This window comes from Klebsiella planticola ATCC 33531 (assembly GCF_000735435.1).
In the GTDB taxonomy this organism is placed as follows: Bacteria; Pseudomonadota; Gammaproteobacteria; order Enterobacterales; family Enterobacteriaceae; genus Klebsiella; species Klebsiella planticola.
This window is the reverse complement of record NZ_JMPP01000006.1, coordinates 1-109,652: the sequence shown is the minus strand read 5'-3', so window position 1 is coordinate 109,652 and position 109,652 is coordinate 1. Positions and strand designations below refer to the sequence as shown.

Here is a 109,652-nt window from a genome sequence, read left to right as displayed (position 1 = left end):
CCCGCCAGCATGCCGACTAATCCCCCGGCTACCAACACGACCAGTGCTTTTACCAGCAGCGTGCTGGATTCCGCCTGCAGAATTTTCAGCAGCGGGAGCGCCAGAATGAGCAGCAGCACGGCGGCAATCACCATCACGTTGCGGCGTCCCCATTTATCGCTGAGTATCCCGGCGGGCAGAATGGTGATGGCGAAGCCGATATTGGAGATTACCGCAATCAACAGCGCCTGATTAAACCCGGTATGCAGCGAGGATTGCAGATAGGCGGGCATGATAACCAGGTAGGTATACCCGGCGGCGGACCAGACCATCAGGCGGCCAATGCCGGTCATGATGGCTTTTAGCGTATGGCTGAGGTTTGCGCTGGCCTGCGGTTGTTGCTGCTTCTGCTGGCGCAGGAACCCCGGCGTCTCTTCCATCTTCACCCGTAGCCAGAGCGCCACGCCCCCCATCGGTATGGCGAGGAAGAAGGGGAGGCGCCAGCCCCAGGCGTACAGCTCCTCCGGGCTCAGAACGGCTGAAATCAGAGCCACAATGCCCGCTCCTGCCAGCAGCCCTAATGCCACGGTAAAGGATTGCCAGGCGCCATACAGCCCGCGTTTTCCGCGTGGGGCGAACTCGGTCATCAGCGATACCGCGCCGCCATATTCACCGCCGGCAAACAGGCCCTGAAGAATGCGCAGTCCCGTCAGAATCAGCGGCGCGGCAATGCCGATACTGGCATAAACCGGCACCAGACCAATGGCCGTCGTCGCCAGAGTCATCATCACCAGCACGATAATCAGCGTGGGTTTACGGCCAATACGATCGCCGATCCGACCAAAAATAATGGCGCCTAACGGGCGGAAGAAGAAAGCGATAGCGAACGAAGCGTAGGTCAGGATCAGGCCGGTCAGCGGCGCTTCCCCTGCAAGCTGAAAGAAGTTGCGGGCGATAACCGTCGCCAGAAAGCCATATACCGCGAATTCGTACCATTCAATAAAGTTGCCGATAGAGCCGGCGATCAGCGCGCGCTTATGCGCGCCCATTGTCGTTGTTACGGTCTGCATAAATCATCCTGACATGAGCAAAAAAGTCACAATTGAATAAACTATTCCATACATTTTCTATTATGAAATTTAAAATTCCTGTGGCTGTGATGGGGTTCACGAAGGGGCAGATGGTTTATTTGTGACCGGACTCGCGGGCGATGTCCGGCGAGGGTAGCCATACTGAATAATCATGCCAATGACGCAAGGAGACAGTATGGCCTGGCAAACGCATACCGTGTTCAATCAGCCTGCGCCGCTGATGAACAGCAATTTATTTCTGTCGGATAGTGCGCTACGTGAAGCCGTAACGCGCGAAGGGGCTGGATGGGACAGTGATTTACTGGCCAGTATCGGCCAGCAGCTGGGGGCGGCGGAGTCGCTGGAGCTCGGGAGACTGGCGAACAGTAATCCGCCGGAGCTGCTGCGCTACGATGCGACCGGTACCCGGCTTGATGATGTCCGGTTTCACCCTGCCTGGCACTTGTTGATGCAGGGGCTGTGTGCAAACCGGGTGCATAACCTTGCCTGGCAGGAGGATGCCCGTGCAGGCGCCTTTGTCGCGCGCGCCGCCCGCTTTATGCTGCATGCGCAGGTGGAAGCGGGGACGCTGTGTCCGATAACCATGACTTTTGCGGCTACGCCACTGTTACAGCAGGCGCTACCCAAACCTTTTAGCGACTGGCTGTCCCCTTTACTGAGCGACCGCTACGATCCGCATCTGGCGCCGGGCGCTCAGAAACGTGGTGTCTTAATTGGTATGGGGATGACGGAAAAGCAGGGGGGATCTGATGTGCTGATCAATACCACCCGGGCGGAAAAAACCGCCGAAGGCTTTTATCATCTGGTCGGTCATAAATGGTTTTTCTCGGTTCCGCAAAGCGATGCGCATCTGGTTCTCGCTCAGGCGCCGGACGGGCTCTCCTGCTTTTTCGTACCCCATTTGCTTCCCGACGGTCAGCGCAATGCGCTGCATCTGGAGCGGCTGAAAGATAAGCTCGGCAACCGCTCGAATGCCAGCAGCGAAGTCGAGTTCTTTGAAGCCTGCGGCTGGCTGGTGGGCGAAGAGGGCGATGGCGTTCGGCAAATCCTCAAAATGGGCGGGCTCACCCGTTTCGACTGTGCGCTCGGCAGCCACGCATTAATGCGTCGGGCCTATTCGGTGGCGCTCTATCATGCGCTGCAGCGCCAGGCATTCGGTAAGAATCTGGTCGATCAGCCGATGATGCGGCAGGTGCTGGGCCAGATGGCGCTGCGCCTTGAGGGGCAGACCGCCTTTCTATTCCGTCTGGCGCGGGCGTGGGATAGCCGTGATGATGCCAGAGAGGTCCTCTGGGCCCGCTTATTTACGCCGGCGGCGAAGTTTGCGATCTGCAAATCCGGGATCCCATTTGTCGCTGAGGCGATGGAGGTGCTGGGCGGGATTGGCTACTGTGAAGAGAGCGAGCTGCCGCGGCTGTATCGTGAGATGCCGGTCAATAGCATCTGGGAAGGCTCAGGCAATATCATGTGCCTGGACGTGATGCGAGTACTGGGTAAACATCCGGCGGCGCTGGAGCTGCTGGCCGCAGAGTGCGCAGAGGTGAAAGGGCAAAACCGCCATTTCGACCGTACGTGGCGGCAGTTGCAACAGCTGCTACGGCGGCCTGCGGAAGAGCAGGGCAGAGAGATAGCCCGCCGGGTTTATATGCTCGGCGTCGGTGCGCAGATGCTACGCTACGCCTCGCCGCCGCTGGCGGAGGCCTGGTGTCGCATGATGCTCGACACGCGCGGCGGTATGCGGCTGGATGAGCCGACGCTGGAGGATTTACTGCTACGTGCGATGGGGCGTGGACGTCAGGCGCCTCAGGCGTAAAGAATGGCCTGGACTCGCCAGTTATCCGGCTGCTGATCCTCGTACATCTGGACGATGCGATACCACGATGCGCCTTGTTCATCGGCCTTTACGGCGATGGCATGCTCAACGTCCTGCTGGCTACCGGCAATATTATTGACCGAGATCAGGCCAATTTCATTGAGGCCGGTGACGCAGTCCGCGCTGGCGAATTCCGCTGACTGTGCGGAGGTGTTTGCTGTTGCTGTGGTCAGCAGCAGCGCAGGTAGGGTAAAAGATCGTTTCATCGTCAGCTCCATTTCACGTAGTCCCGAGGGCAGTCCGTTGCTAACGTCCTGCCAGGTTGGCTGGCCGAACGTTATTATGCACAGGAGAACGTGAATGGACGCAAAGCAGTGTAAAACTGTCTAAAAGACGGTGTACCGCTATTTACGGTACAGAATCGCTTGCGAATACCACTGGCCGGGAACCATGGTGTCATCAATCATGATGATGACGTAGTAATCCGCTTTAGCCGTTTCTGCTTTCGTTTTCAACGCCGCTTCGACATCCATCGGCGAACCGTACATCAACACGCTCACCGTCCCCATTTTCTGTAGCCCAGTCGTCTGGTTACGGTGAATCTCTTGCGGATGGTCGGTTGCGGGTGGCGGGGCTTCTGGCGTCCCCTGCAGGGCACTACAACCGCTCAGTGCGATAGCCAGAAACCACGGTGTTAACCTGCGCATAACCATATCTCGTTTCCTGATAGTCATAGTGTAGTGGTAGCCTGAATGTCATTTCCGGGGAATGTTCCCGAAGTGTTATCTCTGACGCGATTTTCGAATGAAAATATCGTGAAAGCGTAACCGAGTTCTCAACATTATGAATCATGGCGAACCTGGTTTCTTGCTGAATATATCAGCCCATGACACACCGCGACCTGAGTGAAAGGAGATGGTCAATGATTGCTCTCGAAATACGTCGTCTGGCGGGAGGCGAAGTGCTACATGCCTGCCCGCAATATGCGCTGGATAAGCCGTTGCCCTGTATCATCTTTTATCACGGTTTTACCTCGTCGAAGCTGGTGTACAGCTACTTCGCCGTGGCGCTGGCGGAAGCCGGGTTTCGGGTCATTATGCCCGATGCACCGGAACATGGTGCACGTTACGAGGGCGATGAACGCGGGCGGATGCAGCGCTTCTGGCCGATTTTACTGCAAAATTTTGCCGAATTTCCGGCCTTGCGCGAGGCGGTTATCGGGCAGGGGTGGGTTGAAGGGGAGAGGCTGGCGGTCGCCGGGGCATCGATGGGCGGCATGACGGCGTTGGGGATAATGACCCATCATCCGGATATAAAAAGCGTCGCCTGCCTGATGGGCTCCGGTTATTTTACGCAGCTGTCACAGCATCTGTTTCCTTCGCCCGCCGTCAGTGCCGAACAGCTGGCGGAATGGGACGTCTCCCGTCAGCTCGACACCCTGGCTAACCGACCGCTATTGCTCTGGCACGGTGATGAAGACGATGTGGTTCCGCCCGATGGCACGTTCCGGCTTCAGCAGGCGCTGCAGCAAAACAATCTGGACGCTCACCTGACGTGCGTCTGGCAAAAAGGGGTTCGCCACCGGATAACGCCGGAGGCGTTAGCGGCGACGGTGGAATTTTTTCAACGTCACCTTTAAACGCGAATCACCTTAACACCCTGATCCTCAAGTTGCTTGAGGATCGCCTCATCCGCCTGTTTACCGGTAATCACCAGGTCGATTTGCCCGGCCTGGCTAAAGAGCATTCCGGCGCGTTCGCCGACTTTGCTGCTGTCGACCAGGACCGCGAGTTTGCCGACGACGTTAAGCATTTTTTGCTCCGCCATCGCCGTCAGCATATCGGTTTTATACAGCCCTTCGGCGGTCAACCCTTTGCCGCTGGTGAACATCCAGTGCCCGGCATACAGGCTGTTTTCGCTGCCCTGCGGGCTCAGGGTGATAGAGTGGCTGCGGTTATACTGCCCGCCCATAATGATGACGCTGTCGTGTTCCTGATCGATCAGATAGTTGGCCAGCGGCAAATAGTTGGTGATGATCTGTACCGGTTTGCCGCACAGCTCCTGCCCAAGCAGGAATGCGGTAGAGCCGCAGTTAATGACGATGCTTTCGCCAGGGTTGACCAGCTGCGAAGCCGCACGCGCAATCCGTACCTTCTCATCATGGTTTTGCGCCTGGTGAATATTCATTGGCGACCAGCGCGGGCGCTGCTCGCTGATGGCTTCCGCGCCGTTGCGAACTTTTTTCAGCCTGCCGCTTTCGTCGAGTTTGTTGATATCGCGTCGTGCCGTCGCCGGAGAAATTCCCAGCCGGGAAATCACCTGCTCCACGGTGACAAATCCCGTTTGTGCCAGCAAATCCAGTAAAATTTGATGTCTTTGCGCTTCCGTCATGAGCAAATCCGATTAAAAGTGATAAGCAAAGATGATATTTGAAATCAGGTGAAAATACTAATGCTGACGGGGATAATTTCCGGCGGGCGGTCCCGCCGGAGAAGCCTTACAGGAACGACTTAAAGGGCAGGTCCGGTTCCATCGTGAAGCAATCGTCGAATCCGCGCGGATAATGGTATTCGAAGTTGTCTTTATCCAGCGGCCAGGTGAATTTTCCGCCCACCTGCCAGATGAAAGGCTTAAAGCCATACTGCAGACGATCTTTTTTCATCTCCCACAAAACGCGGATTTCCTGCGGATCGGCCTGGAAGTTTGACCAGATATCGTGATGGAACGGGATCACCACTTTAGCATTCAGCGACTCGGCCATGCGCAGGATATCGGCGCTGGTCATTTTGTCGGTGATACCGCGCGGGTTCTCGCCATAGGAGCCCAGCGCCACGTCGATCTGGTATTCGTTACCGTGCTTCGCGTAGTAGTTGGAGTAGTGGGAATCGCCGCTATGATACAGGTTGCCGCCCGGCGTTTTGAACAAATAGTTCACCGCGCGCTGATCCATTCCGTCCGGCAGTACGCCTGCGGCTTTTTGATCCGCAGGTAAGGTGATCAGGGCCGTACGGTCAAAAGCGTCAAGCGCGTGGATTTCAACATCTTTTATTTTAACCACATCGCCCGGTTTCATCACGATACAGCGCTCTTTCGGAACGCCCCAGCCCATCCACAGGTCGATGCAGGTTTGCGGGCCGATGAACGGCACGTCCTCGGCGCAGTTCTGCATGACCGCGGCGGCCACGTTTACATCAATATGATCGTTATGATCGTGGGTGGACAGTACGGCGTCGATCTGGCGAATAGAGAACGGATCGAGAACAAACGGGGTGGTGCGCAGGTTTGGCTGGAGCTTCTTCACGCCGGCCATACGCTGCATCTGGTGGCCCGTTTTCATCAGCGGGTTCCCGTGGCTTTGCTTGCCGGTGCCGCACCAGAAATCGACGCAGATATTGGCTCCGCCTTCGGATTTCAGCCAGATGCCCGTACAACCCAACCACCACATGGCAAAGGTGCCCCGCGCAACCTGCTCTTGTTCAATTTCTTCGTTCAGCCAGCTACCCCACTCCGGAAAAGTGTTCAGGATCCATGATTCGCGGGTGATGGTTTGTACTTTACTCATTTATTTTTCCCTCACATATTATCAAATGTAATCACAATGTGATTTGTTTTGACGAATACTGGCACCATTTGTTCAGCATTGCAATCCTGAAATTTGCCCTTCATGAGAGGAATGGTGGAGGGTAAAAGAGAAGGATGCTGACTTTATGATATGGGTTTTATTTTATTTTATTGATTTAAATGTACTATTTTTCATTTTGTAAAAATGAGAATTAATACGATGACGGATTGTGTGATTATTTGCGGTGTGCATCACATTTAATCAAATATAATCTTGTTGTGATTATTTTTGATTATTAGAGTGATCTCAACAACCAACCTGGGCGTAGCGTGCATTCAGAGCGTCCACCTTCTGGAGTGTGTTATGGAGATTCTCTACCACATCTTTACCGTGTTCTTTAACCAGGTTATGACCAACGCCCCGCTGCTGCTGGGTATTGTGACCTGCCTGGGCTATATCCTGCTGCGCAAAAGCGCCAGCGTTATTGTTAAAGGGACGATTAAAACCATTATCGGTTTTATGCTGCTGCAGGCCGGCTCCGGCATTCTGACCAGCACGTTTAAGCCGGTCGTGGCGAAAATGTCTGAGGTTTATGGCATTAACGGCGCTATCTCCGATACCTACGCGTCAATGATGGCCACGATCGAACGCATGGGCGACGCCTACAGCTGGGTGGGCTATGCCGTGCTGTTAGCCCTGGCGCTGAATATCTGTTATGTCCTGCTGCGGCGTATTACCGGTATTCGCACCATCATGCTGACCGGGCACATCATGTTCCAGCAGGCGGGGCTGATTGCCGTCTCTTTTTACATCTTCGGCTACCCGATGTGGACGACCATCATCTGTACGGCGGTACTGGTGTCGCTCTATTGGGGCATTACCTCGAACATGATGTATAAGCCGACTCAGGAAGTGACCGACGGCTGCGGCTTCTCCATCGGACACCAGCAGCAGTTCGCTTCATGGATTGCTTACAAGGTCGCCCCGTATCTGGGCAAAAAAGAGGAGAGCGTTGAGGATCTTAAGCTGCCGGGCTGGCTGAACATCTTTCACGACAACATCGTCTCCACGGCCATCGTGATGACCATTTTCTTCGGCGCGATTCTGCTCTCCTTCGGCATCGACACCGTACAGGCGATGGCGGGTAACACCCACTGGACGGTCTATATCCTGCAAACGGGCTTCTCGTTCGCCGTCGCGATTTTCATTATCACCCAGGGCGTGCGCATGTTCGTTGCCGAGCTCTCCGAGGCGTTCAACGGTATCTCCCAGCGCCTGATTCCCGGCGCCGTACTGGCCATTGACTGTGCGGCGATCTATAGCTTTGCGCCAAACGCCGTTGTCTGGGGCTTTATGTGGGGCACCATCGGCCAGCTGATCGCCGTCGGTATTCTGGTCGGCTTCGGCTCTTCCATTCTGATTATTCCGGGCTTTATCCCGATGTTTTTCTCGAACGCCACCATCGGCGTCTTTGCTAACCACTTTGGCGGCTGGCGCGCGGCGCTCAAGATTTGTCTGGTGATGGGCATGATCGAAATCTTTGGCTGCGTCTGGGCGGTGAAGCTGACCGGCATGAGCGCCTGGATGGGCATGGCGGACTGGTCAATTCTGGCGCCGCCGATGATGCAGGGCTTCGCCTCCATCGGTATCGCGTTTATGGCCGTCATTATCATTATCGCACTGGCTTATATGTTCTTCGCAGGGCGCACGCTGCGCGCTGAAGAGGACGCGGAAAAACAACTGGCAGATGCTTCTGCTCAATAAGGAGTTTTGACTATGACCGTACGTATTCTGGCTGTATGTGGCAACGGGCAAGGCAGTTCCATGATCATGAAGATGAAGGTGGACCAGTTTTTGACCCAGTCAAATATCGATCACACGGTAAACAGCTGCGCGGTGGGGGAATACAAAAGTGAACTCAACGGCGCGGACATTATCATCGCCTCCACCCATATCGCCGGTGAGATTAGCGTCTCCGGCAACAAATACGTGGTTGGCGTGCGCAACATGCTCTCGCCTGCGGATTTTGGCCCAAAACTGCTGGAGGTGATCAAAGCGCACTTCCCGCAGGATGTGAAGTAAGGACGCCAAATGAAATTACGTGATTCACTGGTGGAGAACAACTCCATCCTTTTACAGGCTGACGCCAGCACCTGGCAGGAAGCCGTCAAGCTGAGCGTGGATTTACTGGTGAAGGCGGATGTCGTGGAGCCGCGCTACTACCAGGCCATTCTGGATGGCGTTGCTCAGCACGGCCCTTATTTTGTGATTGCTCCCGGTCTGGCGATGCCGCACGGTCGGCCGGAAGAGGGGGTGAAGAAAACGGGCTTTGCGCTGGTTACGCTGAAAACGCCGTTGGTTTTCAATCATGAGGATAACGACCCGGTCGACATCCTGATCACCATGGCGGCCGTGGATGCCAATACCCATCAGGAAGTTGGCATCATGCAGATCGTCAACCTGTTTGAAGATGAAGCCAATTTTGACCGTTTACGCGCCTGCCGCTCCGCGCAGGAAGTTCTGGAATTAATTGATAACGCTACGGCAGCGGCCGTTTAAAAGGAACACCAAAATGTCATTACCTATGTTGCAGGTTGCGCTCGATAACCAATCTATGTCTTCCGCGTATGAAACGACGCGCCTGATTGCCGATGAAGTGGACATTATTGAAGTCGGTACCATTCTCTGCGTGGCTGAGGGTGTACGCGCCGTTCGCGACCTGAAGGCGCTCTATCCCAACAAAATCGTGCTGGCGGACGCCAAAATCGCCGATGCCGGTAAAATTCTCTCTCGCATGTGCTTTGAAGCCAACGCCGACTGGGTCACCGTGATCTGCTGCGCGGACATCAACACTACCAAAGGCGCGCTGGACGTGGCGAAAGAGTTCAACGGCGACGTCCAGATCGAACTGACCGGCTACTGGACCTGGGAGCAGGCGCAGGAGTGGCGCGAAGCGGGCGTTCAGCAGGTGGTTTATCACCGCAGCCGCGATGCCCAGGCCGCCGGCGTAGCGTGGGGCGAGGCGGATATCAGCGCGATCAAACGCCTGTCCGGGATGGGCTTTAAAGTCACCGTCACCGGCGGCCTGGCGCTGGAGGATTTGCCGCTGTTCCAGGGGATTCCGATCCACGTCTTTATCGCCGGTCGCAGCATTCGCGACGCCGCTTCCCCAGTGGAAGCCGCGCGGCAGTTCAAACGTTCGATCGCCCAGCTGTGGGGCTAAGGAGCGGCTATGCTGTCGAAACCTATTCCGCTCGGCATCTATGAAAAAGCGCTCCCCGCCGGGGAGTGCTGGCTGGAACGTCTGCGGCTGGCTAAGGCGCTCGGTTTTGATTTCGTCGAAATGTCGGTCGATGAAACTGACGCCCGCCTGGCCCGGCTCGACTGGAGCCGGGAACAGCGCTTCGCGCTGGTTAACGCGATTGCGGAAACCGGGGTGCGCGTGCCCTCAATGTGCCTGAGCGCCCATCGGCGCTTCCCGCTCGGTAGCGAAGACGACGCGGTACGGGCGCAGGGCCTGGAGATTATGCGCAAAGCGATTCGGCTGGCGCAGGACGTGGGGATTCGCGTAATCCAGCTGGCGGGCTACGACGTCTACTACCAGGAAGCCAATAACGAAACGCGCCGTCGTTTCCGCGATGGGCTAAAAGAGAGCGTTGAAATGGCCAGCCGCGCGCAGGTAACGCTGGCGATGGAAATTATGGACTACCCGCTGATGAACTCGATCAGCAAGGCGCTGGGCTACGCCCACTACCTGAATAATCCGTGGTTCCAGCTCTATCCGGACATCGGTAACCTTTCCGCCTGGGATAACGACGTACAGATGGAGCTTCAGGCCGGGATGGGGCATATCGTGGCGGTGCATATAAAAGACACGAAACCCGGCGTATTTAAAAACGTGCCGTTCGGCGAAGGCGTCGTCGATTTTGAACGTTGTTTCGAAACGCTCAAGCAGACGGGCTACTGCGGTCCGTATCTAATTGAAATGTGGAGCGAAACGACCGACGATCCGGCCGCCGAGGTCGCGAAAGCGCGCGATTGGGTGAAGGCGCGGATGGCCAGCGCCGGTCTGCTGGAGGTGGCATAATGCAAACGCTGAAACGGCAGGTTTTCGACGCCAATATGGATTTACCGCGCTACGGCCTGGTCACTTTTACCTGGGGTAACGTCAGCGCTATCGACCGCGAACGCGGGCTGGTGGCGATTAAGCCCAGCGGCGTCGCCTACGAGACCATGAAAGCGGACGATATGGTGGTCGTGGATCTCGAGGGGAACGTGGTGAAAGGACGCTATCGTCCTTCTTCCGATACCGCCACGCATCTGGCGCTGTATCGCCGCTATCCGAGCCTTGGCGGCGTGGTGCATACCCACTCGACGCACGCGACGGCCTGGGCGCAGGCGGGTCTGGCCATTCCCGCGCTGGGGACGACCCACGCGGACTACTTCTTTGGCGACATTCCCTGCACCCGGGCGTTAAGCGCGCAGGAAGTGGCGGAGGCTTATGAGCTGAACACGGGCCACGTGATTATCGAAACGCTGGGTGACGTTGAGCCGCTGCATACGCCGGGCATCGTGGTCTATCAGCACGGGCCTTTTGCCTGGGGCAAGGATGCGCACGATGCGGTGCATAACGCGGTAGTGATGGAAGAGGTGGCGCGGATGGCGTGGATTGCTTGCGCGATCAACCCGCAGCTGAAGCCCATCGATAGCTGGCTGATGGACAAACATTTTATGCGCAAGCACGGGCCAGATGCCTATTACGGGCAAAAGTGAAACACGTGCTCCGGAGCATTTCATCTTTATGATGAATCAACCGGTCTGCTCCGGAGCCATTTTTAGTTTTGCTGATAAGCCGACGGCATGCAGCGCATGCCAACCAGCGTCACGACGCAGATTATCGCGCCGGCGTAAAACGTCGAGGCGGCGCCCAGAACTTCCCACAGCACGCCCGCACCTGCGCTGGCCAGCAGCAGGGCGATGCCGCTCATCAGGTTGAACATCCCGAACGCTGTTCCGCGCAGTTCAGGCGGGGCGGTGTGCGCCACCATCGCCGCCAGCAGACCCTGCGTCATGCCCATATGAATACCCCACAGCGCGACGCCGGCTAAAAGCGTGCTCCAGTGGCTGCTGAGCGCCAGCACGATATCGGCGGCGATCAGCACCAGCAGGCCCCACTGCAGCATTTTGCTGTGGCTCATGCTGTCCGATAGTTTCCCGAATGGATAGGCGGTCAGGCTGTAAACCAGATTCATGGCGACCATCACCAGCGGAATAGCGAACAGCGGGATCGCCATCTGCTGGGCGCGCAGGACCAGAAAGGCTTCGCTGAAGCGGGCAAGGGTAAAAATCGAGCCGATAGCCACCACCCACCAGTAGGCGGCGGAAAGCTTCTTGAGATTCTCGCGGCGCAGGGGGTTAGTGCGTTTCTGGACGACCGCCGTCCTGGGCTCTTTTAATCCAAAGCCCAGTAAAGCGATAGAGAGAACGGCGGGGATCGCCGCGACCCAAAAAATAGACTGGAAATCGTTATCCCAGAGAAACATCAGCGCGACGGCAAGCAGCGGCCCCAGAAAAGCGCCGATGGTATCCAGCGACTGGCGCAGCCCGTAGGCGGCTCCGCGAATTTCCGGCGGGGTGACGTCGGCGACCAGCGCATCCCGCGGCGCGCCGCGTATCCCTTTGCCCACGCGGTCGATCATCCGGGCGCTAAACACTACGCCTGAGGTGGAGGCGATGGCGAAAAGAGGCTTACTCAGCGCACCCAGACCATAGCCAAGCAGCGCCAGCCCTTTACGCTTGCCGACATAGTCGCTGATGACGCCGGAAAACACCTTCAGCATCAGTGCGGTGGCTTCCGCGACGCCTTCGATAATGCCGATAATAATGACGCTGGCCCCCAGTGTGGTGGCCATAAATAAAGGGAGAAGGCTGTGGATCATCTCTGAGGAAACATCCATCAGCAGGCTAACGCCGCCCAGAACCCAAACCCCTTTTGGGATACGGCTTAGCGTGGCAAAACGCGGAACCATGAATAATCACTCCAGAGAATCATGCAGTTAGACAGAGATTAAATCAGGTTACGTGGAGACTGATAAGTCATGAGGGGAAATAATGCTCAATTGTATTGAGACTTCGCCCTGATCATCGAGCGAAGTCAAAGAGAGAGGGATTAGCGATAAATGGCTGCGCTGGCATGAATCACGCCGTTGCTTTCCGGTTCGTGAATCAGGATCGGCTGAAAATATTTTGCGCCTTGCGCATCGCTCAGCTGATTAAGTGCCCGATCGGCCTCTTGCTCAGTCGCCATATTATGGTTGATATAGATAACGCCCAGGCTCTGCACATCGTCCATGTTGCGTGCCTGGCGCCCATCGATCTTGATGGCTGCGAGCGCGTTGGCGCTCAGTAAAAGCGCAGCCATAGCGGCAATGATGATGTATTTCATACTCTACGCTCCTGACGTTCTGTCGACCATGCTGGCGTTAAATCCGGGATCCTCCTGGGTTAGCGATAGCTCTGATATAAGTGTAATCTCTGGCTACTGCGGGTATCGCGACCATTTCTGATGAAGTTGTTCAAAAAAGTGTCGCTGGTGCCGTTGATTAATTTTAAATCACTGACTTAGCGCGGCTTAGCGGTTAGTGCGAATTATTTGCGCAATTCGCTTGTCTTCCCAGGGCTGCGAAAGTAGAATGACGCGTCAATTTTTCGGCCGCCCTTTAACACGTTCCTTGCCTCCATGGGCCGCGGCTGACCCAGACAGGAGGCTGAATAATCCGTAAGGAGCAATTCGATGCGTCATTACGAAATCGTTTTTATGGTCCATCCTGACCAGAGCGAACAGGTTCCGGGTATGATCGAACGTTACACTGGTGCAATCACTGCAGCAGAAGGTACGATCCACCGTCTGGAAGACTGGGGCCGCCGTCAGCTGGCTTACCCGATCAACAAACTGCACAAAGCTCACTACGTTCTGCTGAACGTTGAAGCTCCGCAGGAAGCGATCGATGAGCTGGAAACTAACTTCCGCTTCAACGACGCCGTTATCCGCAGCATGGTAATGCGTACTAAGCACGCTGTTACCGAAGCATCTCCGATGGTTAAAGCGAAAGACGAGCGCCGTGAGCGTCGCGAAGATTTCGCAAACGAAACCGCAGATGATTCTGAAGCTGGGGATTCTGAAGAGTAATCCTGATGACCAATCGTCTGGAGTTGTCCGGCATTGTTTGCAGGACGCCACTTCGTAAGGTCAGCCCGTCAGGAATTCCACACTGCCAGTTCGTGCTTGAGCATCGTTCAGTGCAGGAGGAAGCCGGTTTTCACCGGCAGGCATGGTGTCAAATGCCCGTGATTATTAGCGGACACGAGAACCAGGCCATTACTCACAGTATAACGGTCGGTAGCGCAGTGACCGTTCAGGGGTTCATCTCTTGCCACAAGGCAAAGAACGGCCTGAGCAAAATGGTTCTGCATGCCGAGCAGATTGAATTGATAGATTCTGGAGACTAGCCAAATGGCACGTTATTTCCGTCGTCGCAAGTTCTGCCGTTTCACCGCGGAAGGCGTTCAAGAGATCGACTATAAAGATATCGCAACGCTGAAAAACTACATCACCGAAAGCGGTAAGATTGTCCCAAGCCGTATCACCGGTACCCGTGCAAAATATCAGCGTCAGCTGGCTCGCGCTATCAAACGCGCACGCTACCTGTCCCTGCTGCCGTACACTGATCGTCATCAGTAATCGGTCACGGTCCATTAATACGACTTTGAGAGGATAAGGTAATGCAAGTTATTCTGCTTGATAAAGTAGCAAACCTCGGTAGCCTGGGTGATCAGGTTAACGTTAAAGCGGGCTATGCTCGTAACTTCCTGGTACCACAGGGCAAAGCTGTTCCTGCTACCAAGAAAAACGTTGAATTCTTCGAAGCGCGCCGCGCTGAACTGGAAGCCAAACTGGCTGACGTTCTGGCCGCTGCTAACGCACGTGCTGAAGCAATCAACGCACTGGGCACCGTTACCATCGCGTCTAAATCTGGCGACGAAGGTAAACTGTTCGGTTCCATCGGTACCCGCGACATCGCTGACGCTGTAACTGCAGCTGGCGTTGCCGTTGCTAAGAGCGAAGTTCGTCTGCCGAACGGCGTTCTGCGCACCACCGGTGAGCACGAAGTGGACTTCCAGGTTCACAGCGAAGTCTTCGCGAAACTGGTTGTTAACGTTGTAGCTGAGTAATTTTTTACTCAGTTCGCGTCGAGACGCCGGCCTTGTGCCGGCGTTTTGCTTTTCTGCATTCCCCTTCTGTTGTTCTCTTCTGACACAATTGCAATATCAGGCCGTCAATGACCCATCCTTTGATCGGGAGGCGTTGATATGAGCGGACGCGACGCGGTACCAAATAAAGCGGGAAGAAGGAGACGGGAGTGAGAGGGCGCTTTTGCGCAGGCCGGGCATGATACCCGGCATGACCAGTGGATTCCTGGCGGCGATTAGCGCGCGCGAATAAAACTGCCGTTCGCCTGACGGGTGAACAGCACCTGCTGTCCGCCGCCGGTATCAATTGTCAGGCCGGTCACGACGCCATTCGCATTCTGACGAATTTGCACCGTCTGCCCGGTTTGCAGCGAACTGAGCGGTTTGCCCGGACCTTCTACCTGCGCCATCGCATAGACGTCGGTTGGCGGCAGATTATGATCGCGGAACAGCTGGGCCAGGGTTTTACCCGCTTCTATGCGGTAGGTACGCCACTGCTGCTCAATTCCCGGGGCCGACTGCTGCTGTTGCTGTTGCTGCTGCGGCTGAGAGTAGGCCTGGCTCTGTCCCTGCTCCACCGGTTCGTCCTGAACCGGCTCCGGCGCCACCGGCGCCATCTGATCGGCGTCATTCACCGTCGGCGTGGTGGTAATCGGCGGCAGCGGCATGGCCTGTTGGGAAGATTGCGGCTGGGACTGCGATTGCAGGTCGATATTGGCTTCGCGGCCACTTTGTACCGGGCTGCTGCTCTCCTCTGACGGGAGCAGTATGCCGATAATCACCAGCAATGCGCCGGCAATGATGCCTCGGCGGTGCATGGGCGGCAGCGGATCCATAATGCGAATATGATCCGGGGCGTGCCAGATCTTCGCCAGGGTAGGTGTGATGTCAAAGCGCCCGGGCATGGCTTTCCTCCTGCTCCGCATATTTTTATCCTGCTCTCCGTAGAGTATAGATGGCTAACTTCCTGATGGCCGAGACAAAGATATGTTTCGTGAGGTTAACCTGATATCTCCTATTGTTTCTGTTTCCCTCAGATTTGTCATCATCTCCGCGACAAAGTTTTACCCATCGGACGATGGCTGATATGCTGCCCACCACTTTACGCTCGTCGTTTTTCGAGTTGCTGATGCGCTGGCTGCGCCTGCCTGCACTGGTCACACTGTGGCCTGTCCTGCCGGTGAATCATCTGCATGCCGCCTTTTTGCTATCTGGAATCCGTCGAGTATGAAATTTTCCCCCCGAAAAATAAGGAAAGAAGATGGCAACCCCGACTTTTGACACTATTGAAGCGCAGGCAAGTTACGGTATCGGCTTGCAGGTTGGACAACAGCTGAGCGAATCCGGCCTGCAGGGGCTGCTGCCTGAAGCACTGGTTGCCGGCATTGCCGATGCGCTGGAAGGCAATCAGCCGCAGGTGCCGGTGGAAGCCGTTCACCGCGCGCTGCGTGAAATCCACGAACGTGCTGACGCGGTACGTCGCGAACGTTTCCAGGAGATGGCGGCCGATGGCCAGAAATACCTGGATGAAAACCGCGAGCGTGAAGGCGTGAACAGCACCGAATCCGGTCTGCAGTTCCGCGTTCTGACCCAGGGTGAAGGCGCGATCCCGGCGCGTACCGACCGCGTCCGCGTGCATTACACCGGTAAACTGATCGACGGTACCGTATTTGACAGCTCCGTGGCTCGCGGTGAACCGGCTGAGTTCCCGGTGACCGGCGTGATCGGCGGCTGGATTGAAGCGCTGACCCTGATGCCGGTGGGTTCCAAATGGGAACTGACTATTCCGCACAACCTGGCCTATGGTGAGCGCGGCGCAGGTGCTTCTATTCCTCCGTTCAGCACCCTGATCTTTGAAGTTGAACTGCTGGATATTATCTAATCAGCAGGTGCTTCCTCTCCCTTCAGGGGGAGGGAGCGACTAAAAATAGCGCAAAATACTTAAGTTAGGAGTTTGCTGGAATTTTATGTTGCGCTCAGCCTTTTTAGGTGTATTTTTGTGAGCTGTTTCGCGCTGCAGGAGTGATATAACACTCACTTTAAACATAAAATTAACATTATATCTAAATCATAGTATTCATCCCTCCGATTCTTACCTAATATCGATAAACCCTTTTTCAGGGTAATGACAAATGACGGGCCATCAGAGCCTGAACAACACAGACAGGTACAACAGGAAGAAAATCACATGGTAGATCAGGTTAAAGTCGCTGCCGAAGAGCAGGCTCCGACTGAACAATCGCTACGGCGAAATCTCACGAATCGACATATTCAGCTTATTGCTATTGGTGGCGCCATCGGGACGGGGCTGTTTATGGGATCCGGCAAAACCATCAGCCTCGCCGGGCCATCCATTATTTTTGTTTATATGATCATCGGCTTTATGCTGTTTTTCGTGATGCGCGCGATGGGCGAATTACTGCTGTCGAATCTGGAATATAAATCGTTCAGTGATTTTGCCGCCGACCTTCTGGGGCCGTGGGCAGGCTATTTTACCGGCTGGACCTACTGGTTCTGCTGGGTGGTGACCGGGATGGCCGACGTGGTGGCGATTACCGCCTACGCCCAGTTCTGGTTCCCTGGACTTTCCGACTGGGTCGCTTCGCTGGCGGTTATCCTGCTGCTGCTGAGCCTGAACCTTGCCACCGTGAAAATGTTCGGTGAGATGGAGTTCTGGTTCGCGATGATCAAAATCGTCGCCATTGTGGCGCTGATTGTTGTCGGCCTGGTGATGGTGATGATGCATTTCAAATCGCCGACCGGCGTGGAGGCTTCTTTTGCCCATCTGTGGAATGACGGCGGCTGGTTCCCGAAAGGGATCAGCGGATTCTTTGCCGGCTTCCAGATCGCGGTCTTCGCATTCGTCGGTATTGAGCTGGTAGGGACCACTGCGGCAGAAACCAAAGATCCGGAAAAATCCCTGCCGCGCGCGATTAACTCCATCCCGCTGCGTATTATTATGTTCTACGTCTTCGCACTGATCGTGATTATGTCGGTGACGCCGTGGAGCTCCGTGGTGCCGACCAAGAGCCCGTTCGTCGAACTGTTTGTCCTGGTGGGTCTGCCGGCGGCGGCCAGCCTGATTAACTTTGTGGTGCTAACTTCGGCCGCCTCTTCGGCTAACAGCGGTGTGTTCTCAACCAGCCGTATGCTGTTCGGCCTGGCGCAGGATGGTCAGGCGCCGTCGATGTTCGCCAAGCTGTCGAAACGTGCGGTACCGGCGAAAGGGCTGACCTTCTCCTGCATGTGCCTGCTGGGCGGCGTGGTGATGCTGATGGTGAACCCGAGCGTGATTGCCGCCTTCACCATGATTACCACGGTATCTGCGATCCTGTTTATGTTCGTGTGGACCATTATTCTGTGCTCATACCTGGTCTACCGCAAAAAGCGTCCGCATCTGCATGAGCAGTCCAAATATAAGATGCCGCTGGGTAAACTGATGTGCTGGGTCTGTATGGCGTTCTTCGTCTTCGTGCTGGTGCTGTTGACGCTGGAAGCCGATACGCGCGAAGCGCTGATCGTCACCCCGCTGTGGTTCGTTCTGCTGGCGGCGGGTTGGTTCTTCGCCGGTAAGAAACGTCTGGCGAAATAAAAAAATCTTCGGGAGAGATTTTTAACGTTGCTTGCAACGGCCCGAAGGGGGACGGACAGGACGTCCGTCATAAAAAAAGGCCACCGGGGTGGCCAATAAGACTGACAATGTCGAGGGCGCCTGCGGGCGCCTTTTTTATTTTCCGGCGAGGGCACGCGGAAACAGAACGTTGTTCTCCAGGCTGATATGTTCCATCAGATCGTCGATCAGTTGGTTAATGCCGTTGTACATCGCTTTCCACGTGGTGCAGGCTTCCGGCGGCGGGGTGACATTGTTGGTGACGTGCTTAATCACTTCCAGCAGCTCGCCCGCTTCGTCGTGTTCGCTTTCCATGACGCTGATGGGACCCGCGGCCTGAGTCCCCATGCCCTGTTTGATCATCGGGAACAGGATCTGCTCCTCTTTCATCATGTGGCTGGAGAGCTCCTGGTGCAGCATGGTCAGGTATTTGGCTAAGCCGTTCGGCACGTTGGGCTTATCGGCATGCACCCGTTCAACTTTGCTGGCCTGCAGGATAAGCTCCGGCAGCTGTTCGCGATGGCGATCGTGGTAGCGAGCGATGATATGGTCGATGATTTCGGCATACGGTGCGGTACGCCAGTCTTTCTCTACCGGCTCTTCCGCCAGTCTGGCCAGCTCGGCTTCGATCGCCGCGACGTCCAGCTCCTTACGCGCTGCGGCGCGTTCCAGCGTCTGTTTGCCGCCGCAGCAGTAGTCCATATCGTATTTACGGAACAGCGCGGAGGCGCGCGGAATTGTCAGCGCCAGCTCGCCTAAAGGTTGGTCACGAAAAGCCATAGCGAATACCTCGTCTTTAAAAATATAAGATGCATATTAAATGCATCTTATTGGCAAGGAAATACCCCTTTCGGATACCAGGCTATTTTTTATTCTCGCAGACCCGCGCCACAACCACCGGTTTTTGTGGTCGCGAACAGACCGCGTAGACCACGCCAACAACCAGTAGCAGGATGCCGCTGAGCGTCAGCAGCGGCGGCATGCTTTGTCGTAACAGGAAGGTATACAGCAGGCCCGCCAGCGTTTCGAAGACGATGAGCGGCCCGAGAATGACCGTTGGCAGCTTCTGGCTGGCGATATTCCAGCACAATGCGCCGACCCAGGAGCAGAGGACCGCGATGGCCAGCATCAGCGTCACGAAGATCAGGGGACGTGGGCCAAAGGGCAGCGGGAAGTCGGCCTGCTGGGCATGCAGCCATCCGCAGGCAATCAGATAACCGGCCAGCGAGACCGGTAGCGTCACCAGCGCCTGCGCCGTTGCCCACATCATCGGATGCTTATCCGGGTTTTCCCGCAGCCAGCGTGCATTGCGCAACGCGTACCAGGCCCAGCAGGCCACCGATATCAGCGCCAGACCAATACCGGAACCGTAGCGCCAGATACTGAAATTGGGCAGTCCCTGGCGCAGTTCGGCAATATTGACGCACACCAGGCCGACAGCGATACAGGAGAGCGCCGGAAAGAGACGTCGCCACGGTAGCTTACCGTCGCGCTGGCTGTAGAGCAGGTTAGCCATCACCGGCAGCACCACCGGCAGGGTGCCGATAATCATCGTCGATACCGGCGCACCGGTGCGCTGAATGGCGCTGGCGAGACAAACGTAATAGATCAGATTGCCCATCATGGTCAGCCCCAGCGCCGTCCACCAGTCTCGTCCGGAAAGCTGTCGCAGTCGCGCGCGACCGAGCCATGCCAGCGGTAGGGCAATCAGCCCCAGCGCCAGATAGCGTCCCATGGATTGCAGCACCGCCGGGTATTCCGGTACCAGCACCGGGCCGACGAATATTAACCCCCACATCATCCCCGCCAGCAGGGCATACAACACACCACTAATCATCACGCCATCCGTACCGATTTCAGTTGGCTAAAGTGTAGAAGAGGCCGCGCCGGGAATATTGTATGAGATTGCGCATTAGCGCCGGGCGACCTGCTTTTGATAGCGCACCGGGGTGATGCCGTAGCGGCGGGTAAAGGCGCGGGTCAGGTGTGACTGATCGGTCAGACCGGTGGCGGCGGCCACTTCGGCAGCGGGCATGCCGTGGGTGAGGAAGGCTTTGGCGCGCCACAGGCGAATGGCCATCAGCATCTGATGGGGCGTGACGTGGAAATGCGCCTTAAACTGGCGCTGAAAGTGGTACGGGCTCAGGGCGGCAACCTGCGCCAGCTCATCAAGGGAAACGGCGTGCATATAGTTGTCATGCAGATAATCGCGTACGCGCTCGAAACGGTGGGCGGCTTCCGCGATAACCGGGGCGTGATGGGCCAGCGGGCGGAAGGTATCGATCACGTCGAGCAACAGACCCTGCTGAGCCAGCGGATCGTCGGTATGCCATAAGCCATAAATAAGCTGACAGAGCCGCTGCGAGCGCTGTGGATCCTGACGAACCACCTCACTGAACCACCAGTGGCGCACGCCGGTGACCTCTTCCAGCATCTGCGGCTCCAGATAGACCATACGGTAGCGCCAGCCGTCGGCGGTGGCCGCTTCTCCGGTGTGCAGTTCGTCAGGGTTCATGGTAATGATGGAGTTAACCGGAGCGACATGCTGGCTGCCGCGATAGCGAAAACGCTCGGCGCCGAGCTCTATCGCACCGATGCCGAAGGCTTCATGGGTATGGGGTTCGAAAGCGTAGCGGGAGATATGGGCATGGTACAGCTCAACGCCGGGCAGCTGCGCCGGATGGCGAAAGCGCGCGCTGTCTCTCTCATCGTTGAACTGTTCCGGTACGCCCTGCATTGCGTTTCTCCCGACGGATATCCTTTTATTATTGGGGATGACCCGCCGGGAAGCTACAAAAATTAACCTTTTTGTAACCGTTACAGAATGCCTTTGATGCTCTCAGCCAGCGGCGTCGTCGGGCGACCAATCAACGCGCTCAGGGTACGGCTGTCGTCAAACAGACCGCCTTTAGACGCGCCGATATCCGAGTCGGCGAGCATATCCGCCAGCCCTGCCGGCAGGCCAACGCTCTTCAGCGCAGCGGCGAAGTCGGCTTCGCTCAGGTTCTGATACACCACGTTTTTACCGCTCTGCTTGCTCAGCGCGGCAGCCAGTTCGCTCAGGGTCCAGGCTTCATCGCCGGCCAGCTCGTACACTTTCCCGGCATGACCCTCTTGCGCGATAACGCGTGCGGCGGCTTCGGCATAATCGGCGCGGGTCGCCGAGGCGATTTTGCCGTCACCGGCAGCACCGATAAACACGCCATGCTCAAGAGCCGGCGGCGCGCTGGCAAGATAGTTCTCGGTGTACCAGCCATTGCGCAGCAGAGCATAAGGGATACCGGATTCGGCGAGCATTTTCTCGGTTTCAACATGCTCAACGTGCAGGCCAAGCGGGGATTTATCGGCATGCAGCAGGCTGGTGTAAGCGATAAATTTTACCCCGGCGGCTTTGGCGGCATGAATGACGTTACGGTGCTGCGGGGTACGCTGACCGACTTCGCTGGAGGAGATCAGCAGCAGTTTATCCACGCCCTGCAGCGCGGCGGTCAATGCCGCTTCGTCGGTATAATCGGCCTGGCGAACCACAATACCCTGCTGGCTCAGCGCTTCGGCTTTTGCCGGGTTACGCACAATGGCCACAATCTGGCTGGCGGCCGTGGTTTTTAACAGATTTTGTAGGACGAGGTGGCCAAGCTGGCCGGTGGCGCCGGTAATCGCGATCATCAGTATTCTCCTTCGTGTTGCGTGACAGTTGTGATAAGCTAACATCTTAACTAACTTTTAGTAAGTACGTACAAAAAGGTAAGTATGAAAATGGCGAATCCGACGCTAAGCGAACAGATGCGCGACGGTAATCTGTTTGTGGAAGAGTGCCCGTCACGTGACGTGCTGAAACATGTGACCAGCCGCTGGGGAGTGTTAATCCTGATCGCGCTGCGTACGGGAACCCATCGCTTCAGCGATTTACGCCGCAAGATGGGCGGCGTCAGTGAAAAGATGCTGGCACAGTCGCTGCAGGCGCTGGAGCAGGATGGCTTTATCAACCGGGTTTCGTATCCGGTGGTACCGCCGCACGTAGAGTATAGTCTGACCCCGCTCGGTGAGCAGGTCAGTGAGAAAGTGGCGGCGCTGGCCGACTGGATTGAGCTGAATCTGCCCGTGATTCTGGCAAACCACGAGCAGGACGTTGCCTGACCGGAGAAGCCCGGATCGCGGCGGCAGTCGCTGATCCAGCCTGTCGCCGCGCGTTGTATCCCTGCTTTGTCGCCCCGCTAAGCGCAGCGCGAGCGGGAAGGCAATTCGTTATTGGCTCAAATCCAGCTGGTAAATCGCAAAACCGATATCGTCGGTAGCGACCTGATGCATCGGGTACTGTGCTTTCTCTTTAATAAATGCCGCGGCTTTTGCACCCGGAGAGGTTTCAAAGCGGATATCCAGCGGCGCTGGGCTATGAATCGGGGCCAGCCGCCAGTTGTTGTCGACGGCCGGGTGGATAGCGCCCGCTTTTTTCGACTCTGCGCCGATCCATGCCGCCAGTACCGAACGGTTCTCGTCCGGGGAGGCAAAAGCAATGTGGCTATCGCCGGTTCCGGCAAATTTACCGCCGTAGGCGCGGTAGTTATTGGTGGCGACGAGGAAGGTGGCTTTGGGGTCAACAGGTTTACCGTTAAAGGTCAGATCCTTAATTCGTTCTGCCTGCGGGTGAATCATCTGACACTCGCCGTCGTAGCGCGCCGGCTGGGTGATGTCAATCTGGTAGTTTACGCCGTCAATCACATCAAAGTTGTAGGTACGGAAACCGTCCCAGTTGATTAACGACTGCGGTTTGCTGCTGCTGGGGTCAATCTGATTAAACTGCCCGGCGGAGCACTCCAGCCACTCTTTCACCTCTTTACCGCTCACCTTCATCACCACCAGGGTATTGGGATAGAGATACAGGTCGGCGGCATTGCGGAAGGTGAGCTGGCCTTTTTCCACCTCAACGAAGCTGGCAGGGTCGTTTTTACGGCCGCCGACTTTAAACGGCGCGGCGGCGGAAAGCACCGGCAGCTTCGCCAGATCCGGGTCGCCCTGGATAAAGTGTTCAACATAGGCCTTCTGCGCCATGTTCACGACCTGCACGGTGGGGTCGTCCTGGACCAGTGCCAGGTAGCTGTACATGTTGTCTGAAGACTGGCCGATGGGCTTGCTGACGAACTCGCGGGTGGCGTCATGATCGGCTTTCAGTACCTGCACCATCCGCGTATCTTCCGCCGCCAGGGATTTTTTCGCCACGGCGTCATAGACAGGGCGCGCCTCGGCTTTGGCCTGAGCGACCCGCCATTGACCGGCATCGTTATTCAGCACCAGATCGACAACGCCAAGGTGGTCACCCCACATACCGGGCATCACGGCCGGGATGCCGTTCAGGGTGCCTTTGTCGATATCCGCACCCTGAATGCCGGCAAAATCTTTCCCCGGGAACACCGCATGGGCGTGGCCGAACATAATGGCATCCACGCCGGGCACCTGGCTGAGGTAGTACACCGAATTTTCCGCCATCGCGTGGTAAGGATCGGCAGATAGTCCCGAATGTGCGACCACCACCACCACATCTGCGCCTTTTTCACGCATTTCCGGCACATACTGACGCGCGGTTTCAGTGATATCGTTGACGGTCACTTTGCCGCTGAGATTGGCTTTATCCCAGGTCATGATTTGCGGCGGCACAAAACCGATATAGCCGATACGCAGCGTCTGCGTTTTGCCGTCGCGATCCTGCACCGTCGTCTCTTTAATCAGATACGGCGTAAACATCGGTTTACCGGTTTTGGTATCGATAATATTGGCGTTTACGTAGGGAAATTTCGCCCCGGCGAGCGCCTTGTGCAGGAACTCAAGGCCGTAGTTGAACTCGTGATTGCCGAGGTTACCTACCGCGTAATCCAGCGTATTCATCGCCTTATACACCGGGTGGACATCACCGCTGTTGAGCCCTTTGGCAGCCATATAGTCACCCAGCGGACTTCCCTGAATGACATCGCCGTTATCGACCAGCACGCTGTTTTTGACTTCCTGGCGGGCTTTTTCAATCAGTGTAGCGGTGCGCACGAGGCCAAATTTTTCCGTTGCGGCGTCTTTGTAGTAGTCGAAATCCATCATATTGCTGTGCAAATCGGTGGTTTCCATAATTCGCAAATCGACCGTCGCGGCGTTCACGCTGGCGGCAATCAGCGTGGCCAGTAACGTTGCGCTAAACTTAATCATCAGAGGCGTCCTTTTTATGAGCAATGACACAGAAGAAAATGTATGTACATCCTGTTGCTTACAGAAATGTGAATCATGCCGAAAACTGGCTCATGAAACCGCCATCGTTATCACAGATAGCGGAACTCGCAGCGATGCGATATAACTAAAACAACGAGTTAACGCCACTGTAACCAGATGAGGTGGAGAATGTTAGAACAAGTATGTCAACTTGCACGGATTGCAGGTGATGCCATCATGGAAGTCTATGATGGAAAGCAGCCGATGGACGTTGCCAGCAAGAAGGATGATTCTCCGGTCACCGCGGCAGACCTCGCCGCGCACAAGGTGATTATGCACGGCCTGCTGGCGCTGACGCCCGATATCCCGGTGCTCTCTGAAGAAGATCCCCCCGGATGGGAGGTGCGGCAGCACTGGCAACGCTACTGGCTGGTGGATCCGCTGGACGGCACCAAAGAATTTATTAAACGTAACGGTGAATTTACCGTCAATATTGCCTTGATTGAAAAAGGAAAACCGGTCCTTGGCGTGGTTTACGCGCCGGTCTTAAAGGTGCTGTATAGCGCCGAAGGCGGAAAGGCGTGGAAAGAGGAATGCGGCATGCGCAAGCAGATTCAGGTGCGGGATGCCCGACCGCCGCTGGTGGTTATCAGTCGCTCCCACGGCAACGATCCGGAACTGCAGGAGTACCTGGAACATATTGGCGAGCATCAGACCACCTCGATCGGTTCGTCGCTGAAATTCTGCCTGGTGGCGGAAGGTCAGGCCCAGCTTTATCCGCGCTTTGGGCCGACCAGCACCTGGGATACCGCCGCTGGCCATGCCGTTGCGGTAGCTGCCGGGGCGCACGTTCACGACTGGCAGGGGCGTACTCTGGACTATACCCCGCGTGAATCTTTCCTGAACCCCGGCTTCCGGGTCTCTATTTACTAAGCAGTTTGTGCAGCAGGGCGACCACCTGCTGCACTTCATCCTGCGTGAGCGCGCCATCTTTGGCCCACTGAACGCGACCGTCTTTATCCAGCACCACAATCGCTGAACTCTCCTCCTGCAGCTGCCAGGCTTTACGGGCCAGGCCGTTGCTGTCGACAATAAACTGCGACCAGGGGTAGAGCTGTTTGTTGCTCTCAATGCTGCTACGTACGAACATGCCGGAACCCGGAATGGCGTCATCGGTATTCACGATGGTGGTGGTCTGGTAACGGTCGTGCGGGAATTTAGCGGCCTTAATTGCCTCTATCAGAGTGGCATTTTTCTCTTTTGCCGACGTGCGTCCGGCGATGTGCTGCACCACGCGAACTTTTCCTGCCAGCTGCGAGCTATTCCAGTTTTTATAGCTAAACTTATCATTATCCAGAATTAATTCTCCCCGGTCGGCAATGCCAACCGGCGCGACGCGCTGGCCATCGACAAAATTATGCGCTGAGGCCATCAGCGGGAACAGGAGGCAGGAAACCGCCAGTAGCTTACGTAGGGTCATGATGAGTCCTTATTTTTATGCAGGTGATCCGACCACTTGGTCTCGTTTAAGCATAAGTGCGATTCCCCGGCATTACACGCAATCAGGGTGCCAGTTTGCGTGTTAACGCACATATTCGAAGGAAATCGGCGACTTATACTAACTTCTACGTATGTTTGAAAAGAAAGTTCTTAATTATTGTCATCAAAAGGTAAATAAACTTATGCATGCTGGGTATTACAGAAGTTCTGGACTATAGTTTCAGGGCATTAAAATTTGCGCTCCCGAATCGTGGGCCAAGTGTGGCACCACAAGAGCGTAACCCTGGCAGGAGACAACAATGAAAATTTTCCAACGCTACAATCCGCTACAAGTGGCGAAGTACGTGAAGATCCTGTTCCGTGGACGGTTATACATCAAGGATGTTGGCGCTTTTGAGTTTGATAAGGGCAAAATCCTTATCCCGAAGGTTAAAGACAAGCAGCATTTGTCTGTGATGTCTGAAGTCAATCGTCAGGTTCTGCGTCTGCAAACAGAGATGGCTTAACCTGAATAACGATATAGCTATGCGGTAAAAAAACGGCTCCTGATGGAGCCGTTGATGTTTCTGGCCTATCCCTTCATTTCCGCATAGCGTTTACGGTACTCGCCCGGCGGAATGCCGTTGTGTTTGCGGAAAATACGCGTGAAGTAGACCGGGTCTGCGTAACCGACCGACAGGGCGATTTTATTAAGCGGCAGGGAAGTACTCTGGATCAGCCATCGTGCGCGGTTAATGCGTTGCGCCTCGCGCCAGGCGTATACCGTTTGCCCCAGCTCATTTTTAAACAGATGCGCCAGCCGTGAAGGCGAGATAAAAACCATCGCTGCCAGGTTTTCAATTTTAATCTCCTGAGCAATATGCTCGTTAAGATAGTCACATATGGCGTTAATCCGCGGATCGTGAGCGTGGCGATTGCTGATCGGCTGTCGCTGAAAGCAGCTCAGGATCAGGCGCTCCAGCGCATTCATCGCCAGCGCTTCAGAAAGCGGGGCGGAAGCGGAATGATGGCGGATGACTTCATAGAAAAGATCGCGCAGATTTTGCAACTGTTCAGGATCGTTGACCGTTGTTTTGCCAATGCCGTGGCTCGTTTGATCCCATTTCAGCCAGTCTATCCAGTAGGGCCGGGGGATAAAGTAGATCCATAAATGATCCCAGTGCTCGCTGTGTTCATCCCGCCCGTAATGGTGGGGAACGCCGGGCGGGAAGAGCAGCAGATCGTTTGCACGAAACAGAAGGGAGCCATCGCCCGCTTTCGCGCGCGCCTGGCCGCGCAGAGTCAGATTGATGATGTAACCTTTCATCCCCTGCGGGCGGTTAATGTAGTAGTCCAGCTTTGACCCGCGGGTGATGGGGGTAAAGCCGGCGACGACCCAGGCGTTGAAGGTAAAGGTCTTCATCAATGGCGAGAAGTTCAGTAGCTCATTGATATCCAGTTCCATCGTTTCTCCCGCCTGAACGCCGCTGTCCGGTTAACTTTCGATGATACTAAATTCCCATGCCTTGAGACGCAACGGCTGGCCGCAGCTTACCTCATCCCCGCTCAACAGCGCGTTGCCTGATGTCTCGCTGATGAACTCCAGCGGCTCGCCGGAGTAGTTGAACAGGAAGTGGATGCGGTTGCCGTCACGGTTGCGCATCTGTTTAACCACCAGCGGATAGCGGTACGCCGACGTGCGCGAGCGCAGATCCAGGCCAGAGGTGAGGACGTCAAATAGCTGACTAACCAGCGTTTTCTGCGGCAGGAAGCCTACGTAAATCGCCCGCCCCTGGCCGTAATCTGCGTCGGTGGCGGCGGCATATTCGCTCCATGCCGGATGCTGATAGCGCAGTAGCGTGCGGGTAGTGGAGTCCGGCGTCAGCAGCTCCATCCACAGTTCGGCCTGATTGTCTTTACTGCAATCTATGTCTGCGCGGCATGAACTTACCGTGGTCTCCTCCGGCAGGGTGAACTGGCTGTAGCTCACGCCGCAGCTCTCGCGCAAAATCCCCGGCTGGGCGCCGGTTCGCACCTTGACGTTTTCATCGCTAAAGCCCGATTTAAAGCCGATCAGCGCTCTGCCGCCTTGTTCAATATAGCGATTGATGCGCGTAAGCAGGCCATCATCAGCGGCGTAAAGTCCGGGCACGATCAGCGCGCGGTAGCGCGAGGTTTCCTCATTAACATCATGGATAATATCGACACTGATATTGTGGTCGTACAGCGCATCGTGGAAGCGGCGAAAAATATCGTTATAAATATTGCCCTGCGTATCGCCGGGGCGGAACTGATTGAGGGCGTCCATTGCTTCATTGCTCACCAGCAGCGCGACGTCGTTTTCTGCTTTCAGCTCCGCCAGCTGCGGCGACAGGCGGGCGAAGTCAGCCCCGATAGTGGTCGCCTCCTGCCAGGTCGCATTGCGCGAGAAGTCGTGGCTTAACAGCCCCTTCCAGTAGGTCTCGAACGAGTTATGAATCGAATGCCAGTGCCAGTAGGAGACCATCGCCGCACCTGAGGCCACGTGGCTAAAGGCCTGCAGACGCAGCTGTCCCGGAAAAGGCGTCCACTGGGTGAAGCCCTGCGCCTGGGTTTCCAGTACGAAGTAGTTCTTACCCTGCCTGAGCGAACGGGTAATAGCGCCGCCAAAGGCGATTTCCCGCCCGGTCAGGTGCTTCTGACTCGGGTGATAGATATCGACACCGGCAATATCCAGCGCCTGCGCCGCCGCAAAATGGTCGACTCGCGGCTGCACGCCATAGGAGTAGCCGCGCCATTCAAAATCGAAGTTGTGGGTGACGAACTGATGCGGCTGGGCATATTCACGTACGATGTCCGCCTGCCAGGCGAGGTACTCGGTCACCTGCTGGCGCTGGTAGCGGGAGAACGCGCAGGCGAGGCTGGCGTTAATGGTATTTTCGACCGGCGGAAAATCCTGCCAGCTATCGATGCGGTTGCTCCAGTAGTCCAGACCAAAATCTTTATTCAACCGGGCGAGATCGGGATATTGTTCCCGCAGGCTGCGCACAAAACCTTCCTGCATATAGCGGCCGATATTATCGTAATGCTTGGTTTCGTTATCCAGCTGCCAGCCAATAATCGCCGGATGGTGCTGCACGTGCGCCATCAGAGTGCGGATAATCTTTTCGGCGTAGCGGCGAAAGGTCGGGTTGACGATATCCATGATTTGCCGCGGACCATATTTTTGCTGTCCGTCGACGGTGGTGACCAGAATGTCCGGATGTTTAGCCGCCAGCCAGGCCGGGACGGCGTAAGTCGGCGTGCCGATAATCACCGCGATCCCCGCTTCATGCATAGCGTCCAGCACCCGGTCGATATGGTAGAAGTTATACTCGCCTTCCTGAGGCTCCAGCGTACTCCAGGTCGATTCGGCAATCCGCACCACGTTAATGCCCGTTTCGCGCATTAAGGCGATATCTTTCGCTAACCGGTCTTCCGGCATATATTCATCGTAATACGCCACGCCATAAAATAAATCAGACATACAGGTTACCTCCTTGAATTAATGCACGGGTGCCGGCTGCGGGGAAAAAGTGCGCGCTTTGTCCAGCGTAATAAATGAAATCAGCGTAAAGCACAGGGCGATACTGCCGAGAACGATATAGCTGCTGGTAAAGCCCATGCTCTGGTACATATGGCCGATGCCGGTAGAAAGAAAAATAGAGCTAAAGCTTTTAGAGAACTGGAAGCCAATTAAGTAAACGGTGGCGGAAAGCATCGGGTTGAAATTGGCGAAGATATATTTTAATGCAGCAACCAGCAGCACCGAGCTTTCAAAACCGTGCAGTAGTTTAATCAGGCTAATGGATACCGGCCCCACTGCCCAGGCTGAACCGATAATGCGCAGGCTCATAATCATCCCGCAGTACAGCAGAGCATTTTTCGGGCCGATTTTATTCACGAACCATGGGGCAAAAAACATCACGACCGCATCAAGGAAAATCTGACCGGTGGTTAAATAGCCGAAGACCTCCGCGCCGCGCGCTTTGCTCTCAAAGAAGTGGCTGTAATAGATAGCGAACTGCTGGTCGTAGGTTTCATATACCGCGCCGACGCCAATCATATAGATGGCGAAGAACCAGAATTTCTTCATTTTCAGCAGCGATGTGGCGTCGCTTAAGGTGACCGGCGAAGCTTTCCCGCCCGGCATCGCGCCCTGTTTATCCGCGCTAATCTGCATTTTCCAGACAATCACCAGCAGGCAAGCTCCCGCGCAGCTGGCCAACCAGAAAATCATATTCTGATCGATCCCGTAGAGCTTACCTGCCGCAAAGGTACCGATAGCCGCGCCAATACCGCCAAACATTCTGGCGCGGCCAAACTCAAACCCGGAAGCGCGACTGACTTTATCAATATAGGCTTCGCAAATACCGCAACCAGCGCCATAGGCCATACCAATATAGATGCCACCAGCCAGCGCCCCGAGAAAAACGTTAATTTTTAATAATGGCGCAAAGACGTAAATCCAGTAGGGGGCAAATAAAGTGATAATAATTGCCAGCAACCACATGAGGTTTTTACGATAGACCAGTTTGTCGGAGATGAAACCGAATAATGGCTGAACGCAAACGGCAATAATCGCAGTAAAGGAATAAACCAGGCCGACATCAGTGTAATTAATGCCGATGGTTTCCGTTAACCACAGTGATAAATAAGGATAGCAGCATCCCCAGCCAATAAAGAAGAACAGGAAGAACAGACAGCTTATATAGTAATTCTTATTTGATTCAATCATGGTAATCCTCGCTCCCGTTGAACAGGAATATGATCGTGTAGACGCGAGCAAAGTTACCTTTTTGCGCGGAGGGGAGTCATGAAAGTTTCGCTATGGAACAGTAAAAATCTGCTATCGCCTGAGGGGCGTGAGCCGCCTCACATTCGGACAATAAAAAAGGCGGAGTTTTCATCCGCCTTTTATGTTCGACCCAATACTTTACGCCGGCTCTTTATCGCTATTCACGGCGTCCGGCTGTTTCGGTACCAGCACGGTCGGTTTGTTGTCGATGCGGGTTACCAGCAGCTGGTCAATCCGGTAGTTGTCGATATCCACCACCTCGAATTTATAGCCGGAGAATTTCACCGCATCGGTGCGTTTCGGGATCTTACGCAGCATAAACATCATAAAGCCGCCGATGGTCTCGTAGTTGCCGGACTGCGGGAATTCGTCGATATCCAGCACGCGCATGACGTCGTCAATCGGCGTACCGCCATCAATCAGCCATGAGTTCTCATCGCGAGCGACAATTTGCTCTTCCAGTCCCTGGCCGACCAGATCGCCCATCAGAGTAGTCATGACGTCGTTGAGGGTGATAATCCCCACCACCAGCGCATATTCGTTCATGATTACCGCGAAGTCTTCCCCGGCGGTTTTAAAGCTTTCCAGCGCTTCAGAGAGCGTCAGCGTATCCGGAACAATCAACGTATTGCGAATCTGTACGCCGCCGGTCAGCACCAGGCTTTGGTTCGCCAGCACGCGATTAAGCAGATCTTTAGAGTCCACGTAGCCGATGATGTGGTCGATATCTTCGTTACAGACCAGGAATTTGGAGTGCGGGTGTTCCGCCACCTTGTTCTTCAGGCTCTGCTCGTCTTCGTGCAGATCGAACCAGATGATGTTTTCACGCGAGGTCATGGACGACGGAACGGTACGCGACTCCAGCTCGAAAACGTTCTCAATCAGCTCATGTTCCTGCTTACGCAGCACCCCGGCCAGCGCGCCGGCTTCTACCACGGCGTAAATGTCGTCGGAAGTAATATCGTCTTTACGCACCATCGGTATTTTGAACAGGCGGAAGATGTTGTTAGCCATGCCGTTGAACAGCCACACCAGCGGGCGGAAGACCAGCAGGCAGAAGCGCATCGGGTTGATGATACGCAAAGCAACGGCTTCTGGCGCAATCATACCGATGCGTTTCGGGGTCAGGTCAGCGAACAGAATGAACAGGCTGGTGACCAGGGTAAAGGAGATGATAAAGCTCAATTGCTCTGAAAGCTCAGCTGACATGTACTGGCTCAGCAGGCTGTGAAACGCCGGCGAGAATGCCGCATCACCGACGATACCACCAAGAATGGCGACGGCGTTGAGGCCGATCTGTACGACGGTAAAGAATGTGCCCGGGTTTTCCTGCATTTTGAGAACGCGTTGGGCGTTCACGTTGCCGTCATCGGCCAGCAGTTTGAGTTTGATCTTACGTGAAGCTGCCAGCGAGATCTCCGATATCGAAAAAAACGCACTGACAGCGATCAGACAAAGAATAACTAAAATACTATTTAACATAGTTTATCCAGCCGTTGAGGCCAGATCCTCGGAAGGGAAGTTGATAACTCTATAGTGGAATACATAAAAAACCGGTCCGAAGGCTCTGGACCGGCTATAACACAGGGTAGTATAGCGTAAGCGACTGTAAAGCCGCCAGAGCGTTAATTATTCACCTCAGTGATAAACGCTATTATGCCTGTGGGGGCAGACAGACGCCAATGCCTCCGATACCGCAGTAGCCGTACGGATTTTTGTGCAGGTACTGCTGATGATCGTCCTCGGCGTAGTAAAACGGCTTCGCCGGAGCAATTTCCGTGGTAATTGCGCGCGTGTCGTTGGCGTCGCGCATTGCGGCCTGGAAACGTGCCAGACTGGCCTTCGCCGCCTCATCCTGTTCTGGAGTCAGCGGATAGATGGCGGAGCGATACTGGGTGCCATGGTCATTGCCCTGCTGCATACCCTGGGCCGGATCGTGGTTCTCCCAGAAAACCTGCAGCAGCTGCGCGTAGCTGATGACCTGCGGATCGTACACAATGCGTACGGCTTCGGCATGGCCGGTGTCACCGGTACAGACTTCACGGTAGGTCGGGTTCGGCGTATAGCCGCCGGTATAGCCCGCCGCGGTGCTGTAGACGCCAGGCAACTGCCAGAACAGACGCTCAACGCCCCAGAAACAGCCCATCGCGAACAGGGCAACTTCCATCCCGTCCGGGACATTGGTCATGGAGTGGCCATTGACAGCGTGGAGTGTTGCCACTGGCATAGGGGTGTTGCGTCCTGGCAGCGCATCCGCCTGGGCGACAAGATGCGTTTTATCAAATAGACTCACGGTTGGCCTCTCAAAACATAAGTCGTGGTTAAGGTTGTAACGAAGCGTGTCTTTTTACACAATAAACATGCCCGATACGTCTAGATTTAAACATAAGAATTATTTGGTTTAGCGTTTCTTTTTCAACCCTAAGTTGTTGGGGTTTTATTAAGCCGTGGAACGGCGCTTTCGTTTCCTTCGGGGGGAAACAAGGATATTCAGGAGAAAACGTGCTACAAATCCGCCAGTTATGTATCACCAGCCTTTTGCTGGTCAGCGGGGTCGCTAGCGCCGCGAGCGTGCGTTTGCAGGTTGAGGGGTTATCCGGAGAGCTGGAAAAAAACGTCCGAGCTCAACTTTCTACGATCCAGAGCGACGAAGTGACGCCGGATCGCCGCTTTCGTGCGCGCGTCGATGATGCGATTCGCGAAGGGTTGAAGGCCCTGGGATACTACGAACCGACAATCGTTTTCGACCTCCGTCCGCCGCCGAAAAAAGGCCGGCAGGTGCTGATTGCCAAAGTCACGCCAGGTGAACCGGTACGTATTGGCGGCACGGAAGTCATCCTGCGAGGCGGTGCGCGCACCGACCGTGACTATCTGGATTTGTTAAAAAAGCGCCCGGCTATCGGCACCGTCCTGGATCATGGCGATTATGACAGCTTCAAGAGCTCGCTCACCCACGTTGCGCTGCGTAAGGGCTACTTTGACAGCGAATTCATCAAAAGCCAACTTGGGGTTTCTCTCGAGCGTCATCAGGCCTTCTGGGATATCGACTACAACAGCGGCGAGCGCTACCGCTTTGGTCCGGTCACTTTTGAAGGCTCGCAAATTCGCGATGAATATCTGCAAAACCTGGTACCGTTCAAGCAGGGCGACTACTACACCTCGCAGGATCTCGCCGAACTTAACCGCCGCCTGGCGGCAACCGGCTGGTTCAGCTCCGTCGTAGTGGCGCCGCAGTTTGAAAAGTCCCGCCAGACCAAAGTTCTGCCTTTGCAGGGCGTGGTCTCCCCGCGTAAAGAGAATACCGTGGAAACCGGGGTCGGCTACTCAACCGATGTCGGGCCGCGCGTCAAAGGGACGTGGAAAAAGCCGTGGATGAACTCCTACGGGCATAGCCTGACTTCCAGCCTCAGCCTCTCCGCCCCTGAACAGCAGCTTGATTTCAGCTATAAGGTGCCGCTGTTAAAAAGCCCGCTGGAGCAATACTACCTGATGCAGGGCGGTTTTAAGCGTACGGACCTCAATGATACGAAAGCCGACTCAACGACCCTTGCGGTATCACGTTTTTGGGAAATGTCGAGCGGCTGGCAGCGCGCGCTGAATCTGCGCTGGAGCCTTGACCACTTTACCCAGGCCAACGTCACTAACACCACGATGCTTATCTATCCCGGGGTGTCGGTAAACCGTACCCGCTCCCGGGGGGGGCTGATGCCGACCTGGGGCGACTCCCAGCGCTATTCGCTGGACTACTCCAACACCATGTGGGGCTCGGATATTAACTTCATCGTCGCCCAGGCGCAGGATGTATGGATCCGCACGCTCTACGACCGCCATCGCTTTGTGGTGCGCGGCAACCTCGGCTGGATTGAAGCCGATGACTTCAACAAAGTCCCGCCGGATCTGCGTTTCTTCGCCGGTGGCGACCGCAGTATTCGCGGCTATAAATACAAATCGATCTCACCGAAGGATGACGATGGCAAACTGATGGGGGCCTCGAAGCTGGCGACAGGTTCGCTGGAGTATCAGTACAACGTCAGCGGAAAATGGTGGGGCGCAGTCTTCGTCGACAGCGGCGAAGCGGTGAGCGACATCCGCAAAAGCGATTTTAAAACCGGCGCCGGCGTCGGCGTGCGCTGGCAGTCGCCGGTTGGCCCGATCAAGCTGGATATTGCCGCGCCGGTCGGCGATAAAGACGAACACGGTTTACAGTTTTACATCGGTCTGGGGCCTGAATTATGAGTTTATGGAAGAAGATAAGCCTCGGGGTACTGATCTTTTTGGTTCTGCTACTGGGGACGGTCGCGTTCCTGGTCGGCACGACCAGCGGCCTGCATCTGGTACTGAAGGCGGCGGACCGCTGGGTCCCGGGTCTGGAAATCGGCAAGGTGACCGGCGGCTGGCGTGACCTGACGCTGCAAAACGTGCGCTTTGCCCAGCCGGGCGTCGCGGTTACGGCCGGTCAGTTCCATCTGGCGGTCAAGCTACAGTGCCTGTGGGATAGCAGCCTGTGCGTGAACGATATTTCGCTGCGCGATATCTACGTGGCGATCGACACCAGTAAGATGCCGCCTTCTGCGCCGGTAGAAGAAGAGGACACGGGGCCGCTGAATCTTTCGACGCCGTACCCTGTTACGCTGAGCCGCATCGCGCTGCAAAACGTGAATGTCAAAATTGATAATACCGCCGTTTCGGTGCGGGACTTCTCCACCGGCCTGAACTGGCAGGAGAAGAATCTGACCCTGACGCCAACCTCGCTGCAGGGGCTGCTTATCGCGTTGCCGAAAGTGGCGAAAGTGGCGCAGGAGCAGGTGGTTGAACCGAAGATAGACCATCCGAAGCCGGAAGAAAAACCGCTCGGCGAGACGATGAAAGCGTTGTTCTCCCAGCCGGTGCTGCCGGAGATGACCGACGTTCATCTGCCGTTAAACCTGAATATCCAGTCGTTCCGCGGCGAGCAGCTGCGCGTCACTGGCGATACCGACATGACCGTCTACAGCATGCTGCTGAAAGTCAGCAGCATCGACGGGCACATGAAGCTGGATACGCTGGATATCGATTCCGATCAGGGCAAGATCAATGCCGCAGGCACCGCGCAACTGCAGGATAACTGGCCGGTAGACATCACCCTCAACAGTACGCTGAACATCGATCCGCTGAAAGGCGAAAAGGTGAAGCTGACCGTCGGCGGCGAAATGCGTAAAAAGCTGCAGATCGGCGTGGATTTAGCCGGTTCCGTGGCGATGACGCTGCGTGCCGATGCCCAGCTGGCGGAAGCCGGACTGCCGCTGAATATGGAACTGAAGAGTAAACAGCTGTACTGGCCGTTCAGCGGCGAAAAACAGTTCCAGGCCGACGATGTACTGCTGAAATTTAATGGCAAGATGACCGACTACACCATGGCGTTCAGTACCGCGGTGAAGGGGCAATCGCTGCCGCCGGCGAAAATCACCCTCAATGCTAAAGGGAACGAACGGCAGGTGAACCTCGATAAGCTGACCGTTGCGGCGCTGGAGGGGAAAACCGAACTGAAAGCGCTGCTGGACTGGCAGCAGGCTATCAGCTGGCGCGGCGAGCTAACGCTCGACGGCATCAACACCGCCAAAGAGGTACCGGACTGGCCGTCGAAGCTAAACGGGATGATTAAAACTCAGGGTAGCCTGTACGGCGGGAGCTGGCAGATGTCGGTACCGGAGCTGAAAATCACCGGTAACGTTAAGCAGAACAAGGTTGATGTCAGCGGCTCACTGCAGGGTAACAGCTACATGCAGTGGAAAATCCCCGGTCTGCACCTGGCGTTGGGTAAGAACAGCGCCGAGGTGAAGGGAGAACTGGGGGTTAAAGACCTGAACCTGGACGCCACCATCGATGCCCCCAATCTGGACAATGCGTTGCCGGGGCTGGGCGGCACGGCGAAAGGGCTGTTGAAGGTGCGTGGCACCGTTGATGCGCCGCAGCTGCTGGCGGATATCACCGCGCGTGCGCTGCGCTGGCAGGAGCTGACCGTCGCTCAGGTCAATGTCAAGGGTGACGTGAAGTCCAGCGACCAGATCGGCGGCAATCTTGATGTGCGCGTCGACCGAATCAGCCAGCCGGGCGTCAATATCAGCCTGGTGCAGCTGAATGCCAAAGGGAACGAGAAGCAACACGACCTGCAGCTGAAAGTGCAGGGCGATCCGGTTTCCGGACAGCTGTCGCTGGCGGGGAGCTTCGATCGTAAAGAGGAACGCTGGAAAGGGGCGCTGAGCAATACCCGCTTCCAGACGCCGGTAGGGCCGGTTTCCCTGACGCGCAACATTGCGCTGGATTACCGTAATCGCGAACAAAAAATCAGTATCGGGCCACACTGCTGGACTAACCCGAACGCCGAGCTGTGCGTGCCGCAGACCATCGATGCCGGCGCCAGCGGACGGGCAGTGGTGAATCTGAACCGCTTTGATCTGGCGATGCTGAAGCCGTTTATGCCGGAGGCGACCCAGGCCAGCGGCGTATTCAGCGGCAATGCGGATGTCAGCTGGGACACCACCAAAGAGGGGCTGCCGCAGGGTAAAGTGACGCTGAACGGTCGCAATGTCAAAGTCACCCAGATGGTCAACGATGCGCCGCTGCCGGTGGCCTTCGATACGTTGAACCTGACGGCGGAGCTGCATAACAACCGTGCGCAGCTCGGTTGGCTGATTCGCCTGACCAACAACGGTCAGCTGGACGGGCAGGTGCAGATTACCGACCCGCAGGGGCGCCGCAACCTCGGCGGTAATGTGAATATCAACAACTTCTCGCTGGCGATGATTAACCCGATCTTCGCCCGCGGCGAGAAGGCGGAAGGGAAGCTCAATGCGAACCTGCGCCTCGGCGGCGATCTGCAAAGCCCGCAGCTGTTTGGCCAGATGCAGTTGGGCGGTATCGATATTGACGGTAACTTTATGCCGTTTGATATGCAGCCGAGCCAGCTGGTGATGAACTTCAACGGCACCCGCTCAACGCTGCAGGGCACCGTGAATACCAAACAGGGCCAAATCAGTCTGAGCGGTAACGCCGACTGGACCCAGATTGACAACTGGCGCGCGCAGGTGGCGGCCAAAGGCAGCCGGGTTCGTATTACCGTGCCGCCGATGGTAAGGCTGGATGTTTCGCCGGATGTGGTCTTTACCGCTACCCCGAGCTTGTTTAGCCTTGATGGCAGCGTTGACGTTCCGTGGGCGCGTATCGTCGTCAACGATGTGCCGGAAAGTGCCGTTGGGGTCTCGTCTGACGAAGTGATGCTGGATAAAAATCTGCAGCCGATTAAGCAGCAGAGCGCCGGTATTCCCATCAACAGCAACCTGACGATTCACGTTGGTAACAACGTTCGTCTGAGCGCCTTCGGCCTGAAAGCGCGTCTGACCGGCGATTTGAAAGTGGCTCAGGATAAACAGGGGCTGGGACTGAACGGGCAGATTAATATCCCGGAAGGTCGCTTCCATGCCTACGGTCAGGACCTGATCGTACGTAAAGGCGAGCTGCTGTTCTCCGGTCCGCCGGATCAGCCGTTGTTGAATATCGAAGCAATTCGCAACCCGGATGCGACAGAAGACGACGTGATCGCTGGCGTTCGCGTCACCGGCTCGGCCGATCAGCCGAAAGCGGAGATTTTCTCTGACCCGGTCATGTCGCAGCAAGAAGCGCTTTCTTACCTGCTGCGAGGGCAGGGTTTAAGCAGCGGACAGAGCGATAGTGCCGCAATGACGTCAATGCTTATTGGTATGGGGGTTGCACAAAGTGGTCAGGTTGTGGGTAAAATCGGCGAGACGTTTGGCGTAAGCAATCTGGCGCTGGATACCGAGGGAGTGGGCGACTCCTCCCAGGTGGTGGTCAGCGGCTATGTACTGCCAGGTCTGCAGGTAAAATATGGGGTAGGGATCTTTGATTCCCTGGCGACGTTGACGTTACGCTATCGCCTGATGCCTAAGCTATATATGGAAGCGGTGTCTGGCGTAGACCAGGCTCTCGATTTGCTCTATCAGTTTGAGTTTTAGCAATGCGAATATTTGTTTACGGCAGTTTACGACGCAAACAAGGCAACAGCCACTGGATGACCAACGCTCAGTGGCTGGGCGATCATAGTGTCAACGATTATCAGCTGTACAGCCTGGGCCACTATCCAGGCGCGGTGCCTGGCGAAGGCACAGTACATGGTGAAGTGTATCGTATTGACGCATCAACGCTGGCCGAACTGGACGCGCTGCGCACCAAGGGCGGTGAGTACGCACGTCACCTGATCCAGACGCCTTATGGCAGCGCATGGATGTATGTCTATCAGCGCCCCGTAGAGGGCTTTACGCTGATAGAGAACGGCAACTGGTTAGACAGAGACCAGTATTAACCACGGCAACGCCACCTTCGGGTGGCGTTGTTTTTTTATGTCTGCCATTCACCCGCAATGGCAGACATAAAAAACCTTTGATCGGACGACCGGCGGTCAGGTCTGCGGCACTGGCAGCGTTTGTCCCCCGGTGGCGCGTTGCTGACCGGGGCTACGGGCAAGTGCGGTATTTGGTTTTGCCGCCCGGAGCGATGCCTTGGGGGCTGATGGCCGGTCTGCGGTACTGGCACCGTTTGTCCCCGGTGGCGCGTCGCTGACCGGGGCTACGGGCAAGTGCGGTATTTGGTTTTGCCGCCCGGAGCGATGCCTTGGGGGCTGATGGCCGGTCTGCGGCACTGGCAGCGTTTGTCCCCCGGTGGCGCGTTGCTGACCGGGGCTACGGCGGGTGCGGTGTTTGGGTTCTGCCACCCGGAGCGATGACTTTGAGCATTTGTAGCCCGGGTAAGGCGTGAGCCGCCACCCGGGAAATAGCTCTGCGCCAGAAACAAAAACACCGCCCTGAGGCGGTGTTTTCGACAATCTGAGTGCGGCGGAATTACTTCTTAGCGCGCTCGAAGGAAGCAATGATTTCAGCTTTAGCCGCTTCAGCATTGTCCCAACCGTCAACTTTCACCCATTTGCCTTTTTCCAGGTCTTTGTAGTGCTCGAAGAAGTGGGTGATCTGTGCTTTCAGCAGTTCCGGCAGGTCGTTCACATCTTTGATGTGATCGTACTCTTTGCTCAGCTTGGTGTGCGGTACGGCAACCAGTTTCGCATCTTCACCGGATTCGTCGGTCATCTTCAGTACGCCAACCGGACGGCAGCGGATCACAGAGCCTGGCTCCAGCGGGTACGGCGTCGGGACCAGTACGTCAACCGGGTCGCCGTCCAGAGACAGGGTGTGGTTGATATAGCCGTAGTTGCACGGATAGAACATCGCAGTGGACATGAAGCGATCAACGAACAGCGCGCCGCTCTCTTTGTCGACTTCGTATTTGATTGGGTCTGCGTTAGCCGGGATCTCGATCACGACGTAGATGTCTTCCGGCAGATCTTTACCCGCAGGTACGTTGAGTAAGCTCATGTCTGTTTCCTTTAAAATGTATGGCAAACAAGTGCCTGGTATTATAGCCAACTCACATCGAATGTCTTGGCTTCTTTTTATTTTGCCCACCGGTAATCAGTCTGAATTTCCCCCTGAAAAACAACCTGAAAATCCATAAACATAGCCGCATCCTGAATAAAACAATGTAACCGTTTACATTGCATCTGTTTGATTTCTCAACGTGCGTAAAATATCACCTTATACGTCGGCAGATGCGAGCTGCGGGAAGCCTTATCCGCTCTCAGCTGGATTAAATCACGGTAATTAACATTTAATTTACTTTTTCGAAGTGTGATGTAACGCATTCAGTTACATCACGAGTTGTCTATAGTTTGTCCGCAGATGACGATTTAACCCAAAGTAACCCGATGAGGACCGTTTTATGTGGAAGCGCTTACTTCTTGTCACAGCAGTTTCCGCAGCTATGTCGTCTATGGCAATAGCTGCCCCTCTGACCGTAGGATTTTCGCAGGTCGGATCTGAATCCGGCTGGCGTGCGGCCGAAACCAACGTTGCGAAGGAGGAGGCCGCCAAACGCGGAATCACTCTGAAGATTGCCGACGGCCAGCAAAAACAGGAAAACCAGATTAAAGCCGTTCGCTCCTTTATCGCCCAGGGCGTCGACGCCATCTTTATCGCGCCGGTGGTGGCGACCGGCTGGGAACCGGTGTTGAAAGAGGCCAAAGAGGCCAAAATTCCGGTATTCCTGCTCGACCGCTCGATTGATGTCAAAGATAAAGATCTCTACATGACTACCGTTACCGCCAATAACGTTCTTGAAGGTCAGCTGATTGGTGACTGGCTGGTGAAAACGGTCGACGGCAAGCCGTGTAACGTGGTTGAGCTGCAGGGCACCGTTGGCGCCAGCGTGGCTATCGATCGTAAGAAAGGGTTTGCCGACGTTATCGCGAAAACGCCAAACATCAAAATTATCCGCTCTCAGTCCGGCGACTTTACCCGCAGCAAAGGCAAAGAGGTGATGGAGAGCTTTATTAAAGCGGAAAATAACGGCAAGAACATCTGCATGGTTTTTGCCCATAACGATGACATGGTTATTGGTGCTATCCAGGCCATTAAAGAAGCCGGGCTGAAACCGGGTAAAGATATCCTCACCGGCTCAATTGACGGCGTGCCGGATATTTATAAAGCGATGATGGCAGGGGAAGCGAACGCCAGCGTCGAGCTGACGCCGAATATGGCCGGCCCCGCATTTGATGCGCTGGAGAAATATAAAAAGGACGGCACGCTGCCAGAGAAGTTGACCATCACCAAATCGACGCTTTACCTCCCGGATACGGCGAAAGAAGAGCTCGAGAAGAAGAAAAACATGGGCTACTGAGGACGTCGGGAGAAGCAATAACCAGGCGATGTGGCGCATCGCCTGAATGGCTCCCCGGCCAGTGCTGGCGGTCCATCGATCCACTCCTGTCGGTCGCCCGGTTAGCGTTGTGATCGGGAACCGTCTTTCATCCCCTGAAGGTGAGACTGAATATGAACGCCGAGGTAAGCCAGGAAATCCTTCGCACGGAAGGGCTTAGCAAGTTTTTCCCCGGCGTCAAAGCGCTGGATAACGTCAATTTTAGTCTGCGGCGCGGTGAAATCATGGCGCTGCTGGGCGAAAACGGGGCGGGTAAATCCACATTGATTAAAGCCCTCACCGGCGTGTACCACGCCGATCGCGGGGCGATCTGGCTGGAGGGGCAGGAAATATCGCCGAAAAATACCGCTCATGCCCAGCAACTGGGTATCGGCACGGTTTATCAGGAGGTTAACCTGCTGCCGAACATGTCGGTGGCGGACAATCTGTTTCTCGGGCGTGAACCCCGTCGTTTTGGCCTGCTGCGGCGCAAAGAGATGGAACAGCGCGCCACCGCGCTGATGGCCTCCTACGGTTTTTCCCTCGACGTCCGCGAACCGCTGAACCGTTTTTCGGTGGCGATGCAGCAGATCGTCGCGATTTGTCGGGCCATTGACCTGTCGGCCAGAGTGCTGATCCTCGATGAACCGACTGCCAGTCTGGACACTCAGGAAGTGGAGATGCTCTTCACTCTGATGCGCCAGCTGCGCGATGATGGCGTCAGCCTGATTTTTGTCACCCACTTCCTCGATCAGGTGTATGCCGTCAGCGACCGGATTACCGTTCTGCGCAATGGCGGTTTTGTTGGCTGCCGGGAAACCCGCGAATTGCCGCAGATCGAGCTGGTGAAGATGATGCTTGGCCGTGAGCTTGAGCACGATGCTCTGCATCGCGCGGGTCGTACTTTACTGAGCGACAAACCGGTCGCCGCCTTTGAGGGCTTTGGCAAGAAAGGCGTTATTGCGCCGTTTGACCTCCAGGTTCGTCCCGGCGAGATCGTCGGCCTGGCGGGGCTGCTCGGCTCGGGGCGCACGGAAACCGCCGAGGTCATTTTCGGCATCAAACCGGCAGACAGCGGCACCGCGTGGATCAAAGGTAAAGCGCAGGGGCTGCGTTCGCCGCACCAGGCGTCAAGCCTGGGCATCGGCTTCTGTCCTGAGGATCGTAAAACCGACGGGATTATCGCCGCGGCATCGGTGCGGGAAAATATCGTCCTGGCACTGCAGGCACAGCGTGGCTGGCTGCGGCCGATTCCGCGACGCGAGCAAAATGACATTGCCGATCGCTTTATCCGCCAGCTCGGTATTCGCACCCCCAGCGCCGAACAGCCGATCGAATTTCTCTCCGGCGGCAATCAGCAGAAGGTGCTGCTTTCTCGTTGGCTGCTGACCAAACCGCAGTTCCTGATCCTCGATGAACCGACGCGCGGGATCGATGTTGGCGCCCATGCGGAGATCATCCGTCTGATTGAAACTCTGTGCGCCGATGGTCTGGCGCTGCTGGTGATCTCCTCGGAGCTGGAAGAGCTGGTGGGCTATGCCGATCGGGTGATTATCATGCGCGATCGTAAGCAGGTCGCGGAGATCCCGCTAGCCGAGCTTTCTGTCCCGGCGATCATGAACGCTATTGCGGCATAAGGAGTAACCCATGATGCCTCGATCAGTTCCCCAAACCGGCCAGCCAAAGCGGCGCTTCAGCTGGCCAAAAGGTATGCCGCAAATTATCGCCCTGATCCTCGTGCTGGTGGTGGATAGCTTCGTGGCGCCGCACTTCTTTCAGATTGTGTTACAGGACGGGCGTCTGTTCGGCAGTCCGATTGATATTCTCAACCGCGCGGCGCCGGTGGCGCTGCTGGCGATAGGCATGACGCTGGTGATTGCCACCGGCGGAATCGATCTGTCGGTTGGCGCGGTGATGGCGATTGCCGGCGCGACAGCGGCCTCGATGACCGTTGCCGGACACAGTCTGCCGGTGGTGCTGTTGGCCTCCCTGGCGGCGGGGGCGCTGGCGGGCTTATGGAACGGTATTCTGGTCGCGATCCTGAAGATCCAGCCTTTTGTGGCCACGCTGATTCTGATGGTAGCCGGACGCGGCGTCGCGCAGCTGATTACCTCCGGACAGATCGTGACCTTCGATTCACCGCACCTGGCCTGGCTCGGGAGCGGTTCGCTGCTGCTACTGCCGACGCCGGTGCTGATCGCGGCCGCGACGTTGCTGCTGTTTTGGCTGTTCACCCGTAAAACGGCGCTGGGGATGTTTATCGAAGCGGTGGGGATCAACATTCGGGCGGCGAAAAACGCCGGAGTGAATACCCGGATTGTGGTGATGCTGGCCTACGTGCTGAGCGGTATCTGTGCGGCGATTGCCGGGATCATCGTGGCGGCAGACATTCGCGGTGCCGATGCCAATAACGCCGGGCTGTGGCTGGAGCTGGATGCCATCCTGGCGGTGGTGATCGGCGGTGGATCGCTGATGGGCGGGCGCTTTAACCTGCTACTGTCGGTGGTCGGGGCCCTGATTATCCAGGGAATGAATACCGGGATCCTGCTGTCGGGCTTCCCGCCGGAGATGAATCAGGTGGTGAAGGCGGTGGTGGTTCTGTGCGTATTGATCGTCCAGTCGCCGCGCTTTATTGGCTTACTGAAAGGGGTACGCGGCCATGATAAAACGTAATTTACCGTTGATGATCACCCTGGCCGTCTTTGTGCTGGGCTATCTGTACTGCCTGACCCAGTTTCCCGGCTTTGCTTCGACGCGGGTTATCTGCAACATTCTGACTGACAACGCCTTTCTTGGCATCATTGCCGTCGGGATGACCTTCGTGATCCTCTCCGGCGGGATCGATCTTTCGGTCGGGTCGGTTATCGCCTTCACCGGCGTGTTTCTGGCGAAGGCGATAGGGGCCTGGGGCATTGAGCCGCTGCTGGCGTTCCCGCTGGTGCTGGCGATGGGATGCGCGTTTGGCGCGCTGATGGGCTGGCTAATTGATGCGCTAAAAATCCCGGCGTTTATTATTACCCTCGCCGGGATGTTTTTTCTGCGTGGCGTCAGCTATCTGGTGTCCGAAGAGTCGATTCCTATCGATCATCCGCTGTATGACACCCTCTCCGGGCTGGCGTGGACGATTCCCGGCGGCGGGCGTCTGAGCGCAATGGGGCTGCTGATGCTGCTGGTGGTGGTGGCGGGTATCTTGATGGCCCATCGCACCCGCTTTGGCAACCAGGTGTACGCCATCGGCGGCAGCGCGGTTTCGGCGAACCTGATGGGCATTTCGACCCGCAGTACGACCATTCGAATTTATATGCTCTCCACCGGGCTGGCGACGCTGGCGGGGATCGTGTTTTCTGTCTATACCCAGGCCGGGTATGCCCTCGCCGGCGTTGGCGTTGAGCTGGATGCGATTGCATCGGTGGTGATTGGCGGCACGCTGTTGAGCGGCGGCGTCGGGACGGTGCTGGGAACGCTGTTCGGGGTGGCGATTCAGGGGCTGATTCAGACCTACATTAACTTCGACGGCACCCTGAGCTCATGGTGGACAAAAATTGCCATCGGGATTTTGCTGTTTGTTTTTATCGCATTGCAGCGAGGTCTGACGGTGTTGTGGGAAAACCGGCAGAACTCCCCGGTTACCCGGGTGAGCGGAACGGCGCATCGTTAGCGGAAAATTCCCCTCCCGGGCGGGAGGGGAAGGGAAGCGTTACGCGTCCGGGAACTCTTTAATGAAGTTCTCGACGTCTTCAACCATATGGTTGTTGCCGACGAAGAAAGAACGACGCTGGTGCAGGCTGGTTGGAATGATATCGAGAATACGCTCTTTACCATCGCTGGCTTTACCGCCCGCCTGTTCCGCGAGGAACGCCATCGGGTTGCATTCGTACAGCAGGCGCAGCTTACCGTCCGGGTGGCTGGCGGTGCTCGGATACAGATAGATGCCGCCTTTCAGCAGGTTGCGGTGAAAATCCGCCACCAGCGAGCCGATATAGCGCGAGGTGTATGGGCGCTGGGTTGCGGTATCTTCTTCCTGGCAGAACTTGATGTACTTCTTCACCCCCATCGGGAACTTGATGTAGTTACCTTCGTTAATGGAGTAGGTGTTGCCTTTCTCCGGGAAGCGCATGCGCTCCTGAGAGAGGCAGAAAACGCCAAGAGAAGGATCGTAGGTGAAGGCATGTACGCCGCAGCCGGTTGTATAGACCAGCATGGTGGAAGAGCCGTAAACCACATAGCCTGCCGCGACTTGCTTGCTGCCCGGCTGCAGGAAATCTTCAACGGTGACCGGTGTTCCAACCGGAGTTATGCGACGGTAGATGGAGAAGATAGTCCCGACGGAGACGTTAACGTCGATGTTAGAGGAGCCATCCAGAGGGTCCATGAGCACCACGTACTTCGCGTGTTCACAGCCTTCAAAGACGACGATCTCATCTTCTTCTTCGGAGGCAATCCCTGCCACGATATCGCGCGCTCGCAGTGCAGCTTTCAATTTTTCATTGGCGAACAGGTCGAGTTTTTGCTGTACCTCACCCTGGACGTTTTCAGCACCGCTGGCACCCAGGATATCGACCAGACCGGCCTTGTTGATATCGCGGTGGATGATCTTGGCGCCTAACTTTATCGCCGACAACAAAGCAGTAAGCTCGCCGGTTGCGTGGGAGAACTCGTGTTGCTTTTCGACAATAAATTCACCTAACGTTTTCATAACCCGTTCCCTGCATGTTTATGTGAAGTAAAACGAACGCAACAATCTTAACAAAGAATAAAAAAAATACGCACAGGTGAATCGCGCCAGCAAAAAACGGATTCGCCTGAAATGCATTTCTATGATGCCGTACATATGGGTAAAATGTGCCCCAGATTAAAAAGGGAAACGACGAATGCGCATTCATATTTTAGGTATCTGTGGCACGTTTATGGGAGGACTGGCGATGCTGGCTCGTTCTCTCGGTCATGAGGTAACGGGGTCGGATGCTAACGTCTATCCGCCAATGAGTACCCTGCTGGAAAACCAGGGCATCGATTTAATTCAAGGCTATGATGCCAGCCAGCTGGAACCCCGGCCGGACCTGGTTATCATCGGTAATGCGATGACCCGCGGCAATCCGTGCGTCGAAGCGGTACTGGAAAATAACATTCCGTATATGTCCGGCCCGCAGTGGCTGCATGATTTCGTCCTGCGCGATCGCTGGGTTCTGGCGGTTGCCGGTACCCACGGGAAAACCACCACCGCGGGAATGGCGACATGGATCCTTGAAGCCTGCGGCTATAAGCCAGGCTTCGTGATCGGCGGCGTACCGGGTAACTTCGAGGTTTCCGCTCGCCTGGGCGACAGCCCGTTCTTCGTTATCGAAGCCGACGAGTACGACTGTGCCTTCTTCGATAAACGTTCCAAATTTGTCCACTACTGCCCGCGTACGCTGATCCTCAATAACCTTGAGTTCGATCATGCGGATATCTTTGACGACCTGAAAGCGATTCAGAAACAGTTCCATCATCTGGTACGTATTGTGCCGGGCAAAGGCAAAATTATCCTGCCGGAAAACGACATCAATCTGAAACAGACGATGGCGATGGGCTGCTGGAGCGAGCAGGAGCTGGTGGGTGAGCAGGGCCACTGGCAGGCGAAGAAGCTGAACGCCGATGCCTCGCAGTGGGAAGTCTGGCTGGACGGCGAGAAAGCCGGGGAAGTGAAGTGGGATCTGGTCGGCGAACACAACATGCATAACGGCCTGATGGCGATTGCCGCGGCGCGTCATGTTGGCGTGCTGCCAGCCGATGCCGCCAACGCGCTGGGTGGTTTTATCAACGCCCGCCGCCGCCTTGAGCTGCGCGGCGAAGCCAACGGCGTGACCGTGTATGACGATTTCGCCCATCATCCGACGGCTATCCTGGCGACGCTGCAGGCGCTGCGCGGGAAAGTCGGCGGTACCGCGCGGATCCTCGCGGTACTGGAACCGCGCTCCAACACCATGAAAATGGGGGTGTGCAAAGACGATCTGGCGCCGTCCCTGGGCCGTGCCGACGAAGTGTTCCTGCTGCAGCCGCAGCACATTCCGTGGCAGGTTGCTGAAGTGGCGGACGCCTGCGTGCAGCCTGCGCACTGGAGCGCCGATGTCGATGTCCTGGCCGATATGGTGGTCAAAACCGCACACCCGGGCGATCATATCCTGGTGATGAGCAACGGCGGCTTTGGCGGTATTCACCAGAAGCTGCTCGATAAGTTGGCCAGCAAAGCCGCCGCAGCGGAATAACTGCGCGGCCTGATCCGTTCTGCCCTCCGCACGAGGGCAGATCTCCTTTTGTGACTCTGGATTTGTCATGCTCACAGCGAAAAAAATCACCGCTATCGACTCGGTTTATTTTTCTGCCGTGGATGCGCTCTACGTCAAAGCGTTTCCGTGGCATGAACAGCGAGAACTGGCGGCAAAGCAGCAGGCGCTGCGCGATCCGCACTATGCGCTGGAAGCGTGGTTTGACGGGGACCTCTTTATTGGCCTGAGCGGTTGCTGGCAGTTTACCGGCTACAGCTATATTGAACATCTGGCGATTGACGATACGCTGCGCTCTCGCGGCTATGGTAAACGCCTGCTGGCCGGGATCCTTGAACGCGCGCCGTTGACCATTCTGGAAATCGATCCGTTAACCAGCGACATTGCCCATAAGCGGCTGCGTTTTTATGAAACGATGGGCTTTCACGCCAGTTCATGGCCGCATACTCATCCTACCTATCATGCCGGCATCGCCGATCATGAATTGCTGGTGCTGGGCTACCCCCAGGCGGTTGATGAAGCGCAGTATCGGCGCTTTGCTGAGGATTTACGTCAGGTGGTGATGGCACAGGCAGGTTGCCCGGGTCCGACGCGTTGGCCGCAACCCGGGGCAGGCTTAAGACGCTAAATTACTCCTTCGCGATAGGCGTTTCGTCCTCTGTCACTTTAGTATCACCCTGAATTGCGGCAATTTTCTTCTCAACGTCGGCAACCTGTTCGCTGCTGTGCAGCAGTGTATAGGTCAGGTCAAACTGCGTGCTGGCTCCTGGCTGAAGCTGTTTCACGCGTTTCTGTTCGCGCTCAATGGTGACCGGATAGGCGTAGCTGGTGCCCGGCTCAATACCGGTGACATAGCCCTGTTTTTCAGTATCGGTATTTTTCCACAGCGTCAGCACCGGTAGCTGGCGGGTATCGAACTGGATGGATGCTCCTTTATCTCCCGCCTTGTTGACCACTGCGGCCAGGGTCTGGTGGTTGTCATCCGCCAGCGGTTGAATATTGAATACCATCTCGTCGAAACCTTTGGTCGGGCCGGCGTAGGTTTGCCAGGTTTTCAAACCCGCTTTGGCATAGTCGTTGAACGGACTGATGCTGGATATCGGCGCCAGGAAGCGGGCGCCCTCTTCGAGGATCGGTTTGCCAAAGTTGCTGTGATAGATAATTTGATAGTCATGCGGGTAATCCGCATGGTTGGTTAAGACATCATGCAGGCTGAAGCTGTTGCTACCGGGGACATAGCGCAACTCGGTCATGGTCTGCAAATCGGCTTTTTTGAAGGTGCTCTCTTTCACCAGCCCGCGAATACGGATCTCATACGGGGCGGTATCCGCCACTTCGACTTCCACCTGCGATGCCGGCGTATTCCCGGCTTTACCGTGCAGAGTATACATTTGCCCGTCAGCAGTGACCGGGTGGCCGGTCCACTCATAGCCGCAGCGCACCATCATCTCATTGAAACCTTCCAGCCAGCCCAGTCCATTTCGGCTTTCGAGGTTGATAAAGGCCGGGTTGACGATCTCTTTCACCGGTGAATCCCAGCCCATTCGCGTGCCGAAACCTTCGATTTTCAGCAGGTTCATGCCGCGGGTCGGGCTGAGGGCGATAGTCAGGCCATCTTTACTGCGGATAACGAGAATTTTACTGCCTTCCTGTTTGCCGCCGTGGAGGACTTTTTGCTCAATGCTGAAATCGCGATCTTTTATCTTCAGCTGATCGCTCGTTATCTGCCAGTTTCCTTTGTCAGTGCCGCTTTCAGCGCTTGTCAGCACCCATGTTTTCGCCGCTACCTGACCGGAAATAAGCATGGAAATGGCCGTCAAAATCAGAGTTTTTTTCATTTTTTATCCCTTTTGCTGAATCGATTGTGTTTCCGATGAAGGGAATCTAATTGCAAGTGGCTGATTAAAACGTGAAGTGCCTCACCTGGTGAGTAAATGCGCATTTTTAAACTTTTAAATGCGAGAAAGATCGCTTTTTATAAGCAACAGACAATGAATTAGACTTTAAATATGTGAAATTAAACACTATTAGCTTTAACGATTCAGCTTTTGGCTGGTAAAGACCGACTGACCGACTGACCGACTGACCGACTGACCGACTGACCGACTGACCGACTGACCGACTGACCGACTGACCGACTGACCGGCAGAGCTGAGCAAAGCAGAGCAGGACGGGAATCGGCAATAAAGGTGGGGAGTGCGTAGAGAGCGGATATTCCCGGCGAGGCTATCGCTTGCCGGGCTACAGGTACAGCGTTATCCGGTAGCCCGGACAGGCGCAAAGCGCCGCCTCCGGGAAAATCTGGCGGGTAAACGCGGAGTTAGCTTTCGCCTTCAGCCAGTTCACGCAGATACTGGAAGATCAGGCGCGCGGATTTCGGCGGCTTGTTGCCTTCTTTCTCTTTTTTGGCGTTACGGATAAGCGAACGCAGCTGCTGACGATCGGCGTCAGGCCACAGGTTTAACACTTCCGGTACCGCATCATCGCCTTCTTCAATCAGACGATCGCGAATCATTTCCAGCTTATGAAACAGCGCAACCTGCTGGTTGTGACGGTTCTTCAGCTTGTCTAACGCCTGGCGAATCGGATCGACATCGCGGCTGCGCAGCATTTTACCAATCAGCTGCATCTGGCGGCGGCGACCTTCTTTCTTGATACGCTGGGCGAGTTCAATGGCGTCGCGTAGGTCGCTATCGAGCGGGATTTTATCCAGCGCGTTTTTTCCCAGCTCAACCATTTCGGCGCCAAGACGCTTCAGTTCTTCCGCGTCACGTTTAATTTCACTTTTACTGACCCAGATAATTTCATCGTCTTCATCTTCAACGTCATCACCGGGCACGTCGTCGAGCCAGTCATCGGGCTGCTTAGTCATCTCAGGCTCCTTAAAAAAAGAGGCTAATGTTACCAGTTAAGGCGCGCACTGAAAAACGGTTCTCTGTTAGACTTCACTTAACACCTTCCTACATTATGGCATTAGCGATGAAAGTCATCTCTCAAGTTGCACAACAGCGCAAGACGCTGGAAGAGGCCGTGACCACGGCGCTGGAACTGGCGGCAGGCAAATCAGACGGTGCGGAAGTCTCCGTCAGCAAAACCACTGGCATCAGCGTCAGCACCCGCTACGGCGAGGTGGAGAACGTAGAATTTAATAGCGATGGTGCGTTAGGCATCACCGTTTATCATCAGAACCGCAAGGGAAGCGCCTCTTCAACCGATCTGAGTCCGCAGGCGATTGCCCGCACGGTGCAGGCGGCGCTGGATATTGCCCGCTATACCTCCCCGGATCCGTTTGCCGGCGTGGCGGATAAAGAGCTGCTGGCCTTTGACGCCCCGGATCTTGACCTGTTCCATCCGGCGGAAGTGACTCCGGATCAGGCAATCGAACTGGCCGCCCGCGCGGAACAGGTCGCCCTGCAGGCGGATAAACGCATTACCAATACCGAAGGCGGCAGCTTCAATAGCCACTACGGCATTAAAGTGTTTGGCAACAGCCACGGCATGTTGCAGAGCTACTGCTCAACCCGCCATTCGCTCTCCAGCTGCGTTATCGCGGAAGAGAACGGCGATATGGAGCGCGATTACGCTTACACCATTGGCCGTGCGCTCGAGGATTTGCATACCCCGGAGTGGGTCGGTGACGAATGTGCCCGCCGCACCCTGTCGCGCCTGGCGCCGCGTAAACTCTCGACGATGAAAGCGCCGGTTATCTTTGCCAACGAAGTCGCCACCGGGCTGTTTGGTCACCTGGTCGGCGCTATCGCCGGCGGCGCGGTCTATCGCAAATCGACTTTCCTGCTCGACTCCCTCGGCCAGCAGATTCTGCCGGAGTGGCTGACGATTGAAGAGCATCCGCATCTGCTGAAAGGGCTGGCCTCGACGCCGTTCGACAGCGAAGGCGTGCGCACAGAACGTCGTGACATTATTAAAGACGGCGTGCTGACGCAGTGGCTGCTGACCAACTACTCGGCGCGCAAGCTGGGGATGAAGAGCACCGGGCACGCGGGCGGCATCCATAACTGGCGGATTAACGGCCGCGGTCTGAGTTTTGAAAAGTTGCTTAAAGAGATGGGCACCGGACTTGTCGTCACCGAATTGATGGGGCAGGGTGTCAGTGGCGTGACCGGCGATTATTCGCGCGGCGCTTCTGGCTTCTGGGTTGAGAATGGTGAAATTCAGTATCCGGTAAGCGAAATTACCATCGCAGGCAATTTGAAAGATATGTGGCGTAATATCGTGACCGTGGGTGACGATATCGAAACGCGCAGCAATATTCAGTGCGGTTCCGTGCTGTTGCCTGAGATGAAAATCGCCGGACAGTAATAGCGGATTATCCCCACTATTCAAGATGCAGTTTGCAGAATAACCTGTACAGAAGGGCGCTCCCTGCGGCGCCCGTTTGCTTAAATAATAAAAAAGGATGTGAGCAATGCGTAAAAAACTGTTAGCAATGCTGGCCGTCTCCGCCCTTACGATGGGGTCTGTTTCGGCGTTCGCCGCTGAACTGGGCGAAGATATGGACACTATCGCGCAAAACCTGCAGGTGGTGCAGAAGACCTCTGATGCGGGCGAACTGAAAGCGGCATTGACCAAGATGCGCGGTGCCGCCGTGGATGCGCAGAAAGCTACCCCGCAGAAGCTGGAAGGCAAAGCGGCGGACAGTGCGGAAATGAAAGACTATCGTCACGGTCTGGATATTCTGATTGGTCAGATTGACGGTGCGCTGAAGCTGGCGGAGGAAGGTAAAGTGAAAGAGGCGCAGGCTGCCGCTGAAGGGTTCAAAACAACCCGTAATACCTACCATCAGAAATACCGTTAAGCCCCGTTTCAGGAGGTATCAGCCGATGCCTCCTGCTCGTTTCCTGTCATAAAACCCCGTCGACATCACACTTTTCCTTTTTTCTTCTACGGTTATTCGACCTCTTCTTCCCGCTGGAACCACGATTGACCTGTGATGCACATCACGTAATTTCGCCGAAAATGCCACTTTCACGGCAATTATGTGCATTGGATCACGCAGCCCGTCCGCCTTTCCACTTCGAAGTGGAAAACAACTCGCTACAAACTCCTTTCCCCCGGCGCTAGTTTTATCCCCAGAGACATCAACGGGGTAACACAAGTGAATAACGGAGCGGTAATAAACGACGTAGGGGAACAGGCAAAGCAAACGGAGCAGCTGGCTGAGAAGATGCTGCCACGGGTTTATGCACTGTTAAGCCGTCGCAATATCATCCCCAACGCCGTCCAGGAGCAGATGCTGACTTCCCACGTGCGGGCAATGGCCCACCGGTCGATTAGCGGCGAGCCGCTGCCGGAAGTGGATGCCAGCCTGTTTGAAGAAATTTCAGAAGATTCAATGATGCTTGCCCGCGAAGTGGTCGCGGAATTCGGCAACCTGCCAGAAGAAGAGTCCTGGCTGCTGTCCGTCCACTTCGAAGTAGCAAAAGACAACCTGTAAGGAGTAACAAATGGAACAGATTACCGTAGTGATTGGCGACCGCCTGGGTAAAGGGCAAAAAGTGGCCGCTGGCGCGGAAAAAGCCGGTGCTCGTGCTGTTGTTGTACCGGGTGTTGCCGCTGATATGAAGCTGGGCGACATGATGAAAGCAGAAAACGCCACCTTCGGCATCTCCTTCTGCGGCAGCGGCGGCGCAGGCGCCATCACTGCGCAGAACAAGCACGGCTACAAGGCTAAATATGGCATGCGCTCCGTTGACGAAGGCGTGACCGCTATCAACGAAGGCTACAACGTTCTGGGTTTCGGCTTTATGGATAAAGAAGAGCTGGGCGAGCGCCTGGTGGAAGCCTGGAAAAAGAAATACGGCGCGTGAGCATGAAAGAGCAATTCACCACGACGGTGAGCGTGAAGGGGAAAGGCGAAAGCAAAACACGGGCCTTCGCCGACGCCCTGAACCATGTACAGGCCGCGGTGATGAAAACTTCACCGCATATCTTACTGCGTATTGAGCCACAGGATGTGAAGGTTGTTCGTGCGCATGAAGCGACGCGCAAAGAAGCGTTTCTGTTCTTCTTTTTGCGTCGTGAACGACGGACCTACAGCGTGGAGCTGGATGTCACCGTCAACGTGACCGCCATCAATGTCGATAAAGTGGATTTCGTCACGCAAACCTGAATTTCATCATAGGGTTAAACTATGTTCCTGATAATTTTAATAAAATCGCTCATTATCGGCGGCCTGGTCGGCGTCGGAGTGGGCGCCGGAGCGGCACGCATGTTTCATGCGCCTACCACCCAGGGGATGGGGGCGTTTCGTACTCTGGGCGAGCTGAATTCCTGCGAAGGCGATCCGGCTTCCCACTTCTCCTTTGGTCTGGGCTTCTTCTTTAACGCCTGGGCCTCTTCCGTTGCAGCAGGTTCATTCACCCAGGATGTCGATCACCGCATTATCCCGAACTGGGGCGCCGCGGCATTGATGTTGAAAAACCGTAACGTCGGCGAAACGCTGCACGATCCGAAGAAGATGGCGATTGCCTGCGGCATCATCGGCATGCTGGTGGTCTCCTTCTTAAACCTGACCGCCTCTTCCGTACCGGAAGCGCTGCAGGTCACCGCGGTGAAGGTGCTGGTCCCGGCGGCTAACCTGCTGGTTAACACCGTGATGCCGGTAATCTTCTGGCTGGCGGCCATCGACGCCGGTAAAAAATCGGGCTTTTGGGCCACTATTTTCGGCGGCGCGGCGCAGCTGATTATGGGTAACGCCGTGCCGGGTCTGGTACTGGGCATTCTGATCGGTAAGGGCGTTGAAGAGAGCGGCTGGAACCGCGTCACCAAAGTGATGATGTCCGCCATTGTTGCGCTGTTTGTCCTGAGCGCCTTCTTCCGCGGCTTTGATATCAAGACGCTGGAATCCTTCCATCTGACCGTGCCGAACTGGCTGGATCTGATCCACAACTCGCTCAGCGGCAAATAACAGGAGCCTCGAAATGGAACAGAATAAAGGTTTTTGGTATGCCGACTGGTCGTTTCCGATCTTTGTTGGTCTGCTCTCCTCCGGTGTTTTCGCCGGGACCCATATGTACTACCTCTACGGCATCGGCGCGTTTAACGAAGTGGCCTTCGTGGCCATGCTGAAAGCGGGCATTGATACCGGGGCTTATGGCGCGGTGGCCGCGTTCGGCGCCAGCTTCCTCTTCGCCCGTATTATCGAAGGCTCGCTGGTGGGGATCCTCGATATCGGCGGCGCGATTCAGACCGGTATCGGCCTTGGCGTGCCGGCGCTGCTGCTCGGGGCCGGTTTTGTCTTCCCGGTGGCGAACTTTGCCGCTTCGCTGGCGACCGGCCTCGCGCTGGGGCTGGCGGTGGGTTACATCATCATTCTGGCGCGTAAGTTCACCATCAATCAGAGCGACTCCACCTACGGCGCCGACGTGATGATGGGGGCCGGTAACGCTTCCGGCCGCTTCCTCGGGCCGTTGATTATCCTCAGCGCCATGACCGCCTCGATTCCTATCGGTATCGGTTCTCTGGTTGGAGCACTGCTGTTTTACATCTGGCAGAAGCCGATCACCGGCGGCGCCATTCTCGGCGCGATGATTCTGGGATCCCTTTTCCCGATTGCTATTGGTTAAGTCCTGCGGGCGCTCAGGCGCCCGCTTTACCAGGAGAGACCCATGTTTGATTTACTCCTGCGCGGTGCGCGCCTCGTCGACGATACCCTGACCGATATCGCCATCCAGGACGGCAAAATTGCCGCGCTGGGCGAGATTAGCGCGTCAGCGCGTAAAACAGTGGCGCTGGACGGGCGTTATTACGTGAGCGCCGGCTGGATTGATTCCCACGTTCACTGCTACCCGAAGTCACCGATTTATCATGACCAGCCGGACAGCATCGGTATCGCCACCGGCGTCACTACCGTGATTGATGCCGGCAGCACCGGTGCGGACGACATCGATGATTTTTATCAGCTGACCCGCGCAGCGGCCACCGACGTTTATGCGCTGCTCAATATCTCCCGCGTCGGGCTGATCGCCCAGAACGAACTGGCCAACATGGCCAACATTGACGCGGATGCGGTGAAGCAGGCGGTCACACGCCACCCGGATTTTATCGTCGGCCTGAAGGCGCGCATGAGCAGCAGCGTGGTTGGCGAGAACGGGATTACGCCGCTGGAGCGGGCGAAGGCCATTCAGCAGGAAAACGGCGATCTGCCGCTGATGGTGCATATCGGCAATAATCCGCCGAACCTCGATGAGATCGCCGAACGGCTCAGCGCAGGCGACATCATTACCCACTGCTATAACGGCAAACCGAATCGCATTCTGACGCCGGAAGGCGAGCTGCGCGCCTCGATTACCCGTGCGCTACAGCGTGGCGTGCGCCTTGATGTTGGCCACGGTACCGCCAGCTTCAGCTTCGAAGTGGCGCGACGGGCCATCGCGCTGGGCATTCTGCCGCACAGCATCAGTTCCGATATTTACTGCCGCAACCGCATCGACGGGCCGGTTCGCTCGCTGGCGCTGGTGATGTCGAAGTTCCTCGCCATCGGCATGACGCTGCCGCAGGTCATTGACTGTGTCACCGTGAATGCCGCCCTGGGGCTGCGCCTGAAGAGCAAAGGGCAGCTGACCGTGGGCTATGATGCTGATTTAACGCTGTTTACCGTGCAGCATGCGCCGACGTTACTGGTCGACGCGGAAAAAGAGAGCCTGCAGGCTGACAATATTCTGGTGCCGCTTGCCGCGATTCGCGCGGGCAAGGGCTATCTGACCGAACAAGGGAGCGCGGAAAATGCCTTCGATTTTTGAAAAATACCACCTCAAGCAAGTCATCAATACCTCCGGCCGCATGACGGCGTTGGGGGTCTCCACTCCACGTCCGGAAGTGGTGGAGGCGGTGATGAGCGGCATGAATCACTACTTCGAAATCAAAGACCTGGTGAATAAAACCGGCGAATACATTGCGCAGCTGCTGGACGTGGAAGGGGCGACCGTCGTCTCCTGCGCCTCGGCGGGGATCGCCCAGTCGGTGGCGGCGGTGCTGGTAAAAGACAGCAGCTGGCTGCTGGAAAACCTGCACGTTACGCCGATTGAAAACAATGAGATCGTGCTGCCGAAAGGCCACAACGTTAACTTTGGCGCGCCGGTGGGCTCGATGGTCGCGCTGGGCGGTGGCAAGCTGGTGGAAGCGGGCTATGCCAACGAATGTTCCGCTGACCAGCTGGCAGCGGCGATCACTCCGCGTACGGCGGCGATTCTGTATATCAAATCCCACCACTGCGTGCAGAAAAGCATGCTCAGCGTCGAGCAGGCGGTGGTGGTGGCGCGTAAACATAACCTGCCGCTGATCGTCGATGCGGCGGCGGAAGAAGACCTGCAATGCTACTACCGTGCCGGTGCTGACCTGGTGATTTACAGCGGTGCGAAAGCGATTGAAGGGCCAACCAGCGGTCTGGTGGTGGGGAAAACTCAGTACGTTGAGTGGGTGAAACGCCAGTCGGCGGGGATTGGCCGGGCGATGAAGGTGGGTAAAGAGGGGATCCTCGGTCTGACCTGCGCGATTGAACACTATCTGCTGGCGCGTAAAGAGAGCGGCGATGAGATGGTCGCTAAAATGACGCCGTTCATTAACCAGCTCAATACCCTCAACGGCGTTACCGCCCGTGTGGTCTGGGACAGCGCCGGCCGCGACATCGCCCGTGCGGAAATCAAATTCGATGAAACCGTCACCGGTATCGCCACCGGCGAACTGGTCGACGCGCTGAAACAGGGCGAATACGCCATCTACTTCCGCGGCTACAAGGCCAACGAAGGCATTATTGAAGCCGATGTTCGCAGCGTGAACGCGCAACAGCTGGAGATTGTCTCTCGTCGCATCGCCGAGGTTCTGAACAAGGAGAAAAACGCATGAAACTGACCCCTAATTTTTACCGTGACCGCGTCTGCCTGAACGTCCTGGCGGGCAGCAAAGACAACGCCCGCGAAATCTATGAGGCGGCGGAAGGTCACGTCCTGGTTGGCGTGCTCTCCAAAAACTATCCGGACGTGGCGAGCGCGGTGGCGGATATGCGTGAATATGCTCAGCTCATCGATAACGCGCTCTCGGTAGGGCTGGGCGCGGGCGATCCGAATCAGTCGGCGATGGTCAGCGAAATCTCGCGTCAGGTACAGCCGCAGCACGTTAATCAGGTGTTTACCGGCGTCGGCGCCAGCCGTGCGCTGCTTGGGCAGAACCAGACCGTGGTCAACGGTCTGGTGTCGCCGACCGGCACGCCGGGGATGGTTAAGATCTCGACCGGCCCGCTGAGCAGCGGCGCAGCGGACGGAATTGTGCCGCTGGAAACCGCCATTGCCCTGCTGAAGGATATGGGCGGCAGTTCAATCAAATACTTCCCGATGGGCGGCCTGAAACACCGCGATGAGTTCGTTGCGGTGGCGCAGGCCTGCGCCCGCCATGATTTCTGGCTGGAGCCGACCGGCGGCATCGATCTGGACAACTACAGCGAAATCCTGCAGATCGCGCTGGACGCGGGGGTCAGCAAAATTATTCCGCACATTTATAGCTCGATTATTGATAAAGCCAGCGGCAATACCCGCCCGGCGGACGTTCGCCAGCTGCTGGAGATGACCAAAGCGCTCGTCAAATAGGTTTGCTGTCCCCGCCGCACGCGTTGCTCTGCGAGAGACGCGTGCGGAACCCCCCATCGAACCATCAAGGAGTCACTATGCCCACCGCTCGTCACCTGCTTGCTGCTTCACTTTCTCTGCTGGCCGCTACCGCCTGCGCGCAAACGCATTATGCCTGGGTCGGAACCTACAACCCGAATGGCGAAGGTCTCTACCGGTTTACCGTCGACGCTAAAACCGGCGCGCTGCGCGATAAGGCCCTGGTCAGCTCGTTGCCGAACGTGGCCCAACTCACCGTGTCGCGGGACGGTAAAACCCTGTATGCCGCCAGCGAAGTCGAAAAGGGGGTGGTGCAGGCGTGGCGGATTGAAGCTAACGGTGAGCTGACCGATCTTAATCAGGTCTCTTCTCTGGGGGCCGGGCCGGTCTATCTGTCGCTGACGCCGGACGGTCGTCATCTGCTAGTGGCGAATTATGTCAGCGGAACGGTGGCGGTGCTGCCGATCAAAGACGATGGCAGCCTCGGCGAGGCGGTCGATAGCCATCAGGATCAGGGCCCTGCCGGCGCAGAGCGGCCGGCCGCGGCGGTCGAGGGGAGCTTTGCCATCAGCGATCATAACGGCCCGCATGCCCATATGATCGCCGCCGATCCGAGCGGGAAATATGTTTATTCTACCGATCTGGGGTTGGATCGGATCTATCAGTACCGGATCGACAATAGCAGCGGCAAGCTCACGCCGAACGATCCGCCGTTTATCGCTGCCTCTTCTGCCGGCGCCGGGCCGCGTCATTTTGTCTTTACGCCGAAAGGGGATGGCCTGTGGCTGATTAATGAAGAATCCTCGACGCTGACGTTCTATCATATTGATAAGAAAAGCGGGCTGCTGCGCGAAGGCAAAACGGTTTCCGCACTGCCGAAGGGCTACAAAGGCACCAGCTTTGCCGCCGGGCTGGTCCTCAGCGCCGATGGCAAACAGCTGTACGTCGCCAATCGCCTGCATAACAGCATCGCGCATTTTAGCGTGCTGGCCGACGGCAGCCTGAGCCATCAGGAGGATATCTGGACCCGCGGCGACTACCCGCGGACGTTGACGCTGGATAATCAGGGGCAGTGGCTGTACGTCATGAACCAGCGTAGCGATAATATCACCCGTTTTAGCGTGGCGCCGCAGAGCGGCAAGCTGACTTTTGCCCCGGACTACACTCCGGTAGGCAGTCCATCACAGATGGTGATATCCGCTCAACCTTGAGCCGTAAGATGAAGGAACTGACATGCGATTTCCCAACCACCGTTTAGCGCAACTGTTTACTTTGCTGCAAAACGAAACGCTGCCGCAGGATGAGCTGGCGCAGCGGCTGTCGGTTTCTACTCGTACCGTGCGCGCCGACATTACCGCGCTTAACGCGTTGTTAGTGGAGTATGGCGCGCAATTCATGCTCACTCGCGGCAGCGGCTATCAGCTGAAAATCGACGACCCGGCGCGCTACCAGACCCTGCAAGAGCATGCGCCGAAGCCGCAGCAGATCCCGCGTACGGCGGCGGATCGCATCAACTTTCTGCTGGTGCGCTTTTTGACCTCCGCGTTCTCCATCAAGCTCGAAGATCTGGCGGACGAGTGGTTTGTCAGCCGGGCGACGTTACAAAGCGATATGGCCGAGGTCCGCGAGCGCTTTCAGCGCTATCAACTGACTCTCGAGACTCGCCCACGGCACGGTATGAGGCTGTTTGGCAGCGAAGTATCGATTCGCGCCTGCCTGACCGATCTGTTATGGCAACAGGCGCAGCAGGGGGGAATAAACCCGCTGATCGATGAGCAAGCGCTGAATACGGATGTGCAGGAACAGCTTGCGGACGTGCTGCAGGAGATCCTGACCCGGCACCACGTGCGCCTCACCGATGAAGGCGAGCGCTTTATCCGACTGTACAGCGCAGTGACGGTGCGTCGCGTCAGCCAGGGCTATCCGCTGGCGGAATTCAGCGCGGAGGATGTCGCGCAAAACGTGCGTGATGCCGCGCGGGATCTGGCAGCCGTACTGCAGCAGCTGGCGGGAAAGGCCCTCTCTCCGGCAGAAGAAGCGTGGCTGTGCGTCCATCTTGCCGCCCGTCAGGTTCAGGACGTCGATCCGGGCACCATCAGCGCCGACGATGGCGAAGCGCTGGTAAACTACATCCTGCGCTACATCAACAGCCAGTATAATTACAACCTGCTGGACGACGCTCAGCTACATGCCGATCTGCTGACCCACGTTAAGACCATGATCACCCGGGTTCGCTACCAGATCATGATCCCCAATCCTCTGCTCGATAATATTAAGCAGCACTACCCGATGGCGTGGGACATGACTCTCGCGGCGGTGACCAGCTGGGGGAAATACACGCCCTATGCCATCAGTGAAAACGAGATTGGTTTCCTGGTATTGCATATTGGCGTCGGACTGGAACGTCATTACAACATTGGCTATCAGCGGCAGCCGCGGGTGTTATTGGTATGCGATACCAGTAATGCGATGGTGCGGATGATCGAAGCCATTTTGCAGCGTAAATATCCGCAGTTAGAAATCGCCGCCACCCTGTCGCAGCGGGAGTATGAGCAGCTGGCGGCGGTCGCGGAAGATTTTGTTATCTCGACCGTGCGGATTGGTGAAAAAGATAAGCCGGTGGTGACCATTGCGCCATTCCCGACCGATTATCAGCTGGATCAAATCGGCAAGCTGGTGCTGGTGGACAGGACCCGTCCGTGGGTGCTGAATAAATATTTCGATGCGGCCCATTTCCAGGTGATCGATACGCCTGTCGATCGGCAGACGCTGTTTGCCGGGCTGTGCCAGCAGCTGCAGCAGGAAGGGTTTGTCGATGCCGGGTTCCATGACTCGGTTGTCGAACGCGAGGCCATCGTCAGCACGATGCTGGGCGACGGGATTGCGCTGCCTCACGCCCTTGGTCTGCTGGCGCAAAAAACCGTGGTCTATACCGTCATTGCGCCGAACGGTATCGCCTGGGGCGATGAAACTGCCCATATCATCTTCCTGCTGGCGATCAGCAAAAGCGAGTATGAAGAGGCGATGGCGATCTACGATATTTTTGTCACTTTCCTGCGCGAGCGAGCGATGACCCGGCTTGCCGAGACGCGCAGTTTCGATGAGTTCAAAGCGGTGGCGGTGGAGTGCGTCAGCCGTTTTTGAGCGTCACTATCTTAAGCGGTGGACGACCTGATTGCTGCTGCCGCGCCAGATCAGCGCCGGATCTTTTAAATCCTCGACAAACTTGCCGTCGACCAGCACGTTAATCAGATCAACCACTTCCCGCTGTGCGTCGTTCAGCTCGTCGAGCTTATAACCGGTCCAGACCCAGATATCCTTGCCGGGACATTCGGCGAGGATGCGGCGCACCAGGGCGAGGATCTCCGGCACGTTCTGCGGATGCAGGGGATCGCCGCCGGAAAGGGAGATCCCCTGGCGTATGATCCGCGTGTCGTTGAGGTCGGCGATGATACGATCGGCCATCCCGGTGGTGAATGGCAACCCGGAGTTGAGCCGCCAGGTGCTCTTGTTATAACAGCCGGGGCATTCGTGGACGCAGCCTGAGACGAACAGGGTGCAGCGGGTGCCGGGGCCGTTGACGATGTCTACCGGATAGTATTGATGGTAATTCATTTTCGCTTCTCAATTGACGCCATTACTGCATTGGCTGCGCTCGCTTACCCGGGTCACTTACTGATGTAAGCTCCCCGGGATTCGCTTGCTTGCCGCCTTGTCCTGGCGCCAATTGCTGTGCGAAAAGCGTCGCATTGCCGGGCAATAATACTGTCGAAATTAACCGATTTGCCCGTTACCCAAATGCTTAACGCGGCGTTTAACCTCTTCCTGCTTGCCGGCGTTGAACGGACGAGCGTCCGGGCTGCCGAGATAGCCGCAGACCCGTCGGGTGACCGACACCCGGGCGGCATCGTGGTTGCCACATTTCGGGCAGGTAAAGCCTTTACTGGTACATTCGAACTCGCCGGTAAAGCCGCACTCATAGCACTCATCGATCGGCGTGTTGGTACCGTAATAGGGGACATGCTGGTAGCTGTAATCCCAGACATCTTCCAGCGCTTTCAGGTTGTGCTGGATATTCGGGTATTCGCCGTAGCAAATGAATCCCCCGTTGGCCAGCGGCGGATACGGCGCTTCGAAGTCGATTTTGTCGTACGGGTTAACCTTTTTCTCGACATCGAGGTGGAAGCTGTTGGTGTAGTAGCCCTTATCGGTCACGCCCTCAATGACGCCAAATTCGGCGGTATCAAGACGGCAGAAGCGATCGCAGAGGTTTTCGCTCGGCGTGCTGTACAGGCTGAAGCCGTAGCCGGTCTCTTCTTTCCAGCGGTCGACGGCGTCACGCAGACGTCGGACGATGGCGATGCCTTTTTCACGCAGCGCGTCGCTATCGTACATATGCTGATTACCCGACAGCGCGTTGATGGTTTCGTGGATGCCGATATAGCCCAGCGAAATGGAGGCGCGACCGTTTTTAAAGATCTCTGATACATCGTCGTCGGCCTTCAGGCGTACGCCGCAGGCGCCTTCCATGTACAGGATCGGTGCCACGCGCGCTTTCACCCCTTCGAGGCGAGCAATACGCGTCATCAGCGCTTTGTAAGCCAGCTCCAGACGGTTATCCAGCAGCTTCCAGAACGTCGCTTCATCCCCTTTCGCTTCCAGCGCAATGCGCGGCAGGTTCAGGCTGATCACGCCGATATTGTTGCGGCCGTCGTGGATCTGCTCGCCATTTTCTTCATAGACGCCGAGGAAGCTGCGGCAGCCCATTGGCGTTTTAAACGAACCGGTGACTTTCACCACCTGATCGTAGTTGAGAATGTCCGGGTACATACGCTTGCTCGCGCACTCCAGCGCCAGCTGCTTGATGTCGTAGTTCGCGTCGCCGAACCTGTGGTTCAGGCCGTCGCGAATGGCGAACACCAGTTTCGGGAATACCGCAGTTTTGCGGTTTTTGCCCAGCCCGGCGATGCGGTTACGCAGGATAGACTGCTGAATCAGACGGGATTCCCAGCTGGTGCCGAGACCAAAGCCAAAGGTGACGAACGGCGTCTGCCCGTTGGCGGTATGCAGCGTATTGACTTCGTATTCCAGCGACTGGAAGGCGTCGTAGCACTCTTTCTCGGTGCGCGAGCGGGCATAGCCTTCCGCATCAGGGATCTGCCACTCTTCGGCGATTTTACGGTGCTTTTTGAAGCTTTCGGTGACGAACGGCGCCAGCACTTCATCGATGCGGTTAATGGTGGTGCCGCCATAAATGTGGCTGGCGACCTGGGCGATAATCTGCGCCGTTACCGCCGTGGCGGTGGAGATCGATTTTGGTGGTTCAATCTCCGCGTTGCCCATTTTAAACCCGTGCGTCAGCATACCTTTCAGATCGATCAGCATGCAGTTGAACATCGGGAAGAACGGCGAATAGTCGAGATCGTGGTAGTGAATCTCACCGCGCTCGTGGGCAAGCACCACATCGCGCGGCAGCAGGTGCTGACGGGCGTAATGTTTGGCGACGATACCGGCCAGCAGGTCGCGCTGGGTCGGGATGACTTTACTGTCTTTGTTGGCATTTTCGTTAAGCAGGGACGAGTTGGTTTGTTCAACCAGACCGCGAATTTCCTGGTTCAGGCGGCCGCGTTTTTCACGCTCGATATCGCGGTCGTGGCGATATTCGATATAGGCCCGGGCCAGCTGTTTCCACGGCCCTGACATCAGCTGGTTCTCAACGGCAGTCTGAATCTCGTTGATATCAACCTGGCTACGGCCCTGCATTTGCTGGCTAACGACTTCTGCGACGGTGGCGCAATAGTCTGCGTCATCGACTCCCGCTGCTTTAGCTGCACGCAGAATTGCTTCTTTAATGCGCTCAGATTTGAACGGCACTTTACAGCCATCACGTTTCATCACATGCGGTGTCATGATCACTCCATACTTTATAAAACAGGTTATCCACAGAGGCGGAAGTATCGCCGGCGTCGCGGGGGCTTTACCTGCCGCCGTTTTGCGTCGGTTCCGGCCCTTTTTATCCACATCCCACCACCGCCACAGAACGATGGGATGTGCTGACATAATAGACGATTAATACAAGATGTAGGGCCGGGATGCATTCTAAGTTCTATATGTAGTGATTTGCATCAAAGATGTTTGCGATTTTATTGACGCAGAACAAAGTAAAAAGACGAGAGTACGGATGGTGGGCGCTGGCAGTTATGTAAATTTATCTGACTATAAAATAAGCAAAAATTGGCCTGAAGGGGGAAGTATTCAGGCCGGAAATGCCATGCGTCAGGCCATCAGGGGGTCATGGCGCAGATCGACGCGCAGCAGCAGGGCATAGCGTGCCAGCTGCGGGCCACCGGCTCGCCGAAGTTTGCGAACCCGTAGCCCGGCTATAGGCAGCGTTCCTGGGGTTACGCCTGCAGCCACCAGACTGCTTCAAACGGTCGCAGGGTCATGGCGGCAGGGCGATTTGCCGCTTCCGCGTAATTGCTCATCAATACCTGCCAGTCGCCGTCCACCTCCTCCGGCTGCCAGCTCTGGAACTCGCGGCTCAGGTTCGCCGCGACGACCAGCGTTTTCCCCTGCCACTGACGGCGATAACACCACAGCGACGGATGCTCAGGCAGCAGGTCCAGGTAATCGCCCCAGGTCAGAACCGGCGTGGTTTTACGCAGCGCAATCAGCCGCTGGTAGGTGTAAAAGACCGAATCCGCATCCGCCAGCGCCGCCTCGACGTTAATCGTCCGATAGTTATCGCACAGCGCAATCCACGGTTCACCGGCGGTAAATCCGCCCTGGTCGCGAGCGTCCCACTGCATCGGCGTGCGGCTGTTGTCGCGCGATTTACTCGCCAGAATCGCCAGCAGCTCATCGGGCGCCTGCCCCTGCACCGAGCGCTCAATAAACATGTTGTGACTCTCGACGTCGCGATAATCGCCGATCTGCGAGAAGTGCGGATTGGTCATGCCAATCTCTTCGCCCTGATAAATGTAGGGAGTGCCCTGCATGCCGTGCAGGACCATCGCCAGCATTTTCGCCGCCGGTACCCGGTATTCCCCTTCATCGCCAAAACGCGACACGATGCGCGGCTGATCGTGGTTACACCAGAACAGCGCATTCCACGCCCGGTTGTGCATGCCCTGCTGCCAGTGGCTGAACAGCGCTTTCAGCGCCACGTAGTCCGGGCGCGCAAGGGTCCATTTTTCGCCGCCGGGATAGTCCACCTTCAGATGGTGGAAGTTAAAGGTCATCGACAGCTCGCGGCCGTCCTGGGCGGCATATTGCTGGCAATGTTCCAGCGAGGTGGAGGACATCTCGCCGACCGTCATCAGGTTGCGCGGCGTAAAGATATCGCGGCTCATCTCCTGCAGGAACTCGTGGACCCGCGGACCGTCGGTATAAAAACGGCGGCCATCGCCCTGGGTATCCGACGGGAAGGTTTGATCTTTCGAAATCAGGTTGACCACATCGAGGCGCAGGCCGTCGACGCCGCGGTCGGCCCAGAACTCGCACACCTTTTTGAGTTCCGCACGGACCGCCGGGTTTTCCCAGTTGAGATCCGCCTGCTCTGCGGCGAACAGATGCAGGTAGTACTGTCCGCTCTCCGCGTGCCACTGCCAGGCGTTGCCGCCAAACTTCGAACGCCAGTTATTGGGCGGCGTTGTCGGTTCGCTATCGCGCCAGATATAAAACTGGCGGTACGGGCTCGCTTTATTCAACGACTCGCGGAACCAGGCGTGGGCGGTAGAGGTATGGTTGAAAACCATATCCAGCACGATACGGATCCCGCGGGCTTTCGCCTGAGCGACCAGTTCGTCGAAATCATCCAGCGTGCCGTAAGTGGGGTCGATGGCGGTATAGTTCGCGACATCGTAGCCGTTATCGACCTGCGGAGAGACGTAGAAAGGCGTCAGCCAGATGGCGTCCACGCCAAGTTTTTGCAGATAGTCGAGGCGCGAGGTGACCCCACGCAGATCGCCGGTACCGCTGCCGGTCGTGTCCTGGAAACTCTTCGGATAAATTTGATAAATAACGCCGTTTTGCCACCAGTGGGGGAGGGTATTCATATCGCTTTCCTGCTACAACGAAGGGGCGCCAGCGCGCCCCGGAAGAAAAAATCAGACAATCTGTAATGTGCCCTGACGGAACTTACGCTGATAAACGACGGTGGTGAGCACAATCGGCACCACTACCGCGATGACCATTGCTAAACCGTACACCTGCCAGTAAGTCGGTTGAATGGAGAGGATGCCCGGCAGCCCACCGACGCCGATCCCGTTCGCCATGACGCCATTCAGGCCGCACAGCAAGCCGGCAAGACCCGAGCCGATCATCGCGCAGAGCATCGGGAAGCGGTATTTCAGGTTGATCCCGTACATCGCCGGTTCGGTTACCCCTAGGTAGGCCGAGATAGCGGCCGGCACCGAGATCTCACGTTCGTTCTGTTTGCGGCTGGCGATAATAATCCCGACCACTGCCGAAGCCTGAGCGATGTTGGACAGCGCAATCAGCGGCCATACCGGTGTACCGCCCATGCTTTGAATCATCTGCATATCGATAGCCAGCGTGGTCTGATGGACCCCGGTAATGACCAATGGAGCGTAGAGGAAGCCGAACAGCGCGGCGCCAATCGGCGCGAAGCTACCGGTCATCAGGTGGCGCACGGCAAAGGCGACGCCATCGCCGATCATGCGGCCAAACGGACCGATAAAGGCGTGGGCGAGGAACACCGCCAGAATCAGGGAGCAGACCGGCACTACCACCAGATAGAGGTAGTCAGGCACGATGCGTTTCAGGCGTGTTTCGATAAAGCCGAGCGCCAGACCCGCCAGCAGCGCCGGGATGACCTGCGCCTGGTAGCCGACCTTCGCAATCGTAAACAGGCCGAAGTTCCATACTTCCGGCACCTGCTGGCCCAGCATATAAGCATTCATCAGCTGTGGAGAGACCAGCGTGACGCCGAGCACGATGCCGAGGATCGGCGTGCCGCCCATTTTCTTCACCGCTGACCAGCAGATACCCACCGGCAGGTAGAAGAAGATGGCTTCGCCAATCAGCCACAGGAAGTCATAAATGGTTTTCAGCGACGGGTGCATTTGCGCCAGCGTTTGCCCGTTGCTCATCGGCAGATCGCCGATCACGTTACGGAAACCGAGGATCAGACCGCCGCTGATCAGCGCCGGCAGCAGCGGGAAGAAGATCTCGGCAAAATGCGAGATCAGCTGCTCGTGCCACTTCATATTTTGCCGCGCCGCCTGCTTGGCCTGTTCCTTATCGGCAGACGCTTTGCCGGTGGTCGCCAGCAGGGCTTTGTAGTAATCGCCGACTTCTGTGCCGATCACCACCTGGAACTGCCCGGCGTTGGTAAAGCAGCCTTTCACCATGCGAAGCTGCTCAATTTCTTTTGGTTTGGCGATGGCCGGATTGTTCAGCACAAAGCGTAGACGGGTAATACAGTGACTGACGGTCGCAATGTTATCGCGCCCGCCGACCAGTTCGATTAATTTATCGATGTCCTGCTGATTTACTTTGCTCATTATGAGGCCTCAAAACAGAGGGAAGAGATTGCGTAATGACCTGAGACGAATCCTAACCGCTCCGTTCAACTTTCAAAATGGGAACGTTCCCGAAACGCAGCAACGATCACATAAATCCAACAAACGAGCTTAAATCAGCGCGGCGGGAATGACGATTTGACGTGGTTCTGCCTGGCCGCCGATCTGGGCGATCAGCTGTTGGGCCGCCTGGCGACCGGCCTCGGCGTAACCGGGATTCACGGTCAGGATTTCCGGATGGAGGAACTTCATCAGCGGCGTACTGCCGACGCTGGCGACCTGCAGATGTCCAATACGTTGCTCTTGCAAATACTTGCTGGCGCCGAGGGCGAGGGTATCGGTCGCGCACAGCAGCGCGCTGGTATCGGGGGTCAGCACGCTGGCGACATTTTCATAGCCCTGTTTCATGGCCAGTCCCGGCAGGGCGGCAGACGGGGTCAACTGGTGCTGCTCGCAAAAATTGAGGTAGGCCTGATGGCGGCGCTGCCCGGTAGTGACGTCGCTATGCGGTACCCCGAGGAAGCTGATATGCCGATGGCCGCCATCGTACAGACGCTGCATCAGCATGTTCACCGCGCCGTTGTCGTCGTAGCAGACGGAGGCGAATCCCGGCGCGTCGCGGGCCAGCAGCACCATCGATTCCCGCCACGGCGTCAGCATCTCTTCGGTAATGCCGGTAAAGCCGAACAGCACCACGCCGTCGATATTGCGGCGGGCGAGGATCCCAAGGTGCTCGCCGACCAGCGCGGGAGAGAACTGACTTTCCATCATAATCGGATCGTAACCCTGCTCGTAAAAGGCGGGCAGCATCGTCTGTACGGCAAGGTTTTCCGACAGCGAGTCAAGACGGGTGACGATAATCGCGACCACTTTATCGCTTTGACCCCGCATCGCCCGCGCTGAGCGGGAGGGCGAGAAGCCGTGCTGCTGCATCACCGCCTCGACCCGTTCACGGGTGCGCTCATTGACGCCGCTTTCATTATTAAGCACGCGGGATACCGTCGATTTCCCGACGCCGCTTAAGCGCGCGATATCTTTGATGGTCAGCCGGTTTTGCATGCAGAGGTCTCGTCGTGGTCCGATAAAAGTGAGCCTAATGCTACTCAACCAAACCGCAATGAGCAAAGTCTGGTTTACGTCTTGTTTAGTTACGCGGGGTTATCATTAAGACAGTGGCTATAAATTGCCTGTTGTTCGCGGTACTCTCGCGCCGCTTTTACTCACTTACCGGAGATTATATGGACCCCGATCCCACTCCTCATCCTCGATGGAGTTATATCCTTTTCCGGTAAGCCTGCTTAGCACTGCTTTACCGGAAGCGTAAAGCAGTGACGTCCTTGATGTCCCTGCCATAAAAAAATAATACCGGACAGGTAAGGTTGTATCGTGCCTGTCTGTTTTGCCGCGTTCTTTTGTAAGAGCGTGGAGGGACTGTTTATGCTGAAAAATATCACCCGGCAGCTGTTTGCACAGCTCAGCCGCCATTTGCCGCGCCGACTGGTTCAGCGCGATCCGTTACCTGATGCCCGCAATCTGGCCACCGCGCCGATTCCGGATTCGCTGGGTAAGCACTGCCTGAACGTGGCGGCGATGGACGAAAATGAAATCTGGCGCGCCTTCGAAAGCCACCCGGAAGGGCTTAACGATGCCGAGGTTGCGCAGAAAATTGCCCGCCACGGCGATAACCAAATTCCGGCGCAAAAACCGGCGCCGTGGTGGGTGCACCTCTGGACCTGCTACCGCAACCCGTTCAACCTGCTGCTGACCGTGCTGGGTATCGTCTCGTATGCGACGGAAGACCTGTTTGCTGCCGGCGTGATTGCGCTGATGGTGGGGATCTCCACGCTGCTCAATTTCATTCAGGAAGCCCGCTCGACCAAAGCGGCGGATGCGCTGAAGGCGATGGTCAGCAACACCGCGACGGTGCTGCGGGTGGTCAACGAACAGGGCGAAAGCCGCTGGTGCGAACTGCCGATTGACCGCCTGGTGCCGGGCGATATCGTGAAGCTGTCGGCCGGGGATATGATCCCGGCGGACCTGCGTATTCTTCAGGCACGGGATCTGTTCGTGGCCCAGGCATCGCTGACCGGTGAATCGCTGCCGGTGGAAAAAGTGGCCCGCAGCCGCGACCCGCAGCAGAGCAACCCGCTTGAGTGCGATACCCTGTGCTTTATGGGCACCAACGTGGTGAGCGGGTCGGCGCAGGCGATGGTCTTCGCCACCGGCGGCAACACCTGGTTTGGTCAGTTGGCCGGGCGGGTTAGCGAGCAGGAGAGCGAACCCAATGCTTTCCAGAAAGGTATCAGCCGCGTCAGCATGCTGTTGATCCGCTTTATGCTGGTGATGGCGCCGGTGGTGCTGCTGATTAACGGCTACACCAAAGGCGACTGGTGGGAAGCGGCGCTGTTTGCCCTTTCGGTGGCGGTAGGCCTGACGCCGGAGATGTTGCCGATGATTGTCACCTCGACCCTGGCGCGCGGGGCGGTGAAGCTGTCGAAACAGAAAGTCATTGTGAAGCACCTCGACGCGATTCAGAACTTTGGCGCGATGGACATCCTGTGCACGGATAAAACCGGCACCCTGACTCAGGATAAAATCGTGCTGGAAAACCATACTGATATTTCCGGTAAGGTCAGCGAGCGGGTTCTGCATTGCGCATGGCTGAACAGCCACTATCAGACCGGGTTGAAAAACCTGCTCGATAAGGCGGTGCTGGAAGGCGTAGATCTGGATGCGGCGCGCCAGCTTTCTGAACGCTGGCAGAAAGTCGATGAAATTCCGTTCGACTTCGAACGTCGCCGTATGTCGGTGGTGGTGAGTGAACAGGATGGCGTGCATCAGCTGATCTGCAAAGGCGCGCTACAGGAGATCCTGAACGTCTCGACTCAGGTGCGGCATAACGGTGAAATCGTGCCGCTGGACGACACCATGCTGCGCCGTATCAAACGCGTCACCGATACCCTGAATCGCCAGGGGCTGCGCGTGGTGGCGGTGGCGACCAAATATCTGCCCGCCCGCGAAGGCGACTATCAGCGCATTGACGAGTCCGATCTGATCCTTGAAGGCTACATCGCCTTCCTCGACCCGCCGAAAGAGACCACCGCCCCGGCGCTGAAAGCGCTGAAGGCCAGCGGGATTACCGTCAAAATTCTCACCGGCGATAGCGAGCTGGTGGCGGCGAAAGTGTGCCATGAAGTGGGTCTGGACGCCGGCGAGGTCGTCACCGGTAGCCAGATTGAAGGCATGAGCGATGACGAGCTGGCGGCGCTGGCCAAACGCACGACCCTGTTTGCCCGTCTTGCGCCGTTACATAAAGAGCGAATCGTCACGCTGCTTAAACGCGAAGGTCATGTGGTCGGCTTTATGGGCGACGGCATCAACGATGCGCCGGCGCTGCGCGCGGCGGATATCGGTATCTCCGTGGATGGCGCGGTGGATATTGCGCGTGAAGCGGCGGATATTATTCTGCTGGAAAAAAGCCTGATGGTGCTGGAAGAGGGGGTGATCGAAGGACGCCGCACTTTCGCCAACATGCTGAAGTACATCAAAATGACCGCCAGTTCGAACTTTGGTAACGTCTTCAGCGTGCTGGTGGCGAGCGCCTTTCTGCCGTTCCTGCCGATGCTGCCGCTGCACTTGCTGATCCAGAACCTGCTGTACGATGTATCCCAGGTGGCGATCCCGTTTGATAACGTCGACGACGAGCAGATTCAAAAACCGCAGCGCTGGAACCCCTCGGAACTGGGGCGCTTTATGGTCTTCTTTGGCCCGATAAGCTCGATTTTCGATATCCTGACCTTCTGCCTGATGTGGTGGGTGTTCCAGGCCAATGTGCCGGAAGCCCAGACGCTGTTCCAGTCGGGCTGGTTTATTGAAGGGCTGCTGTCGCAAACGCTGATTGTGCATATGATCCGTACGCGACGCATTCCGTTTGTTCAGAGCCGCGCCGCGTGGCCGCTGTTTGCCATGACGCTGGTGGTGATGCTGGTTGGTATCGCGCTGCCGTTCTCGCCGCTGGCGGGCTATCTGCAGCTGCAGGCCCTGCCGCTGAGCTACTTCCCGTGGCTGATTGCTATTCTGGCAGGCTACATGACGCTGACGCAGATGGTAAAAGGCTTCTACAGCCGTCGCTACGGCTGGCAATAACCCCTCTTTGTGCCGACCGTTCTCCCTCAAGGGAGGACGGTCTTTTTGGCATTTCTCTTAAATCTCAGAAAGTTGTGAACCCCGTCATCCCCTTTGCTTGACGCTCTTTTGCGCGCATGTTAACCCAATGTTTTGCTTTTTTTGGCCCGTCATCACAAGGAAAACTCATGCTTAACTCTGTGCGTTATGGCCTGCTGACCAGCGGATTATTATTTGGCGCGATGGCACATGCCGCTCCGGCCGGCGATCTGCCGCTGATGCCGTGGCCGGCTCACGTCGAACGCCCGCAGTCGCCGGGCGCGTTGGTGTTGAATCATCAGCTGACGCTGAACGTGACCGGCGACGTGCCCGGCGACGCCGTAGGCCGCTGGCGCGAGCGCATTGCCCGCCAGACCGGCTGGACGCTACAACCGCAAATGGCGCCGGTTAACACGCCGACAATTCACGTGGTGGTGGCCAAAAAAGTGCCGGCGATTCCTCGCCCTGACAGTGATGAAAGCTACCAGCTGAAGGTGACCGCCGAGGGCGTTACCCTCAAGGCGAATACCCGGTTTGGCGCGCTACGCGGGATGGAAACGCTGCTCCAGCTGATGCACAACGGCGCTGAAAATACGGCGATTCCTTACGTCACGATTGATGATGCGCCGCGCTTCCCGTGGCGCGGGCTGCTGCTGGATTCCGCTCGCCACTTCATACCGCTGGAGGCTATTAAACGCCAGATTGACGGCATGGCGGCGGCTAAACTGAACGTTTTCCACTGGCATCTGACCGACGATCAGGGCTGGCGCTTCGCTTCCACGCGGTATCCGAAACTGCAACAGAAGGCCAGCGACGGGCTGTTTTATACTCAGGCGCAGATGAAAGAGGTGGTGCGCTACGCGGCGGACCGTGGCATTCGCGTGGTGCCGGAAATCGATATGCCCGGCCACGCGTCCGCGATTGCGGTGGCCTACCCGGAGCTGATGAGCGCTCCGGGGCCCTACGACATGGAGCGTCATTGGGGCGTACTGAAACCCGTGCTCGATCCCAGCAAAGAGACCACCTACGCCTTTGCCGAGGCGATGATCGGCGAGCTGGCGGCTATTTTCCCGGACCCGTATCTGCATATCGGCGGCGATGAGGTTGACGACAGTCAGTGGAAAGCGAATCCGACTATCCAGGCGTTTATGCGCGAGAAGGGGCTGGCCGATAGCCACGCGCTGCAGGCGTACTTCAACCGCAGGCTGGAGGCGATCCTCGAAAAATACCATCGGCAGATGGTGGGCTGGGATGAAATTTATCACCCGGACCTGCCGAATAGCATTCTGATTCAGTCCTGGCAGGGGCAGGATGCGCTGGGCGAGGTGGCAAAACAGGGCTATCGCGGGATCCTCTCCACCGGTTTCTATCTCGACCAGCCGCAGTACACCGCCTATCACTATCGCAATGAAATTGTGCCTCATGGGCTGAACGGCGTGGATACGATAAGTGATAACGACAGCGCGCAGAGCTGGAGCTTCTCGATGCCGCGGCTGAAGGGCAGCGCGGTTGAGGGGAGCTTTACACTGGTTAAAGGCGAAGGCGGCTGGCGCGGTTTTATTGATTTCAAAGGCAAATCTCGTCGTGCGGTGCAGGATATTGAATGGGGCGACGACGATCGGCTGACCTTTCGGGTCGACACCTGGATGGGGGAAACCCGACCGGTGCTGAGCGTGAACGACGATAAGCTGGGCGGCTATTTCCTGCTGGGCAACACCCGCTATCCGGTCAGCGGGAAAAAGCTGGAAGCGGTGCCCCAGGGCACGCCGCCGGTGGTCCCGGATACGGACCAGCAGAAAAACCTGCTCGGCGGTGAGGCGGCGCTGTGGGCGGAAAACGTGGCGGCGCCGGTGCTGGATATTAAACTCTGGCCGCGGGCCTTTGCGGTGGCGGAGCGGCTGTGGTCGGCGCAGGATGTCAACGACAGCGATAACATGTATCAGCGGCTCCAGGCGATGGACAGCTGGTCTACGGTGTCCGTTGGCCTGCAGCAACATACCCAGCAGCTGGTGCAGTTCACGCGCTTAGCCAACGGCAGCAGCACCCTGCCGCTGCAAATTCTCGCTCAGGCGCTGGAGCCGGCGCACTACTACACCCGCCAGCATCTGAAATTTCAGGCTAATCATTATCATCTGTTTGAGCCGCTGAACCGTCTGGCCGATGCGCTACCGGCGGAAAGCGCCACCGTGCGCAGCCTCGATCGTTGGGCGGCGCGCTTGATCAGCGATGCTGAAGACAGCGAAAGCGCGGATGCGCTGCGCCATATTTTTACCCTCTGGCAAAATAATATCGCCGATGCGCAGGCGCTGACGGAAAACAGCTATCAGCTGGCGGCGATAAAGCCGGTGGTGGCGCAGGTGGATAAGCTGGCGACGCTGGGGATACGGTTGACCGATCTGGTGGCGCGTCAGGGAACGCTGGATGATAAAGAGTATGCGTCGGTTCAGGCGCAGCTCGACGAGGCGGCGAAAACCCAGGATGAGCTGGTGATTGCGGCGGTGTATCCGCTGGAGAAACTGCTGCGGGCGACGAAGGTCGAGTAGTGAAACTCCCTCACCCGGCGCAGCGATAAAGGCGCATGGGTGAGGGGATGCGAGGCTTAGCGACGAATCGCGATCGCTTCGATCTCGATTTTCACATCTTTCGGCAGGCGAGCCACTTCCACACAGGAACGTGCCGGGAAGGTCGCATTATGCTCGCTGAAAAACGCTTCATAAGCGGCATTCACGGTGGCGAAGTCGTTGAGATCTTTAACGAATACGGTGGTTTTAACAATGTCGCCGACTTTCAGGCCTGCGGCTTCAACGATAGCTTTGACGTTGTCCAGAGACTGACGCGCCTGCGCGGCGACATCTTCCGGCACGCTACCGGTTTTCGGATCGACGGGGATCTGGCCGGAAGTGATGATCATGCTGCCCAGATCAACACCCTGAACATACGGGCCGATTGCTGCTGGTGCATTTTCCGTCGCGATAGTTTTAGACATGAGTTCTCCTGAATAACAGCATTATTAAGTAGTGACGCAAAATCCTTCGAGTTGCATCGACGCGGCACGGGGCGAACCGCCCGCACGGCCGACAAAGAAGCAGCTTGAAGGATAGCGCGTAGGGAACCCGGCCATTATAGGGAGCCGGGTTGCCAATACCAACCTCAATTAGTTGGCCAGAACCACATAATGCGAAAACTCTTTTTCACAATATTTGCACTTCAGCGCGATATCGTTTTCCCGCTTTTTCACTGCAAAGCTGGAGGAAACCGGCTCAGCGTGGCTGATACAGTTGCTGTTCGGGCAGACCAGCACGCTGTTAATCCGATCCGGCAGATTCGGGCGTGACTTACCGACCACTTCATAATCATCGATGCGGTTGACCGTGGCATGCGGGGCATACAGCGCCAGCTGGTTTACCTGCTCGTCGGTGAGGAAGGTATTCTCAATTTTTACCAGGTCCTTGCGGCCCATTTCACCTGACGGCAGGTTCAGGCCGATGGTGATACGCTGATCCGTTTCGGTCAGTTTGAACAACGTCAGCAGTTTAAAGCCCACCTGCGCAGGGATGTGGTCGATAACGGTGCCACGTTTAATGGCTTCTACCTGCAGTTTATTATCGTGTGTCATGGTCGTTTCCCCTTACAGAGCCAGCTCGCTATTCAGTACCAGTGCCAGTAACGCCTGGCGTGCGAAGATGCCGTTGCCGGCCTGCTGGAAGTACCAGGCGTGCGGCGTTTTATCGACATCGGTGGTGATTTCATCAATGCGCGGCAGCGGGTGCAGCACTTTCATATTGTGACGGGCGCCTTCGAGGTCGGCGGCGCGCAGGACAAACTGCGCTTTGACGTTGGCGTATTCCGACGGGTCAAGACGCTCTTTCTGGACGCGGGTCATGTACAGAATATCCAGCTCCCCCATCACTTCATCAATGGCGCTGTGCACGCTCCAGGCAATCCCTTTCTCATCCAGCATATCGAGGATGTACTGCGGCATCGCCAGCGCATCCGGGGCGATAAAGTAGAAGCGGTTGCCGTTAAATTTCGCCAGCGCCTGGGTCAGCGAATGGACGGTGCGGCCATATTTGAGGTCACCGACCATCGCGACGTTGAGGTTTTCCAGACGGCCCTGAGTTTCCTGGATGGTGAAGAGATCCAGCAGGGTCTGCGTCGGGTGCTGGTTAGCGCCATCGCCGGCGTTAAGGACCGGGATACCGCCGGAAAACTCGGTCGCCAGACGCGAAGCCCCTTCCTGCGGGTGACGCATCACGATGGCGTCGACGTAGGTGCTGATCACCGAAATGGTGTCGGCCAGGGTTTCGCCTTTTTTGCCCAGCGAGGTGTTGCTGCTGTCGGAGAAGCCCACCACGCTGGCGCCGAGGCGGTGCATCGAGGTTTCAAACGACAGACGGGTACGGGTGGAGGCTTCAAAGAAACAGCTGGCGATAACCTTATGCTTCAGCAGTTCCGGCTGTGGGTTCGCTTTCAGTTTTGCAGCGGTCGCCAGGACCAGTTCGAGGTCTTCTCGGCTGAGATCGTTTATGGAAATGATATGTTTTTGATATAGCGGGTTAGCCATGTTTATCTCCTGACGCCTGGGCAAAAAAAAAGCCCCTTAAATAAGGGGCTTCGAGAATTCATTGAGCAACGGAAAGAAAAACGCTACGCCAGCGCCTGTGTTCAGACGCGGTAAGACAGAATGTCGTACGCAGTAGACCATGCTTCCTCCCGGCAAATCGACCGGCATTATACGCAGCTCAAATTTCGGATCAAGCGATTAGTACACAAACAAGAAAACGATTGCTTCGATAAGGCTGCGCCAGCGCAAAAAACCGTAAAAAAGAGGTGGTATGGCAGTGTGAAGGGGCGTATAAAAACAAAAATGAAAAGCTGTTTTATCTTTGAGAGGTTCTATGATCGTTGGTCACATTCATCATCTGCAGGCCTGGCTGCCGGACGCGTTGCGTCAGGCGATTGAGCACGTTAAAGCCCACGTGAGCGAAGAGACGCCGCCCGGCAAATACGATATTGACGGTAGCAACGTGTTTTATATGATTTCGGAAGATACGACCGAACCTCTTGCCGCCCGCCGCGCGGAATACCATGCGCGCTATCTGGATATCCAGATTGTGCTGCGCGGCCAGGAGGCCATGACCTTCAGCACCCGCCCTGCCGCTGGCACCCCGGACATCGACTGGCTGGCGGAGAGAGATATTGCGTTTCTGTCGGCCGGCGAACAGGAGCAAACCGTCATTCTGAACGAGGGCGATTTTGTGGTCTTTTACCCGGGAGAAGTGCATAAGCCGCTGTGTACCGTGGGCGAACCGGCCAAAGTGCGTAAGGCGGTAGTGAAGATCCTGATGGCGTAAAAAATCCCCGGGTGGCGCGACGCTTACCGGGGCTACGGGGAGGTAGCCCGGATAAGTCTGGTTGCCCGGATAAGCGTCGCGCAATCCAGGAACATCCCGCGAGAGAACGACTATTTACTCAGCGTCGCCACCATCACCGCTTTGATGGTGTGCATCCGGTTTTCCGCCTGATCGAAGACGATGCTTGCCGGCGACTCAAAGACCTCGTCAGTCACTTCCATGCCGCCATGCAGGCCGTATTCCGCCGCCATCTGTTGACCAAGGGTCGTTTGATCGTCATGGAACGCGGGCAGACAGTGCAGAAATTTCACCTGCGGATTACCGGTCAGCGCCATCATGTCGCTATTCACCTGATAAGCGCGCAGTAACGCAATGCGCTCCGCCCATTTCTCTTTGGCTTCGCCCATCGAGACCCACACGTCGGTGTAGATAAAGTCGGCCCCTTTCACACCCGCCGCGATATCTTCGGTCAGCGTGATGTTGCCGCCGTGTTTCTGCGCCAGCGCCCGGCATTCCGCCACCAGATTCTCTTCGGGCCAGCAGGCCTTCGGAGCCACCAGGCGCAGATCCAGGCCGGTCAAGGCCGCGGCTTCGAGCATGGAGTTACCCATGTTGTTGCGGGCGTCGCCTGCATACACCAGGGTCATTTCGTTAAAGGTTTTCCCCGGTAGATGCTCCTGCATGGTCAAGAGATCCGCCAGCAGCTGGGTAGGATGAAACTCGTTGGTCAGGCCGTTCCATACCGGAACACCGGCATATTCGGCAAGGGTTTCGACCACTTCCTGACCATGGCCGCGGTACTGAATACCGTCATACATCCGGCCCAGCACGCGGGCGGTATCTTTAATGGATTCTTTATGGCCGATCTGGCTGCCGCTTGGCCCGAGATAAGTGACGCGGGCACCCTGATCAAATGCGGCAACTTCGAAAGAGCATCGTGTCCGGGTAGAGTCTTTTTCGAAGATGAGCGCGATGTTTTTTCCAGCCAGATGCTGGATTTCAATACCGTTTTTTTTATCGGTTTTTAGTCTGGCCGCCAGCTTCAGCAGGGCGGTGATTTCCGCAGGGGTAAAATCGAGTAACTTTAAAAAATGCTTCTGGTAAAACGCGGACATGATTCCCTCACATGGCTTAAGCCCCTTATTGAATTAAAATTCAATTTATATGTATGAATATTCATTTGCAACCCCGTGACACAAATCTTTCGCACAAAGGTGGAGGCAATCACGGCGGTATGTGACAATAGAAGTATCTGCCGCACATTATGAGGAACGAGCCATGGCAAACCCGGAACTACTGGAAGAACAGCGTGAAGAAACGCGTCTGATTATCGAAGAGCTGCTCGAAGACGGCAGCGATCCGGACGCGCTGTACACCATTGAACACCATCTCTCTGCCGACGATTTTGAAACGCTGGAGAAAGTGGCTGTCGAGGCCTTCAAGCTGGGTTACGAAGTGACCGAGCCGGAAGAGCTGGAAGTGGAAGAAGGCGAAGTGGTTATCTGCTGTGACATCCTGAGCGAAAGCGCCCTGAAGGTGGAGCTGATTGATGCCCAGGTTGAGCAACTGATGACGCTGGCGGAAAAATTCGGCGTCGAATATGACGGTTGGGGCACTTACTATGAAGACCCGAACGGTGAAGAGGGCGATGAAGAAGATGACGACGATCTCGTCGATGAAGACGATGACGGCGTTCGCCACTAAGTAAATCTGCACGTCATCCTTCAGGCCGCGTCTTTGCTGGCTACGCACAGGAACCCCGGCGACATCGTTCTCTATGTTGTCGGGGTTTTCGTCTCGTTATACCCTGAACAATAATTGTGTCTGTTTGGATGCGATAACGGCCGGCAGCCGTTACCGTATAGCAAGGAACCTCAATGGACTACCCGCAAATACTCGCCCCCGTACGTCACTTCCTGCACTGCCCAACGCCACAGGCGTGGATCGATGAAGCCCGTAAGCCGGAAAATCTCCCGCTGCTGCTGACTGATCATATGGTCTGCGAGCTAAAAGCGGCGCAAAACGCGCTGCTGCTGGTGCGTAAATATGTTGCTGATAAACAAGGGGCCGACGAGCTGCTGGCCTGCCTGAAGCCGTATGAGGACTTTACCTACCGCTGGGGGCCCGAGCCGGATTTCATCGCGCTGCATAAACGAATTAATAAAAGCGCCATGCCGCAAACCGACGATCCCTGGAGCCGTCAGCTGGTGGACAGCATGGTACTGCTGATTAAAGAAGAGCTGCACCATTTCTGGCAGGTGCGGGAAATGATGCAGGCCCACGACATCCCGTACGTCAAAATCACCGCCAGTAATTATGCCCGCGGGTTGCGCAGAGAGGTGCGCTCCCACGAACCGGTGATGCTGATCGATAAGCTGATTTGCGGCGCCTACATTGAAGCGCGCTCCTGCGAGCGCTTTGCCGCGCTGGCGCCGTGGCTGAATGACGATCTGCAAAAGTTCTATCTGTCGCTGCTGCGCTCCGAAGCGCGGCACTATCAGGACTATCTGGATTTGGCGCAGCAGATTGCCGAAGAGGATATCAGCGAACGTATTCACCAGCTTGGCGAGGCGGAGGCGGCGCTGATTAACGCCCCGGAGGCCGAATTCCGTTTCCACAGCGGCGTGCCGATGGTTGCGGCGTAAAGAGCCTTTCCCCGGAGCGGTGCGTTCCGCGCCTGTCCGGGCTACCAAACCGCCGGGTAACCTGAGGAGGGAGAGCCGTCGCCCCGGTAACTATCGCGCGTCCGGGGAACCGCGGCTGACGGCGACGAGCCGTTACAGCGTTTTCAGCATCCGCACTTCGCAATCGACATGACCGGTGCAGCCAAGCGGCCCGTCGATATGTTCGAAGCCCAGGCGCTCATACAGCCCGACGGCTTCTTTCAGGAAGGCGGTGGTTTCCAGATAGCAGCGTTTGAAACCCTGCTCGCGGGCATAATCTAACGCCAGCAGCGCCAGCTTTTTCGCCAGCCCCTGGCCACGGGCAGAGGTCATAAAATACATTTTCTGTAGTTCGCAGATATCCGGTTCGCTATGCGCCAGCGGGGCAATGCCGCCGCCGCCGACCACCTGACCCTCCTGTTCAACCACCCAATAGGCGGAGCCCGGCTGGCTGTAGAGCTCAAAAAGCTCATCGAGGTTAGGGTCGGCGACCGTATAGCCTTTATCGGCCGTCAGGCCGTATTCCGCAGAAACCTGGCGGATAACGTTGGCGATAGCTGCATTATCTTCAGCGGTGATGCGGCGCAGCGACGCCGTAATGGTCGCGCTCGTATTCATACGATGACTCATAGCAAAAAATGACGGATGGTGTTGTTAATAACATCGCGAGCGGGGGAAGCGCAAGCGGGTATCGCGGATAAAAACGCCCCTTGCCTGAGCCGGCAAGGGGCGGGAGGATTACAGCGCGGCGATGACCGCCTGCTGTTCGATCAGTTTGCTTTTCGCTTCGGCATAACCGTCCAGCTTCTCACGCTCTTTGGCGATCACCGCTTCCGGTGCGCGAGCGACAAAGCCTTCGTTGGCCAGTTTGCTTTCGATGCGGCTGATTTCACCGTCGATCTTCGCCACTTCTTTCGCCAGACGCGCCAGCTCATCTTCTTTGTTGATGAGACCCGCCATCGGGATCAGCAGCTCGGCGCCGTCGATGATTTTGGTGACGGAAACCGGACCTTTGTCATCGGCTGGCAGTACGGTAATGCTTTCCAGACGCGCCATGGACTGCAGGAAGCTCTGGTTGTCGGTCACGCGACGCTGAGCGTCAGCGCTGCAACCGCGCAGCAGCAGTTCGAGCGGTTTGCCCGGGGCGATGTTCATTTCCGCACGGATATTACGCACCGCGACGATCGCCTGCTTCAGCCATTCGGTATCGGCCAGCGCCGCTTCATCAACCTGCGCCGCATCGTAAGCCGGGAACGGCTGCAGCATGATGGTGTCCGCATCGATACCGACGATGGTTTTCACCCGCTGCCAGATGGTTTCAGTGATGAACGGAATGATCGGGTGCGCCAGACGCAGCAGACCTTCCAGCACGGTCACCAGGGTATGGCGCGTACCGCGCAGCTCAGCTTCAGAGCCGCCGGTCATCACCGGTTTGGTCAGCTCCAGATACCAGTCGCAGAACTGGTTCCAGGTGAACTCATACAGGATGCCCGCGGCGATGTCGAAGCGGAAGTTATCCAGCGCTTCACGGTACGCTTTCACGGTCTGGTTGAATTCGGCAAGGATCCAACGGTCCGCCAGCGACAGCACTTTCTCGCCGCCGTTGAAGCCGCAGTCCTGACCTTCGGTATTCATCAGCACGAAGCGGCTGGCGTTCCACAGCTTGTTACAGAAGTTACGGTAACCTTCCAGACGCTTCATATCCCAGTTGATGTCGCGGCCGGTGGAGGCCAGCGCCGCCAGGGTGAAGCGCAGGGCGTCGGTGCCGTGCGGCTCAATACCGTTCGGGAACTGTTTCTCGGTGCGTTTGGCGATTTTCTCCGCCAGCTGCGGCTGCATCATGTTGCCGGTGCGTTTCTCCAGCAGCTCTGGCAGGGAGATGCCGTCAACCATATCCAGCGGGTCAATGACGTTGCCCTTGGATTTGGACATCTTCTGCCCTTCGTCGTCACGAATCAGACCGGTCATGTAGACGGTATGGAACGGTACCTGCGGCTTGCCGTTTTCATCTTTGATGAAGTGCATGGTCATCATGATCATGCGGGCAATCCAGAAGAAAATGATATCGAAACCGGAGACCATCACGCTGGTAGGGTGGAACTGACGCAGCGCGTCGGTGTTTTCCGGCCAGCCGAGGGTGGAGAAGGTCCACAGCGCGGAGGAGAACCAGGTATCCAGAACGTCTTCGTCCTGACGCAGCGCAACGTCGGCGGAGAGGTGATTCTCCTGACGCACTTCGTCTTCGGTACGGCCAACGTAAACGTTGCCTTCGTTGTCATACCACGCCGGGATACGGTGACCCCACCACAGCTGACGGGAGATACACCAGTCCTGAATATCGCGCATCCAGGAGAAGTACATGTTTTCGTACTGCTTCGGCACGAACTGAATGTCGCCGTTTTCAACCGCTTCTACGGCAGGCTTCGCCAGCACGTCGGCACGCACGTACCACTGGTCGGTCAGCATCGGCTCGATCACCACGCCGCCACGGTCGCCGTACGGCACGGTCAGATCGTGAGGTTTAATCTCTTCGAGCAGGCCGAGCGCATCGATGGCCGCCACAACGGCTTTACGTGCAGCGAAACGCTCCAGATTCTGGAATTCAGCCGGGATCTCTGCGGAGTAAACCGCGGACTCTTCGCCTTTGGTGTCGTACACCTGCGCGCTTTCGCGGATGTCGCCGTCAAAGGTCAGGATATTGATCATCGGCAGGGCGTGACGTTTCCCGACTTCATAGTCGTTAAAGTCGTGCGCCGGGGTGATTTTCACGCAGCCGGTGCCTTTTTCCATGTCGGCGTGTTCGTCGCCGACGATCGGAATGCGGCGGTCAACCAGCGGCAGAATCACGAATTTGCCGATCAGGTCTTTGTAACGCGGGTCTTCCGGGTTAACGGCCACGCCGGTGTCGCCCAGCAGGGTTTCCGGACGGGTGGTCGCGACAACCAGGTAATCTTTCCCGTCGGCGGTTTTCGCGCCGTCGGCCAGCGGGTAGCGGATGTGCCACATGGAGCCTTTAGACTCGCGGTTTTCCACTTCCAGATCGGAGATAGCGGTACGCAGTTTCGGGTCCCAGTTAACCAGGCGCTTGCCGCGGTAAATCAGGTCTTCTTTGTACAGACGAACAAAGACTTCTTTTACGGCGTTGGAGAGGCCTTCATCCATGGTGAAGCGCTCGCGCTCCCAGTCCACGGAGTTGCCCAGGCGACGCATCTGACGGGTAATGGTACCGCCGGATTCCGCTTTCCACTGCCAGATTTTATCGATAAAGGCATCGCGACCGTAGTCGTGGCGAGTTTTCCCTTCTTCTGCGGCAATCTTACGCTCAACCACCATCTGGGTCGCGATACCCGCGTGGTCGGTACCGGCCTGCCACAGAGTATTTTTACCCTGCATGCGCTGGTAGCGAATCATGGTATCCATGATGGTTTGCTGGAAGGCATGACCCATATGCAAACTGCCGGTGACGTTCGGCGGCGGGATCATGATGCAGAAGCTCTCCTGGCTTTCATCACCATTCGGTTTGAAATAGCCCTGCTTTTCCCAATGCTCGTAGAGCGGCTGTTCGATATCTTGTGGGTTGTATGTCTTTTCCATTATTTCCAGGTTGCCGTATTCAGGTTGAAACCAGCCATGCGGTACGCTTTGTAGCGTTCGCGCGCCAGTTGTTTCAGAGAATCTTCGTAAGGGACAAAGTCTATCACTTCTGTGAAAGCGGTGGCAAAATCTGCAAAGTTTAGCCGCAGACTGATCAGAATATCCCGCGGGCTGCTGTTGCGCTTTTGCGGCCAGGCGATCTCCACCGGCGCTCCGCCTCTGGGACCTTCTCCCGCCAGATTATGTGGGACAAAGCTTTCCGGAGGGCGGGCCCACAGCGCTTCATCCAGACGGATGGCCTGCTGTTCGTCTTCACAGGCGATAAGCACGCGTTTGCCGCTACGCCAACGTTCTGCGGCAATGTCACACACCAGTTGTTCAACGGCGCTTAAACCGTCTTGTTGTGTGTCGTTGTCCAGAAGGTAGAACGTTGCGTTTTTCATATATGGGGCTTCTTGTGGTGACTTTAAATGCTTAAGCCGGGCGGCGCTGCGCTGACCCGGCCTACAAACGGCATCTTTGCGTAGGCCCGGCAAGCGTAGCGCCGCCGGGCATCAGACGGCAATTACTCTTCGCCGGTAAACCCGGCGCGATTGAGCAGGAACTGCGACAGCAGGGCGACCGGACGGCCGGTGGCGCCTTTCGCTTTCCCGGAACGCCAGGCGGTGCCGGCGATATCCAGGTGTGCCCAGTTGTACTTACGGGCAAAGCGCGACAGGAAGCAGCCGGCGGTGATCGCGCCGCCAGGACGCCCGCCGATGTTGGCCATATCCGCGAAGTTTGACTCCAGCTGATCCTGGAATTCGTCGCCCAGCGGTAAGCGCCATGCGCGGTCGCCCGCCAGTTCGGATGCGCCGATCAGCTCGTGAGCCAGCGGATTGTGGTTAGACATCAGGCCGGTGATGTGATGGCCCAGGGCAATCACGCAGGCGCCGGTCAGCGTGGCGACGTCAATCACCGCTTCCGGTTCGAAACGCTCAACATAGGTCAGCACATCGCACAGCACCAGACGGCCTTCGGCGTCGGTATTCAGCACTTCAACGGTTTGACCGGACATGGTGGTCAGGACGTCGCCCGGACGATAGGCGCGGCCGCCAGGCATGTTTTCACAGCCGGCGAGGACGCCGATCACGTTCAGCGGCAGCTGCAGTTCAGCAACCATGCGCATCACGCCGTAGACCGCCGCCGCGCCGCACATGTCGTACTTCATCTCGTCCATGCCTTCGGCAGGCTTGATGGAGATACCGCCGGAGTCAAAGGTCAGCCCTTTGCCGACCAGAACGATCGGGCGCGCGTCTTCCGCCGGGTTGCCTTTGTATTCAATCACCGACATCAGCGACTCATTCTGCGAACCGTTGCCAACCGCCAGGTAAGAGTTCATACCCAGCTCTTTCATCTGCTGTTCGCCGATGACGCGGGTGATCACATTCTTACTGTAGGTATCGGCCAGCTGACGGGCCTGAGAGGCCAGATAGGCGGCGTTACAGATGTTGGGCGGCATATTGCCGAGATCTTTCGCCGCTTTGATACCGGCGGCAATGGCCAGTCCGTGCTGGATGGCGCGTTCGCCGCTGGTCAGCTCGCGACGGGTCGGGACGTTGAAGACCATTTTACGCAGCGGGCGACGCGGCTCGCTTTTGTTGGTTTTCAACTGATCGAAGCTGTACAGCGTCTCTTTGGCGGTCTCAACGGCCTGGCGAACTTTCCAGTAGTTGTTACGGCCTTTCACGTGCAGTTCGGTCAGGAAGCAGACGGCTTCCATTGAACCGGTATCATTCAAAGTATTAATGGTTTTCTGAATAACCTGCTTGTACTGACGCTCGTCCAGCTCACGCTCTTTGCCACAGCCAATCAGCAGAATACGTTCTGACAGAATGTTGGGCACATGGTGCAGCAGCAGCGTCTGGCCAGGCTTACCTTCCAGTTCACCGCGACGCAGCAGCGCGCTGATATAGCCGTCACTGATTTTATCGAGTTGTTCGGCAATCGGGGAGAGGCGACGCGGTTCAAAGACGCCGACTACGATACAGGCACTCCGCTGTTTCTCCGGGCTACCGCTTTTTACACTGAACTCCATGCACTACGCTCCTGAATCTTAAAGACAACGACGGTGGCTACGGATAGAATTGCAAGCTTTCGTAACTCATGTCCGCTGTTGCGGTGACTTCGTGTTAATCTTAACGTTATTACGGCTTTGGTTCGTCAGAAAAAAACCTGATACGCGGAACCAGTGAGTCATTTAATCTTAGCGATGATTTCGAAGACCAAAGAGAATAAATGACGTTTAAGCCATGAAACAAGCAATTTTCCTGCAATAAGACGGGTTTTTACGGGCGTATTTATAGTGATAATCATAAGATATCTGGTTCGTGAGACGCTGAAAAGCCAGTTGGCGATCCTGTTCATCCTGTTACTGATTTTCTTTTGCCAGAAACTGGTCAGGATCCTTGGCGCCGCGGTGGATGGCGATATCCCGACAAATCTGGTGCTCTCGCTGTTAGGGCTGGGCGTACCGGAAATGGCGCAGCTCATTCTGCCCCTGAGTTTATTCCTCGGGCTGCTGATGACGCTGGGCAAACTGTATACCGAAAGTGAAATCACGGTGATGCATGCCTGCGGCCTGAGTAAGGCCGTACTGGTGAAAGCGGCGATGATCCTCGCGCTGTTTACCGGCGCGGTGGCGGCGGTCAACGTGATGTGGGCCGGCCCCTGGTCGTCCCGCCATCAGGACGAAGTGCTGGCGGAAGCGAAAGCCAACCCCGGGATGGCGGCGCTGGCCCAGGGACAGTTTCAGCAGGCCAGCGACGGCAGCGCCGTGCTGTTTATTGAAAACGTCAACGGCAAGCGCTTCCATGATGTCTTCCTGGCGCAGCTGAAGCCGAAAGGTAACGCGCGACCTTCCGTCGTGGTGGCCGATTCCGGCGAACTGACGCAGAAGAAAGACGGTTCGCAGGTGGTGACCATGAATCAGGGTACCCGCTTTGAAGGTACGGCGATGCTACGCGATTTCCGCATCACCGATTTTAAAAATTACCAGGCCATTATTGGCCATCAGGCGGTGGCCTCGGACCCTGACGACACCGAACAGATGGGCATGCGCACGCTGTGGCGCACCGATACTGACCGCGCGCGCGCCGAGCTGCACTGGCGCTTCACGCTGGTGGCGACGGTGTTCATTATGGCGTTGATGGTGGTTCCGCTGAGCGTGGTGAACCCGCGTCAGGGCCGCGTGCTGTCGATGCTGCCGGCGATGCTGCTGTATCTGGTCTTCTTCCTGCTGCAAACCTCGATTAAGTCAAACGGCGGTAAAGGTAAAATCGACCCGATGATCTGGATGTGGGGGATTAACCTGCTCTATTTCGCGCTGGCCGTGCTGCTGAACCTGTGGGATACGGTGCCGATGCGCCGCTTCCGTGCCCGTTTTAACAAAGGAGCGGTGTGATGCAGGCGTTTGGCGTACTCGACCGTTATATCGGCAGGACGATTTTCAACACCATCATGATGACGCTGTTCATGCTGGTTTCGCTCTCAGGCATTATCAAGTTTGTCGACCAGTTGAAAAAAGCCGGCCAGGGCAGCTACGACGCGCTCGGTGCCGGGCTCTATACCCTCCTCAGCGTGCCAAAAGATGTGCAGATTTTCTTCCCGATGGCGGCGCTGCTTGGCGCCCTGCTTGGCCTGGGGATGCTGGCGCAGCGCAGCGAACTGGTGGTGATGCAGGCCTCCGGCTTCACCCGCTTGCAGGTGGCGCTGGCGGTGATGAAAACCGCGATTCCGCTGGTGCTGCTGACCATGGCGATCGGTGAATGGGTGGCGCCGCAGGGCGAGCAGATGGCGCGTAATTATCGCGCCCAGCAGATGTACGGCGGTTCGCTGCTGTCGACCCAGCAGGGGCTGTGGGCGAAAGACGGCCATAACTTCGTTTATATCGAACGGGTGAAAGGCAACGATGAGCTGGGCGGCGTGAGTATTTACGCGTTTAACGACCAGCGCCGTTTGCAGACCGTGCGCTACGCCGCTTCGGCAAAATTTGATAACGAGACGAAAGTCTGGCGCCTGTCGCAGGTCGATGAGTCTGACCTGACCGATCCGAAACAGATCACCGGCTCGCAGATGGTCAGCGGCACCTGGAAAACCAGGCTGACGCCCGACAAGCTGGGCGTGGTGGCGCTGGACCCGGATGCGTTGTCGATCAGCGGCCTGCATAACTACGTGACCTATCTGAAATCCAGCGGACAGGACCCGGGACGCTACCAGCTCAACATGTGGAGCAAAATCTTCCAGCCGCTGTCGGTGGCGGTGATGATGCTGATGGCGCTGTCGTTTATCTTCGGCCCGCTGCGCAGCGTGGCGATGGGGGTAAGGGTGGTCACCGGGATCAGCTTTGGCTTTATCTTCTACGTGCTGGACCAGATTTTTGGCCCACTGACGCTGGTCTACGGCATCCCGCCGATTATCGGCGCGCTGCTGCCAAGCGCCAGCTTCTTCCTGATAAGCCTCTGGCTGATGATGAAAAGAAACTAGCCGCCGGTCCCCCTCCCGCCTGCCGGGAGGGGGATGAGACTACCGTTTTCGCCCGCCGAGTAAACTCCCCAGCATGCCCCTGACTATCTGATTGGTCACCTGCCGAACCGCGCTTTTAGCGGCCGTTTGTACCAGACCATCATGTTTGCCGCCGCGTGGACCGGTGGTGCCGAACAAAATATCTTTCAGCCCGCCCAGCAGACCGTCGTCAGCGCTGCCCGTCTGGCCTTTTGCCGGCGGAGCCGCCTGTTGTTCTGGGGTTGCCTGTACCCCTTTTTGCAACATTTCAAATGCGGACTCGCGATCGACCTCTTCTTCATACTTGCCGTACAGCGCGGAGTGGTTAATCAGGCCATTACGCTCGTCGTCCGTCACCGGTCCCATGCGTGAGCAGGGGGCGATCACCATCGCGCGCTCGACCACCGACGGGCTGCCTTTTTCATCGAGGAAGGAGATCAGCGCTTCGCCGGTACCCAGCTCCTGGATAGCCTGTTCGGTGCTGAAAGCCGGGTTGGCGCGCATGGTCTGGGCCGCGGTTTTCACCGCTTTTTGATCTTTCGGCGTAAAGGCGCGCAGGGCGTGCTGAACCCGGTTGCCCAGCTGGCCGAGAACCGCATCGGGAATATCCGACGGGTTCTGCGAGACGAAGTAAACCCCCACGGCTTTGGAGCGAATCAGGCGGATAACCTGCTCGATTTTATCCAGCAGCACCTGAGGCGCATCGTTAAACAGCAGATGCGCTTCATCGAAGAAAAAGACCAGCTTCGGCTTTTCCCGATCTCCGGCTTCCGGCAGGCGCTCGTAGAGCTCCGAGAGCATCCACAGCAGGCTGGCGGCGTAGAGTTTCGGCATCTGATACAGTTTTTCGGCGCTGAGGATATTAATCACCCCTTTGCCGTTCTCGTCGAGGCGCATCCAGTCCTCGATGTCGAGCATCGGCTCGCCGAAAAAGTGCTCCGCCCCTTGCTGCTCCAGGGTCAGCAGGCCGCGCTGGATAGCGCCGACCGAGGCGCTGCTGATGTTGCCATACTGGTTTTGAAAAGCTTTGGCGTTGTCACCGATATACTGGGTGATGGCGCGCAGATCTTTAAAGTCGAGCAGCAGCAGGCCGCGATCGTCGGCGATGCGGAAGATAATATTCAGTACGCCGGACTGGACCTCGTTGAGATTCAATAATCGCGCCAGCAGCAGCGGCCCGAGATCGGACACCGTCGCCCGGACCGGGTGGCCTTTCTCGCCGAAAATATCCCACACCACCGCCGGGTTAGCGTGGGGCTGCCAGTCGGTGACGCCGATTTTTTCCAGCCGCGCCTGCAGTTTCTCCGAGCTTTGGCCCGCTGCGGCAATCCCGGTCAGATCGCCTTTTACATCGGCCATAAACACCGGTACGCCGATTTCGGAAAAGGACTCCGCCAGTTTTTGCAGGGTGACGGTTTTACCGGTGCCGGTCGCACCGGTAATCAGGCCGTGGCGGTTGGCCATTCCCGGTAGCAAATGCAGCTGTTTTTCCCGCGTGCGGGCAATCAGCAGGGGTGCGCTCATGATCGATTCCTCCATTTATCCTGCGTCGATTATAGGCAAACTGGCCGCAAACCGACGTGAGAAATCGCTGCATTCGCCTGGCGTGGCGTTGATTTCTCTCAGGCGCAATGGCGTTGAATGAGCGCGATGCTCCGTTCCGTCTCGCGGCGGATATCCTCTTCGCTCCAGGATGCCAGCTCCGGCGCAAACGGTTCGAACGCATACACCCCCTGATAACCCCGGGCTTCGAGGTGTTTGATTTGCTCACAGGTATGCAGCCGATCTTTTTCCGTCAGCATGATACGTTCGTCGTCGGTCAGGTTTTCCCGTGGACGGGCATCTTCCACGCCGGAGAGGTGCACCAGACCGATGTCAGCGATATCCACCTGGCTAAACTCGGCATCCGCCTGCGGATAGAGATGGTGGTGGAAGGTATCAATCAGTAGCTTAAACGGGACTTTCGCATCGCGGATGAGCGTCTGCGCCTGCGCGGCAGAGCGCAGTGAGCTCTGCGGGAAACCCAGCGGTTCAACCAGGCCCCGCACGCCGTAAAACGAGAACAGCGGCGACAGATCGCGCAGCGCGCTCAGCGTTTCGCTGGCCGGTACTTCGCTGCCATCGTTGAGCGGACACAGGACCAGCGATTTAGCGCCAATGGCTCTGGCCTCCTGCAACAACGATTCGGCCAGGCCGCGAACCTGCTCCGTGCGGCGGTTAAACGGGTACACCGCATTGATGGTCAAAATCTCAATATGGTAGCGGTCGGCCAGCTCGCGCACCTGCTGATGGCTGAGATCGTCGGTCACTTTGCCTGCGGGCAAATCGTTACGCAACTCGACCTTATTCAGCCCAAGACTGTTCACCAGACGGAAAAAGGCCTCGATGCTCAGCGATGGGGCGATCTTGCGATTAAGACAGAAACGTTGCAGTGCGATAGCCATGTGGCTCTCCTGAATGACGATAGGTTGGGTTTATTCGATCGACTGTAAGTCAAAACATTTATTTCATAATTAGCAATGACTGAAATGGTGGATCTTTGAGCTGCTTCGCAAATAATCGTACTTTACCGCTCTAAGTTACATCGGGTACAGATGGCGTCGCAGCTGAATCTTATCGCAGGCGCTTTCTTGACGAAACTCGAGCGCCGGGGCCGGGAAATGCGACGGTCATCACCAAAATAGAATTTCATTCTACATCAACATTGAAATATAAGTTTCATTTTACTACGGTTATAGCACAGCAAAATCGGAAAGGGGCCGCAGCGTTGGCCTTCCCACATCATGAGGCGAGAAGATGACGATCACAGGAAACTTTATTGGCGGGAAAACCGTCACCAGCAGCAGCAATGAAACGATGCCGGTGTACGACCCGGCGACGGGCAAGGTGGTGCGCGAAGTCACTTTGTCGACCGCTCAGGAAGTCTCTGATGCCATTCAGGTTGCCCGTGATGCCTTTGAAAGCTGGTCGCGCACCACGCCGCTACGCCGCGCCCGCGTGCTGTTCAACTTTAAAATGCTGCTTGAGCAACATGCTGAGGAGCTGGCGGGAATCATCGTTAGCGAGCACGGTAAGGTCTGGTCAGATGCACTGGGTGAACTGACCCGTGGTCTGGAAGTGGTTGAATTTGCTTGCGGTATTCCGCATCTGATTAAAGGTGAATACTCATCTGACGTCGGCACCGGCGTGGACAGCTATTCGCTGATGCAGCCGCTGGGTGTGGTGGCGGGGATTACGCCGTTTAACTTCCCGGCGATGGTTCCGATGTGGATGTTCCCGCTGGCGCTGGCCTGCGGCAACAGCTTCATCCTCAAGCCGCCGGCGCTGGCCCCGACGGCCGCGGTACGCCTGGCTGAACTGCTGAAGGAAGCAGGCCTGCCGGATGGCGTCTTTAACGTTGTGCACTGCAGCAACGATGATGCTGAGCAGCTGTATACCGATCCGCGTATTGCGGCGGTCAGCTTCGTCGGCTCCTCCGGCGTTGCCGAATATATCTACAAAACCGCCAGCGCCCACGGCAAACGCGTGCAGGCCTTTGGCGCGGCGAAAAACCATGCGATTGTGATGCCGGACGCGGATCTGGATGCGACGGTAAATGCGATTATGGGCGGTGCGTTTGGTTCTGCGGGCGAGCGCTGCATGGCGTTGCCGGTCGTGGTCGCGGTGGGTGATGAAACGGCGGATAAGCTGATTGCGCGTCTGAAGCCGCTGGTGGAAACGCTGAAAGTCGGGCCGGGATGCATGCGCGGCAAAGAAGAGAACGAAATGGGCCCGGTGGTTTCCGATACCCATCAGAAGAAAGTGCTGGGCTATATCGATAAAGGCGCCAGCGAAGGGGCGAAACTGGTCGTCGACGGGCGTAAGCTGCGCGTGTCAGGCTATGATGACGGGTACTATGTCGGCGGTACGCTGTTCGACCACGTGACGCCGGATATGACCATCTGGCGGGAAGAAATTTTTGGACCGGTACTGGGCATTGTCCGCGTGGCGGACTATCACAGCGCGCTGGAGCTGGTGAACAGCCACGAATTTGGCAACGGCAGCGCCGTCTTCACCAGCAATGGACACACCGCCCGTGAATTCGTGCATGATGTCCAGGCCGGAATGGTCGGGGTGAACGTGCCGGTTCCGGTACCGATGGCCTTCCACAGCTTCGGCGGCTGGAAACGCTCGGTATTTGGCGCCCTCAACGTCCATGGACCTGACGGCGTGCGCTTCTACACCCGGATGAAAACCGCCACCGTGCGTTGGCCGGAAGGGCAGCAAACCGTATCTGAATTCAGCATGCCGACATTAGGTTAATCGGCGAAGGAGAACGCCATGTCGTTACTGGCTAAATCACGAAAAGAGGGGCAGATCCAGCACATCACGCCGCAAAGCGCCGGCTGGCGCTATATCGGTTTTGATGTGTGGATGCTGAAAAAAGGGCAGAGCATTACGCTGGAAAGCGGCGAGCGCGAGCTGTGTCTGGTGCTGGTTGCCGGGCTGGCGTCGGTTAAAACGACGAAGGCCGACTTCCCCGGGCTGGGACAGCGAATGTCGCCGTTTGAACGTACGCCGCCGTGGGCGGTGTATGTCCCGACGCAGGACAAGGTGGAGGTGACGGCGGATTCTGACCTTGAACTGGCGGTGTGCAGCGCGCCAGGTAAAGGTACGCTGCCGGCACGGGTGATTCGTCCGCAGGATGTGGGCGTTGAACATCGTGGCAAAGGGCGTAATCAGCGTCTGGTGCACAATATCCTGCCGGATAATGCGCAGGCCGACTGTCTGCTGGTGGTGGAGGTGTATACCGACGAAGGCGCCACCAGCTCCTGGCCGTCGCATAAACACGATACCGCGCAGCCGGGTAAAGAGACCCAGCTGGAAGAGACCTACTATCACCGTTTCGATCCGCCGCAGGGCTTCGCACTCCAGCGGGTATATACCGATGATCGCAGCCTGGATGCCTGCATGGCGCCTTACAACCACGATGTGGTGATGGTGCCGCGCGGCTATCACCCGGTCGCGGCGATTGCCGGGTATGACAGCTATTATCTGAACGTGATGGCCGGGCCGGAGCGCAAGTGGTTGTTTACCTGGGAAGAGGACCACGCGTGGATCAACAGTCCTGACTATCCTCGTCACGACTGACGGATCGCAAGCGTTAAAAGGGCCGCTAAGTTTTTGCTTAGCGGCCCTTTTTGTCTGCTCCTGTTCCCCGGTGGCTGCCCGCAAGTATTCCCCGGTGGCGCTGCGCTGACCGGGGCTACGGGGGGATGGTCGCCCGGATAAGGCGCTGGCGCGGAATCCGGGAGGTTTCCTGAAGGCCGGAGATATTCCCCCGGTGGCGCTGCGCTGACCGGGGCTACAGGGGGATGGTCGCCCGGATAAGGCGCTGGCGCGGAATCCGGGAGAGGGGGCAGGGTCAGGCGAGGTTCTGCTGGGTTTGCGGTTCTTTGCTGCTGTTTAGCGCCAGTGACACGGCCAGCGTCTGAGCCAGGCACAGAGAGGCCACCTGGGAGCGGAAACCGTCAACCTGCGCTTCACGTACCACAAAGCAGACATCGCTGAAGGCCGCGAGCGGGCTGACCTGGCTGTCGGTAATCGCAATCTGTCGCGCCTTGCGCTGGGCGCCAAGTTCAACCAGCTCGACAACTTCACGCGCGTAGGGCGAGAAGCTTACGGCGACCACCACATCTTTCGGTCCCACCAGGCTCAGCTGCTCGGTGAACATTCCGCCGAGGCCATCGATCAGAAACGCTTTACGGTCAAGATGACGCAGCGCATAGGTCAAATAGGAGGCGACGCTAAACGAGCGGCGCAGGCCAATCACATAGATATTCTCCGCCTCCGCCAGCAGGGCGACCGCGCGCTCGAGATCATCGCCAGAGGTCTGCATCGCCAGCTGCTGCAGCGCCTGGGTATTCACCATGGTGAACATATTGAGAATTTCAGTCGGCGTTTCCGGCGGCGACGTTTCATCGTTGGTGGTCTGGCGGAACAGGCGCGCGCGTTCGGTATAGTTGGCGGTTTCTTCCATCAGATGCTGTCTGAACATCTGCTTCATTTCATTAAAGCCGCTAAAGCCGAACGCATTAGCGAAACGGATCAACGTCGATGGCGGGACATCCGCCTGCTGGGCGATGGAGGCGACGGTATCGAAAGCGACGCTATTACTGTTATCCAGAATATAGCGTGCCACCTGTTTTAAGCGTTTGCTTAATGTATCGTAGCGACGCCGGATTTCATCCTGCAGGATGGTCAGTTGGGTCGGATTATTGGCCATAGATTGCGCTCTGAGAAAATGAAAGGAATATAACTTCCAGTGTACCAAATGAAGCGAATTTTTCATTTTTTGCGATGAAATACGCGATTCATTTCACGAAGAAACAGAAAAAAAACCCGCACCGGGAGGCGCGGGCGGGTTTTATCGCGGTTAACCGCGGGCTTCACGCCAGTAGTCGATGAGCGTCAGGTAGTTGCGTTTCACCTCGCCAATCAGCGCCTCATCGCTCAGTTCGCCCGCCATCCAGCGCCGTGAAGGCTGGCCAAAAATGGTACGTCCGACGGCGAAGCCTTTGATGATCGGGTGGCCGGCGGCCTCGGCAAACCCGGCGCGCAGCCGATCTGACGGCGCATCGAGGCCAAGGAGCAGGATCCCGCGACACCAGGGATCTTCGCGCGCGATCAGACCCGCGATCTTTTCCCAGCTGGCGCTGGAGAGCGGCGGCAGCTTCCACCAGTCCGGCTGAATGCCGAGCTGGTAAAAATGTTCCAGCATCGTGTGGTAGTGACGCTCGTCTTTATCCGGGCCATTTTCCGGCTGGATCACTTCCAGCAGCAGCTCGTGTCCGGACTTGTTGCAGGCTTGCCAGACTTCCAGCAGCAGCGCATCCTGCTCAGCCCGCAGCGGTGCCGGATCTGCCGGATGATAGAAGACCAGGCATTTCACCACATGCTCCAGCGGCCAGTCGATCAGCTGGGAACCAATGTTGCCGTGCTCCAGACGCAGCGGGCGCGAACCCGGTAGCTCGATAGGGCGACCAATCCACCAGCCTTTACCGGTAATGGCATTCAGCGAGCTCTGACCGTAGGTGCCGTCGGCGAGAATCCCGCTCCGCTGTTCCAGCCCCGCCTCTTTGGCGGCCGCTTCGGCGGCTGCCAGCAGCAGCAGCTTGAGCCGGGGAATAGAGGCCGGATCGCATCCGGTTTCATGGGCCAGATCCGCCAACTGTTTACGATGATCAAAAGCGAAAATGCACAGCTCCGGCCACTGCTGACGGCGGCTGGTGACGCGGTGTAAATGGTTTAATCGCGCATCGATATCCGGACGTGGCACGGATTGCGCCCGCAGCAGATAATCATCCAGCTCGACTTTGGTCGGCATCGCCGGCGCGCAGCCGTGGCGCGAGACCACCAGCGCGCCGCAGGCGTTGGCGTAGCGACACGCCTGTTCCCAGCCTTCATCATTCAGCCAGCCGCGCAGCAGACCGGACATAAAGGCATCGCCCGCGCCCAGCACGTTGAGTACCTCAACCCGTACGCCCTGCTGGAGCGGAATGCTGTCCCAGCTATCGGGAATGTCGCCTTCCAGCACCACGCAGCCCATCGGGCCCCGTTTGCAGACCAGCGTCGCTTTGGTCGCATGGCGGACATTTTTCAGCGCGGTCAGCGTATCGGTGCTGCCGCCGGCAATATGGAACTCCTCTTCTGTACCGACCACTAAATCGAACAGATGTAGCACTTCCTGAAGCTGACTGGTGACCGGACCGGATTCGATGAAACGCGTTTCACCGTCACCCAGCGAGGTCAATCCCCACAGCACCGGACGGTAATCGATATCCAGCGCGGTGCGCAGGCCGTGACGGCGGGCGTACTCCAGCGCTTTCAGTACCGCCGCGCGGGTGTTGGGATGAGAGAGGTGCGTGCCCGTTACCGCCAGCGCACGGGAAGAGGCGATGTACTCCTCGTTAATATCCTCAGGCACCAGCGCCATATCGGCACAATTATCACGGTAAAAAATGAGCGGGAAGGTCTCCTGATCTTTAATGCCCAGCATCACCAGCGCGGTGAGACGCTGTTTATCCGTGATCAGGTATTCGGTATCGACCCCGACCCGGCCGAGCGTTTCGCGTAGAAAACGGCCATTGTGCTCATCGCCGACGCGTGCCAGCATGGCTGATTTTAATCCCTGAATGGCGGTACCAAAGGCTACGTTGCCGGAAGAGCCGCCCAGATATTTAGAGAAACTGGCAACATCTTCTAGCCTTGCACCAATCTGCTGGGCATAGAGGTCGACAGCCACCCGGCCAATACAGATGACGTCGAGCCGCTTTACTGCTGCATTCATAGCTAGGTTTTCCTTTTACATATCTGCTGTACGGAAGGGTCGGAATGCCGACAAGGACTCCACACACAGCCTGAGGGTGAACGGATATCCCTAGTTTGAGAAATAAATATTTCATTTGCAAATGAGATCGAAATTAAAAAACCAAAAGTGTGAGGGATCTACCACTCTGCCGCGCCAGGCCCCATTCTGCAAAGGATCGAAGGCGCGGATGACGCCTGCTGTGACATGGTTCGGTAAGAGAGTGCTTTATGCATGATTTTTAAAGGGATATTTAAGCGGCGGCGCGCCTTGAGCGGCCGAAGGCGGTGTGGGCGGCGTGGGTGAAACGGGTGAAACAGAGAGAGAGTTTGATCCCTCTCGCAAAATGAAATATTTTTTCTGTATTTCTATTTAATGAAAAAAATGTTTGCCTATAATCCAAAAGTATTCCAGTGGACGTTAACGATTTCCCGCGGCTGTGACAAGCGTGTAGTACGGGGAAAACGCGCTAACCCACACACAAATACTGAACAATAAGGATTGTGCAAGATGGGCAAACTGAGACTGACAATGGCACAGGCGCTGGTGAAGTTCCTTGATAACCAGTTTCTCGACGTGGATGGCGAAGAGCATAAATTCGTAAAAGGTATTTTCGCCATCTTTGGCCACGGCAACGTGCTGGGGCTGGGCCAGGCGCTGGAACAAGACAGCGGCGAAATGCGGGTCTTCCAGGGGCGTAACGAACAAGGTATGGCGCACGCCGCCACCGGTTTCGCCCGCCAGTCTCTGCGCCGCCAGATCATTGCCTGCACTTCTTCCGTCGGACCGGGGGCGGCCAATATGATTACCGCCGCCGCGACGGCCACCGCCAACCGTATTCCTCTGCTGCTGCTGCCCGGCGATGTGTTTGCTAGCCGTCAGCCGGACCCGGTGCTGCAGCAGGTTGAGCAAAGTTATGACCTCAGCATCAGCACCAACGACGCCTTCCGGGCCGTCAGCAAATACTGGGATCGCATTACGCGCCCGGAACAGCTGATGAGCGCCTGCATTAACGCGATGCGCGTCCTGACCGATCCGGCGGAAACCGGCGCCGTCACTCTCTGTCTGCCGCAGGATGTGCAGGGCGAAGCCTGGGATTACCCGGAGTCGTTCTTTGTTCGCCGCGTGCATCGTCTCGATCGCCGTCCGGCCAGCGCCGCCCAGCTGACGGATGCGGTGGCGGCCATTAAGGCCAGCCGTAAACCGCTGATTATTTGCGGCGGCGGGGTGAAATATGCCGGTGCCGGGGAAGCCCTGTCCCGCTTCGCGGAACGCTACGGCATTCCGTTCGCAGAAACTCAGGCCGGGAAAGGGACGGTGGTCTCCTCCCATCCGCTGAACGTCGGCGGCGTCGGCGAAACCGGCTGCCTGGCCGCCAACCTGCTGGCGAAAGAAGCCGATTTGGTTATCGGTATCGGCACCCGCTTTAGCGATTTCACCACCTCATCAAAATGGTTGTTCCAGCACCCCGGCGTGCGCTTTCTGAATGTCAACGTCAGCAACTTCGATGCCTGGAAACTTGACGGCATTCCGCTGCTGGCCGATGCCCGCGAAGCCCTGACGTCACTGGACAGCGCGCTGGCCAGCGAAGGCTGGCAGGCGAACTGGGGCGCGCAGATTGACAGCGTCCAGAGCCGCCAGCTGAAAGAGACCCAGCGCGTCTATCAGGCCGTCTGGCAGGAAGAGGCTTTTGTCCCGGAAGTCGATGATGCTCTCGATCGCGAGTCGGTATATCGGGAATTTCGCCAGATCACCGACTCCACGCTGACCCAGAGCAGCGTGCTGGGGGTACTCAATGAAACGCTTGCGGCGGATGCGGTAATTGTGGCGGCAGCGGGCAGCTTGCCCGGGGATCTGCAGCGCGTCTGGCGCAACCGGGCCCCCAACACCTATCACGTAGAGTACGGCTACTCCTGCATGGGCTATGAAGTGAATGCCGCGCTGGGGGTGAAGCTGGCGCAGCCGCAAACCGAAGTCTATTCCCTGGTCGGAGACGGCTCTTTCATGATGCTGCACTCTGAGCTGGTGACCTCGTTGCAGGAGCGGGCGAAGATCAACGTGGTACTGCTCGACAATATGGCCAACGGCTGCATCAACAACCTGCAGATTGGCCACGGTATGGGCAGCTTCGGCACCGAGTTTCGCTATCGCTCAGCGGAGAACGGGCAGCTGCAGGGCGGCCTGGTGCCGGTCGATTTCGCCACTATTGCGGCGGGCTACGGTTGCAAAACCTGGCGTGTCACCACCCTGAATGAACTGCGTCAGGCGCTGGATGCCGCGCGTCGCGAGACGATCAGCACGCTGATTGATATTAAAGTGCTGCCGAAGACCATGGTGCATTCCTACGGCAGCTGGTGGAACGTCGGCGTCGCCCAAACGGCCTTGTCAGAACGTATTCGCAAAGTTGCTGAAATGATTAATGAAAAACGCGCCGAAGCGCGGGATTACTAGAACAGAACGCTCACCTTGAACCCTACAGAATCACGGAGAAAACCACTATGTCACTCAAATTAGGTGTCATCGGCGCTGGCGCCATCGGGAAAGAACATATCCGTCGTTGTACCCAGGTCTTACAGGGAGCCACCGTGGTGGCGGTGTCGGATATCAATGCGGAGAGCGCACGTGCGGCGGTAGCGCTGCCGGGCGTGCAGGCGGAAATCTACACCGACGGCCACGATGTTATCCAGTCCAGCGATGTCGACGCTATCCTTGTCACCTCGTGGGATCCGACGCACGAAGAGTATACCCTCGCGGCGATCGCCGCCGGCAAACCGGTGTTCTGCGAGAAGCCGCTGGCGATGAGCGCGGAAGGCTGCCGCCGCATTGTCGATGCGGAAATGAAAGCGGGCCGCCGCCTGGTGCAGGTGGGCTTTATGCGCCCTTACGATGAAGGCTACCTGGCGCTGAAAAAAGTCATTGATGATGGTGATATCGGCGCGCCGCTGATGCTGCGCTGCGCACACCGTAACCAGTCGGTCGGTGAGAACTACACCACCGACATGGCGATCACCAACACCCTGATCCACGAGCTGGACGTGCTGCGCTGGCTGCTCAACGATGACTACTGTTCGGTACAGGTGCGCTTCCCGCGCTCTACTTCCCATACCCACGCGCGTCTGAAAGACCCACAGATTGTGTCGTTTGAAACCAAAAAAGGCACGTTGATCGACGTGGAAGTCTTCGTCAACTGCCAGTACGGCTACGACATTCAGTGCGAAGTGGTGGGCGAAACCGGTATTGCCCGCCTGCCTGAGCCGTCAGCAGTGCAGATGCGCAAAGCCGCTAACCTGTCGACCGCCATCCTGACCGACTGGAAGGATCGCTTTATCAAAGCCTACGACGTGGAGCTGCAGGCCTTCATCAATGATGTTCAGGCAGGTCAGCTGCAGGGCCCATCGGCATGGGACGGCTATGCGGCATCCGTGGCTGCTGACGCCTGTATTAAAGCCCAGGGAACCAGCGAGCCGGTTGAGGTGACGCTGCCTGAGTGCCCGGCATTCTACAAACGCTAATCCGCCTCTCGCTTACGGAACTTCTTTGAACAGGTAACGACGATGAAAATTGCTTTCGACGTTGATGTGATTCGCGATCTCGGGATTACCCGGATGGTCCACCAGGTTGCGGAATGGGGTTACAAGTACATTGAGCAATCGCCCCATCCGCAGATTAACCCGTTCTACAAACATCCGCGCGCCGGTCGGGAAGTGATTGCCGAGTACAAACAGGCGCTGCGTGAGACCGGCGTGGAGATCTCCTCGTTTATCTGCGTTTACCGCTGGTCCGGCCCGGATGAACTGCGCCGTCAGGCGGCGGTAAAAAACTGGAAACGGCTGATCGAAGTGGCGGTAGAAATGGGTGTGCAGGTGATCAACACCGAGTTTTCCGGCGATCCGAATCAGCCGGAAATCTGCGAAGAGATGTTCTATCGCTCGATGGATGAGCTGCTGCCCATTTTCGAGCGCGAAGGTATTCGCGTGGAGATTCAGGCGCATCCGTGGGACTTCTGTGAAGAGAGCAACGAAACCGTCGATATCGTGAAGTCGTTCCGTAGCGAGAATGTGAAGTACGTATACAGCGTTCCGCACACCTTCTTTTATGACAAAGGGAAAGGTGAGGTCGAGAAAATGCTGCGCTATGCGGGAAGCGATCTCTCCCATGTGCTGATCGCCGATACCCGCAACCATACCAAGCACTGTCGCTATATCGTTAATCCGCCGGGCGTGGATGCCGCGGTCCACCAGCATGTGGGCGTTGGCGAGGGGGATGTGGATTTCGACGCGCTGTTCCGCACCCTGCGCGAAATGAAATTTGCCGAGCAGACCTTCAAGGTCGGCGGCGCGCCGATTGTGGCCGCCTCGCTATTTGGCTACCCGGAAAAAATGAAATACCAGGCAGTGGAAACCCGTGAACTCATCGAACGTGAATTGCTGCGTCGCTAAAGCGCGGCAACAGGAGCATTTTTATGAACAAAGATAATGTAAAACTGGCGATCGCCCCTATTGGCTGGACCAACGATGATATGCCTGAACTGGGCAGCGAAAATACCTTTCAGCAGATTGTCAGCGAAATGGCGCTGGCGGGGTTTAGCGGCAGCGAAGTGGGCAGCAAATACCCGCGCGATCCGGCGGTGCTGAAGCCGATGCTGGATATTCGCGGCATTCAGATCTGCAATGCCTGGTTCAGCACCTTTTTTGCCAACGGGCAGCGGGAAAAGACCATTGACGAGTTTGTGAATCACATGAATTTCCTGCACGCGATGGGGGCGAGAGTGATTGGCTGCTCCGAGCAAAGCGGCAGCATTCAGGGGCTGGAAAAACCGATTCTCGGCGAGGCAAAACCCTGCTTCAGCGAGGAAGAGTGGCAGCGCGTCGCCGAAGGCTACAACACGCTGGGGCGCCTGGCCGCCGAGAAGGGCATGCAGGTGTGCCTGCACCACCATATGGGGACCGGTATTCAGACCAGCGAAGAGATCGACAAATTTATGTCGCTGGTCGATGACAAAGTCTTTCTGCTGTACGATACCGGACACGCCTGGTATTCCGAAGGGGGCGAAGCGCCGATGCTGGCGATCCTCAAGAAATACCTGCCGCGTATCAACCACGTGCACCTGAAAGATGTCCGTCCGCCGGTGATTGAGCAGGTTCGTCGCGAAGGGCTGTCATTCCTTGATGGCGTGAAGAAAGGCACCTTCACCGTGCCTGGCGATGGCGTGATCGACTTCCGTCCGGTGTTCAAACTGCTGGACGACCATGGCTACAAAGGCTGGATGGTGGTTGAAGCCGAACAGGATCCGGCGCTGGCTAACCCCTTCGAATACGCCCTCAAAGCGCGTAAATATATTCGTGAAACGGCAGGAATCTAATCGTTGATCCACTTTCAGGCCACACAGCGCTGTGGCCTGTTTTTTTGCGCTTTACGTGCCGCACCACAAACCCGTCCATGGCAGGTTAACGCCCCGATAATCCCCCTCGTACAGCGCTGCTCCTCCCGAACGGGCCGCGCAGCGAACAGTTCATCTTCTGTCATCCAGGAACACTCCCGGCTGGCGCGACGCTTACCGGGGCTACGGTTGGTGTCGGTGCGTAGCCCGGGCAAGAGAGGCCGGTTTGTCGCACGCATCGGGCGTTGCAGCATTTTGTGATCCAGTCTGAAAAACGTGCACTTACGTCCGTCACCCCATTTACCTTCTCTTTGCTGGCGGCATAGTATGGTCGTTAAATAAACGAACACTGTTCTATAATGTAGAACAAACTGATTCAGCAAGGAGATCTCATGCCGCAAACCGTGCAGTTCTCGGGGATTATTCCGCCTGTCTCCACCATTTTTACCGCCGATGGCCAGTTCGATAAACCGGGTACCGCCGCGCTGATCGACGACATGATCGCCGCGGGCGTCGACGGCCTGTTCTTCCTCGGCAGCGGCGGGGAGTTTTCGCAGCTTAATGCCGATGAGCGCAAAGCCATTGCCGACTTCGCCATCGCCCACGTCGACCGCCGGGTGCCGGTGCTGATTGGTACCGGCGGCACCAACGCCCGGGAGACCATCGAACTCGGCCAGCACGCGCAGCAGGCCGGCGCCGACGGTATTGTGGTAATTAACCCCTATTACTGGAAAGTCTCTGAGCCCAACCTGATTCGCTACTTCCAGCAGGTAGCCGATAGCGTCACGCTGCCGGTGCTGCTGTATAACTTCCCGGCCTTGAGCGGTCAGGATCTGACGCCCGCGTTGGTCAAAACTCTCGCCGACTCGCGCAGCAATATTGTCGGCATCAAAGACACCATCGACTCGGTGGCTCATCTGCGCAGCATGATTGAGACGGTGAAATCGGCACACCCGCACTTCTCTGTGCTGTGCGGTTATGATGACCACCTGTTTAACACCCTGCTGCTGGGTGGCGACGGGGCCATCTCGGCCAGCGGTAACTTTGCCCCGCAGATCTCGGTGAAGCTGCTGCAGGCCTTCCGCGACGGCAACCTGGCGGAGGCCGCGCGCTACCATCAGACGCTGCTGAAAATCCCGCAGCTGTACCAGCTGGATACGCCGTTTGTGAATGTGATTAAAGAGGCGATCGTACTGTGCAGGCGGCCGATCTCCACGCATGTGCTGCCCCCGTCCTCTCCGCTGGACGAGGCGAAAAAGCGGCAGCTCAAAACGCTGCTACAACAGCTCAGACTCTGCTGAACCGGAAAATTAAGATGGCAATAGAGACGATTTTCACTCCCCAGAATGATGCGTTTTATGCGGTCATCACCCATGCCGCTGGCCCGCAGGGGGCGCTGCCGCTGACGCCGCAAATGCTGATGGAGTCGCCGAGCGGCAATCTGTTCGGGATGACGCAAAACGCCGGCATGGGCTGGGACGCGAACAAACTCACCGGCAAAGAGGTGCTGATTATCGGCACTCAGGGTGGGATTCGCGCCGGCGACGGCCGCCCGGTGGCGCTGGGTTACCACACCGGCCACTGGGAAATTGGCCTGCAGATGCAGGCGGCGGCCAGGGAGATTACCCGCAACGGCGGGATTCCTTTCGCCGCCTTCGTCAGTGACCCGTGCGACGGGCGCTCTCAGGGTACGTACGGCATGTTCGACTCCCTGCCGTACCGCAACGATGCGGCGATCGTGTTTCGTCGTCTGATCCGCTCGCTGCCGACGCGTCGGGCGGTGATCGGCGTGGCGACCTGTGACAAAGGCCTGCCGGCGACCATGATCGCCCTGGCGGCAATGCATGACCTGCCGACGATTCTGGTGCCCGGCGGGGCGACGCTGCCGCCGACCTTTGGCGAAGATGCCGGTAAAGTCCAGACCATCGGCGCACGCTACGCCAACCACGAGCTGTCGCTGCAGGAGGCCGCTGAACTGGGCTGTCGCGCCTGCGCTTCGCCGGGGGGCGGCTGCCAGTTCCTGGGCACGGCGGGGACCTCGCAGGTCGTTGCGGAAGCGCTCGGCCTGGCGCTGCCGCACTCGGCGCTGGCACCGTCGGGGCAGGACGTATGGCTGGAAATCTCTCGCCAGTCGGCGCGGGCGGTGAGTGAGCTGGATAATCGCGGCATTACCACGCGCGATATTCTGACCGATAAGGCGATCGAAAACGCGATGGTTATCCACGCGGCGTTCGGCGGCTCGACCAACCTTCTGCTGCACATTCCCGCCATCGCCCATGCGGCGGGGTGCACCATTCCTGATGTTGCACACTGGACGCGGATCAACCGCAGCGTCCCGCGTCTGGTCAGCGTGTTGCCGAACGGGCCGGACTACCACCCGACGGTGCGGGCTTTCCTCGCCGGCGGAGTGCCGGAAGTGATGCTGCACTTGCGCGATCTTGGTCTGCTGCATCTGGACGCGATGACGGTCACCGGCCAGACGGTGGGAGAAAACCTCGACTGGTGGCAGACTTCCGAGCGGCGTGAGAAATTCCGTCAGTGTCTGCGCGAACAGGACGGCGTCGATCCGGATGATGTGATTCTCCCGCCGGCGCGGGCGAAAGCCAAAGGACTCACCTCCACGGTGGCCTTCCCGGTAGGAAATATTGCGCCGGAAGGTTCGGTGATCAAAGCCACGGCGATCGATCCGTCGGTGGTGGATGACGACGGCGTGTATCGCCACACCGGACGGGCGCGGGTATTTGTTTCGGAAGCCCGGGCGATCAAGGCGATCAAAAACGGCGAGATCGAGCAGGGCGATATTATGGTGGTGATCGGCGGCGGGCCGTCCGGGACCGGCATGGAAGAGACCTATCAGCTCACCTCGGCGCTGAAACATGTCTCGTGGGGGAAGACGGTGTCGCTGATCACCGATGCCCGTTTCTCCGGCGTGTCGACCGGCGCCTGCTTCGGCCACGTCGCCCCGGAAGCACTGGCGGGCGGGCCCATCGGCAAGCTGCGCGATGACGATGTGATTGAGATCGTCGTCGACAGGCTGGCGCTCACCGGTCACGTCAATTTTCTCGGTACGGCGCACCAGCGGCTGACGCCGGAAGAGGGGGCGGCAGAGTTGGCGGCAAGAACGCCGCATCCCGATTTGCACGCTCATGATTTTTTACCGGACGATACCCGCCTGTGGGCGGCGCTGCAATCGGTCAGTGGAGGGACATGGAAAGGCTGTATATACGATACAGATAAAATTATCGAGGTTATAAACGCCGGTAAAAAAGCGCTCGGTATTTAATTAAATTCTGCTGCAATGTCGTCTGCGGAAATAGTCCGCGGACGGCTTTTTTGTCTGCATTAAATACCATTATGGTTATTTTTTTGTTTTTTATAACCATTTAAAAATTAAGACTAAAAAATATTATGTCCTCCCTTTTTTATAACGATGGCAATCACAAAAACCAAAAAACATAATTCATAAATTAAAAATGACCATTGCCGTAAAAATGCACATCTTCTTACACTCTATTAACACGAAAACGTGAAAATTAAGCACACGTATAATGGGTGATTTCCTGACGTTGCAGCGGGTATGTATTCCCTTTTCAGGTCCCTGACGTTTGCGCCATTCCACTCATTGGGGTTGGGGATAAATATGCAATTAACCATGAAAGATAAAATCGGCTACGGGCTGGGCGATACCGCGTGCGGTTTCGTCTGGCAGGCGACGATGTTTCTGCTGGCCTATTTCTACACCGATGTGTTTGGCCTCTCCGCCGGTATTATGGGCACGCTGTTTTTGGTTTCCCGCGTGCTGGATGCCGTCACCGATCCGCTGATGGGGCTGCTGGTAGACCGCACCCGTACCCGCTACGGCCAGTTCCGCCCGTTCCTGCTGTGGGGCGCCATTCCGTTCGGCATCGTCTGTATGCTGACCTTCTACACGCCGGACTTTTCCGCGCAGGGCAAAATTATCTATGCCTGCGTGACCTATATTCTGCTGACGCTGGTCTACACCTTCGTTAACGTCCCCTATTGCGCGATGCCGGGGGTGATTACGGCGGATCCGAAAGAGCGCCATGCCCTGCAGTCGTGGCGTTTTTTCCTCGCGGCCGCGGGATCGCTGGCGATTAGCGGGATTGCGCTGCCGCTGGTGAGCATCATTGGCAAAGGCAACGAGCAGGTGGGCTACTTTGGCGCCATGTGCGTGCTCGGGCTGACCGGCGTCGTGCTGCTGTATGTGTGCTTCTTCACGACCAGAGAGCGCTATACCTTCGACGTGCAGCCTGGCGCATCGGTGGTGAAAGATCTTAAGCTGCTGTTCGGCAACACCCAGTGGCGAATCATGTGTGCTTTCAAAATGATGGCGACCTGCTCCAACGTGGTTCGCGGAGGGGCAACGCTCTACTTCGTGAAATACGTGATGGACCACCCGGAGCTGGCGATGCAGTTTCTGCTCTACGGCAGCATCGCCACCATGTTCGGTTCGTTGGCCTCTTCGCGCCTGCTGGGGCGCTTCGATCGGGTGAAGGCCTTTAAAGGGATTATCGTGGTCTATTCCCTGATTAGCCTGCTGATTTTTGTTACCCCGGCTGACTATATCGCGCTGATTTTCGCGCTCAACATCGTCTTCCTGTTCATTTTCAACACCACCACGCCGCTGCAGTGGCTGATGGCCTCAGACGTAGTGGATTACGAAGAAAGCCGCAGCGGCCGCCGTCTCGACGGACTGGTTTTTTCAACCTACCTGTTCAGTCTGAAGATTGGCCTGGCCATTGGCGGCGCGGTGGTGGGCTGGATTCTGGCCTACGTGAACTACTCCGCCAGCAGCAGCGTGCAGCCGGTTGAGGTGCTAACCACCATCAAAATCCTGTTCTGCGTGGTACCGGTGGTGCTCTATATCGGCATGTTCACCATGCTCTCATTCTACAAGCTGACCGATGCCCGGGTGGAGGCCATCAGCCAGCAGTTACGTCAACATCGCGCGGCGCAGGAAGAGGGCGTCCCTGCCGCCGCTGCCGCGACATCCCATTAAGCAGGAGGCAATATGTACACGATAACTAACCCGATTCTGACCGGTTTTAACCCGGACCCGTCAATGTGTCGCCAGGGCGAGGATTACTACATCGCCACCTCCACCTTTGAGTGGTTTCCGGGAGTGCGGATTTACCACTCGCGGGATTTGAAAAACTGGTCGCTGGTGAGCATGCCGCTGGATCGCGTGTCGATGCTGGATATGAAAGGCAACCCCGACTCCGGCGGGATCTGGGCGCCGTGCCTGAGCTACGCCGACGGGCTGTTCTGGCTGCTGTATACCGATGTGAAAATCGTCGACTCGCCGTGGAAAAACGGTCGCAACTATCTGGTCACCGCCCCCTCTATTGAGGGGCCGTGGAGTGAGCCGATCGCGATGGGTAACGGCGGCTTTGACCCGTCGCTGTTTCATGATCTGGACGGGAGTAAATATTATATTTACCGCCCGTGGGGGCCGCGTCACCACAGTGACCCGCACTGCACGATCGTCCTGCAGGAGTATTTCCCGCAGACGCAGACCCTGTCGAAGACGCGAAAAACCCTGTTTACCGGCACGGCGCTGCGCTATACCGAGGGGGCCCATCTGTACCATAAAGAGGGCTGGTACTATCTGCTGGTGGCCGAAGGTGGCACCAGTTATGAACATGCGGTGGTGGTGCTCAGAGCGAAAAATATCGACGGGCCGTACGAACTGCACCCGGACGGGACGCTGATGACCAGCTGGCATCTGCCGGAAAACCCGCTGCAGAAAAGCGGCCACGGTTCGCTGCTGGAGACGCACACCGGCGAATGGTATATGGCCTATCTCACCAGCCGTCCGCAGCGCTTGCCCGGTGTGCCGCTGCTGGCCTCCGGCGGGCGCGGCTACTGCTCGCTGGGGCGGGAAACCGGGATTGCGCGCATCAACTGGCACGACGGCTGGCCGTCGGTGGCAGGGGGCAAACACGCCCAGCTGAGCGTGCCGGGGCCGAAAATGGCCGAAAGCCGCGTCGTCGCTGATGAGAGCTGGCGGGATGAGTTCAGCGGCCCGACGCTCAATCCGCAGCTGCAGACCCTGCGTATTCCGTTTGATGACACGCTGGGTTCCCTCAGCGCGCGGCCGGGCTTCTTGCGCCTGTACGGCAACGATTCGCTCAACTCCACCTTTACCCAGTCCACCGTGGCGCGGCGCTGGCAGCACTTTGCCTTCCGCGCCGAAACGCGGATGGAGTTTGCCCCGGAGAACTTCCAGCAGAGCGCCGGGTTAACCTGCTATTACAACAGCAAAAACTGGAGCTACTGCTTCGTTGACTATGAAGAGGGGCAAGGCAGAACCATTAAGGTATTGCAGCTTGACCACAACGTGCCGTCGTGGCCGCTGCATGAACACCCGATTGCGGTGCCGGACGCGGCGCAGAGCGTGTGGCTCCGGGTCGATGTCGACCATCTCGTCTATCGCTACAGCTACTCGTTTGACGGTGAGGCGTGGCACGGCGTGCCGGTGGAATATGCCGCCTGGAAGCTGTCGGATGATTATATCGGCGGGCGCGGGTTCTTTACCGGCGCCTTTGTCGGCCTGCACTGCGAGGATATCAGCGGCGACGGCTGCTATGCGGACTTTGACTACTTCAGCTATGAGCCGATAGTCGGATAACCCCTCAGGCCGGGTAGCCCAGCGCTTTCGACAGCTGGCGCCCGGCCTCTTCCAGCAAGGCGCGATAGCGCGCGAGCTCAGCCTCATCGACGCGAGAGGTGAGCGTTGACAGACTCAGTGCGGCAATGACCCGCGATTCATGGTTCCACACCGGTACCGCCACACAGCGCACGCCCTGCTCATTCTCTTCGCTGTCCTGCGCATAGCCTTGGGCGCGGGTTTGCGCCAGCGCCGCCAGCAGCGCCTCGCGGGAGGTCAGCGTCGCGGGGGTAAACGGCGTGTACTGATAGCCTTCCAGCAGAGTATTTTGCTCCGCCTCGCTCAGCCAGGCGATCAGGACCTTACCGATCGCCGTTGCGTGGATGGGGAGCCGACGGCCGATGCGCGAGTAGGCGATGGCCGCAAGCCTGCCTTCAATTTTCTCGATGTAGACGCCTTCGTGGCCGTCAAGAATGCCGAGGTGAGTGGTCTGCCCGGTGCGCTGCGAGAGATCCGTCAGCCAGCTTTTCGCCTTCTGGCGAATATCCATCGTCCCTACGACAAAATGGCCGCGTTCGACCAGCTTCATGCCCAGGCGGTATTTGTCGTTTTCCGGATTCTGATCGATATAGCCGTGCAGCTGTAAGGTTTTGAGCAGCGAATGGAGGGTGCTTTTACTGAGGCCCATCTGTTTGCTGATATCGGTTATCTTCAGTTCCGTGGCTTGTTCGTTAAACAGGTCGAGGATCGTCAGGGCTCGTTCAACAGACTGGATAATAGGCATAATGCACGACTGCTCACGCTGGGGGAAGATGAAAACGTACCCTTTTTACGCTGAAAAATCAAACGGCTGGCGTGGAAAGGGCGAGCAATATCACCTCGGGGAGCACGTTCCCGGGCGGCGGGGTAAACCCCTTGCCCGGGCGACGGTACGGCGCTGGTCAGTAGCCCGGTAAGCGCAGCG

Annotated in this window: 101 protein-coding genes; 56 read left to right on the top strand and 45 right to left on the bottom strand. The window is 57.0% G+C overall.

Annotated elements, in window-relative coordinates; genetic code table 11:
* The coding region (locus GRPL_RS23080) for an MFS transporter (protein ID WP_032698328.1) at positions 1-1,049 on the bottom strand (1,049 nt) is incomplete at its 3' end.
* A gap of 196 nt (positions 1,050-1,245) precedes the next feature.
* Here GRPL_RS23080 and GRPL_RS23085 point away from each other — a divergent pair.
* On the top strand, positions 1,246-2,883 hold the full coding sequence (locus GRPL_RS23085) for an isovaleryl-CoA dehydrogenase (RefSeq protein ID WP_032698326.1): 1,638 nt from the start codon (positions 1,246-1,248) through the stop codon (positions 2,881-2,883).
* On the opposite strand, the gene yjfN is transcribed toward GRPL_RS23085, so the two are convergent.
* Positions 2,874-3,149, bottom strand: a complete 276-nt coding sequence (gene yjfN / locus GRPL_RS23090; protein ID WP_047663823.1) for a DUF1471 family protease activator YjfN — start codon at positions 3,147-3,149, stop codon at positions 2,874-2,876. The two genes, GRPL_RS23085 and yjfN, sit on opposite strands and share 10 nt — an antisense overlap.
* Positions 3,150-3,287: 138 nt before the next feature.
* On the bottom strand, positions 3,288-3,596 hold the full coding sequence (gene bsmA / locus GRPL_RS23095; RefSeq protein WP_032689819.1) for a biofilm peroxide resistance protein BsmA: 309 nt from the start codon (positions 3,594-3,596) through the stop codon (positions 3,288-3,290).
* 209 nt (positions 3,597-3,805) lie between these two features.
* Between bsmA and yjfP the strand changes: the two genes are divergently transcribed.
* A complete protein-coding gene (gene yjfP, locus GRPL_RS23100; RefSeq protein ID WP_032698324.1) occupies positions 3,806-4,522 on the top strand; it encodes an esterase in 717 nt (238 codons plus the stop codon).
* On the opposite strand, the gene ulaR is transcribed toward yjfP, so the two are convergent.
* Positions 4,519-5,274, bottom strand: coding sequence for an HTH-type transcriptional regulator UlaR (ulaR, locus tag GRPL_RS23105; protein WP_032697157.1), 756 nt, complete (start codon positions 5,272-5,274; stop codon positions 4,519-4,521). The two genes, yjfP and ulaR, sit on opposite strands and share 4 nt — an antisense overlap.
* 106 nt (positions 5,275-5,380) lie before the next feature.
* On the bottom strand, positions 5,381-6,445 hold the full coding sequence (ulaG, locus tag GRPL_RS23110; protein WP_032698323.1) for an L-ascorbate 6-phosphate lactonase: 1,065 nt from the start codon (positions 6,443-6,445) through the stop codon (positions 5,381-5,383).
* 363 nt (positions 6,446-6,808) lie between these two features.
* Between ulaG and ulaA the strand changes: the two genes are divergently transcribed.
* From ulaA to GRPL_RS23140, 6 genes are read left to right on the top strand one after another with little or no spacing between them, the layout of a single operon-like run.
* Positions 6,809-8,209, top strand: coding sequence for a PTS ascorbate transporter subunit IIC (gene ulaA / locus GRPL_RS23115; protein WP_004097992.1), 1,401 nt, complete (start codon positions 6,809-6,811; stop codon positions 8,207-8,209).
* Between the two features lie 12 nt (positions 8,210-8,221).
* Positions 8,222-8,527 (top strand): PTS ascorbate transporter subunit IIB, encoded by a 306-nt coding sequence (ulaB, locus tag GRPL_RS23120; protein ID WP_004109091.1) that lies wholly within the window; start codon positions 8,222-8,224, stop codon positions 8,525-8,527.
* A 9-nt stretch (positions 8,528-8,536) separates the two neighbouring features.
* Positions 8,537-9,004, top strand: coding sequence for a PTS ascorbate transporter subunit IIA (gene ulaC, locus GRPL_RS23125; protein ID WP_004097995.1), 468 nt, complete (start codon positions 8,537-8,539; stop codon positions 9,002-9,004).
* Between the two features lie 13 nt (positions 9,005-9,017).
* Entirely contained in the window at positions 9,018-9,668 is a 651-nt protein-coding gene (locus tag GRPL_RS23130) for a 3-keto-L-gulonate-6-phosphate decarboxylase UlaD (protein ID WP_009652369.1), read from the top strand.
* Positions 9,669-9,677: 9 nt separating this feature from the next.
* Positions 9,678-10,532: an L-ribulose-5-phosphate 3-epimerase gene (locus tag GRPL_RS23135; RefSeq protein WP_032697160.1), complete on the top strand. Its 855-nt coding sequence runs from the start codon at positions 9,678-9,680 to the stop codon at positions 10,530-10,532.
* Positions 10,532-11,218 (top strand): L-ribulose-5-phosphate 4-epimerase, encoded by a 687-nt coding sequence (locus GRPL_RS23140; protein ID WP_032697161.1) that lies wholly within the window; start codon positions 10,532-10,534, stop codon positions 11,216-11,218. The genes GRPL_RS23135 and GRPL_RS23140 overlap by 1 nt, the downstream gene beginning before the upstream one ends.
* Positions 11,219-11,280: 62 nt before the next feature.
* On the opposite strand, the gene GRPL_RS23145 is transcribed toward GRPL_RS23140, so the two are convergent.
* Positions 11,281-12,474 carry an MFS transporter gene (locus GRPL_RS23145; RefSeq protein ID WP_032697162.1) on the bottom strand — a complete coding sequence of 398 codons (1,194 nt, stop codon included), beginning with the start codon at positions 12,472-12,474 and terminating at the stop codon, positions 11,281-11,283.
* 140 nt (positions 12,475-12,614) lie between these two features.
* A complete protein-coding gene (locus tag GRPL_RS23150; protein ID WP_004857116.1) occupies positions 12,615-12,890 on the bottom strand; it encodes a YdgH/BhsA/McbA family protein in 276 nt (91 codons plus the stop codon).
* A 348-nt stretch (positions 12,891-13,238) separates the two neighbouring features.
* Between GRPL_RS23150 and rpsF the strand changes: the two genes are divergently transcribed.
* The 4 genes from rpsF to rplI are packed head-to-tail and all read left to right on the top strand — an operon-like array spanning position 13,239 to position 14,677.
* Complete coding sequence (gene rpsF / locus GRPL_RS23155; RefSeq protein WP_004098001.1) at positions 13,239-13,634, top strand: 30S ribosomal protein S6; 396 nt, start codon at positions 13,239-13,241, stop codon at positions 13,632-13,634.
* A gap of 5 nt (positions 13,635-13,639) precedes the next feature.
* The gene (priB, locus tag GRPL_RS0125470; protein ID WP_004857121.1) at positions 13,640-13,954 is read left to right on the top strand and encodes a primosomal replication protein N; all 315 of its coding nucleotides are present in this window, start codon (positions 13,640-13,642) and stop codon (positions 13,952-13,954) included.
* Between the two features lie 4 nt (positions 13,955-13,958).
* The gene (rpsR, locus tag GRPL_RS23160; protein WP_000135199.1) at positions 13,959-14,186 is read left to right on the top strand and encodes a 30S ribosomal protein S18; all 228 of its coding nucleotides are present in this window, start codon (positions 13,959-13,961) and stop codon (positions 14,184-14,186) included.
* Between the two features lie 41 nt (positions 14,187-14,227).
* Positions 14,228-14,677, top strand: coding sequence for a 50S ribosomal protein L9 (gene rplI, locus GRPL_RS23165; protein WP_004857125.1), 450 nt, complete (start codon positions 14,228-14,230; stop codon positions 14,675-14,677).
* 254 nt (positions 14,678-14,931) lie between these two features.
* Here rplI and GRPL_RS23170 read toward each other — a convergent pair whose 3' ends face one another.
* The gene (locus GRPL_RS23170; protein ID WP_032698321.1) at positions 14,932-15,600 is read right to left on the bottom strand and encodes a LysM-like peptidoglycan-binding domain-containing protein; all 669 of its coding nucleotides are present in this window, start codon (positions 15,598-15,600) and stop codon (positions 14,932-14,934) included.
* A 356-nt stretch (positions 15,601-15,956) separates the two neighbouring features.
* Between GRPL_RS23170 and bamJ the strand changes: the two genes are divergently transcribed.
* Positions 15,957-16,577: a BamJ family beta-barrel-assembly machinery protein gene (bamJ, locus tag GRPL_RS23175; protein WP_015585317.1), complete on the top strand. Its 621-nt coding sequence runs from the start codon at positions 15,957-15,959 to the stop codon at positions 16,575-16,577.
* 306 nt (positions 16,578-16,883) lie between these two features.
* Positions 16,884-18,287: a D-serine/D-alanine/glycine transporter gene (gene cycA, locus GRPL_RS23180; protein WP_004857136.1), complete on the top strand. Its 1,404-nt coding sequence runs from the start codon at positions 16,884-16,886 to the stop codon at positions 18,285-18,287.
* 135 nt (positions 18,288-18,422) lie between these two features.
* Here cycA and ytfE read toward each other — a convergent pair whose 3' ends face one another.
* The 4 genes from ytfE to GRPL_RS23200 all read right to left on the bottom strand — a co-directional run bounded on the left by ytfE (position 18,423) and on the right by GRPL_RS23200 (position 21,971).
* Entirely contained in the window at positions 18,423-19,085 is a 663-nt protein-coding gene (gene ytfE, locus GRPL_RS23185; protein ID WP_032689816.1) for an iron-sulfur cluster repair protein YtfE, read from the bottom strand.
* 82 nt (positions 19,086-19,167) lie between these two features.
* Positions 19,168-20,142 (bottom strand): DMT family transporter, encoded by a 975-nt coding sequence (locus tag GRPL_RS23190; protein WP_032698319.1) that lies wholly within the window; start codon positions 20,140-20,142, stop codon positions 19,168-19,170.
* A 75-nt stretch (positions 20,143-20,217) separates the two neighbouring features.
* A complete protein-coding gene (locus GRPL_RS23195; RefSeq protein WP_032689813.1) occupies positions 20,218-21,042 on the bottom strand; it encodes an AraC family transcriptional regulator in 825 nt (274 codons plus the stop codon).
* A gap of 80 nt (positions 21,043-21,122) precedes the next feature.
* On the bottom strand, positions 21,123-21,971 hold the full coding sequence (locus tag GRPL_RS23200; RefSeq protein ID WP_032698318.1) for an SDR family oxidoreductase: 849 nt from the start codon (positions 21,969-21,971) through the stop codon (positions 21,123-21,125).
* 90 nt (positions 21,972-22,061) lie between these two features.
* Here GRPL_RS23200 and GRPL_RS23205 point away from each other — a divergent pair, with 90 nt between their 5' ends.
* Positions 22,062-22,442 (top strand): winged helix-turn-helix transcriptional regulator, encoded by a 381-nt coding sequence (locus GRPL_RS23205; RefSeq protein WP_181890673.1) that lies wholly within the window; start codon positions 22,062-22,064, stop codon positions 22,440-22,442.
* Between the two features lie 108 nt (positions 22,443-22,550).
* Here the strand turns inward: GRPL_RS23205 and GRPL_RS23210 are convergent, their stop codons facing one another.
* Entirely contained in the window at positions 22,551-24,494 is a 1,944-nt protein-coding gene (locus tag GRPL_RS23210; RefSeq protein WP_032698317.1) for a bifunctional 2',3'-cyclic-nucleotide 2'-phosphodiesterase/3'-nucleotidase, read from the bottom strand.
* Positions 24,495-24,683: 189 nt separating this feature from the next.
* On the opposite strand from GRPL_RS23210, the gene cysQ reads away from it, so the two are divergent.
* Entirely contained in the window at positions 24,684-25,427 is a 744-nt protein-coding gene (cysQ, locus tag GRPL_RS23215) for a 3'(2'),5'-bisphosphate nucleotidase CysQ (protein WP_032689810.1), read from the top strand.
* Here the strand turns inward: cysQ and GRPL_RS23220 are convergent.
* A complete protein-coding gene (locus GRPL_RS23220; RefSeq protein WP_032689809.1) occupies positions 25,417-25,974 on the bottom strand; it encodes a YtfJ family protein in 558 nt (185 codons plus the stop codon). The genes cysQ and GRPL_RS23220 overlap by 11 nt on opposite strands.
* A gap of 319 nt (positions 25,975-26,293) precedes the next feature.
* On the opposite strand from GRPL_RS23220, the gene GRPL_RS23225 reads away from it, so the two are divergent.
* Positions 26,294-26,500 carry a DUF1107 domain-containing protein gene (locus GRPL_RS23225; RefSeq protein ID WP_004857160.1) on the top strand — a complete coding sequence of 69 codons (207 nt, stop codon included), beginning with the start codon at positions 26,294-26,296 and terminating at the stop codon, positions 26,498-26,500.
* Positions 26,501-26,565: 65 nt separating this feature from the next.
* On the opposite strand, the gene araC is transcribed toward GRPL_RS23225, so the two are convergent.
* The 5 genes from araC to msrA form a co-directional block, all read right to left on the bottom strand.
* On the bottom strand, positions 26,566-27,438 hold the full coding sequence (araC, locus tag GRPL_RS23230) for an arabinose operon transcriptional regulator AraC (protein WP_032689808.1): 873 nt from the start codon (positions 27,436-27,438) through the stop codon (positions 26,566-26,568).
* Positions 27,439-27,468: 30 nt separating this feature from the next.
* Complete coding sequence (locus GRPL_RS23235; RefSeq protein WP_032698315.1) at positions 27,469-29,478, bottom strand: beta-galactosidase; 2,010 nt, start codon at positions 29,476-29,478, stop codon at positions 27,469-27,471.
* Between the two features lie 18 nt (positions 29,479-29,496).
* Positions 29,497-30,729 carry an oligosaccharide MFS transporter gene (locus GRPL_RS23240; protein WP_032689806.1) on the bottom strand — a complete coding sequence of 411 codons (1,233 nt, stop codon included), beginning with the start codon at positions 30,727-30,729 and terminating at the stop codon, positions 29,497-29,499.
* 198 nt (positions 30,730-30,927) lie between these two features.
* Positions 30,928-32,271 (bottom strand): polyamine export protein PaeA, encoded by a 1,344-nt coding sequence (gene paeA, locus GRPL_RS23245; protein ID WP_032689805.1) that lies wholly within the window; start codon positions 32,269-32,271, stop codon positions 30,928-30,930.
* A 172-nt stretch (positions 32,272-32,443) separates the two neighbouring features.
* Positions 32,444-33,082, bottom strand: coding sequence for a peptide-methionine (S)-S-oxide reductase MsrA (gene msrA / locus GRPL_RS23250; RefSeq protein WP_032689804.1), 639 nt, complete (start codon positions 33,080-33,082; stop codon positions 32,444-32,446).
* Positions 33,083-33,291: 209 nt separating this feature from the next.
* Here msrA and tamA point away from each other — a divergent pair, with 209 nt between their 5' ends.
* From tamA to GRPL_RS23265, 3 genes are read left to right on the top strand one after another with little or no spacing between them, the layout of a single operon-like run.
* Entirely contained in the window at positions 33,292-35,025 is a 1,734-nt protein-coding gene (gene tamA / locus GRPL_RS23255) for an autotransporter assembly complex protein TamA (RefSeq protein ID WP_032689803.1), read from the top strand.
* Complete coding sequence (tamB, locus tag GRPL_RS23260) at positions 35,022-38,798, top strand: autotransporter assembly complex protein TamB (protein ID WP_032698314.1); 3,777 nt, start codon at positions 35,022-35,024, stop codon at positions 38,796-38,798. The genes tamA and tamB overlap by 4 nt, the downstream gene beginning before the upstream one ends.
* A 2-nt stretch (positions 38,799-38,800) precedes the next feature.
* Complete coding sequence (locus GRPL_RS23265; RefSeq protein ID WP_004857174.1) at positions 38,801-39,145, top strand: gamma-glutamylcyclotransferase family protein; 345 nt, start codon at positions 38,801-38,803, stop codon at positions 39,143-39,145.
* A gap of 535 nt (positions 39,146-39,680) precedes the next feature.
* On the opposite strand, the gene ppa is transcribed toward GRPL_RS23265, so the two are convergent.
* Complete coding sequence (gene ppa, locus GRPL_RS23270) at positions 39,681-40,208, bottom strand: inorganic diphosphatase (RefSeq protein ID WP_004857176.1); 528 nt, start codon at positions 40,206-40,208, stop codon at positions 39,681-39,683.
* Between the two features lie 403 nt (positions 40,209-40,611).
* Here ppa and ytfQ point away from each other — a divergent pair, with 403 nt between their 5' ends.
* The 4 genes from ytfQ to yjfF all read left to right on the top strand — a co-directional run bounded on the left by ytfQ (position 40,612) and on the right by yjfF (position 45,244).
* Positions 40,612-41,568 (top strand): galactofuranose ABC transporter, galactofuranose-binding protein YtfQ, encoded by a 957-nt coding sequence (gene ytfQ / locus GRPL_RS23275; RefSeq protein ID WP_032698313.1) that lies wholly within the window; start codon positions 40,612-40,614, stop codon positions 41,566-41,568.
* Positions 41,569-41,720: 152 nt separating this feature from the next.
* Complete coding sequence (gene ytfR, locus GRPL_RS23280) at positions 41,721-43,223, top strand: galactofuranose ABC transporter, ATP-binding protein YtfR (RefSeq protein WP_032689800.1); 1,503 nt, start codon at positions 41,721-41,723, stop codon at positions 43,221-43,223.
* A 10-nt stretch (positions 43,224-43,233) separates the two neighbouring features.
* Positions 43,234-44,259, top strand: coding sequence for a galactofuranose ABC transporter, ATP-binding protein YtfT (gene ytfT / locus GRPL_RS23285; RefSeq protein ID WP_004857188.1), 1,026 nt, complete (start codon positions 43,234-43,236; stop codon positions 44,257-44,259).
* On the top strand, positions 44,246-45,244 hold the full coding sequence (yjfF, locus tag GRPL_RS23290; protein ID WP_032689799.1) for a galactofuranose ABC transporter, permease protein YjfF: 999 nt from the start codon (positions 44,246-44,248) through the stop codon (positions 45,242-45,244). The genes ytfT and yjfF overlap by 14 nt, the downstream gene beginning before the upstream one ends.
* A gap of 39 nt (positions 45,245-45,283) precedes the next feature.
* Here yjfF and fbp read toward each other — a convergent pair whose 3' ends face one another.
* Positions 45,284-46,282, bottom strand: a complete 999-nt coding sequence (gene fbp, locus GRPL_RS23295; RefSeq protein ID WP_032689798.1) for a class 1 fructose-bisphosphatase — start codon at positions 46,280-46,282, stop codon at positions 45,284-45,286.
* A gap of 175 nt (positions 46,283-46,457) precedes the next feature.
* Here fbp and mpl point away from each other — a divergent pair, with 175 nt between their 5' ends.
* Complete coding sequence (mpl, locus tag GRPL_RS23300; RefSeq protein ID WP_032689797.1) at positions 46,458-47,831, top strand: UDP-N-acetylmuramate:L-alanyl-gamma-D-glutamyl-meso-diaminopimelate ligase; 1,374 nt, start codon at positions 46,458-46,460, stop codon at positions 47,829-47,831.
* 67 nt (positions 47,832-47,898) lie between these two features.
* Positions 47,899-48,477 (top strand): GNAT family N-acetyltransferase, encoded by a 579-nt coding sequence (locus GRPL_RS23305; RefSeq protein ID WP_050500288.1) that lies wholly within the window; start codon positions 47,899-47,901, stop codon positions 48,475-48,477.
* Between the two features lies 1 nt (position 48,478).
* Here the strand turns inward: GRPL_RS23305 and GRPL_RS23310 are convergent, their stop codons facing one another.
* Positions 48,479-49,687 (bottom strand): aldose 1-epimerase family protein, encoded by a 1,209-nt coding sequence (locus GRPL_RS23310; RefSeq protein WP_032698312.1) that lies wholly within the window; start codon positions 49,685-49,687, stop codon positions 48,479-48,481.
* Positions 49,688-50,169: 482 nt separating this feature from the next.
* Complete coding sequence (gene yjgA / locus GRPL_RS23315; protein ID WP_004857200.1) at positions 50,170-50,721, bottom strand: ribosome biogenesis factor YjgA; 552 nt, start codon at positions 50,719-50,721, stop codon at positions 50,170-50,172.
* A gap of 95 nt (positions 50,722-50,816) precedes the next feature.
* On the opposite strand from yjgA, the gene pmbA reads away from it, so the two are divergent.
* From pmbA to GRPL_RS23375, 12 genes are all read left to right on the top strand, one after another.
* On the top strand, positions 50,817-52,169 hold the full coding sequence (gene pmbA / locus GRPL_RS23320) for a metalloprotease PmbA (protein ID WP_004857202.1): 1,353 nt from the start codon (positions 50,817-50,819) through the stop codon (positions 52,167-52,169).
* Between the two features lie 106 nt (positions 52,170-52,275).
* Positions 52,276-52,665, top strand: a complete 390-nt coding sequence (gene cybC / locus GRPL_RS23325) for a cytochrome b562 (RefSeq protein WP_032689794.1) — start codon at positions 52,276-52,278, stop codon at positions 52,663-52,665.
* Positions 52,666-52,965: 300 nt separating this feature from the next.
* Positions 52,966-53,304, top strand: a complete 339-nt coding sequence (locus GRPL_RS23330) for a hypothetical protein (protein ID WP_015585305.1) — start codon at positions 52,966-52,968, stop codon at positions 53,302-53,304.
* Between the two features lie 10 nt (positions 53,305-53,314).
* On the top strand, positions 53,315-53,677 hold the full coding sequence (locus tag GRPL_RS23335) for an SFCGS family glycine-rich protein (protein ID WP_004098072.1): 363 nt from the start codon (positions 53,315-53,317) through the stop codon (positions 53,675-53,677).
* Positions 53,678-53,679: 2 nt separating this feature from the next.
* Complete coding sequence (locus GRPL_RS23340; protein WP_032689793.1) at positions 53,680-53,979, top strand: DUF4312 family protein; 300 nt, start codon at positions 53,680-53,682, stop codon at positions 53,977-53,979.
* Positions 53,980-54,000: 21 nt separating this feature from the next.
* Entirely contained in the window at positions 54,001-54,777 is a 777-nt protein-coding gene (locus GRPL_RS23345; RefSeq protein WP_032689792.1) for a DUF4311 domain-containing protein, read from the top strand.
* 13 nt (positions 54,778-54,790) lie between these two features.
* Positions 54,791-55,435, top strand: coding sequence for a DUF4310 family protein (locus GRPL_RS23350; protein ID WP_032689791.1), 645 nt, complete (start codon positions 54,791-54,793; stop codon positions 55,433-55,435).
* 42 nt (positions 55,436-55,477) lie between these two features.
* Complete coding sequence (locus tag GRPL_RS23355; RefSeq protein WP_032689790.1) at positions 55,478-56,611, top strand: amidohydrolase/deacetylase family metallohydrolase; 1,134 nt, start codon at positions 55,478-55,480, stop codon at positions 56,609-56,611.
* Positions 56,595-57,713 (top strand): DgaE family pyridoxal phosphate-dependent ammonia lyase, encoded by a 1,119-nt coding sequence (locus tag GRPL_RS23360; RefSeq protein ID WP_032698311.1) that lies wholly within the window; start codon positions 56,595-56,597, stop codon positions 57,711-57,713. Before GRPL_RS23355 ends, GRPL_RS23360 begins: the two co-directional genes overlap by 17 nt.
* On the top strand, positions 57,710-58,450 hold the full coding sequence (dagF, locus tag GRPL_RS23365) for a 2-dehydro-3-deoxy-phosphogluconate aldolase (RefSeq protein ID WP_032697173.1): 741 nt from the start codon (positions 57,710-57,712) through the stop codon (positions 58,448-58,450). The genes GRPL_RS23360 and dagF overlap by 4 nt, the downstream gene beginning before the upstream one ends.
* A 77-nt stretch (positions 58,451-58,527) precedes the next feature.
* Positions 58,528-59,679 carry a lactonase family protein gene (locus GRPL_RS23370; protein WP_032698310.1) on the top strand — a complete coding sequence of 384 codons (1,152 nt, stop codon included), beginning with the start codon at positions 58,528-58,530 and terminating at the stop codon, positions 59,677-59,679.
* 22 nt (positions 59,680-59,701) lie between these two features.
* The gene (locus GRPL_RS23375; protein ID WP_032689784.1) at positions 59,702-61,612 is read left to right on the top strand and encodes a BglG family transcription antiterminator; all 1,911 of its coding nucleotides are present in this window, start codon (positions 59,702-59,704) and stop codon (positions 61,610-61,612) included.
* Between the two features lie 6 nt (positions 61,613-61,618).
* Here the strand turns inward: GRPL_RS23375 and nrdG are convergent, their stop codons facing one another.
* The 6 genes from nrdG to treR form a co-directional block, all read right to left on the bottom strand.
* Positions 61,619-62,083 (bottom strand): anaerobic ribonucleoside-triphosphate reductase-activating protein, encoded by a 465-nt coding sequence (gene nrdG / locus GRPL_RS23380; RefSeq protein ID WP_032689783.1) that lies wholly within the window; start codon positions 62,081-62,083, stop codon positions 61,619-61,621.
* A gap of 159 nt (positions 62,084-62,242) precedes the next feature.
* On the bottom strand, positions 62,243-64,378 hold the full coding sequence (gene nrdD / locus GRPL_RS23385; RefSeq protein ID WP_032698309.1) for an anaerobic ribonucleoside-triphosphate reductase: 2,136 nt from the start codon (positions 64,376-64,378) through the stop codon (positions 62,243-62,245).
* Between the two features lie 366 nt (positions 64,379-64,744).
* A complete protein-coding gene (locus GRPL_RS27685) occupies positions 64,745-64,885 on the bottom strand; it encodes a hypothetical protein (protein ID WP_155274620.1) in 141 nt (46 codons plus the stop codon).
* Positions 64,870-66,525 (bottom strand): alpha,alpha-phosphotrehalase, encoded by a 1,656-nt coding sequence (gene treC, locus GRPL_RS23390; RefSeq protein ID WP_032698308.1) that lies wholly within the window; start codon positions 66,523-66,525, stop codon positions 64,870-64,872. The genes GRPL_RS27685 and treC overlap by 16 nt, the downstream gene beginning before the upstream one ends.
* Positions 66,526-66,576: 51 nt before the next feature.
* Positions 66,577-67,995, bottom strand: coding sequence for a PTS trehalose transporter subunit IIBC (gene treB / locus GRPL_RS23395; RefSeq protein ID WP_032689779.1), 1,419 nt, complete (start codon positions 67,993-67,995; stop codon positions 66,577-66,579).
* Positions 67,996-68,124: 129 nt separating this feature from the next.
* Complete coding sequence (treR, locus tag GRPL_RS23400; protein WP_032697178.1) at positions 68,125-69,072, bottom strand: trehalose operon repressor TreR; 948 nt, start codon at positions 69,070-69,072, stop codon at positions 68,125-68,127.
* A gap of 179 nt (positions 69,073-69,251) precedes the next feature.
* Between treR and mgtL the strand changes: the two genes are divergently transcribed.
* From mgtL to GRPL_RS23410, 3 genes are all read left to right on the top strand, one after another.
* On the top strand, positions 69,252-69,305 hold the full coding sequence (gene mgtL, locus GRPL_RS28475) for a mgtA regulatory leader peptide MgtL (RefSeq protein WP_155417144.1): 54 nt from the start codon (positions 69,252-69,254) through the stop codon (positions 69,303-69,305).
* Between the two features lie 145 nt (positions 69,306-69,450).
* Positions 69,451-72,159 (top strand): magnesium-translocating P-type ATPase, encoded by a 2,709-nt coding sequence (mgtA, locus tag GRPL_RS23405; protein WP_032698306.1) that lies wholly within the window; start codon positions 69,451-69,453, stop codon positions 72,157-72,159.
* Between the two features lie 167 nt (positions 72,160-72,326).
* Positions 72,327-74,720, top strand: coding sequence for a beta-N-acetylhexosaminidase (locus tag GRPL_RS23410; RefSeq protein WP_032698305.1), 2,394 nt, complete (start codon positions 72,327-72,329; stop codon positions 74,718-74,720).
* Between the two features lie 56 nt (positions 74,721-74,776).
* Here the strand turns inward: GRPL_RS23410 and ridA are convergent, their stop codons facing one another.
* The 5 genes from ridA to GRPL_RS26430 form a co-directional block, all read right to left on the bottom strand.
* Positions 74,777-75,163 carry a 2-iminobutanoate/2-iminopropanoate deaminase gene (ridA, locus tag GRPL_RS23415; protein WP_032689775.1) on the bottom strand — a complete coding sequence of 129 codons (387 nt, stop codon included), beginning with the start codon at positions 75,161-75,163 and terminating at the stop codon, positions 74,777-74,779.
* 168 nt (positions 75,164-75,331) lie between these two features.
* Entirely contained in the window at positions 75,332-75,793 is a 462-nt protein-coding gene (gene pyrI, locus GRPL_RS23420) for an aspartate carbamoyltransferase regulatory subunit (protein WP_004857283.1), read from the bottom strand.
* Positions 75,794-75,805: 12 nt separating this feature from the next.
* Positions 75,806-76,741 carry an aspartate carbamoyltransferase gene (gene pyrB, locus GRPL_RS23425; protein ID WP_032689773.1) on the bottom strand — a complete coding sequence of 312 codons (936 nt, stop codon included), beginning with the start codon at positions 76,739-76,741 and terminating at the stop codon, positions 75,806-75,808.
* A 2-nt stretch (positions 76,742-76,743) separates the two neighbouring features.
* Positions 76,744-76,803, bottom strand: a complete 60-nt coding sequence (locus GRPL_RS28425) for a pyrBI operon leader peptide (RefSeq protein WP_112150686.1) — start codon at positions 76,801-76,803, stop codon at positions 76,744-76,746.
* A complete protein-coding gene (locus tag GRPL_RS26430) occupies positions 76,778-76,882 on the bottom strand; it encodes a pyrBI operon leader peptide (RefSeq protein ID WP_015585298.1) in 105 nt (34 codons plus the stop codon). The genes GRPL_RS28425 and GRPL_RS26430 overlap by 26 nt, the downstream gene beginning before the upstream one ends.
* A gap of 193 nt (positions 76,883-77,075) precedes the next feature.
* Between GRPL_RS26430 and GRPL_RS23430 the strand changes: the two genes are divergently transcribed.
* The gene (locus tag GRPL_RS23430) at positions 77,076-77,531 is read left to right on the top strand and encodes a NanQ anomerase/TabA/YiaL family protein (protein WP_032698304.1); all 456 of its coding nucleotides are present in this window, start codon (positions 77,076-77,078) and stop codon (positions 77,529-77,531) included.
* A 110-nt stretch (positions 77,532-77,641) separates the two neighbouring features.
* On the opposite strand, the gene argF is transcribed toward GRPL_RS23430, so the two are convergent.
* Together argF and argL are read right to left on the bottom strand one after the other, a co-directional pair.
* Complete coding sequence (gene argF, locus GRPL_RS23435; RefSeq protein WP_032689771.1) at positions 77,642-78,646, bottom strand: ornithine carbamoyltransferase; 1,005 nt, start codon at positions 78,644-78,646, stop codon at positions 77,642-77,644.
* The gene (argL, locus tag GRPL_RS28540) at positions 78,616-78,711 is read right to left on the bottom strand and encodes a putative translational regulatory protein ArgL (RefSeq protein WP_371033352.1); all 96 of its coding nucleotides are present in this window, start codon (positions 78,709-78,711) and stop codon (positions 78,616-78,618) included. Before argL ends, argF begins: the two co-directional genes overlap by 31 nt.
* Positions 78,712-78,809: 98 nt before the next feature.
* Between argL and rraB the strand changes: the two genes are divergently transcribed.
* Both rraB and miaE read left to right on the top strand, forming a co-directional pair.
* Positions 78,810-79,235, top strand: a complete 426-nt coding sequence (gene rraB, locus GRPL_RS23440; RefSeq protein ID WP_004857292.1) for a ribonuclease E inhibitor RraB — start codon at positions 78,810-78,812, stop codon at positions 79,233-79,235.
* Positions 79,236-79,408: 173 nt separating this feature from the next.
* Positions 79,409-80,176: a tRNA isopentenyl-2-thiomethyl-A-37 hydroxylase MiaE gene (gene miaE / locus GRPL_RS23445; RefSeq protein WP_032689770.1), complete on the top strand. Its 768-nt coding sequence runs from the start codon at positions 79,409-79,411 to the stop codon at positions 80,174-80,176.
* A 132-nt stretch (positions 80,177-80,308) separates the two neighbouring features.
* On the opposite strand, the gene GRPL_RS23450 is transcribed toward miaE, so the two are convergent.
* The 4 genes from GRPL_RS23450 to pepA all read right to left on the bottom strand — a co-directional run bounded on the left by GRPL_RS23450 (position 80,309) and on the right by pepA (position 85,865).
* On the bottom strand, positions 80,309-80,812 hold the full coding sequence (locus GRPL_RS23450; protein WP_032689769.1) for a GNAT family N-acetyltransferase: 504 nt from the start codon (positions 80,810-80,812) through the stop codon (positions 80,309-80,311).
* Positions 80,813-80,932: 120 nt separating this feature from the next.
* Positions 80,933-83,788: a valine--tRNA ligase gene (locus tag GRPL_RS23455; RefSeq protein ID WP_032698303.1), complete on the bottom strand. Its 2,856-nt coding sequence runs from the start codon at positions 83,786-83,788 to the stop codon at positions 80,933-80,935.
* Positions 83,788-84,231 (bottom strand): DNA polymerase III subunit chi, encoded by a 444-nt coding sequence (gene holC / locus GRPL_RS23460; RefSeq protein ID WP_004857306.1) that lies wholly within the window; start codon positions 84,229-84,231, stop codon positions 83,788-83,790. Before holC ends, GRPL_RS23455 begins: the two co-directional genes overlap by 1 nt.
* Before the next feature lie 122 nt (positions 84,232-84,353).
* Entirely contained in the window at positions 84,354-85,865 is a 1,512-nt protein-coding gene (gene pepA / locus GRPL_RS23465) for a leucyl aminopeptidase (protein ID WP_004857309.1), read from the bottom strand.
* 267 nt (positions 85,866-86,132) lie between these two features.
* On the opposite strand from pepA, the gene lptF reads away from it, so the two are divergent.
* Complete coding sequence (gene lptF, locus GRPL_RS23470) at positions 86,133-87,230, top strand: LPS export ABC transporter permease LptF (RefSeq protein ID WP_032697183.1); 1,098 nt, start codon at positions 86,133-86,135, stop codon at positions 87,228-87,230.
* Positions 87,230-88,312: an LPS export ABC transporter permease LptG gene (gene lptG, locus GRPL_RS23475; protein ID WP_032689765.1), complete on the top strand. Its 1,083-nt coding sequence runs from the start codon at positions 87,230-87,232 to the stop codon at positions 88,310-88,312. The genes lptF and lptG overlap by 1 nt, the downstream gene beginning before the upstream one ends.
* A 39-nt stretch (positions 88,313-88,351) precedes the next feature.
* On the opposite strand, the gene GRPL_RS23480 is transcribed toward lptG, so the two are convergent.
* Positions 88,352-89,854, bottom strand: coding sequence for a helicase HerA-like C-terminal domain-containing protein (locus GRPL_RS23480; RefSeq protein WP_032689764.1), 1,503 nt, complete (start codon positions 89,852-89,854; stop codon positions 88,352-88,354).
* A gap of 98 nt (positions 89,855-89,952) precedes the next feature.
* Complete coding sequence (locus GRPL_RS23485; protein ID WP_032698302.1) at positions 89,953-90,774, bottom strand: TIM barrel protein; 822 nt, start codon at positions 90,772-90,774, stop codon at positions 89,953-89,955.
* 352 nt (positions 90,775-91,126) lie between these two features.
* Between GRPL_RS23485 and GRPL_RS23490 the strand changes: the two genes are divergently transcribed.
* Positions 91,127-92,632 carry a CoA-acylating methylmalonate-semialdehyde dehydrogenase gene (locus GRPL_RS23490; RefSeq protein WP_032698301.1) on the top strand — a complete coding sequence of 502 codons (1,506 nt, stop codon included), beginning with the start codon at positions 91,127-91,129 and terminating at the stop codon, positions 92,630-92,632.
* An 18-nt stretch (positions 92,633-92,650) separates the two neighbouring features.
* Positions 92,651-93,460: a 5-deoxy-glucuronate isomerase gene (iolB, locus tag GRPL_RS23495; RefSeq protein WP_032689761.1), complete on the top strand. Its 810-nt coding sequence runs from the start codon at positions 92,651-92,653 to the stop codon at positions 93,458-93,460.
* Between the two features lie 274 nt (positions 93,461-93,734).
* On the opposite strand, the gene GRPL_RS23500 is transcribed toward iolB, so the two are convergent.
* Together GRPL_RS23500 and GRPL_RS23505 are read right to left on the bottom strand one after the other, a co-directional pair.
* Positions 93,735-94,595 (bottom strand): MurR/RpiR family transcriptional regulator, encoded by an 861-nt coding sequence (locus GRPL_RS23500; protein WP_032689755.1) that lies wholly within the window; start codon positions 94,593-94,595, stop codon positions 93,735-93,737.
* Between the two features lie 150 nt (positions 94,596-94,745).
* Positions 94,746-96,659, bottom strand: a complete 1,914-nt coding sequence (locus GRPL_RS23505) for a bifunctional 5-dehydro-2-deoxygluconokinase/5-dehydro-2-deoxyphosphogluconate aldolase (protein ID WP_032697185.1) — start codon at positions 96,657-96,659, stop codon at positions 94,746-94,748.
* Between the two features lie 528 nt (positions 96,660-97,187).
* Between GRPL_RS23505 and iolD the strand changes: the two genes are divergently transcribed.
* The 8 genes from iolD to GRPL_RS23545 all read left to right on the top strand — a co-directional run bounded on the left by iolD (position 97,188) and on the right by GRPL_RS23545 (position 108,709).
* Positions 97,188-99,128 (top strand): 3D-(3,5/4)-trihydroxycyclohexane-1,2-dione acylhydrolase (decyclizing), encoded by a 1,941-nt coding sequence (iolD, locus tag GRPL_RS23510; RefSeq protein ID WP_032698299.1) that lies wholly within the window; start codon positions 97,188-97,190, stop codon positions 99,126-99,128.
* Between the two features lie 47 nt (positions 99,129-99,175).
* Positions 99,176-100,189, top strand: coding sequence for a bifunctional inositol 2-dehydrogenase/D-chiro-inositol 1-dehydrogenase (gene iolG / locus GRPL_RS23515; protein ID WP_032697187.1), 1,014 nt, complete (start codon positions 99,176-99,178; stop codon positions 100,187-100,189).
* Positions 100,190-100,231: 42 nt separating this feature from the next.
* On the top strand, positions 100,232-101,116 hold the full coding sequence (locus tag GRPL_RS23520; protein WP_032698298.1) for a sugar phosphate isomerase/epimerase family protein: 885 nt from the start codon (positions 100,232-100,234) through the stop codon (positions 101,114-101,116).
* A 23-nt stretch (positions 101,117-101,139) separates the two neighbouring features.
* On the top strand, positions 101,140-102,039 hold the full coding sequence (gene iolE, locus GRPL_RS23525; protein WP_032689750.1) for a myo-inosose-2 dehydratase: 900 nt from the start codon (positions 101,140-101,142) through the stop codon (positions 102,037-102,039).
* A 410-nt stretch (positions 102,040-102,449) separates the two neighbouring features.
* Complete coding sequence (locus tag GRPL_RS23530) at positions 102,450-103,358, top strand: dihydrodipicolinate synthase family protein (protein ID WP_032698297.1); 909 nt, start codon at positions 102,450-102,452, stop codon at positions 103,356-103,358.
* A gap of 14 nt (positions 103,359-103,372) precedes the next feature.
* On the top strand, positions 103,373-105,340 hold the full coding sequence (locus tag GRPL_RS23535; protein ID WP_032698296.1) for a YjhG/YagF family D-xylonate dehydratase: 1,968 nt from the start codon (positions 103,373-103,375) through the stop codon (positions 105,338-105,340).
* Between the two features lie 357 nt (positions 105,341-105,697).
* Positions 105,698-107,077, top strand: a complete 1,380-nt coding sequence (locus GRPL_RS23540) for a glycoside-pentoside-hexuronide (GPH):cation symporter (RefSeq protein WP_032689746.1) — start codon at positions 105,698-105,700, stop codon at positions 107,075-107,077.
* Between the two features lie 12 nt (positions 107,078-107,089).
* On the top strand, positions 107,090-108,709 hold the full coding sequence (locus GRPL_RS23545; protein WP_032698294.1) for a glycoside hydrolase family 43 protein: 1,620 nt from the start codon (positions 107,090-107,092) through the stop codon (positions 108,707-108,709).
* A 4-nt stretch (positions 108,710-108,713) separates the two neighbouring features.
* Here GRPL_RS23545 and GRPL_RS23550 read toward each other — a convergent pair whose 3' ends face one another.
* Positions 108,714-109,472: an IclR family transcriptional regulator gene (locus GRPL_RS23550; RefSeq protein ID WP_004857393.1), complete on the bottom strand. Its 759-nt coding sequence runs from the start codon at positions 109,470-109,472 to the stop codon at positions 108,714-108,716.
* Between the last annotated feature and the right edge of the window lie 180 nt (positions 109,473-109,652).

Excerpts from the sequence above, each read along its gene's own strand:
- GRPL_RS23085 (WP_032698326.1), top strand. The coding sequence starts at position 1,246 with ATGGCCTGGCAAACGCATACCGTGTTCAATCAGCCTGCGCCGCTGATG.
- yjfN (WP_047663823.1), bottom strand. The coding sequence starts at position 3,149 with ATGAAACGATCTTTTACCCTACCTGCGCTGCTGCTGACCACAGCAACA.
- bsmA (WP_032689819.1), bottom strand. The coding sequence starts at position 3,596 with ATGGTTATGCGCAGGTTAACACCGTGGTTTCTGGCTATCGCACTGAGC.
- yjfP (WP_032698324.1), top strand. The coding sequence starts at position 3,806 with ATGATTGCTCTCGAAATACGTCGTCTGGCGGGAGGCGAAGTGCTACAT.
- ulaR (WP_032697157.1), bottom strand. The coding sequence starts at position 5,274 with ATGACGGAAGCGCAAAGACATCAAATTTTACTGGATTTGCTGGCACAA.
- ulaG (WP_032698323.1), bottom strand. The coding sequence starts at position 6,445 with ATGAGTAAAGTACAAACCATCACCCGCGAATCATGGATCCTGAACACT.
- ulaA (WP_004097992.1), top strand. The coding sequence starts at position 6,809 with ATGGAGATTCTCTACCACATCTTTACCGTGTTCTTTAACCAGGTTATG.
- ulaB (WP_004109091.1), top strand. The coding sequence starts at position 8,222 with ATGACCGTACGTATTCTGGCTGTATGTGGCAACGGGCAAGGCAGTTCC.
- ulaC (WP_004097995.1), top strand. The coding sequence starts at position 8,537 with ATGAAATTACGTGATTCACTGGTGGAGAACAACTCCATCCTTTTACAG.
- GRPL_RS23130 (WP_009652369.1), top strand. The coding sequence starts at position 9,018 with ATGTCATTACCTATGTTGCAGGTTGCGCTCGATAACCAATCTATGTCT.
- GRPL_RS23135 (WP_032697160.1), top strand. The coding sequence starts at position 9,678 with ATGCTGTCGAAACCTATTCCGCTCGGCATCTATGAAAAAGCGCTCCCC.
- GRPL_RS23140 (WP_032697161.1), top strand. The coding sequence starts at position 10,532 with ATGCAAACGCTGAAACGGCAGGTTTTCGACGCCAATATGGATTTACCG.
- GRPL_RS23145 (WP_032697162.1), bottom strand. The coding sequence starts at position 12,474 with ATGGTTCCGCGTTTTGCCACGCTAAGCCGTATCCCAAAAGGGGTTTGG.
- GRPL_RS23150 (WP_004857116.1), bottom strand. The coding sequence starts at position 12,890 with ATGAAATACATCATCATTGCCGCTATGGCTGCGCTTTTACTGAGCGCC.
- rpsF (WP_004098001.1), top strand. The coding sequence starts at position 13,239 with ATGCGTCATTACGAAATCGTTTTTATGGTCCATCCTGACCAGAGCGAA.
- priB (WP_004857121.1), top strand. The coding sequence starts at position 13,640 with ATGACCAATCGTCTGGAGTTGTCCGGCATTGTTTGCAGGACGCCACTT.
- rpsR (WP_000135199.1), top strand. The coding sequence starts at position 13,959 with ATGGCACGTTATTTCCGTCGTCGCAAGTTCTGCCGTTTCACCGCGGAA.
- rplI (WP_004857125.1), top strand. The coding sequence starts at position 14,228 with ATGCAAGTTATTCTGCTTGATAAAGTAGCAAACCTCGGTAGCCTGGGT.
- GRPL_RS23170 (WP_032698321.1), bottom strand. The coding sequence starts at position 15,600 with ATGCCCGGGCGCTTTGACATCACACCTACCCTGGCGAAGATCTGGCAC.
- bamJ (WP_015585317.1), top strand. The coding sequence starts at position 15,957 with ATGGCAACCCCGACTTTTGACACTATTGAAGCGCAGGCAAGTTACGGT.
- cycA (WP_004857136.1), top strand. The coding sequence starts at position 16,884 with ATGGTAGATCAGGTTAAAGTCGCTGCCGAAGAGCAGGCTCCGACTGAA.
- ytfE (WP_032689816.1), bottom strand. The coding sequence starts at position 19,085 with ATGGCTTTTCGTGACCAACCTTTAGGCGAGCTGGCGCTGACAATTCCG.
- GRPL_RS23190 (WP_032698319.1), bottom strand. The coding sequence starts at position 20,142 with ATGATTAGTGGTGTGTTGTATGCCCTGCTGGCGGGGATGATGTGGGGG.
- GRPL_RS23195 (WP_032689813.1), bottom strand. The coding sequence starts at position 21,042 with ATGCAGGGCGTACCGGAACAGTTCAACGATGAGAGAGACAGCGCGCGC.
- GRPL_RS23200 (WP_032698318.1), bottom strand. The coding sequence starts at position 21,971 with ATGATCGCGATTACCGGCGCCACCGGCCAGCTTGGCCACCTCGTCCTA.
- GRPL_RS23205 (WP_181890673.1), top strand. The coding sequence starts at position 22,062 with ATGGCGAATCCGACGCTAAGCGAACAGATGCGCGACGGTAATCTGTTT.
- GRPL_RS23210 (WP_032698317.1), bottom strand. The coding sequence starts at position 24,494 with ATGATTAAGTTTAGCGCAACGTTACTGGCCACGCTGATTGCCGCCAGC.
- cysQ (WP_032689810.1), top strand. The coding sequence starts at position 24,684 with ATGTTAGAACAAGTATGTCAACTTGCACGGATTGCAGGTGATGCCATC.
- GRPL_RS23220 (WP_032689809.1), bottom strand. The coding sequence starts at position 25,974 with ATGACCCTACGTAAGCTACTGGCGGTTTCCTGCCTCCTGTTCCCGCTG.
- GRPL_RS23225 (WP_004857160.1), top strand. The coding sequence starts at position 26,294 with ATGAAAATTTTCCAACGCTACAATCCGCTACAAGTGGCGAAGTACGTG.
- araC (WP_032689808.1), bottom strand. The coding sequence starts at position 27,438 with ATGGAACTGGATATCAATGAGCTACTGAACTTCTCGCCATTGATGAAG.
- GRPL_RS23235 (WP_032698315.1), bottom strand. The coding sequence starts at position 29,478 with ATGTCTGATTTATTTTATGGCGTGGCGTATTACGATGAATATATGCCG.
- GRPL_RS23240 (WP_032689806.1), bottom strand. The coding sequence starts at position 30,729 with ATGATTGAATCAAATAAGAATTACTATATAAGCTGTCTGTTCTTCCTG.
- paeA (WP_032689805.1), bottom strand. The coding sequence starts at position 32,271 with ATGTTAAATAGTATTTTAGTTATTCTTTGTCTGATCGCTGTCAGTGCG.
- tamB (WP_032698314.1), top strand. The coding sequence starts at position 35,022 with ATGAGTTTATGGAAGAAGATAAGCCTCGGGGTACTGATCTTTTTGGTT.
- GRPL_RS23265 (WP_004857174.1), top strand. The coding sequence starts at position 38,801 with ATGCGAATATTTGTTTACGGCAGTTTACGACGCAAACAAGGCAACAGC.
- ppa (WP_004857176.1), bottom strand. The coding sequence starts at position 40,208 with ATGAGCTTACTCAACGTACCTGCGGGTAAAGATCTGCCGGAAGACATC.
- ytfQ (WP_032698313.1), top strand. The coding sequence starts at position 40,612 with ATGTGGAAGCGCTTACTTCTTGTCACAGCAGTTTCCGCAGCTATGTCG.
- ytfR (WP_032689800.1), top strand. The coding sequence starts at position 41,721 with ATGAACGCCGAGGTAAGCCAGGAAATCCTTCGCACGGAAGGGCTTAGC.
- ytfT (WP_004857188.1), top strand. The coding sequence starts at position 43,234 with ATGATGCCTCGATCAGTTCCCCAAACCGGCCAGCCAAAGCGGCGCTTC.
- yjfF (WP_032689799.1), top strand. The coding sequence starts at position 44,246 with ATGATAAAACGTAATTTACCGTTGATGATCACCCTGGCCGTCTTTGTG.
- fbp (WP_032689798.1), bottom strand. The coding sequence starts at position 46,282 with ATGAAAACGTTAGGTGAATTTATTGTCGAAAAGCAACACGAGTTCTCC.
- mpl (WP_032689797.1), top strand. The coding sequence starts at position 46,458 with ATGCGCATTCATATTTTAGGTATCTGTGGCACGTTTATGGGAGGACTG.
- GRPL_RS23305 (WP_050500288.1), top strand. The coding sequence starts at position 47,899 with ATGCTCACAGCGAAAAAAATCACCGCTATCGACTCGGTTTATTTTTCT.
- GRPL_RS23310 (WP_032698312.1), bottom strand. The coding sequence starts at position 49,687 with ATGAAAAAAACTCTGATTTTGACGGCCATTTCCATGCTTATTTCCGGT.
- yjgA (WP_004857200.1), bottom strand. The coding sequence starts at position 50,721 with ATGACTAAGCAGCCCGATGACTGGCTCGACGACGTGCCCGGTGATGAC.
- pmbA (WP_004857202.1), top strand. The coding sequence starts at position 50,817 with ATGGCATTAGCGATGAAAGTCATCTCTCAAGTTGCACAACAGCGCAAG.
- cybC (WP_032689794.1), top strand. The coding sequence starts at position 52,276 with ATGCGTAAAAAACTGTTAGCAATGCTGGCCGTCTCCGCCCTTACGATG.
- GRPL_RS23335 (WP_004098072.1), top strand. The coding sequence starts at position 53,315 with ATGGAACAGATTACCGTAGTGATTGGCGACCGCCTGGGTAAAGGGCAA.
- GRPL_RS23340 (WP_032689793.1), top strand. The coding sequence starts at position 53,680 with ATGAAAGAGCAATTCACCACGACGGTGAGCGTGAAGGGGAAAGGCGAA.
- GRPL_RS23345 (WP_032689792.1), top strand. The coding sequence starts at position 54,001 with ATGTTCCTGATAATTTTAATAAAATCGCTCATTATCGGCGGCCTGGTC.
- GRPL_RS23350 (WP_032689791.1), top strand. The coding sequence starts at position 54,791 with ATGGAACAGAATAAAGGTTTTTGGTATGCCGACTGGTCGTTTCCGATC.
- GRPL_RS23355 (WP_032689790.1), top strand. The coding sequence starts at position 55,478 with ATGTTTGATTTACTCCTGCGCGGTGCGCGCCTCGTCGACGATACCCTG.
- GRPL_RS23360 (WP_032698311.1), top strand. The coding sequence starts at position 56,595 with ATGCCTTCGATTTTTGAAAAATACCACCTCAAGCAAGTCATCAATACC.
- dagF (WP_032697173.1), top strand. The coding sequence starts at position 57,710 with ATGAAACTGACCCCTAATTTTTACCGTGACCGCGTCTGCCTGAACGTC.
- GRPL_RS23370 (WP_032698310.1), top strand. The coding sequence starts at position 58,528 with ATGCCCACCGCTCGTCACCTGCTTGCTGCTTCACTTTCTCTGCTGGCC.
- GRPL_RS23375 (WP_032689784.1), top strand. The coding sequence starts at position 59,702 with ATGCGATTTCCCAACCACCGTTTAGCGCAACTGTTTACTTTGCTGCAA.
- nrdG (WP_032689783.1), bottom strand. The coding sequence starts at position 62,083 with ATGAATTACCATCAATACTATCCGGTAGACATCGTCAACGGCCCCGGC.
- nrdD (WP_032698309.1), bottom strand. The coding sequence starts at position 64,378 with ATGACACCGCATGTGATGAAACGTGATGGCTGTAAAGTGCCGTTCAAA.
- treC (WP_032698308.1), bottom strand. The coding sequence starts at position 66,525 with ATGAATACCCTCCCCCACTGGTGGCAAAACGGCGTTATTTATCAAATT.
- treB (WP_032689779.1), bottom strand. The coding sequence starts at position 67,995 with ATGAGCAAAGTAAATCAGCAGGACATCGATAAATTAATCGAACTGGTC.
- treR (WP_032697178.1), bottom strand. The coding sequence starts at position 69,072 with ATGCAAAACCGGCTGACCATCAAAGATATCGCGCGCTTAAGCGGCGTC.
- mgtA (WP_032698306.1), top strand. The coding sequence starts at position 69,451 with ATGCTGAAAAATATCACCCGGCAGCTGTTTGCACAGCTCAGCCGCCAT.
- GRPL_RS23410 (WP_032698305.1), top strand. The coding sequence starts at position 72,327 with ATGCTTAACTCTGTGCGTTATGGCCTGCTGACCAGCGGATTATTATTT.
- ridA (WP_032689775.1), bottom strand. The coding sequence starts at position 75,163 with ATGTCTAAAACTATCGCGACGGAAAATGCACCAGCAGCAATCGGCCCG.
- pyrI (WP_004857283.1), bottom strand. The coding sequence starts at position 75,793 with ATGACACACGATAATAAACTGCAGGTAGAAGCCATTAAACGTGGCACC.
- pyrB (WP_032689773.1), bottom strand. The coding sequence starts at position 76,741 with ATGGCTAACCCGCTATATCAAAAACATATCATTTCCATAAACGATCTC.
- GRPL_RS26430 (WP_015585298.1), bottom strand. The coding sequence starts at position 76,882 with ATGGTCTACTGCGTACGACATTCTGTCTTACCGCGTCTGAACACAGGC.
- GRPL_RS23430 (WP_032698304.1), top strand. The coding sequence starts at position 77,076 with ATGATCGTTGGTCACATTCATCATCTGCAGGCCTGGCTGCCGGACGCG.
- argF (WP_032689771.1), bottom strand. The coding sequence starts at position 78,646 with ATGTCCGCGTTTTACCAGAAGCATTTTTTAAAGTTACTCGATTTTACC.
- argL (WP_371033352.1), bottom strand. The coding sequence starts at position 78,711 with ATGAATATTCATACATATAAATTGAATTTTAATTCAATAAGGGGCTTA.
- rraB (WP_004857292.1), top strand. The coding sequence starts at position 78,810 with ATGGCAAACCCGGAACTACTGGAAGAACAGCGTGAAGAAACGCGTCTG.
- miaE (WP_032689770.1), top strand. The coding sequence starts at position 79,409 with ATGGACTACCCGCAAATACTCGCCCCCGTACGTCACTTCCTGCACTGC.
- GRPL_RS23450 (WP_032689769.1), bottom strand. The coding sequence starts at position 80,812 with ATGAATACGAGCGCGACCATTACGGCGTCGCTGCGCCGCATCACCGCT.
- GRPL_RS23455 (WP_032698303.1), bottom strand. The coding sequence starts at position 83,788 with ATGGAAAAGACATACAACCCACAAGATATCGAACAGCCGCTCTACGAG.
- holC (WP_004857306.1), bottom strand. The coding sequence starts at position 84,231 with ATGAAAAACGCAACGTTCTACCTTCTGGACAACGACACACAACAAGAC.
- pepA (WP_004857309.1), bottom strand. The coding sequence starts at position 85,865 with ATGGAGTTCAGTGTAAAAAGCGGTAGCCCGGAGAAACAGCGGAGTGCC.
- lptG (WP_032689765.1), top strand. The coding sequence starts at position 87,230 with ATGCAGGCGTTTGGCGTACTCGACCGTTATATCGGCAGGACGATTTTC.
- GRPL_RS23480 (WP_032689764.1), bottom strand. The coding sequence starts at position 89,854 with ATGAGCGCACCCCTGCTGATTGCCCGCACGCGGGAAAAACAGCTGCAT.
- GRPL_RS23485 (WP_032698302.1), bottom strand. The coding sequence starts at position 90,774 with ATGGCTATCGCACTGCAACGTTTCTGTCTTAATCGCAAGATCGCCCCA.
- GRPL_RS23490 (WP_032698301.1), top strand. The coding sequence starts at position 91,127 with ATGACGATCACAGGAAACTTTATTGGCGGGAAAACCGTCACCAGCAGC.
- iolB (WP_032689761.1), top strand. The coding sequence starts at position 92,651 with ATGTCGTTACTGGCTAAATCACGAAAAGAGGGGCAGATCCAGCACATC.
- GRPL_RS23500 (WP_032689755.1), bottom strand. The coding sequence starts at position 94,595 with ATGGCCAATAATCCGACCCAACTGACCATCCTGCAGGATGAAATCCGG.
- GRPL_RS23505 (WP_032697185.1), bottom strand. The coding sequence starts at position 96,659 with ATGAATGCAGCAGTAAAGCGGCTCGACGTCATCTGTATTGGCCGGGTG.
- iolD (WP_032698299.1), top strand. The coding sequence starts at position 97,188 with ATGGGCAAACTGAGACTGACAATGGCACAGGCGCTGGTGAAGTTCCTT.
- iolG (WP_032697187.1), top strand. The coding sequence starts at position 99,176 with ATGTCACTCAAATTAGGTGTCATCGGCGCTGGCGCCATCGGGAAAGAA.
- GRPL_RS23520 (WP_032698298.1), top strand. The coding sequence starts at position 100,232 with ATGAAAATTGCTTTCGACGTTGATGTGATTCGCGATCTCGGGATTACC.
- iolE (WP_032689750.1), top strand. The coding sequence starts at position 101,140 with ATGAACAAAGATAATGTAAAACTGGCGATCGCCCCTATTGGCTGGACC.
- GRPL_RS23530 (WP_032698297.1), top strand. The coding sequence starts at position 102,450 with ATGCCGCAAACCGTGCAGTTCTCGGGGATTATTCCGCCTGTCTCCACC.
- GRPL_RS23535 (WP_032698296.1), top strand. The coding sequence starts at position 103,373 with ATGGCAATAGAGACGATTTTCACTCCCCAGAATGATGCGTTTTATGCG.
- GRPL_RS23540 (WP_032689746.1), top strand. The coding sequence starts at position 105,698 with ATGCAATTAACCATGAAAGATAAAATCGGCTACGGGCTGGGCGATACC.
- GRPL_RS23545 (WP_032698294.1), top strand. The coding sequence starts at position 107,090 with ATGTACACGATAACTAACCCGATTCTGACCGGTTTTAACCCGGACCCG.
- GRPL_RS23550 (WP_004857393.1), bottom strand. The coding sequence starts at position 109,472 with ATGCCTATTATCCAGTCTGTTGAACGAGCCCTGACGATCCTCGACCTG.